We start from the raw sequence: 115343 nt of genomic DNA, 5'->3' as shown, positions 1-115343 counted from the left end.
GCTTCGGCGTGGCCGGCTTGCTTCCTTTTACGATTTCCGACACTGATTTCAAGCTCCCCGCCGAAACGATCACTGTTTTAGAAAAGGCTGTCCATAAAGGTGTGTTCGGCTACACACGCTGGAACCATCACGCTTTCAAAAGCAGTGTCACCCATTGGTTCCAAACTCGCTTCAAGGCAGCCACTCAGGAAGACTGGGTCGTTTACAGCCCAAGTGTGATCTATAGTTTATCCGCTTTACTGCCTATCGTTTCTAGCCCGCAGGATAAGGTTATGACATTTACCCCTTGCTACGATGCTTTTTTCGCAACAATTCGGGATAATGACCGCGAATTGGTAGAATTCCCGCTTACCGATACCAATCATCGGTATACGATCGATTTTGAAAAATTGGAAAAAGCCTTTCAAAGCGAAAAAATCACGATATTCCTATTATGCAGCCCACACAATCCAACTGGCAGAGTATGGACACAAGCGGAGTTGACGAAACTGACTGCGTTATGTGCGGAATACCAAGTTTTCCTGATCAGCGATGAGATCCATATGGACATTGTGCGCGCCGGACAGAAGCATATCCCAATCACTGAGTTCTGCGAGGAAATGCATGCCAACATTGCTCTGCTCTCTTCCTCTTCCAAGACATTCAACACCCCGGCACTGATCTGTTCTTATGCACTCATTCCAGATGAAACTGTCCGAGACGCTTTTCTGCAGACATTGAAGCAGAAAAACGGCCTTTCTTCGATTTCTTATTTAGGAATGCTGGCTCAGATCGACTGCTATCAGAACCAAGCAGCCTGGGTAGATGAGCTATGTAAGCATATTGATCAGGAAATGCTTTATTTAAAGCAGGAAATCAATGCGTTAGATGGCTTTTCTTTCATTATTCCTGAGGCTTCCTATCTGGCTTGGATCCATGCTGATCCGCAGCTTTACCCGATGGCCTCCCTGCAAGAACAGCTGATCAACATTGGAAAAGTAGCCATTATGCGCGGCGATACTTACGGTGCAGACGGAGCTGCTTATTTACGGATGAATATCGGTACGAATCATGCGAAAATCGCAGATGGCATCGCGCGGATAAGACAAGCTATCGGCTCTAACTAAGTTGATAAAAGCATTTTCCCTATGCTATACTTATGAAGCAATTTACAAAAACAACGAAGGAGATTGACACATGAAGAAAAAAGCATACCGCAATTCACCCGCTTTTGTGATGTTAGCGTGGGGTTCATTTTTGATCTTTTTAGCCTTAGTTATCATTGGCTTGATTACCTTAAAAGAACCATTAATGGTAAAAGGTTACTATTTTATGGGGGCGATTGGTCTGATATCCACCGCTTTTACATTGGCAAAAGTAATTCGGGATAATCAAGAAGATGAAGAACGCTACAACCAAATGTTCCGGGCAATCGATATTGAAACAGCACGCAAATCAGAAGAAGCTTGAACTTTTTACTTTTCCATTACATAGATAATACTATCTAAAAATCTTCAGCGAGACGACAAATGTCTGCCTCTCTAATTACAGCCATGGTAATTCATCCACTGGTGGCTGTGATCAGATGGAAGGACATTTCAAGCTCGCTTTTTTATTTGTGTTTCATTTTGCAGCGTTCGGGGTATTAGCATACAGCGACTATATTTTGTTATTTCGAAATGTAAGCGCAAACATTCAAGGAAGAGGAGGATTTTTTGTATGTTGAAAAAAACAAAGAAATGGTTAGCAGGCAGTATCTTAACGGGAGCAGCGGTACTTTTCAGTTTTTCATTTAGTGGACAAGCACTTGCTGCAACAGATGCCGCTTCGCAAATGCCGGATATGACTGGTAAAAAGGTTTTAGTCGGCTATTGGCATAGCTGGAAATCAAGTGGTAACGACGGTTACAAGCAAGGTACATCTGCAGATATCGCTTTAAAAGATGTCAACAAAGCCTATAATGTCGTGCCGGTCGCTTTCATGAAAGGTGATGGTGTCAATCGCATCCCGACATTCAAACCAGTCGGAATCAGCGACAGTGCTTTTCGCGCGCAAGTAGCAGAATTGAACAGCCAAGGACGCAGCGTTATCCTAGCACTTGGTGGAGCTGATGGGCACGTTCAATTACAAACAGGCGATGAGCAGGCTTTCGCCAATGAGATCATCCGCCAAGTAGATACTTACGGATTTGATGGACTGGATATCGACTTAGAACAAAGTGCGATCACTGCCGGCAATAACCAAACGGTCATTCCCGCTGCACTTAAAATCGTTAAAAATCACTATCGTGCGGAAAACAAAAACTTTCTCATCACGATGGCACCTGAATTTCCTTACTTGAAACCAGGCGCTGCATATGCCACCTATATCTCTTCCTTGAACGGCTACTACGACTACATCGCACCTCAGCTTTATAATCAAGGTGGCGATGGGATCTGGGTAGATGAAACCAACCAATGGATCGCGCAAAACAACGATGCACTGAAAAAAGATTTTCTTTACTATATGGCTGACTCCTTTATCCATGGAACACGCGGTTTCTTGCAGATTCCAGCGGATAAATTAGTGCTTGGTCTGCCAAGTAACAATGACGCAGCGGCAACTGGATACGTTGCGAACCCGCAAAATGCGTTCGATGCCTTCAATCAGCTGAAAGCTAAAGGCACACCGATCCGCGGCTTTATGACTTGGTCCGCGAATTGGGATGCTGGTAAAAACAAGAATGGTGTTTCTTACAATAATGCCTTTGCGAATACGTATGGCCCATTCTTAGGAACAAAATAAATCAAAATTAATCAGCGGTGCAGCCGGTGCTGAAGTTTAAGCACTGATTGCACCGCTATTTTTATAATCTGCTAATCGTTAATGATTCGGCCGCCATCCATGACTAAAGTCGCTCCTGTAACAAAAGAAGATTCGTCTGAAAGCAACCAGGCGATCCCATTAGCTACTTCTTCTGCTTCTCCCATGCGCTTCAAAGGAATAGAATCGATCAGCGATCCTCGATGTTCTGCCGGGATCTGATCGGTGATCTCAGAATGAGTTGGTCCTGGCGCCACTGCATTGACACGGATATTTTGTCCGGCACCTTCTAAAGCCGCTGATTGTGTCAATGCCTGAACTGCAAATTTACTAGCACTGTAGGTCGCTGATCCGTTATTTGCTTTCAATCCATTGATAGAAGAGGTGTTGACGATCGAACCGGCACCATGTTTTTGCATCGCCAGCATTTCGTGTTTCATGCTAAGTAGCACGCCAGTGACATTGATATGGAACAATGCCTCAAAATCTACTTTCTCGATTTGTGTAATTGGCACCAACGGCTGAGCAGTTCCAGCATTATTGACGGCCATATCCAATTTTCCGTAAGTCGTTACGATTTCTTCAACAACTTGCGCAATGTTTGCTTCATTTGTTACATCCAACGGTTTGAATACAGCTTTCCCACCATCAGCAATGATTTCTGCTGCTAGCTTCTGTCCTAATTCTTCTCTTCGCGCCCCAATAATGACTTGCGCTCCTTTTTTTGCCAATAATACTGCTGTTGCTCTTCCGATTCCGCTTGTTGCGCCAGTTACCAATACTACTTTGTCCTTCATTTTGTTCCCTCCAATTTATAAATTGAACGTTCGTTCTAATTTGAATGTATTTCTCCATAGAGAATCAAATAGCATAAAGCTTCTCTTATTTAAGCAGAAGCTTTATGCACAGAGTTCCAACAATAATCGATCATCTTGTTAACTTCTTTCTCCGTTATCTGCATATTGTCTTGAAAATAAGCTTTTAGTAGATAAACAACAGACCCATAGTGCATCTGTACCATAAGCTGCGGATTCCAATCGATAAATAAGTCTGCTTTGACTGCCGACTCGTAAAGTGTAGCAAGTGTTCGGCACCAATTGATTTCTTCAGCCTTTACTTTAGTCGTCTTTTCGATATAAGGAGAGAACGAATACTGCTCCATAAAACGAAATGCGTCTGGCTGCTGAATCGCAAATTCGATCAAATTGCGCCAAGCATTCCCAAAGCGGATCTGCAAGGTCTCATCTACATCAAAGTTTTTTAAGACCGCTTTTGTGGAAGCTTTGATGAGTGCAATGTAAAGTTCATTGATGATCGCTTCCTTGCTGTCAAAATAATGGTAGATCGCACCAGTGGAAACACCTGATTCTTTTGAGATCAGCGACATAGAAGTCGCTTGAAGTTCTTTTTCATTGATCAGTCGCAATGTCGTTTCAAACACTGCTTTTTGTGCCTTATTATATTCTTCAAACATAATGATCCTCCTAGGCATCAGATTAAACCGAACGTTCATTCTAATATTAAGCCTTCTCTTTTGAACTGTCAAATCTAGTGCTTTAGCTTTCTAATCCATGATACGCAGCATATACTTCCCGCTTCGGCAATTTACGCTCTTTCATGACTTGTTTGATCGCTTCTTTAGAGCTGATAGCTTGTTCTGCCATCACTTGCTCGACATGCGCTTTTATACTAAGATCGCTCCACCACGCAGTCTCCTCAAGCACTTCCTCTTGATTACTACCTTCTACGATCAAACAAAACTCCCCACGGATTTCTGTTTCACTACTCCAAGTCAGGACTTCCGCAATCGTTCCACGCACGAATTCTTCATAACGTTTCGTCAGTTCCCGGCTGATCACAATCTGGCGATCATCGCCAAGCGTTTTTTGCATGGCTTTGAGTGTATCTTTCAGCCGATGTGGAGATTCGTAAATAATCCAAGTTGCAGTTCGTTTTCCCAACTGTTCTAGTACCGCCAGCTTTTCTTTCGATCCGCGCGGTAAAAAGCCGTGAAAGTAAAATGGTTGCGGCACTAGCCCTGACGCAATCAATGAAGTCAATGCTGCATTTGCTCCCGGAAGCGGAACAACAGCGATTTCTTCGGCAACCAGCTGTTGGACTAGCTCATATCCTGGATCGGAAATACATGGCATCCCTGCATCACTGACAAGCGCGACATCTTTGCCCGCCAAAAGATATTCACGAATCTCTGCTTCGCGGTTTTTATTGCTGAATTGATGGTAGCTGATCATATGTGTCTGGATTTCAAAATGATTAAGCAGTTTGATCGTATTCCGTGTATCCTCGGCCGCGATCACCGCCACTTCTTTTAACACTCGAATTGCTCGAAATGTCATATCTTCTAAATTTCCGATTGGCGTTGGTACAAGATATAACTTACCGTAAGACTGATCCGCTCCAAAACTTTGCTGGATTTTCATTGTAAATTCTCCTTCTCCTTGGCTGCTGATAAATAAGCGTCTTTTTGCTTGCGTGTTTGTTTTTTAAAAGCCGCTTCGGCCTGCATTGCTTCACTTCGGCTGGCAAATCGTTCATAATGGATGACCTTTACCGGTCGTCTTGTTTTCGTATATTTACAACGGATCCCAGCATTGTGCTCGGCTTCTCTCCGCCCCACATCTGTGGTATAGCCACCGTAATACGTATTGTCACTGCAATGCAGGACGTAAAAATAATGATCAGCTGCGGCTGCCATAAAGCATCTCCCTCACTTCATCTGTGTACGCGTGTTCTGCATCGTGGACAATAATCGGTGGCAGATACTTCACACCCGGTTTGCCGTCTTTTATCCCTTCGATCAGTACCGTATTGGCATCTTTATGAATTTGCGGATGTACCATTTGAACGCGTTTTGGTTCTAAGCGATATTTTCTCATGATGTCGATCATATCGATCAGACGTTCCGGACGATGAACAAGAAATACCTTTCCGCCTTGTTTCACTAATTCGGAAGACGTTTTGATCACATCATCTAGTGTGCACATGATCTCATGTCTGGCAATCGCCAAATGCGGATTGCCGTTTTTCAGACTTGTAGGCGGAGTGGCGAAATAAGGTGGATTACAGGTCACGACATCCGCCCGCTCTTTCGGAAGAACGGAAGTGATCGTCCGCAGGTCATGTTCATAGATCTCGATCTGCTCCGTCAGCTTATTATAGCGGATACTCCGCTTCGCCATATCCGCAAGCCGCTGCTGCAGCTCAACACCAATGATCGATGCGTTTGTCCGTGTACTGAGTAGCAAAGGAATAATACCATTTCCGCTGCACAAATCAATGATCTTCCCTTTTTTCTTAGGGATACGGCTAAAATTTGCCAACAAAACGGCATCTAAGGAAAAAGAAAACACGCTGGGACTTTGGATGATCCGCAGATCCTCCGCTAATAAAAAATCAAGTCGTTCATCTTCTAAAAGCACTTCTTCCATTCCGCACTCCTCCATTTATTTAAAAATCCCTCTCTTTAGCAATGAAAGAGAGGGATGCATTTATTTTTTGTTCAGCAAGGATAAGCAAAATAAACAATCTTCATCGTTCCCTCTGGGGCTTCCAAAATGGACATTGCACACATGGAAACCTTCCTTATAAAGTTGGACTAGATTGTCATAGCCTTCACCAAGTTCGATGATCTGTGCCATTTCTTCTTTGCGTTTCGGCTCCAGAACGCTGTCGGAATCTGCGCTTTCTTTATGCTCGCCATCTAAATCAAAATGGCGGCGCAGATGTTCGTTTTCGATCGTCAAGCGATTATTTTCTTCCAGCATTTCACCTAGCGTCTGTTTCAAATCCCCAAGTTGTTGGTAAAGTTCTCCAATTTGTTCTTCCATATTGCTGACTGAATCAAAAATGGCTTTTTTATCCAATCTCTTCACCTCAAGACTTTACAGGTTGTTTTCGAAAATCATTGTATGGCAATAATTCTTCTAGCTCATATTCCACAACTGCTTCTTCTTCCGGAATACGGACTTGCAATACGCGATTCAGCAAATTGATTCCGTATACTTGTGCTTTGATGCCTTCTGGTGTCTTGATCTTGGTTCCTACATCTGGCATTTCACGTTTTGCCTGTTCATATTCATCGTTTTCATATTTCAAACAGCACATCAATCTACCGCATAAACCTGAGATCTTGGTAGGGTTCAAGGATAGATTCTGATCTTTTGCCATTTTGATGGAAACAGGCTCAAAATCTCCTAAGAAAGTGGAACAACAAAGCATTCTGCCACAGGGACCGATGCCGCCGAGCAGTTTTGCTTCATCGCGGACACCGATCTGTCTCAACTCGATGCGCGTGCGGAAGACCGACGCCAAGTCTTTGACTAATTCTCGGAAATCCACTCGTCCTTCTGCCGTAAAATAAAAAATGATCTTATTACGGTCGAATGTGAAGTCCACATCCACTAAACGCATATCCACTTTGCGTTCATGGATTTTTTTATCACACAGCGCGAATGCTTTCTTTCGCGACTCCATATTCTCTTCCATTACACGATAGTCCGCTTTATTAGCAATGCGGATCACGTTTTTCAGAGGAAGAACGACATCCTCTTCTTCTACATCACGCGGAGGGATCACTGCCTTACCGAATTCGATGCCTTGTGCATTTTCCACAATAACGCCATCATTTTGTTCGATTTCCAACTCTCCGGGTGAAAAATAATATATTTTACCGACGTTTTTGAAACGTACGCCCACAACTTTGACCAAATCGCTTACCTCCCTTGTAATTCCAAGACAAGTTGCTCCATTAATAATTGTACATTCATATTGGAATCTAATTTTGACTTTTGTGTTAAAATCAATTGAATATCCGTTGATGTTTCTGACAGCGAATGCTGCAGTGCATCTTTTTTCAACATGTCGATTTGTGCGATGCAGACTGGTTCATAGTCTTCCTGCAACGCCAAATGCAATCTATCGCGATACAAAAGAATGAGCAGCTCTAATCCTAGAGCTGTTTTTTCTTTGTCTTTAAACGTCGTCATCCAAGTCTCTTGGATGAGAATGAGTGGGGAAACACCTTGATGATGTATTCCTTCGTATAATTTTACCACCACATTCCGTGCTTCTGCAAACCAATCCTCTGCTTCCCATTCTTGCGCTTGCTCGGTACTGCCAGTGAGACTCGCGTAGATACGCGCTTTCTGCTGTGGAATGCCACTCGCAGTCATCTGAGCGACCAGATCTTGATGTTTAAGTGCTTTAAAGCTTACCGGCTGGAGCCGCGATGCGATCGTCGGCAGAATCTGCTGCGGTCTGTCTGTTAAAAACAACAGTAGCATGCCACCATCCGGTTCTTCTATAAATTTTAATAAACTATTGGCAGATTGAACTGTCATTTTATCAGCCTGCTCAATGATTACTATTTTTTGATTGGATTCCATACCTCTGCGACTGAGTTCCTGTTTCAGCTGCCGAACTTGTTCGATCTTGATGCTTGCGCCGTCTGGAACGATCGTATGGATGTCAGGATGATTGCCGCTTTTGATGCGGATGCAGTTTTCACATTCCCCGCAGGCAAGTTCCTCCGGTTTCGGCTGCAGACAAAAAATAGCCTGTGAAAGCCATAATGCGATCTCTTTTTTGCCGGTTCCAGATGGTCCTTCGAGTAAGTAGCCATGCGAAAGTCTGTTTTCTTGAATGCTTTGAGAAAACAACTTCATTGCGATCGGCTGTTTATCCATCCATTCTGTTTGTCTTCCCACAAGAAACTTCCTCTCTACAATTCATTCCTTATTATTATAACATGACACCGTTTAAATAGCTTTGGAATTTAATGAATTTCCATTTTTATTCTGATTTCGAAATTTTAAATAGACAGTAAACTTTTTTAAGCATAAAATAAGAGAGGGATGAATTGTATATGCTAGAAATGGGGGAAAGAATTTCATGGAACAATCGCAAAAAAATATGATCACATTTTTAGACGCAAGCACTGCGGAAATTATCGAAGACTGGTTGACTGGCATTTATGCAGAGAACAACTACACCAGTTTTGTATACTCCCCGCAATTTAAAGACGAGCTCAAAGCGGACAGCGAGCAGACCGCCAGCCTTATTTTAGATTATTTCGCGGATAAAGACACTTTTTATCACTCCTTAGATAACTGGCTGGCGCACATGTACAAGCGCCGGATGGAAAACGAAGTCCCGCTTCCGGAAGTTATCATGACCTTAGATAAATTGAGACGGCAATTCATCAAAAAAATAACCGATTACTGTGTAGCTGATACCGAAGTTTCCAAACAGGCTTTTGCACATTACATGGAGAGCGTAAACAAAGCTTTCGACCGTATCAACGAAGCATTCAGCAATCTTTACTACCAAGCGATCAAGCAAGATATGGAAACACAATCAAAATTACTGGAAGAGATCAGCACGCCTGTGATCGCACTGACGGATAGTTTGGCGATCCTGCCGCTGATGGGCGAGATCGATCCAGATCGGGCGCGGACGATCATCGAAATAGCCGCAAGCAAATGCGTGTCGATCCAAGCAGAAGAACTTTGCATTGATTTTTCAGGGGTCTCTGCTTTCGATGACGGACTAGGTGAAATGCTTGCCAACCTCGTCAACGTCTTGAATCTGCTCGGTGTATCGATCATCGTGTCGGGGATCCAATCGAGAATGGCAAAACAGATCGCACGAATGGATCTGCCTTTATCACTGAATGTTTATCCTTCACTAAAAGAAGTATTGCGAGAAAAGAATCATCATTGATCAAAATATAGAAATGCCTAAAAACACTTTCAAAACCTTTAGCTGGTTACGAAAGTGTTTTTTATCTTATTAGTTCTCTGCTATAATAAAGGGGATCTTCAAACGTATCCGCTTTTCCAGCAGAAAGGAAGCGTTATAAATGAAACGAAACAAAGATGTAGTTGCTTACAATTTGATTTTCCCTATCTGGGCGATCGTTGTTTTTCCACCCATACTTATCTTTACGCTGCCCGCCAACTTTATCTTCGACAGTATCGTTTGTTTGTTAGGATTATGGATTTTTTCGGATCAAGTTTGGAAGAAATACAAAAAATATATCTTAAAAGTGTTTTTGTTAGGTTATCTAGCAGATATTATTGGTGCGATACCGCTTGTTATCCTTTATCTGAATGATGACGGTTCAGAAAAAACTTTTATTGATGCGATTGCGTATAATGTGTTTTGGCGAGTAGATACTGCAATCTTTATGACAGTCATTGTCGCGTTTGTTGGCTGGCTGATCTATTACTTTAATCGTAAATTTGTGTTTAAAAACGAAGCGCCTAAAACCGCGCGACGTCTATCTATTCTTCTAGCTGTACTTACCGCACCCTATTTCTTTTATTTCCCAGTAGAGTGGTTTTGGTATTGATACGAATAATTTGGTCAAAAAAACAGAGCATTATTGCAGCTCTGTTTTTTTATATAAGCAACCGCCTAAAAAATCACATGTTCCTGAATAACTTCCAGCTTTTTAATAATAATACACCGGTTCCGCGTTGTGATAACACCCGCTGATTTCAACTGCTGAAAGATCCGATTTACACTGCTGGCGGAGTTGATCCCGCAAAAATGACCGATCTCCTCATTGCTTACCATGAAATCAATCAAGTATTCTCCTTCTGCTATCTCCACTCCGAATAAATTATATAGTTCATACAATTGTGTACATACTGCCCCCAATTTCCCATTCATCAGCATTTGCTGCATTTTTTTGATAGAGCGCAGCAGCCGTGTGCGGTAATAATCTTTGACATAGATCTGCAATTCCACATCCTGATTAACATCTTTCCAAAACTGGACTCGATCGACTTGATACAATTCCGCGCTATCCGATTCCACACGAATATTGAAAGGCGCATTAGTGAATTGGGAATACTCATCTCGTAGGAGCGATACGATATCCAGCTTATTGATATATTCCAAATTGAACTCCCGGCCATCTCGTGAAATAATACTCGTTTTGATAATCCCTTTTTTTAATATATATACATACGAATCTTCTAATCCTTCATACGTTAAATATTTACGTTTCCCTCTTGTAGTTACAAGGAAATCATTTGAACTTACATATTTACTAAGAATCTCATGATCCATCCCTTAACCTCCTTTTTTTATTCAACGCCTGCCTTTACGCATTTCCTTTTATTATTTATACCCTATCATACAAAAATACATACGATTCTTTTTTAACATTTGTTATACATTTTCGTGTTTATCGTAGTTGAATATCAAACTGGAATGTCAGAAAAACAAATCCACCCTATAATAATGCTTGTCAGCGGAGGCAAATCATCTCCCTGCGAACAAATTTTCCATACAATTCTGTAGCAATTATAAATTATATAAGGGAAGGAAATTCAACTATATGAAAGAAAAATTATTCAACAAAGGATTTATTTTAATCACATTAATTAATTTTATTGTTTATCTTGTGTATTACTTGATGATGGTCATCATCGCTGTGATCGCTCAGGAAAAACTAAACGCCTCCTTAGGGCAAGCGGGCTTTGCTTCCGGCATTTATATTATTGGTACATTACTGGCTCGGCTTTATATGGGGAAAAAACTAGAAGTATTCGGACGAAAACAAGTCTTGCGATATGGCATCTTATTTTACCTTGTAACCACGATCGCTTATGTTTATATGCCTTCGATTTTCGTCATGTTTCTGATACGCTTTTTAAACGGTTTTGCTTATGGTACGACTTCCACCGCGACCAATGCGATTGTAACAGCCTATATTCCTAAATCCAGAAACGGTGAGGGAATCAATTATTATGGGTTGAGCACCAGTTTAGCAGCAGCGATCGGTCCATTCATCGGCATGATCCTGCTCAGCAAAACAAGTTTTTACACGATTATTGTCTTTTCCACCATTATTATTTTCTTGACCGCAGTCCTCTGCTTCTATCTTCCAGTAAAAAATATCGTTTTAACAGCAGAACACCGCAAAGCATTGCAAAAATGGAGCATTTCCAGTTTTATCGAATACAAAGTGCTGCCAATCGCTTTTGTTGCCTTTTTAATGGGGATCTCGTATTCTACGGTACTCACATTCTTGGCTTCTTACGCCAGAGTGATCAACCTTGTTGGCGCAAGTTCCTTCTTCTTCGTCGTTTACGCTTTAGTCATCACCGCGACCCGGCCACTATCAGGTAAAATTTTTGACCTTAAAGGGGAACGGTATGTCATGTATCCCAGCTATATTTTTCTAGCTATCGGATTATTCGTACTAAGTATCGCTTCCAACAGCTTTGTATTACTGCTTTCCGGCGGTTTGATCGGGTTAGGTTATGGAACATTTATGTCGAATGGACAAGCAGTCTCTTTGAAAGTCTGCGAGCCACACCGGATCGGTATTGGCCTCTCCACCTACTTTATCGGACTTGACCTAGGCTTAGGAGTTGGCCCTTACATCATGGGAGAGATCCATAGCATTATGTCATTCCAAGGTCTATATATTATTGCAGCAATCATTTCCGCAGCTTGTATCTTTATCTATATGGTTTTATATAAAAAATATTTTGCAATTAATCAAAATCAACTTTAAAAGGAGTGTATGTTATGAATCCCAACATGCTACTGATCACATCCGCCGGCTATATCGTCGGTATTGCATCCACAGATGACGAAGAAAGAAAACTAGTTACGCTAAAGGACGTTTACATCAACAACGCCGCACAACAGCTCATCGATCATTTTGAAAGTTTGAAAGTCGCAAGAGAGCAGATCATCGGATATAAATCTTTGTCTGCGGCAGATACACAAAAACTGCTTGCAAGGTGGCAAGCGCATTATTTTACGACTTCTTGATGGAGCGAAAGACTTTAGAGGGTAAAAAACACCTGAAATCAACATTTTTTCAAATGGATTTCAGGCGTTTTCTTTTTCTAATTTCTTTAAAGCTAACTACTTGATTTTCAAAAATCCTCTTTCAATGAATGCAGCTTAGATTATTCTGTTTTGTTATACTTTTTTCTATAATAGGTAAGTCCTCCAATAATCAAAATCAAAACTACTCCTGCTAACATCAGCGACAGACTTACGATGTCTCCCGTATTGGGAAGTATGCCGCCGTGTGAGGCTGGTTTAGAATTACCTATATCGTTGGGGTCGTGATTTTGCGAGCCGTTTCCTGATGAATTAGGGTCAGCAGGATCAGAGGCGGTCGTTTCCTTTTTGTTGACTAATTTACCGGCATCTACAGCTGACGGTTTACCTGATGCTATCGGATCGATTACAAAAGCAATCTGCCGACTCGTCATTTCATAGCCTTTTGGTGCTTTTGTCTCAACAAATCGATATTTGCCTGGTGCCAAGCCAGTTGCAATTACTGCTCCTGTATGGTCAGAGCGAATTTTTTTCTTTATTGTTTTTCCACTGTCATTGACGACTTTAAATTCCGCTCCTGCCAGCGATTTGTTTTTGGAATCTACTTTCTTCAACGCAGCGGAACCTTGATAATTGATAAACCGCCCGGTATCAACTATTTGTGGGCTGCCTTCCGCAGCTGCTTCAATTTTGAAGTCAATTGGTTTTGTATTCCGGATATAGCCAATTGGCGCCATAGTTTCCTTGAATTGATAAGCTCCTGGCTTTAGTCCCGAAACTATGATCTCACCACGACGCCCTGTCATTAATCCAGATTGTATCGTATTCCCTTTACTGTCTATCACTTCAAACTCAGCTCCGGCAAGGAATTGTCCCTGTTCATCCATTTTCACAAGTTTCGCAGACCCCTGATAGTTGATAAAATCTGCTAATTTAACTGGCTCAGGTTTGCCTTGCTGTTCTTTGATGTCAAATGGATGTGCAGTTTGATCTCTAACATAGCCTTCTGGAGCTGTTTTTTCAATTAAAACATAATGCCCGACTTCAAAGCCTTTTGCTTTAATGGCTCCTTCTTTGCCACTAACGATACTAGTTGTTTCCTTACCATCTGAATTGGTTACAGCAAGCGGTTTTCCGATCGGTTTATTATTATCATCAGCTCGGTAAGCTTCGTAAACGGCACCTTCAAGACCTTTCCCTGAGTTATCGACCTTTTTACCTACTATTTCAATTTGATAGTTAGAAAAGTCTAGATTATCAACTACCGGATTCTCATCATCATTTTCATTAACAACAAAGTAGATAGGTTGGCTGTTGATAATATAGCCTTCCGCTGCTTTCGTTTCATTAAGGCGGTAACTTCCTGCCCCAAGATCACTTAAATCCAGTTTGCCACTCTCTGGAACAACAATATGCTTCTCTAGCTGCTCTTCTCCAGCTACTATCTTGGTTAGATCAAATTCTGCACCTGCAATAGATCCTCCATCCCCAACTTTGGTAACTTCTGCTCGTCCTTTAAAGTTTTGGAAGTCACCAATATTGATCGTTTCGGGCTCTCCATTTGCCCTATCACTGATGACTACTTTATGCAGTTCCGGATTGATGACATACTCCGACCCGTCTGCTAATTTGGGGGCTTTTGTTTCTTTGAAGAAATAAACTCCTGGTGCTAGATCATCAAATTCGACAATGCCGTCTGCTGTACTTGTTTTGGTGATATTCATTTTTTCTTTTTCAGCATTATACAAGGTGAATTCTGCCCCATTTAAGTCATTACCAGAAGTATCCACTTTTTCTAATTTGAAACTAGCCTTGTAATTAACATATTTACCTACAGAAACAGGGGTAGCTTCTCCATTTTGTTCATCAGGGATTGTAAACGATGCACGCTCTGTATTAAGCAAGTATCCTTCTGGAGCTTTTGTCTCTACAAACTTGTAACTGCCAGGCATCAAGTTTTGCACCTTGACTTTTCCATCTTCATCAGATCTCAGATTGGTTTGTACATCTCTGTCTTGCGCATCCACTACCTTAAAGACTGCTCCAACAAGTGGATCATCGGCTTTATTTACTTTTGTCAATATTGCCGAGCCTTGATAGTTGATAAAATTATCACTAGCATCTACCACTGCCGGCTTCCCTGATGCACTATCAGCTATTTCAAAAGGTACTGAGGTTGTGTTCAAAATATAGCCTTCTGGAGCTTCTGTCTCTACAAATCTGTATTTCCCTGGTGCTAAATCATTGGCCGTTACTATTCCATCACTATTAGATCTCAGATTAGTTTTTACAGTTTCTCCTTCTTCATTCACTACTTTAAAGACCGCTCCCGCCAGTGTGTCACCGGCTGCATCTTTTTTAGTTAAGGTGGCCGTTCCTTGATAATCTACTTTAGAAAGTCGAATCGTTTTGTTTTCTGATACAGTTCCATTTTTGCTTACAATGAAATACTGCGGGGTGGTACTTAGGAGATATCCAGCTGGCGCTTTTACTTCCGTTAAGCGGTATAATCCAGCTTTCAGTCCTTCCACTTTTAGTAGTCCATTCGAGTCAGTCACATCGGTAATCAGTGGAATATCTTCCCATCCATTTGACGCTAATGTATTTAGGCGTTCTACTTTAAACTGAGCTCCTGAAAGCTTTTTATCATTATCATTAGATTTAGTTACCAGTAATTCATTCATTTCATTCGGGACAACATAGTTAGAATCCTCTAAAGATGTCTTATCGTTGATTGTGATTTTGCGTCCATTTGCCAGATCATCAGCAATCACATACCCATCTGGTGCATTCGATTCAATGAGTAGGTAATCACCTTGAGGAAGACCACCGAACTTGATTTGACCGTTTTCATCAACCTCCCCTTCCCGTAACACTTGTGTTTTAGCAGTATCCCAAATTTGGAAAGTCGCTCCAGTTAGCGGTTGAGTCGTATTGTTTTTCGTTTTTTTGATCGTGATCGAACCTTTTTTACCATTGGCATTCCCGCCACTATGATCTACTTCAACGGTGACTTCTTCCGTATCGGCTCCATGGATCGTTTTCGAACCGTCACCTGTAATATCAGCATCATTACTTAATGTATCTTCTCTTCCAGCTGTATCAGAAGCGATAAAACTTTGGTAGCTCATATAATAAGCGGTTTTAATTTGACCTATCATTTTAACCACAAGTTCTTGTTTACCAGTTTCATTATCAGTTGTTAATTCCACCGTATAATCCTTATTTAATGTCAGCGGCTTGGTCGTGTCCGGTGTTACGGTTCCATCTTCAGCTATATTCGTTTCATATAACTTGATGGAATCTTTATCAATAACTTGGTTTTCAGATGGCGTATCAGTAACCACTACATTATCTAATGTCGACTGCGAAGGATTGATCGTCAAATGCCAATTAACGTAATTCGGATCATCTTCCGACTGTTCACCATCTTTCTGTATAAAACTACCGCCATTTTTGACAGAGACTTCACCTTTAACATCACGATCATCCCCTTGGTTGCTATAATCGGCAGTATTATCATAAGCACTTGGCTTTTCAATGACTTGATCTGCTAAAGAAGTCTTGAACTCAACAATATAAGTCTGATCTACTCCATCTGGAAAGTTGATGTTAAACGTTTGGTCATTTGCAGAAGAAGGAGTAGTAATATCTTTCATTTGATCATTGACCTGGGAATCTCCGTCTTTAATGACGGACCCATTTGATTGTGTCTTACCTTTATAAACAGAGAGCGATCCATCTACATAGGATTGATTATCAATGATTTTATCTTTCAAGAATGCATCTTGCAGTTCATTTCCACTTAGGTTTACTGCAATCGTCCATGTGATCTCTTTTGTCTGCGCATTGTATTCTCCGCTTTTACTGGCATTGAGCGAGTAGGAGTAATCTGGTTTGAAGTCTGCTTCATCAGATGAATGATGTTTGTTATTAGAGCTATCTGTCCAATCAATACTTGCTCCATTCGTAAATTTATCTAAATCCGGATTGTCTGGATCAAGCAGCGAAATATCGAAATGTGTTTGATAGCTGATCGCAAATTCATGATCTGTGTTAAGATAATCACCCTTATATACAACTTGAAACCCTGTCTCATTCCCTTCGTTATCTTTTACGATCTCGATATCATAATCGACACCCTCTTGCAAGGACGTATTATCTGTAACATCTTTAATTGTAAAATCATAATGTCCGTCTACTGTATTCATGTTCAATCCTGGCGAAGGATGGTACGAATCATTAATAACCAGATCGTTCATCTCATAGCGGTTTTTATTTACTGATAATGTCCATTTACTCAATTCGTTGGCATAATCGACATCCCCAAGTTTTTTGATAATATTTTGCTGATTGGCAGTACCACCATCATTTGAAGTTTCTCCTGTATCTGTATCCACTTTATTATTTACTGCTACAGGGTCGGTAACAATGCCATTTACCTTTGTTTGATAATTTACTTTTAAAGCCGTTTTAATATCATGAAGGAAATGAATTTTGAATTTCCCATCAGCGGTCGGTGTAAGCTCATAGTCTTCCCCTCCAACAAGTGCATCTCCTTCAATTTCTTTACCTTTTTCATCAAACGTAATCGTATTGATTTTTATAGAACTATCAACAAGATCCATATTGTCACTCATGGTATCTGTAATAGTAGCTTGATTCTCAGGTATATTCTTTTCCCCATAGTTATACTTGACAGTCCAAGAAAAAGTCTGATTATCCGGATCATATCCTGTCTGTTTCTTTTCAAGCATTTTACCATATTGGTTTGTTACTGTAGCTTTCGCATCGATTCCGTCTGGCTGCTCATCATCTGATAAAGTAGCTGTGTTGACAAACGTAACATTGCCACCATTTTCAGGAATTGCCGCATCATCTATTTTCGTTTCATATACAGCCCGATATGCCTCACTTGTTTCGCCGTTGATCGCAATGTTCCCGTTGGCATCAACTGTATATTCGTTCGGATCAAGCTCTTCTCCAACTTCTTTGACGGTTCCATCTAAATTCATGACTAATTTATACACTTTCACACTTTCATAATTTACATTATCCGGCCAATTTTCTGTGATCTTAGGGTTCGTCATCTTGTTCATTGCCTGATTAAAATCGACTGTCCACTTGATCGCCGTTGGATTGGGCGTACGATCAAATTCTCCTTTTTTATCAATTTGCTTGTCCGTTGTTGGTTTAATAATGACATCGACCGGAGGAAGGTTATCTCCTTCTGGGTAATGGATCGTCTGATCGCCTGGTCCAGGTATTGTCGTTTTATCAAACTCCGTATCAAAGTTAAAGCTCCCAATAATATCGGACTCATTCGTCACATTCTCATTAAAAACAAACTGCACATTTCCATCAGCATCTACTGTGTAGTGCGCATAGATCTCGCCATCTTCATTCTTCAGATCTCCTTGGACAGGTTTGAGCGGTTTTAATTCGTCTGGAAGTTTAAAATTGAAATAGTCCCCAGATTTAATTTGCGCTCGAATATCTTCCGGAATCTTCCAATTGTAGTATGCTCGCACCGTGGCATCCGCAGGGATTGGTTCCCTCAAAACATTTCCATCCTTATCTAAATAGACTAGATTCGCATCAGTTATAATCGTACCATTGCCCTCTGGGAAGTATGTTCTTATATCTGTCCCAGCGGCTGCTTTAGCCTTACTAGTTTTTTTGACAGTTGGAGTCTTTGTTTTCGGTTGAATATCTTTGTTTTTTTCAGTAGACCCCGTTTTTCCAGTAATATCTTTAACCTTATTAGATGTGTTTTTATCATCTTTAGCCGCCGTAAAAATCGTGCTTATATTCTGTTCGTTATAACTAAACTTTACTGTTTCATCAATAGTCGGTCGCTTAGTTACCTTTAGAACAATCGCATCTTGAAAATCAGTGTTTTTTGCTGCAGAAATAGTAAGTGTGTGATTTGCCTTATCTAAAGTTAGCGGAGTCTGATTGCTACTCGTTTCCCAATTTGCTTTTTCTATCTCAACCTTTGTATCATATTTTATTGTAAACGTTTTCTTTTCGCTTATGTTATTAACAGCGACCTGCAAGTGGATTTCATCTGTTTTTGCATGAGCACTTGTCAAAGTAAGTGGCTCCTCGTTCTTTTCCTCTCCCTTAACGGAAATCGTTCCAATCGTTGTTAAAAATGCTTGTATGACTAAGATAAATACCAGTCCAATATAAATAATTTTACTTCTAGGTACTCCTTTATTCATATTTTCTCCCCCTTTAATTGATTTACTCTCAATTCGCACAAAACTTAACTCTATTATTCCCTTGATGTAGATTTGTAAACATGCATATTTCCCCCTAAAAAGATAATTTCAAGAACATAAGGAATATTTTGTCTATTATAAAAATGCTAGCCACAAAAATTTCACAAACAAACTGTTGCAAAAAGAAACGAATTACACAAAATTGATACATGCTGAATAGGCGTTATTGCAATCCCCACATTGATGATTATTAAAAAACATCGCTCACCATATTTAAAGGTGGACGATGCTTTTTAGGCTTTCCGAAAAAAATATTGGGTATTTCCGTCAAACTAGATAAATAAAGCGTTATCGCCTTGAATAGCAGAAAAGATTTTATTTACATCTAGCTAGTTGGCTAAAAATCATATCTTCCCTGTTCAAGTTTAACGAATCCATCAGGCTTTCAACTTTTCTTGCTTGCTTTACAAGTAAATACGCGGATTTGTTTTCACCGCTGATAATTAGCTTTTCTATTGGGTAACAGGCAAAGCTAACCCCGTGTGCAATTCGTTTTTAGTCTTCTCCCATTCTTCTTAAAAAGTGCTGCTTCTTTTTAAGAAGAAAACGCACATTTCATCGCTAATTCTGTCATTGCGATCATTGCTTGATACGCTTCCACGATCGTGTCTGCTTGAAATTCCACTGTCGTTTCCTCCACGATCTTGGATTTCGGGATCATAGATGCCCATTCGGCTTGCCCGTAATTACAAAACTCGATTTTCAGCACAGGCTTTTCTGGTGGCGTCAATAGTACCGCTTTATTACCGGAAAAGGCTTTTTCGGCTGCTTCCCGGACGATTCGTTCGCTTTCGGCCAGTGAATACACGATAGCGGAGGATCTGGAAACTGCTTCTTTTACGATCGCAGTTTCGATGCCATCGATCAGCTGTGTTGCTTCGGCAGCGATCTGATCATCCCCACTAACTAAAATGACTGGAACACCGTAATAGCCTGCTACATAAGCATTGAAACCAAACTCGCCGATGATCTGGTCATTGATTTTGAAATGGCGCACACCGGCCGTCATGGAATGACTCATCACACCTGGTCGGCCTGCTCGCGAATGATACCCCAGAAAGACAGCTGCTTCGGCACTTTCATCTAAACCTTGTACCATCGACATTGGTTTCACATCCCCGCTGATCAGTTTTGCCTGCGGGTGAATATCCTCAACCAACAAATTGTTCATTTTAGAATGGCTGTCATTGAGAATCACTTCGTCATAGCCTGCTCGAAATGCTTCTTCTACGACCCAGTTTGCTTCTTGGGTCATGATCCGCTGTCCGCGCGTGTAGTTGTATTTGCTCGAGTCGACAAATGTATCATCTGGCAAACCGTTTATGCCTTCCATATCTACTGAAACCCATAATTTCATTTTTTGCATCTCCTTATTTTAAATACGCTTCTTTGTAGGAAAAAGTCGTGCCGAAATTATGGTGGACGATTCCTCTTACATTATTTTTCTGCAAGTTCGTGATTGCGGTTTGATAAAGCGGCACGATCACAGCATCTGTTTCGATCAGTTGTTTTTCTGCGCCAATAAAAGTTTCCCAGCGTTTTTCAGGATCGACCGTTAGTGTGGTGGACGCATCTTTTATTTTCTTATCATAGTCCTTATTGGAATAACCTGTCGCATTGTACGTATTTCCAGTCGTATAGTTGCCCAAGAAAGTTAGCGGATCTTGGAAATCTGGTCCCCAATTGGAAAGGGCGATCTCATAATCCTGATCACGCGTTTGTTGCAGCAGGTTCTTCTTCGGAACTGTTTTTAGTTTGATCGTCACGCCCGGCAAGGATTTTTCCAGTTGACCTTGTAGGTACTCAGCCACTTTTTTACTAGATTCCAAGTCAGAGTTCAAGATCTCCAATTGAATGGATTTGCCTAGTTCTTGTTTGGCTTTATCTAAATAGGTCTTGGCTTCTTTTTCATTGTGTTCCATATAATTGCCGCTTTCTTTACGGAAATCTTCTCCCGTTTTCGGGTTGGTAACGAATTTTTCTGGTACATAGCCATAGATTGCTTTGGACCCATCAGCCAGCACTTTTTTGGTGAGTGTTTCCTTATCGACCGCCAGAGCTATTGCTTTACGCAAATTTTCATTCGCCAACGGAGTTTTTTTGCCGTCTCGCTCTTGATTGAGTTTCAAATGCGTCACGTAAGCATCGACCATGGAATGATAATCTTTGTTGTTTTGTTTTTGTGCGGCATAATCACCGGATAGCGTTGCCACATCTAATTTATTGGTATCGTATAGATTAACAGCGGTGTTTGGTGCTTTGACCGCGTTAAATTCTAAATGCTCTGATTTCACGTGTTTTTTATCCCAATACTTAGGGTTTTTAGTCATGGTCCATTTTTTAGCAGTATTTGTCCATTTGCTTAATGTGAATGGACCGTTATAGATCATTCGTTCACTGCTTTGGGCGTATTTGTCGCCTTGTTTTTTCACATATGCTTCATTTTGCGGATAGAACACATTAAATGCCAGTAAAGAAGTGAAATAGGGAACCGGTCTTTCTAATTTTATTTCTAGTGTATGATCATCCACCGCTTTGACGCCTAATGTCTTAGGGTCTTTTTTATTATTGATGATCGCCGTGCCATTCTCGATCGTGCCATCTAGTAAAAAGGCATATTGCGCTGCTGTATCGGGATTCGCGAGTTTGCGCCATGCAAATACAAAGTCTTTTGCCGTCACTGCGGTTCCATTCGACCACTTTGCATTATTTCGCAAATGAATGGTATAGGTTTTCTTATCTTTGCTAAGTTTCGGCATTTCTTTGGCTACCGCTGGGACAGCTTGATCTTTTTTATTTAATGTATATAAACCTTCAAAAACTTGCCCCTGAGCATTGAAGCTGGGAACATCTTGGGAAAGTACTGAATCCATTGAAGATACTTCTGAATTTTCCATTAATTTTAATGTTTTCGAGCTGTTATCAGCGCCGCTCTTATTGCCGCTCCCACAGCCTACCATAAACACAGCCAATACTACTGTTAGAACTAACAAGCTTGTCATTTTCTTTTTCATCCCTGCTCCTCCTCATCATCTTTCCTGTAATACAGTGAAAATCTGCTTGCCGATATGTTGCATCCACTCAATAACGCAGTTTTCTTGATGATCGTGTTTCGTAAGAGCCGCTGCCCAGATCGTTTTTTCTTGATAACAAAAAACAGCTACATCATGCTTTACAGCTGCCAGTTCTCCCGTCTTGTTGCCGATTCGTAGTTCTGATATCCCATATTCGTCCAGTCCCCCCGGTAAGTTACTACGGTGTTGCTGGTTAAAAAAGGGACGTTGGATCGCGTGCTTTAGTTCGTTTTGACCCCTACCTAGTGAAAAAATAAATCGCAGTAATGCCAGTGCTCCGGAGGCATTCACATAATTATCCGGCTCTGTCTTTGCCATCATCAATCTATTGAGTTGGACATCAGAATCCCAGCCTTTTAACTGCAGCCATTTTTGGATTGCCGACATTCCCACTTCTTCGATGAGCAGATTGGTAGCTGCATTGTCTGAAACGGCGATCATCAGTGTTAATAATTCCTCGATCGTCCAGCGGTCTTTTTGCGGAAGCAGCGCGAGAATACCTGCCCCGCCTGGATAATCTTCTGGCAAAACAACAACTATTTTGGCCGCTGTTATTTTCCCTTCGCAGATAAGTTCATAATAATACGCGTATACAGCGAGTTTTATCAGACTTGCTGACGGAAATAGTTTCTCGCTATTTTCAGCATAAAGAATCTTCTCTTCATTTTCGATCAGCAGCCCATATTCAAAAGGCGGCTGCTTCATGTCGGCTAAATCCATACCGCCGCCTCCTTAAAAATGACGAGCTACTGTGCATAATTCCGTTTCGTAATTGGTTCCGCTGAGTTTCGTGATGATGACCTTGGAACCTGGTGTCTGCGAATGGATCATTTGGTCACTGCCTAGATACAAACCGACATGATGAACAGCGCCTTTGCCTTCTTCATAAGCAAAGAACAGCAGATCGCCTGGTTTTGCATCCGCATAATCGACATGTTTCCCTTCATGGGATTGTTCTTCTGCATCACGGCTGATCCAGATCCCATATGTCCGAAATAAGGCATATACAAAGCCGGAACAGTCAAATCCCGCCGCGCTCGTGCCTGCCCAGACATAAGGCAGTTCCAAAAACTTCCGTGCTGAATGGATCACATTTCGCACGATTGCTTCTCTACTTACTTCTTCATGTAGCATTACCGATATTTTCGGGATCTCGGCTTTGCCATGTGGTGTGAATACGGTATATGTATACGGATTCTCTTTACCCACACGCAATATCGTTCCGAACGAGATCTCTTGGCTGATACCAGCTTCAAATGCTAACTCAGCTGTCTTGGAAATAACCCCTGCTTTGCGAGTTTCCGGATAGTTTTCCGGGATAGGTCCAAGATCTGCCAAAGCGATATAACCGGGATAGCCTTTTTCATCTTGGAAAGATTTTTGCTCCGGCACCACTACTTTCGCAAATTTCTTATCTGTGCTGATCACTTCCACGACATCGCCATAAAGTAGTTCGGAAACAACCAAGCGATTTTCGTAAAGCTCCATTGCTTCTTGTTTCGTAATGTGTCCAAGCAAAAGCGGATTTTCCATGGTGATACGCTTTGCGATCTCATTCTCTTTATTAGTGGACCATAAGAACGCTTTGCTTTTGATAATAACTCTTTTTTCCATGTGCATCCCCCTTTGTAACGCTTACTTTTATTATAGGCGATAGAAATAGCGGTTGCAAACCAAGTCCTTCTTACTTGGCGATTCCCTCGATGAAATGACGGATCGCATAAGCAACACCAGCTTCGTTATTGGTTTTTGTCTCAAAGTCAGCTACTGCTTTGATGTCTGCTGAAGCATTTCCCATCACAACGCCCAGCCCCGCATAGCGCAGCATCTCAAGGTCATTGACAGCATCCCCGATCGCCATTACTTCGCTGCGTTCGATTCCTAATGATTCCGCAAGCGCTTGTAAAGCAGTCCCTTTATTGACACCTTTTTTCAGAAATTCCAAATTGTAGGGTACGCTGTTGACGATATAATATTTTTCCTTGAGTTCATCTGTTAAAGAAGCAATCAATTTATTGATCTGAATCGGATCATTCAATACCATGATTTTCGCGATATCCATCTCCGCAGTTATTTCCTCTGCAGGCTGATAGTATAGCGGCGTTTGCAGCAGTAATGCATCTTCGCAAGTAATCGGTGCAATATGGCGATGTGGGGTATACATATGATTAGCATCGAAATACGTGATATTCGCATCATTCGCTAAGCAGAAGTCAAAGATCTCTTTCACTTCTGGAAGTTCCAGTGCAAATGACTTCAGTACTTTCTCCGTCGCCGTTTCCAGTACCATACCGCCATTAAAAGTTACTGCGTAATCACCTACATGCAGCAGATCCAGTTCTCCCAGATAGCGCCTGATCCCTGAAAGCGGTCTGCCCGTACACAAAACGATCTTCACACCCATGCGTCCAGCCTCTATGATCGCCTGTTTGACTTCTTCTACCAACTCGTGCGCTCCATTTAATAACGTTCCATCAATATCGATTGCTACCAGTTTATACATGTATCTCTCTCCTTCTGTTGTTTCTTCTCACTATCTAATATAACATGTTCATCAAAATTTAGCGGGTCGTATCTATTTTCATTCTCACAACGAAACTGTCATTTCCCGGCCCATAAAAGGTTTGATTCTTTTTAAATCCCCCGTAATTAGGTATACTAAAAAAACAGAATCAAATACGGAAGTAGGCGTTCATTCATGAAAAAATGGAAATTATCTATTCTTTTTCTAATAAGCATCACTTTTATCTTTCTCATCCTCGGAACTGTCTTGGCCTTTCAAATAAAGCATGTCGTTTATAGCAAAATCGATAACCATCTTGAATTCAGCAAAAACAGTTTGACATTGCGTTTAAAGAAAACGAATTTTTTGCATGAGCAGAAACAAGATCGGATCACGAAGATCTACTTCACTGACAGCGGCAAAAAGATCGAACTGGCAGATGATACAAAAACGAATTTCGCTACTCTTTCTGAGGGTTCTCTGAAATTGAATCATCCTTCGACGATCCGAGTAGGCAAAGATTTTTTTCGCGGTACGCTCATCAATACGCCCTATAAGCAAGCACACGGTAAGATGGTAAGCATCAAAGTCGCCCTACTTCAGAAAGTAAATGACCAACATGAGATCATTCAAACTTCTTGGCAAAGCTTGATCTACATACTGCTACTCACGGAGCTGGCTTGTTTAGGTGTGAGTTATTATCTGCATCGCCGATTCGTCCGGCTTCTTTGACGAAAAAAAGACCCGCAGCAGAACCCATTCAAAATGGTCTGCATACGGGCTTTTTTAATGTTTAATTATTTTTCCTTTTCCGAATAAATAGCGATACTCGCTTCCAAATCGCGATCAATATAAATAATACAATAAACATCAGCGTTATAGAAGCTCCCGGCGGCGTTCCCAATTCATATGAGGATACCAATCCAGTGAACATCCCGATCACACCAACAATGATCGCACTGATGACACAGAAGATAAAGCTTCGTGATAGCCGCATCCCGATCGCTGCCGGCAGTACCATCAGCGCTGAAACAAGCAATGCTCCTGCAATCGGCATAATAACAGAGATCGAAATCCCGGTGATGACACTGAATAACAGGGAGATCAGTTTAACAGGCAATCCGTCTGCCTGCGCAATGTCTTCGTTGAACGTCAAGACGTACATGATCCTACGGAAAACAAGGAATAAGATGACGATCGCGATCCCTAAGACAGCGAGGATCTTTACCTGCTGCGCGGTGATCGTGACGATCGATCCAAACAAATATTGCTGGACGCTCGTTGTTATGCCTCCTTCGTTCAGGCTCATCAAAACAAGCGCGACAGCAAGACCTCCTGCCATTAAGATCGCAATAGAGATCTCGGAATAGCTTTGGTAGATCATTCGCAGATATTCGATTCCAAGTGCTGCGATCACGACAACGAGCAACGTCGTGAATGTCGGATTTACATTGATGATCAATCCGAGTGCTACCCCTGCCAGTGAGACATGGGATAACGTATCCGCCAGCAAAGATTGTCTACGCAAGATCAAGAACACTCCAAGCAGCGGTGCAATGATCGCAATGATCATTGAGGCTTGGAATGCGCGCTGCATGAATCCATAGAGAAACATCTCCAAGGGACATCCTCCTTTCGAACCAAGCGAATATGCCGGTCTGCATAATCGATCATATCGTCGCTGTCGTGGGTGATCATCAAGATCGACTTGCCATGCTTAGAAGATTCGTGCTTCAAGAGATCATAAAACCTCGCCTTACTTTCTTTATCCATAGCCGTCGACGGCTCGTCAAGCAGAAGCAGATCCGGGTCCGTCGCAAACATTCGTGCTAAGCAGATTCGCTGCTTTTGTCCGCCAGATAGCTCTCCGATCCGCTTATGACGATAATCCCACATATTGACAGACTTTAACGCCTTTTCAACATGCATTTTATCCTCTTCTCGTAACCGCTTGAACCACTTTCCGTTTGGATATCTGCCTGATGTTACCAATTCCAAGACCGTGCTGGGAAAACCCACATTGAAAGAAGCGATCTGCTGCGGAACATATCCGGTAAGCAGTCTGCCTCCTTCTGTATTTTTTTTAGCTAGTTTTACCGCGCCGTTATCTGGCTTCAACAATCCCAAAACAAGACGGAGCAACGTCGTTTTCGCTGCTCCATTTTCGCCTGTCAGGATAACAAATTCGCCTGCCTTCACTTGAAAGGAAATGTTCTCTAGCACAGGTTCTTCTTCGTATTTGAATGTCACGTTGTCTACTTCAATATAATTCAAATTCGCTCGATCCTTTTATTTGATGGTTTTTTGTAATGCTTTTAAATTATCTTCCATATAAGAAATATAATCGATTCCTTGTTTTTGTTCTTTTGCAGTGATTCCTTCAATCGGGCTCAGTACTTCCATTTTCGCACCTGTTTCATCTGCAAGTGTCTGCGCGATCTTCGGTGATGCTACTTCTTCAAAATAAATGATCTTGGTGTCATGCTTTTTCACGAACTTTTGCAATTCAGCTAAACGTTTTGGACTAGGCTCTTGGTCAGGTGATAAACCTGCGATCGCAATTTGGTGTAGATCATATTCTTTTGCTAAATATTGGAAGGCAGCGTGTTGAGTTACAAAATCACGGTTTTTTGCGCCTTTCAAACCGGTTTTGAAGTCATTATCCAGTTTTTCCAATTTCGCTGTGTACGTTTTTGCATTTTTTTCATATGTGCTAGTACGTTTTTTATCTGCTTTTTTAAGGCCCGCTTCGATAGTGGCAACTTCTTTTTGCGCTAATGCAGGACTCAACCAAACATGTGGATCATGTGCATGACCGTGGTCGTCGCCATGCTCTTCCTCTTCTTCCACACCTTCCAAAAGTTTGATTCCTTTACTTGCCTCGATGACCGTTGTTTTCTTTCTATCGATATTTTTCAGCACTTTCGGAACCCAAGTTTCCATATCATTACTATTATATACGAAGACGTCCGCTTCTTCAATTTTCGCGATGTCTTTCGCACTTGGTTCATAATCATGCGGTTCTGTACCGGCTTCGATCAACATATGGATGTCGGCGTTATTGCCTGTTATATTCTTTGTAAAATCATACATCGGATAAAAAGTCGTCACTACTTGCAGTTTTTTGCTCGAACTTGACCCAGAATTGCCGCACGCTGCTAAAACGAGCAGAATGGTTAAAACACTGATAATAAGACTTAATTTTTTCATTTTCCACACTCCTTATTCGGAATTATTACGATTTAAGGAGCAAAAAAGAAGATATAACTTTATGTATAAGTGAAATCCTTTGTTATATTTATTAACCACTCAAATCGTAATCATTTCGATTTAAAGTTTACCACGCGTTAAAAAGCTGGTCAAGCATTATTTTAAAAAAGTTCGGTCAGACGCTTTGCAAGTGGGGAAAGTTCCGCTTCTGCCAACCAGATGATCGCTAGCTTTGTCCACCATTCGGGATAATCAATGGTTTTATAATTCGCTTTATCGACTTTCATCATTTTACCGATCGACGCCGGCACGATCGCAATTCCCATGCCTGACTTTGCCCATGTGATCGCTGTACGGCCATCATCACAAGTACAGCTTATAAAGGTATGGAGCTGTTGATCAGCAAATGTAGCATGGATCAACTGTTCAAATCGTCTATAGATAACTAATGGCTGTTCGCTCAAATCTGCTAGAGCAACCGTTTCTTTTTTGGACCATGATTGCGGAAGCTCGCTAAAGACGGCGATCATTGGTTCAGTATTGAAATACTTGCCCTCGATATTTTGATTGTTAAATGGCGTTCTTACCACGCCCAGTTCGATCATTCCGTTTTTAAGCTTGTCCAAGATATTGAATGTATTATCCTCATATATCTCGAAATGGATATGCGGATAATCCGCGGTCAACTGCTGCATTTCTTTATTTGGCAGCAATCCTGCCGAAGTAGAAACTGTCCCGATCCGCAACGTCCCTGATTTCCCCTGCTGATATTTCCCGATCTCGTTTTTTGTCAATTCTGCTAAAGATAAGATCTGCTCGGCCCGTTGCTTCAATTGTTTGCCTGATTCCGTCAGCGTGATTCCCTTGCTGCCACGGACAAAGACTTTAGCACCTAGTTCTTTTTCTAACAAATGAATCTGATAACTGAGCGGTGGCTGACTGATATGAAGTTTTTGCGCTGCCGCAGTGATTTGTCCTTCTTCCACGATTGCTAAAAAATATTCCAGCTGTTTGAGGTTCATTCTGCTTCCTCCTTATAAATTGCCATACGAAAAAAATATGAAAGCTCATTGAAATATGTATTTTTTATATTATAACGATTATGCTAAAATAAAGCTACAAGAAGTAGAAATGGGGAAATGTAAACATGGTTACACTAGGGATATTCGGGTTCAGTATTCTTGCGGGTATTTTGGGCTCCATATTGGGATTAGGCGGCGGGATCATCTTGACTCCTGTATTGACGCTTGTTTTCGGGCTAGACATCAAATATGCGATCGGCGCCAGCATCATTTCAGTTATCGCCACCAGCTCTGGCTCGACGATTGCTTATTTGCGAGATCGAATGCTCAATTTGCGCGTCGCAATGTTTCTAGAGATCGCGACAACAATTGGTGCGATTCTCGGTGCCGTTTTGACAGGCGTGCTGAACGCTACTTTTATGTATATTTTATTTGGACTTTTACTTGTTTATTCTGCAACCAACATGATTATCAAACTGCGTTCCAAAAAAACCGAGCAACTCAATAAGGAGCCAGATAAGATCGCAGAAAAACTAAAGCTCGACAGCACTTATTATGATAAAGCACTTCGCAAAGACGTCGATTATCGCGTCGAACACGTGCCCTCCGGATTCAGCGTGATGTTCGGAGCCGGCCTTGCTAGCGGGCTACTTGGAATCGGCAGTGGCGCTTTTAAAGTGATGGCATTAGATACTTTTATGAAAATGCCGCTCAAACCTTCTAGCGCGACCAGCAACTTGATGATGGGTGTCACAGCAGCAGCCAGCGCGACCGTTTATTTTTTCAACGGCTCGATTCGTCCGGAAATAGCTGCACCAGTGGCATTAGGAGTCTTGATCGGTGCAACGCTCGGCTCTCGCATCATGCAGATTTTGCCAGCTAAATGGATTCGTATGATCTTCATTCCGATTCTATTCTACATTGGTATCCAAATGATTCTAAACGGATTTGGGGTGACATTCTAATGACTGCACTTGACGATGAATTAAAGAAAATCGAACTCGTTATCGGGAAAGTCCTTCGTATTGGGGTTGTGACAGCAGCTGTGATCATCTTGCTCGGCTTGCTCCTCTATCTGATCACAGGCGAATCCGGCTATGCTGCCGGTCATTATCCGGTTACTTTCCAGACTATTTTCAGCGGTATTTTTGCCGGAAAAGCTTTTGCGATCATCATGCTTGGTTTGTTCGTCTTGATTTTGACGCCTGTCTTGCGTGTTGTCGTGTCGATTTATTCGTTTTATAAAGAAAAAGACTGGCTATATGTGATTATTACCGTTATCGTACTGATTATTTTGATCATTAGTTTCTTTATTGGTCATCATTGATAAAACGGATTCGCTACTTTTAGATAGCGAATCCGTTTTTTAGTATTATTTAAACACAATATAGAAAATAACCGTTTGATTACTGTGTCGTAGTGCCTTCTTACTGAAGATATCAGCTGCTTCACCATATGCACGCCCATCAGATCTCCACGTTTGGACGATATATTTCTTACCTAGTTTGATTTTTACAGGTGAGAAAGCATTGAATGAAGAAGCTGCTCCCTCCGTATCATCCCATTTGATTTTAGGAAAGACAAAATTCCCTGTTGAAACACTGCCATTGGGACTTGCCATATTCATCCTTAGTTCCTTTGGCAAAACCCCTTCATCCGCATTAGATAATGTACCCCAATTAAAGGAACCGCTTATGCCGCCTTTCTCCATACCTGTTTCAAAAATAAGCTCATGCTTCTTCCGCTTGTCCTTCTCATAATAATCGATATATGCCGAAATATATTTCGCCTTCGAATTAAATAAAATCTCTCCACTAGAAGCAAACAACAGCGAAACTGGCCCTTCCACTTTTTTGTCCGCTACCTTTAAATGATCATCCGGAAGCCCGGCGATTTTATCTCCTTGAAATGGCCAGAAATTCATGTGTTTGCAGTAGATCAGCGCAGCTAAAACAATAATAATGATGATGATGCTTCCAAGGACCACTATCCCGATTTTTCTCTTTTTATGTGATTTCAATCCATTCTCCCCTTTTTTTCTCTATTATAACATTTCCCGGGTAATAAAAAAGGCTGATCCCTAATTAAGGATCAGCCTTTTTTTATGCTAATTGCTCATATGCTTCTTTCACATTCACAAACAAACGGGAATATGGTTCAATGCCGGTATATTTTGTGATTGCTTTATCTACGCCTTCTTCTTGAATCATTTTCTGCAAGGCAACCGCTTCTTCATCTTCGGGATTATCAAAATGAAGGGCTGCTGCGATCGCATCAATGAGTGCTTTCGGTGTTTCATGGAAAGCTTCTACATATTGATTGGCAGGTTTCACGAAACGATCGTCGCCCCCGATCTTGCGGATTGGCGAACGTCCTACCCGCGTCACGTAGTCCGAGATGTTCGGGTTTTTGAAACGTTTGATGATCTCTTCAATATAAGCTTGATGTTCTGTATGGGAGAATTGGAATTTCCGTTCTAAGAGCGCACCCGTTTCTTCTAGCGCACTGCGAACGGCAAACAGGATCTGTTCATTATGGATGGCAGATTCGATCGAGTCGATTTTACGCATGAAACCAAAATACGCTGTAACAGCATGGCCTGTATTGACGGTAAAGAGCTTCCGTTCGATATAAGGTGTTAAGTCATCTACAAAAGTAAGACCATCAATTTCCGGCAGATCAGCTACTTGTTTTGGACGTTCTACTTTCCACTCATAAAACGGTTCTACTTTTACTGTGAGCGGATCATCATTCGTCTGATTAGGAACGATACGGTCTACCGCTGCATTTGGGAAAACGACATATTTATCGGCATACTGCTTGGTTTCATCATCTAACTGCTCATACACTTTTTCTTTCAAAAATGCGGAGCCACCGATCATATTCTCACAAGCGATGACAAGTAACACATGTTCATTGCCGACGCGTTTTTGGATTCCTGCCGCTAATGATTTAGCAATGATCGCCAGTACATTCGGTCCAACTGCGGTAGTGACTATATTTGTAGAAGCGATCGTATCGATCAAAGCTGCTGCTTCTTTCGCACTGTGCAATGCCGTTACACCAGAAACAGGAATTACTTCTTCTGCTTCGTCGGCAAGTACGACTTCATAGCTTTGTCTTTTTTTCAATTCATCGACTAATTGTTCATTGACATCTGCGAATACGACTTGGTAACCTGCTTTGGAAAGCAACAGACCGATAAAGCCACGGCCGATGTTGCCTGCGCCGAAATGCAATGCTTGCTCTGCCATTATAGGTCACTTCCTTCAAAAAGATCGATGACTGCTTGTGCAGACTTTGCGTGGATGATTTCTGCAACATTCTCCTCTTCTGAGCAAACGATCGCGATGTTGGATAATACATCTAAATGTTCACCGTCAGCGCCAGCAATACCGATCACGACTTTCACTTCATTCCCGTCAAAATCCACGCCTTCTGGTACCTGGATGATAACGATCCCCGATTCATTGATCAGCTCGTTGCTTCCTTCTGTACCATGTGGGATCGCTACTTGATTCCCAATAAAAGTGGACGTCAAAGCATCACGTTCGATCATTTTTTCGATATAAGCAGTTTGGACATAGCCTTGTTCTACTAATAATTCCCCTGCAAAACGGATTGCTTCTTCTTTATCTGCAAAAGTTTGGTTCAATTTAATGTCTGTTTGTTTTAATTCCATGGTTAATTCCTCCAATACTAGGCATTCAGAAACTGGTTCAGTTTTTGAATGATAAAGCTTGTAATCAAACTGCTGTCTGCGGACTCCAAGATGCGTGTCGTCTGTTCACTTTCGATCAGCATCGCACTGATATAGCTCATAACTTCTAATCCTTGCTGCGGGAACTTTTCCGGTGCAAGTAAAACAACAAAAGTACTTGCGTCCATGTTCTCTCCGCCCATCGCAGGGACAGTCATTTTATTCTCTAACGGAAAAATTTGAAAAATCGGCGTCTTCACTTCGGAATTACGGGCGTGAAAGAGTGCTAAATTGGTTCCCGTGATCCCGAACCCGCTCCACTTCTCTCTGGAAAGCAATGATTTGATAAGCATTTCCACATTCATTTCCCGATCCTTTTCCATGATCCGCATACATAATGCCCGAAGTGTATCTTCCAGATCCGAGCTGTTTCCCTCGATCGGCGAAACTTGGAAGTTATTTAAAAGATCAATGATGGTGGAAATATAATACTGTTTATTTTCCAGTCGGTGGACGGTTTCTAAGATCGTAGTCTGCCGATTGATCTCTTCTTCGTCTGCATGACGGTGGTAGTTTGCTTGTTTTTCATTCAGAAAGACTTCAATCTCCGAAACTTCCCGCTCCGTCAACATTGGTGAAACGAAAAAGTAGGGGAAATCGACATTTCCAAGGTCAATCGTAGAAATGATCACGTCATAGTTTTCTTTTTTCATTTGCAACGGCAATTCAAAGAGCGAGACCGTCTGCAGCTTTTTCAGTGCTGGGATCGCTTGTCTTAGCCTTGTGACCAACATTCTGGAAGTGCCGATCCCGCTGGCACAGACTACGATGCCTGAATAAACTTTTTCCTCATTGCCTTGTAGGATCGCCGCACCGAAATGCAGGACAAGATATCCGATTTCTTCGTCCGGGACGTTACCACTTTGATAAATTTCTGTAAATGCTGCTTTGACAATATCAAACAGCTCAGGATAGTCCTGTTTGATCGATTTAACTAATGGATTATGGATACGCATATTTTCGTGTAAACGTCTCAGTGTGGGCCTTAGATGCGCTGTCAGACCTTTTAGCAACGTTTGCTGGTCTAAACGGCGGTCGATCTTTGCTTCTACGCTTGTGATCAACTGCTTGGCAACGGTCACCGCTTGGATATGTTCATTACCTGTAAAATCGCCGCTGTCATAATGGAGCGCCTTTGCTCCGCGGATATGCATCGTTACCAGTCCCGCTTCCCCGTCCGGAACAACCTCTGCTTCCATTTCCAAACATTCGGCAATGATCTCTTTCGCTGTTTGAAATTCCGGATAGCGTTTTGCATTTTCATTCCGTAGCTCATAAATAAAATGTCCGGCAAGCATCCGATCGATCGAAATAACGATATGGATCACTAAACTGATATAGGCATCATCCGTGATCTGATACTCTAATTGCTGCCGCCAGTTGCGTAAGACTTTCTCGACCTTCTGGATCAGCTTACGGTCGATCAAATGCAGCAACCGCTCGGAAGCTGCTTGCTTTGCTCCCTCTTCCTCCGGCTGTTCCTGCATCAGACGAAATAGATTTGCTTCTGAAAACTGTTCCCCCAATAGATTCGTGAGCAATGTTCGTTTGGCGGTCTCCGTGCCGATAAGCCTAACGCCCGAGCCACGTTTCCGCTCGATTCGCACGGACTCGTCCAGCTCTTCTTCCATTTTTGTTAAATCATTGCTTACGGTTGCTACCGTTACCCCTAAATCGTTTGCGAGCGCAATCAGTTTTACTGCTTCATCGCTCTTCAAAATCGTTTTTAGTATATACTGCTGACGTTCCAGCGGCGTATATTCGTTATAAGAGAGATCTAATAACTGCCATTTGAAAGCCTGTTTATCGGCTTCATTACCCTCGATCGTGAGAATCGTATTTTCGCGCTGCAGTTCTAAATGGAATCCCTGCAGGGTCGTTTCGATCTCTTTCAGATCTCTTCTGATTGTTCGTTCGCTCACAGACATATAATCAGCTAGCGCGCTTGTTGTAATGGCTTCTTTTGACGTCAAGATATACTCCATGATCAATCTGGCGCGCGCTGACATATACATTTATATTCTCTCCTTCAATGAACTACTGATTATTTTTGAGTTCCTCAACAAGCTCATCGTACTTGGAACTGTTTAGGAAATTTTCTACAGATACGTGATAAGCTGTCGGTAATTTTTCTTTCGCCCGAGGAGTAAGGTCTTGGTGTGTCACGACAATATCCGCATTATCCGGCAATTGGGAGATCGCCGTATTTTTCACTTCGATATCTAATCCTGCTTTTTTGATCTTATTGCGAAGGACACTTGCTCCCATCGCACTTGATCCCATACCTGCATCACAAGCAAAGATGATGGATCGCGGATTAGTAGGCAATGTGTTTTGCTCCGTCACCTCAGCTACTGTTGTTGCTGTTTGAGAAGGTGTCATTGCCTTTTTACCCTTCATTTCGTGCATTTTGCTTTCTGCTGCTGCTAGATCTGTGTCCGGTTGTTTAGATGTTTTAAGCAGTAAGGAAGCTACTAGGAATGAAACGAGTGCTGCGAGCACGACTGCTAGGATTACACCAACATAGTCTGTTCGTGCCGTCATTGCAAGTACTGCTAGGATACTACCTGGTGATGCGACCCCGACAAGTCCCGCATGGAATAAGGAAAGTGTTGCGATACCAGTTACCCCACCGGCCATTGCTGCCAAAATAAGAATTGGTTTCATCAAGATGTATGGGAAGTAGATTTCATGGATACCACCTAGGAACTGGATAATGATTGCTCCTGGTGCAGTTTGTTTTGCTGTACCTTTTCCAAAGAAAGAGTACGCAAGCAGAATACCAAGACCTGGTCCAGGGTTAGCTTCTACTAAGAACAAGAGTGATTTACCAACTTGATGCGCTTGATCGATCGCAATCGGACTAAGCACCCCATGATTGATAGCATTATTTAAAAATAGTACTTTCGCTGGTTCTACGAATAAACTTACTAACGGAAGTAGATGGACACTCATCAATCCTTCTACACCAGCTGCCAAAATATTATCTAGCCCCTCAACAGCAGGACCAATGACGATTAGAGAAAGAATTGCTAGAATCCCGGATAAAATCCCTGCTGAGAAGTTGTTAACAAGCATTTCAAATCCTGCTTTGATCTTGCCTTCCCAAAGTTTGTCTGTTTTTTTCATCAGCCATGCTGTAAGCGGACCTACAATCATCGCTCCAAGGAACATTGGAATGTCTGTACCGACGATAACACCCATCGTTGCCATCGCACCAACAACCCCGCCTCGTACGTCATAAACTAACTTACCACCTGTATACCCAATTAAGATTGGTAATAAGTATTTGATTGTCGGATCTACTAATTTTGCAATATCTGCATTTGGCCACCAGCCTTTAGGAATGAAAATCGCTGTGATCAATCCCCAAGCGATAAATGCGCCGATATTCGGCATGATCATACCACTTAGGAAACTACCGAATTGCTGGATCTTAACTTTAATGCCACCTTTTTCCCCACTCATGGAAAATTTCCTCCTCTTTGGTTTTCCTTTTTATAAATCGATCTATCTTTTGAAAAATCGTCTGCGCATACAATTTTTCATAGGCACTGCCTTCTCCTATATTGTAATAACAGTGCAAGCGCTTTCGCAATATAAAGTAAAGCTTATTTTGTCCAAAGCGGGGAGGACAAATGTAAAATAACATACTTAATGTGTTGGTATCTCTACAAAAAGACGGACAATAATTATTGTCCGCCAACTAGTAAAACTGTAAGTTATTATTGGAATTCTTTCATTTTTGATCAACTATAGGAGATTTCAGGGTTACTTTAAGAGTGACACTTAATGCAAAACCAACGGAATGATCACACTTGCCATGATCGCTGTCCCGGCCATCGTTACCAGCGCGATTCCGCCTTCTTCTTTATTCAATGCCATTGAAGCATTCGTACCGAAGATGTGCGCCGCTGCTGCCATTGCTACGCCGCGGGCCACAAAGTGATGGATCCGCATCCAGTTCATGATTTTATGTCCAAAACTAAGTCCGATGCAGCCAGATAAGATCACCGCGATCGAGGTCAGCGCGACACTTCCGTTTGTTTCTTGTGAAATACTCATCGCGACGGGAAGCGTCACATTTTTCTCCCAAAGTGAATGAACGATGTCTGGACTGATTGGCAGTACAAAGCTCAGTAAGTAGGTTGCTGTCAGCGAGATACAAATGCCGACGGTGAAACCAGCTACTACAAAGGGAGCGAATTTCCAAACGATCCCACGAATCTGATAAAGCGGAAAGGCAAAGGCGACAATGGCAGGGCCTAATGTGAAATTAAAAAGTTGGGTCGCATGCAGGTATTTCTCGTAGTCGATATGACCGAGTAACAATACGACCATCATCATTGCACTAACAGTAAAGAGCGGCAATGTGAAAACAGATGGTTTCCGTTTATGAAACCATACACCGATCATAAAAAGAATAATCGTTAAGAGAAAGAGCGCGCTATTTTCTATCATTTTAAGCCCTCTTTCCCATGATTTCGTTTATAAAAAAATTTAACAGCCAATTGGGTGAACCAACCTGCTGTGAAAAAAATGATCATCGAGGAAATAATCAGTTCTAGTAAAATAAAAATGCCGTGATGCAGAAATAACGGCCCATAATTGATCAGACCTACCACGACTGGTACAAAAAGAATCGGCATAACGGAAAGTAAAAAGCTGGAACCTGATCCTACCCAATGAGCAGGAATGATTCGGAGACATAGGCAAACAAATAATAGAATCAATCCGATCAGACTCCCTGGAATAGAGATGTGGGTCAGCCACTGGACACCATTACCAAGCTCATAAAAAATAATGAGAATAGCAAATTGAGCAACCATTTTTACCCCTAATAAAAACGTTGCTTGGTATTTTTTTATCATTCTTAAAAACTCCTTTGATTTCGCTATCTCTATTATATCCAGAAACCAGTGTTATGAAAACAGTTTTCATTACTACCAAATGATAACGTCACAGCAAAAAAGCGGTCCATTAACGACCGCTTTGTGGTTTATCTCGTTCTCACTTCTTATAGATGCGCTGCTTCTACCAGCTGATAATCCGTTCTCTTTTCAAACTGAGCCACTGCATAAGAACAGACTGGCACGATTTTCTTTTCTTCGCGAATCGCTCGAATAACGGATAATTCTACCAATTTGGCTGCCAGACCACGTCCTCTAGCTGCTTCCACGACTACAACACTGTCGATGGTAAAAATATCTGGCTTTGGAAAGCTAAGACTAGCTGTCCCAATGGTTTCTCCTGAATCATTTACAACATAGATCTTATTCGCCGCTTCTCTGAATTCCATTACGATTCCTCCTAGCTTTTTCTATATTATGGTTCCCATTTCTTGTAAAAGTCAAACGAAAAGATATTTGACTTATCAGACAATCATTGAAATAATAAAAGATAACTTAAAATCGAAATCAGAAAGGATGTTAGGTGAAAAAAATGGCATTTTATTTTGAAGAACCATCACGTACTTTTAGTGAATTCCTGCTTGTCCCTGGATACTCTTCCACGAACTGTGTCCCTACGAATGTAGCCCTTAAAACTCCCGTAACAAAATTCAAGAAAGGACAGCAGCCGGAGATCAGCATGAATATCCCGCTTGTATCTGCCATCATGCAGGCTGTATCGGATGATGAAATGGCGATCGCACTTGCCAAAGAAGGGGGCATTTCCTTCATTTTTGGTTCCCAATCGATCGAATCAGAAGCAGCAATGGTCGCCCGAGTGAAAAATCACAAAGCCGGTTTCGTGCTAAGCGATTCCAATATCCGTCCTGATCAAACACTACAAGATGTGTTGGACTTAAAAGAAAAAACCGGTCATTCGACAGTCGCAGTGACCGAAGATGGTACTTCCACAGGAAAACTGCTTGGTATCGTTACGAGCCGCGATTACCGTATCACCCGCATGCAGTTGACAGAAAAAGTTGCTGACTTCATGACGCCTTTTGAAAAGCTAACGACAGCGCATAAAACAACGACGTTAAAAGAAGCGAACAACATCATCTGGGATCATAAACTAAATGCTCTACCATTGATCGACGACGATCAACATCTTGCTTACATCGTTTTCCGCAAAGATTATGATTCTAATAAGGAAAACACATTGGAATTATTGGACAGCTCGAAACGCTACGTGGTAGGCGCAGGGATCAATACTCGTGACTATGAAGAACGCGTGCCTGCACTTGTAGAAGCCGGTGCGGACGTGCTTTGTATCGATTCTTCAGAAGGACATTCCGAATGGCAGAAAATCACATTAGATTTTATCCGCAAACAATATGGTGATCGAGTGAAAGTAGGCGCAGGGAATATCGTTGACCGCGACGGCTTCCGTTTTCTAGCAGAAGCAGGCGCTGATTTCATCAAAGTCGGTGTCGGCGGTGGCTCGATCTGTATTACTCGGGAACAAAAAGGCATTGGTCGCGGTCAAGCTACGGCATTGATCGATGTTGCTAAAGCCCGTGATGAGTATTATGAAGAAACTGGTACTTATATCCCGATCTGTTCTGACGGTGGCATTGTGTACGATTATCATATGACCCTTGCTTTAGCGATGGGCGCTGATTTCTTGATGTTGGGACGCTATTTCTCTCGTTTTGATGAAAGTCCGACCAACAAAGTAAACGTAAATGGCACTTACATGAAAGAATATTGGGGCGAAGGTTCCAACCGTGCCCGCAACTGGCAGCGTTATGACCTCGGCGGGGACAAAAAGCTTTCCTTTGAAGAAGGCGTTGATTCTTACGTCCCTTATGCTGGCTCGCTCAAAGACAATGTCAATACCAGCCTAAGCAAAGTAAAATCGACCATGTGTAACTGCGGTGCTCTTTCGATTCCAGAGTTGCAGCAGAAAGCAAAGATCACACTCGTATCCTCTACATCGATCGTAGAAGGCGGAGCGCATGATGTGTTATTGAAAGATACCTCTAATAATTTATAAAACGCAAAAAAGAAGCAGCCCACTGATAGCTGCTTCTTTTTTCATATCTTAATTCAATATTTCCACTTCCGCGATCGCACTTTCAATATTTTGACTGATTTGGAAGGCTTCTACCTTCGCTCCCCGAACGGCATCATTCGGATTGATAGAAACAAAATAATATCCGGAAGCGGAGGCGAATGTCCCATAATCTTTCCCGCCGACTCTCACAATCACATACGCCCGCGGACTAGCGGTACCGGAAATATTATCTGCCCCAGCGCGAACCGTATTGATCGTTGGTTTTGCCGGATAGATTTGGATGAACTTCCGCTCTACATGCTTGGAAACTGGATCAACAGCGGTAATCTCGACGTTTTGACCAGCTTTATATGTTTTTGCGATCATGATTTGGAAATAACCTTCACTATCTGCATTCCCCTGATAGACGCGATCATTGATACGAACTTTTATTTCCGCATTAGCGATCGTTTTGCCAGTTATCAAACCATCTTGGTCTGTCACCATATTGATTCCCAGTAGAAACGCGCCTTGCACGACTGTGGTAATAACTTCTGTGCTTTTCTGACCATCTTTTGACGCATAGATCAGTACATAAGTCCCTGCTGGATAAGCCTTATCCAAACGCAGCGAAAATTTTCCGCTATTGTCGCTGTAACCCTCATATTCATCTGTCCCGACTTTCGCGATCAGCTTAACATTTGGATCAGCCGTACCAGTGATCATAGTATCCTCGCTGCTTACTGTATTAACCGTTGGAGCGGTGATCGTTTTTGCCCCTTCTAAAACCACGGCGGTTGTGACCGAACTTGTGGCTGAACCTTTTTTGCTGTATGCTTCTACCTTTGTACCTGCCGGATAGGTCTTGTTCAGTTCGATCGTAAATGCCCCTGTGGTGGCATTAGGATACGCATAATATGATGTCGTTCCCATTTTCAGATAAACGATTTCTGCATCTTTTGCGATCCCCTTTACCGAAACATCCTTATCCGTAATATTTTCCAATGTTGGTGCTATCAATTTTACAGGCGCCTCACTGACAGTGATAGTCGTTTTTAGGCTTTGGTAATTTCCCCGCCTGCTTTGAGCAGTTATTTTCGTTCCCGCCGGCAATGTCCGATTAAGCGCTACGGTAAATTTACCAGTCACTCTATCCGGATAGCCCCAGTAAACAGCATTGTCGATGTAGATTTCGACACGATCTGCTTCTCTTGCTGTCCCGCTTATGGTCGTATCATTTTCGGTGACCGGTTCTAAGTATGGTGCCGGAACTGCTCGTGGATCTTTTTGTACATATAAAGAACTGGAAGAATAGAAACACGAATTACAAGAAACTTTGATCCATGTATTTACCGGCAGATGACCGCCGATATACCATTCATATCTCCCTGCATTATCAGCTCGGACTTTGTAAACACGCCCGGCTATTTGAATACTCACTGTACTTCTTGCCGCAGCGCTTCCTGTGATATATGTACTCGTATCATAAACCGGATCGATCTTCACTTTCAGAAAGGTACGAGCTGTTACTTCTGCAGCTTCTGCTTTTAGTGGTTTGTCGATAAAATGCACAGCAGTCATTATAACTAAAAGCAAAACGATTCGAAGGAACCATTTTTTATGATTTTTCATTTTCAAACTCCCTTTCATTAGAAAATGTCACGGCTTTCGCAAGCCGTGGCATTTTAATGTTTTTTTAGAAGACCATAACATCCATTCCACTAGAAGTAATGTTATTAACAACAGAAGTTACATTGACGATATCTCCAAAATCAAGCGGCGTATTCAAGTTTATAATGAAGTTGCCGTCTGCATCTGCGGTCGTTTCATATTTATCATTTCCATTGACCGTAAGCGTTACTTTTGCCCCTGGATCCAGTTGACCGGAAACAGCGCTGTCCCCGTTACGTGGTGACATGGAAGTAGGGTGTCTCGGCATTACAACTGCATGAGCAACTTCCGTGCGGTCATCTGCGTCTTTCGCAAAGACTGTTACTGGAAGTCCTACCTCATACGTACGGTTGAAATCAATAGTGAATTCGCCGTTATCATCGGAATATCCTTCATAGACACGATCCCCGATCTTCACTTGATAATAACTGTTCGGACGTGATGTTTGTCCGTCAGCTGATTCATCTTGGCTCGTGATCTCTAATAGTTCCACTTCTAATTCTGTGCTGCTCAGCACTTTGGATTTGACGCTTGGACTAGTGTTATTTGCTTTGTCCGTCGCGGTCGTTTCAATAATCGTTCCTGCTTTATAGGTGTTGTCTAGCTTGATTGAAAAATCGCCATTTTCGTCCGCCACCGTTTCGTAACGACCAATGACTTTGTCTTTATCAGAAAATGTTACACGGACGGTAGCACCTTTTTCCGTTTTCCCTGTAAATGTTCTTTCATCGTCTTTCAGTACAGCTACGGCTGGTGCTTCCGGCGCTGTAGTATCTGTTATCGTGAAGGTTGCTGCATCGCTCTCTATGCCAGAATTTCCTGTAGCAATAACGCTGCCTTCTGTTCCCTCTGGATAAGTTCGGTTTAGCTGGATGACAAAGTTGCCTTTCTCGTCTGCTTTTCCTGTGTAAACCGCCCCATTGATCGTTACTTGGATATTAGCATTTGCTTCCGCTGTACCCGTAAGCTGTTTGTCAGAGTCGCCTACTGTATTCACTTGCGGAACGGCTGTTTTCACAGTTCCTTTGACTGTCACTACCGTTTCTTCACTGCGTTTTTGGTTCTTATCGATCTCTACGACTGTGATCTTAGTAGCTCCTGGGAACTGACGTTTCAAGTCAATTGAGAAAGTTTTATCATTTTCCACTGTTCCTTCAAATTTTTGATCGCCGATTTTCACTTCGATCTTGCTCCCTGGTTTAGAGCCCTTACCAGTCAAAGTGCTGTCCTGGTCGGTGATCGCATCCACTTGAGGTGCTTCCGGAACAGAATTATCCACCACTTTTACTGTTGTATTCGGGCTGACATTCCCTGCCTCATCAACTGCCACAATATTCAATGTTTCGTCGACTGCCATTTCTTTCGCCAATTTTATTGAAAAAGTGCTTGTTGTGTCGTTGACAACAGAATTGTTGGCAATACCTTGTCCAACGATATCACCGTTCTTGTCGCGAATGATGATTTTTGCATTTGTTTCGGCACTTCCCGATGCAATTTGTTTAGTAAATTCAACATCCTCCGCTTTAGGTGCTTCAGGTGCGATCGTATCTTTTGCTGTTACTTCTGTAGGATCACTTTCTAGCCCTTCGCTGTTGGTTTGTGTGACGAATACTTTCTCGTTATGCTTCAATTTATGATCGATACCCACCATAAAGGAATTATCGGCAGCTACCTTACCTTCGCCGATCACTTCTTGGGCTTCATTATAAGCACGGATCGTGTTCCCGCTTTCTGCCTTACCTTTTAAGACTGTATCTCCGGCTTCCGGTTGTGTTACAGTTGGTTTTTCGACTGTAACGTCAACGATGCCATTGTCGCTGTCCGCGATATTACGTCCAACCATCAGAAAGACATTCGTTACTTTCGGCGCTGTGAATTCCATTGTAACGACATACTCCATATCTTCTTTCGCAACTATCTTCTCTTCATATAAGTTGCGGACGTTCGGCGCATTGGCTACCGTTTTCTTCGTTCCGTTAAAATCAACGGTCGCTACTGCTTTCCCAGTTGTCCGAATACCGTAGTACCATTTCAGGTTATACGTATGATTTTTTTTAAATTTGAAAACTCGTTGCGCTTTGAAAGTCGCATCGATGTTAGCAAAGTTTACATATGCTTGCTTCAATGTTTCTGTCGGACTCTTTGATTCGACATCTTGTAAAAAGATCTTATCCAGTGGAATGTTCAGCTTGCTTTTATAATGCAACACCTGCCAATTCTTGGCGATATCATAATCATCTGCTGCCAGCAACTGTGCTTTCTGCGGCAGTTCCATTTGCATAAATGCTGGTGTTGAAATTGTCTTCGATGCTTTTTCCGCTGCTGATGCTTCCACTCCCATCCCATGATTGAAAGTCAGCAAACAGCCAGCAACTACTAGGCTAGCTAAGCCTTTTTTATATACGTTTTTCATCTTCATTCTCCTTTTTCATCCCTAATTTTTTTCTTCCATGTAATTAATCCGGTTCCCATCACTACCAAACCGATAAATAGAAACAGATCCCAAGTGCTATCTCCGGTACTAGGCAATAAGTGACTGGAATCTTGCTTGCCCGGTTTTTTTGCAGGCTGTTTCGCGTCGCCGGTAGTGTTAGTGGAAATATCCGTGCGCTTTATCGGTTTCTTCCCGCTTTGCCCGTTCCCATTGGACTCATGTTTATCAGGATCCGGCTTTTTCGGGTCTTTTTCATTATCCTTTTTGCTTTCCTTCTCGTACTGATAAATGACCGATTGCGTATCTTTCGTAAATATTCCTGTTTGATTTTTCGGAATACCAGTTACTCTGTAGCCCTTCAGTTCCTTAGGCTGAGCTTTATACTCTGCTCCTAATTTGCCGGTAAGAATGACTGGAACAGCAATTTCCTTCCCTTGCTTGTCTAAAAATTTGACGATGACATTGCTATTTTCCGTTGGTTTAACTGCTTTATACACTACTTTTATGATTTGATCCTCTGTTTGGAAAATTCCCATGCTGCTTGAGATATGTGTTGCTATGTATCCCGGAACAGCTTTGATTTCTGCTTGGAAAGCCGTATTGATCTTACCCGTTAGAATTTTATCCGCAGCTACTTGTTTGCCTTGTTCATCGACATACTTGATCGTTACTTTCCCAGTCGTTTTCTTTTCTTCTTTAACTGGTTCATAAACATAGCGGACGATTTGCGCGGTTTCTGTTATCTTGCCTTTTTCCTTTCCGACTACTTCTTTAAGTTTGTAATTTGGGATTGCCCGCGCCATGCAAGTATAAGCATCACCCACGTTACCCTCGACCACTTCGCTGTCTGCTATTTTTTGATTATCTTCGTTGACATAATGTGCAGTCACAGGTTTTCCTTTTTTGATGACCTTGATACCTTTAGAACCATCTGGATCAACGTCATAGCCTACCATTAGAAAGACATTCGTTACTTTTGGTGCCACGAAGCTCATGGTGATCTTATAATCCATATCCGCCGTCGGTGTGATCGTGTATTCATAGACATCCCACGGCTCTTTGCTAGATGTGAAAGTTTTACCGTTAAAATCAACGGCTGCAGTGGCTTTTCCTGTTGTCACCATGCCAAAGCGCCATTTGAATTTATAGGTCACTCCGTGTTTGAGCGGCAGCGTTTTTACTGCTCGAAACTTTGAGTTTCCGATATTCGCAAAGTTCAGGAAAGCGCGGTTGATTTTCTCTTCCCCGTTGCCAATATCTCTTTTCGCACCAGAGTCTTCAATAAATACCTTGTCCAAAGGAATATTTAAATCACTCGTGTACTCCTCTACATCCCAGCCCTTTGCGACATCAAAATCATCTGATGCTGCGAGCGAATCAGCCGGAAACAATAATAATACGGCGATAAAAGTAACTAGGATCGCTGCTCCCCATTGGTATTTTTTGCTTTTCATCTTCTTTTCCTCCCTTGCTGCCTTATTGTTCTGTGTCTGGAATTACGGACTTTCTGCACTCACCTCCTTTCCTTCTATAGATAGAACCCTTTCGAAAATGCTAAAAATTCTTGCATCTCCTCCAGATCGATCAGCATCTTTTTCTTATCCAAAATAAATTTCTCATCAAAAAGATGCTTGCACACTTTGGAAAATGATGTGGGATCGATCCGGCAATAATTTGCTAATGTCGTATTATTGATACTGCTGGGAAACTGATAATAGCCCTCATCGCTTGCCCCAAGTTTGTGTGCTGCTTCCAAGAGTCCAATGATCACTTTATCTTTTTGGTATTTTCCTTTACCGCCTTCTTTCATCATTAATTGATAGAGTCTTTCTGCCATGCGCTTCGTTAAATATTCCATAAACACTGGTCTGATAGAAAGATAATCCAGCAAAAATTCACCGTCGATAATCCTGACATTGCAGCGGTCAAACGAATAGCGATAAATGTTTTTCCTGCTGTGCTGCGGCAAAAGCAGTTCATCAAAACCAATCAGATCTCCCTGTTTATGAAAATCGAGTACGCGCTGTCCCTCCTTTCCCATATTCACAAATGTTCCCATGTACCCTTCTTCCAAATAGAGTACTTGCAAAGAGCTGTTTTTTTCTGTAAAGATCATTTTGTCCCGTCCATAAAACTTTTTCTTTATCAATGTACTGCTACACGCATTATTTTCTAACTCTTCCACGATTTGAGCGTGCGAGACATTGTCTTCTAAGGAAACTCTATACATGTTTTCACCTCTTTGAATTAAAATTAGCATAATTCTGTACATTTATAATTGAGAATTTACAACTAAGGAGAAGACTTTGTGAATTTTTCGTAACATTTGCTGACCAATTATTGAAAAAGTTTATTCTTCATAATCTTATAGAGCGCTTTCCGATAAAACGCATTACCACTTATTTTTTTCACAAAGTTAAGGGATTTTAGGGAAAAATTCTAAAAATATCTTGTATTTATCGCCCATTAGAAGTAATATGAATTAACAAATATAATTTTCGGGGAGGTTTTATCTATGGTAGAGACATACGCAGATTCTCAAAGACAGCTGACCCAAGAAAGTATTTTTACCGCTTTTACTCGTTTATTGGCTACAAAAAAATTTCATGAAATATCTGTTACTGAGATCACTCGTATTGCTGGTGTATCCCGGATGGCCTTTTATCGAAATTATGCTAATAAAGAAGAAATCGTTACAACTTATCTTGACCGTTTGTTCCAGGTATTTTTTGAAAAAATAAGCAAGGATAACGTAATCGATCATTATTCGATTTTTTACGCGTACTTTGAATATATAAAAGCGAATATGGAACAGATCACATTGTTCTTGACGACAGAATTATCCGACCTTGTCTATGAAAAGTTTCAAACCTTCGTAAATAAAACCCAGCAGCTGTTATTCACCCATTATCCAGAGGATGAATTTTGTCCATTTGTAAGGGAATATTCGGCAGCCGGATTGTTCTCCTTAACTAAAAAATGGATCACTGACGGTTGTACAGGGAATATTGAGAAACTTGCCTTATTCCTCTCTCAACAATCACTCAACTAATACAAAAAAGCCTGCAAACATATTGTTTGCAGGCTTTTTTTAGCGTTATTTTAACTTTGTAGCAGCATACAGCTTTCCACTGGAAACTTGTTTATAAACCTTGCCCTTCTGCTGCGGTAAAAAAATGGAATCTCCTTCATTGATCAGTATGTATGCCTTTTTGTTTTGGGGATCTTGTTTTAAAAATAATCGAACCTTTTGTTTTTTCGATAAGAGCATACTCTCTTCCAGCGCTACTTTTTTTGTTCCTAATTGCTTGATTGAGATTTTGCGACTAGTTAGCTTATTCGCTCCCCGTCGAATTTTTTCTATTTGGAAAGTATGCTTCGTCTTTGGAATGCTGCCTTTTACTGTCTGCGAGCTAGTAACATAGCCGTCCACTATGATCGGGCTTGCTTTCTGTAGTGATTTTAAATTTGGATATTCTTTTATCCAAGTCGCATGCATTCGTTCTGAAAAAGGATGCACGCCTTTTTTCGGCGCTTTGGCATATCTTTTTTTCATGGCTTTTTTGTCTACATTCGGTACTTTCGTAGGGAGCGCTTTGGTCGGATTTGGAAACATGACAGACTTTTTGTTTTTAGTATTATGGGCTAGCCCCATCGCATGTCCATATTCATGGATCGCAGCACCAATATACATTTTTTTATTATAAAACTTGGCGTTTTTAATATGATGATAGCGGTTCAAATATAACTTCGAGGAAACGATATAATTATTATTGGTATTCACGGTGTGAAAAGTTAATCCCAGCCAATTTGATGCTTCCGTTTTAGCATCTATCGTCAACTTACTCTTCTTTGACTGCTTCTTCTTGATTGAAATAACTTTTGTTTTCCGCCATTCCTGCGCACCCTTATTCCATACTTCATTATAAAATTTAATTTTCGTCACACTACGGTAAGTCACATTTTTGCTTCGGTATCTAGTATTGAGCATTGGTGTCTGCGCTTCTGCATGCACCGTCTCAAAAACTGGCAACAGAACAAAAAGAACTACTAATGTTACGCTGATCAATTTTTTCATGTACCTTCCCAGCCCCTCTTTTCTTGTTGAATTTCATTATAAAAGCTTTTCCACTTCTTTTTTGCGGCATTAGCTTACTATCCGAGTTGAAAAAAGACAACTTTGTGTCACGGGACGTCGCGCTCTCTCCCTAAGAAAAGGACTTTCGTCACAATATCGCCACATTTAATACCATTTCCGCCCTCAAAATGGGGTTTTTATTTAGTATAATAACTACAAAGAAATAATTATTACTAGAGAGGCTGGATAATGTGAGAAAAAACATTTTTATCTCGATATTGATTTGTACTATTATATTTATTACCGTAGCACCCCACATCACCTTTGCTCAAACGACGGATCAGCCTGCATCAACAAAGGCAACTGCGGAAGAGTCTATCGATACTTGGATGCCGGATAAGGTCCTTCAAAAAGCAGTTGCAGCAAAACTTGGCATTACAGATGTCAACACTCTCACTAAAGCAGATATGAAAAGAGTTACCGCTTTAGCATTTGCAGAAAGCGATCAGAACCTTTCTTCTTTAGAAGGCTTACAATACGCAGACAATTTATACTACCTCTATATTCCAAAAAGCAATATTTCTGATATTAGTGCTTTAACAAATTTAACAAAAATGAGTATATTGTACCTCATGAACTCTAAAATCCATGACCTTACTCCCTTAGAGAAATTGACTAATATGACCAATCTACACCTTGATGCCAACCCGATCGCTGATTACAGCCCCATACTTTCCTTGACGAAACTAACCGAATTCGGCTCGCGGCACAGTAATTTAAAAGATGTTTCCTTTTTGAAAAATGCTACAGAATTACGCACGATCTATTTATGGGGAAATGATATTTCCGATGTATCTTTCTTGGAAAACATGAATCAGCTCCAATCGTTAGAACTTTCCTATAATAAACTTGAAAACGGCGCTTTAAACACAATTGCTACCCGCACCACTCTACAAACATTGAGTTTAAGCGGCAATCAGCTAAGCGTTGTGACACCTTTAGAAAGTCTACACAATTTAACAAACTTAACCATCTATGGAAACCACATCGCAGACATTTCCCCGATCCAGTCACTTCCGTTGACTACTTTAAACGGCGGTAACCAAACGATCTCGCTTGATAAAATCGCTGTGAAGGGTACAGAATATCTGCAAAAAAGCCCCATCCGCGGGCTAACAAATAACCCAAGCCAGATCGCACCTTATCCTGAAAACGAAAGTACCGGAACCATGGAAGAAAATGCGATCAACTGGACAGATCTTTCTGACGAAGGGACTTTCCTTTCCTATTGGAATGAAACCTACAACGATCCGAACAAAACATTCTCCGGGCAGCTGGTTTTACCTTATGAACGTGCAACCGGAGAAGATGTTACCGTCCGTTACCTGGATAAAGACGGCGAACCAATTGCTGACAGCGTGACGCTTAACGGGAAAATTGGCGATCCTTATACCTCTGAAGCGAAATCGATCGACGGCTGGGAGCTTACGGAAACCCCAGACAATGCAAAGGGCACTTTCTCTGATTCAGCGCAAACAGTTAGCTATATTTATGAGAAAACCGACGCTCAACCGGTCACCGTTCGCTATCTCGATAAAGACGGGAATGAGCTAGCGAAAGATACTATTCTAACTGGCAAGATCGGCGAAGAATATACATCTGAGCCTAAATCGATCGACGGTTGGGAACTTACGGAAACCCCGGACAATGCAAAAGGTGCTTTTTCCGACTCGGCACAAACAGTTACCTATGTTTATGAAAAAACAGCTGCACAGCCAGTCATCGTTCGCTATCTCGATAAAGACGGGAATGAGCTAGCGAAAGATACTATTCTAACTGGCAAGATCGGCGAAGAATATACATCTGAGCCTAAACCGATCGACGGTTGGGAACTTACGGAAACCCCGGACAATGCAAAAGGTACTTTTTCCGACTCGGCACAAACTGTTACCTATGTTTATGAAAAAACAGCTGCACAGCCAGTCACCGTTCGCTATCTCGATAAAGACGGGAATGAGCTAGCGAAAGATACTATTCTAACTGGCAAGATCGGCGAAGAATATACATCTGAGCCTAAATCGATCGACGGTTGGGAACTTACGGAAACCCCGGACAATGCAAAAGGTACTTTCTCTGATTCAGCACAAGTCGTCCACTATATCTACAAAAAAACTACGTCTGGTCCTGACGATCCCAAAAAGGATACAGTACCTAAAAAACAAAAACCAGCAAACAAAAAGCAAACATCACCAAAAACAAATACTCATACCAGCTGGCATTTGATTATTGATCCAAAATCAGATATTACCAAATCTGTTTCTAAGCTACCAACGACTGGCGACAAATTGCTAGATACCGTTTTATATAGCTTTGGAGGCTTACTTTTGATCATTATCGCCTTCTTACTATTTAAAAAGCGTCGAAAAAATTAATCAAAAATAGAGCTTGCTGACGAAAACAGCAAGCTCTATTTTTGATACAACTGCAATAAAAAGTTCCCGCCCAGCCCTGATAACCCTCCAGCCCAAGCCATTACAGCCGGACTTGCGGCACCGGGAAGCCAGATCGATAATAATCCCAATAATACCCCTACACCAATGCTTAGCAGATTTGACCATCTTTTTCTGATGACTCCCGTTTGGCGGATAGCCTTTACTACTAATGGGGTTATAATAGAGAAAAAAGTAAGGTACGTTACTAGTTCTTTACCAAAATCCATAAAATCTTCCCCCTTCCACTATTTATTTTAGCACCAATTCGGTGCGTTGTAAACAAACAGGTGCTATTTTTATACAAAAGTTTCCATTTTGGTGCTTTATATGTTATACTAACCTTAACAATCTATATAAGGAGCAACTATCATGGAACTGAATAAATATATTGGGAATAAAATCAGATTTTTTCGGGAAGAGAATGGTTACAGTCAGGAAAAACTGGCGCAGCTTCTCCGTACCAGCCGTCAAACAGTCAGCCGCTATGAAAATGGCGACCGCAAAGCCAGCCAAGATGTTTTATACGAATTAGCGCAATTATTCGGCAAAAGTATGGACGATTTTTTTCCGCCTCGAGAAATAGATTCGCCAAATAAAAATGGTTTGACGATAGCAGCTCATATCGATGATGACGTGACAGAGGAAGAATTGCGTGACATCCTTGCTTATATAGAGATGAAAAAAAGACTCCATCGCGGGAAGTGAGTTCAATTGTATGAAAAATTTGTAGCGCGGTATGGCAAAGAAATAACGATTCGAGAAGAACGTTTACCGACAAAACTTTCTGGACTCTTTTTGGATAATGTTATTTATATCAACAGTCTGCTAAGCGAACAAGAGAAAACAAGCACGCTGATCGAAGAAGTAATGCACGCCAAATATACTGTCGGCAATATTACCGAGCAGACAGACATCAGCCATCGGAAACAGGAAATGTTTGCTCGCAAGCGCAGCTACGAGTTTCTTATTCCGTTAGATGACATCATCGCCTGTTACTATGCTGGCTTTCATGAGTATTTCGAGGTTGCAGAACATTTGGGCGTTACCGAAGAATTCCTGAAAAAAACGGTCGATCACTATAAAAACAAATTCGGGACAAAGTGTTCGCACCGGGATTACAGCATTACATTTGGCAATACGATACGTGTCCAACAAAATAAAGCATGCAAAAAGTGATTTTTGCATGCTTTATTTTTATAATATATCAATTTTGATAATCTGGCTTCATATCCGTCAGAACGCTTTTTACATTTGATTGCGCAGACTGCTCCATTTGTCTATAAATATCGACATCGCGGATAAAAACTGCCTGCATATCTCCTTTGCGATCCACACGTTCTACATATCTGCCATGATCGAATACACGGTAATGACTTCGACTAGCCTCAGCAGTGTCCACCTGCTTCACATTTTTGACGATACCTCCATAGGTATCTTGCTTCCCACATGCTCCTAGAAGCAATGAGAGTACACCAAGCACTACAAGCAGTTTCTTCATTTTTACCTTACCCCTTATTCAGCAACTCGTGATTTCAAATATACTAAATCTTTGATCACGATCTTACGGTTGTTGATTTCAATGATATCAGCTTCCCTTAGTTCACGCATCATTCGATTAACACTATTTCGCGAACTGATTCCGCAAAAGCCGGCAATATCTTCATTAGTAATCGGAAAATCGATCAAGATCTTTTCATTGGATGCTACTCCGAATAGCTCTGCAAGTTCGCATAAAACTGCGCATAACGCTCCTTTTTTACCGTTCATGAGCATGGTTTGCAGTTTATACATATAAGCTTGCTGATTTTCACGGTAGTAATTTTTCACATAGGATTGTAGTTTTAAGTTGCGATTGACATCGCGCCAAAATTCCACTCGGTTCACGCGGTAGAGAAACGCCTCTTCTGATTCGACCCGGATGTTGAACGGAGCCGGAGTACGATTAGAAGTTTCGTCATTTATAATAGAAATGATTTCCCCAGGTCTTACATAAGCAAGATTGAATTCCCTGCCGTCTTTTAAAATCACACTTGTTTTGATGACGCCGCTCTTGAGCACATAGACATAACTATCCAACAAACCTCTATATGTCAGATATTCATGATACTCTTTTCTAACTACTTCCCATTTTTGACTTTCAAGGTATTCTTGAAAATAACGGTTCTGCATTTTGATCCAATCCTTTACTAAAAAATGTTTAGCCGTTTTTCATTAAAATCACGAGCTAAGTATAGCAATTAAATGATAACATAACTACCCTAAATAATATTACCAAATGGTAACAAAATCGCATACATTGTGAAAAACCAATCAATATAAAGCGGTAATAGCAACATTCACTTTGTGATATAAATAACAAGAGCCGTCACTTTCCTGTCATTTTAGCGTTAACAATTGATAACTTGATATCTCCTGATAATCAAAAAAACCGCAAGCTGTGATCTTCAGATCAGCACTTGCGGTTTTTTGATTTTATTTTATTTTATTTTATCAAAATGCGTAGCCATTGTTACAGCTTCTATTGCATCACTACTTGTAATCGTATAAACGCTTTTTCCTTCTTGCCAGCTAACTGTATTAGCATCTACGCGATTATTTTTCTCGGAATCCAATTTCATATCGCCGACTTCATGTGGGATCACAAGCGTTTCTTTTTCAAGTTTTGCTACTACTTCTTTCGCTAACGGCTCATAGTCACTTTTTCCGTCATTGATTGCATGGACCACGAAAGACCATCTGCCTTCATTCCAATTCAAGTATTTGTTCCCAGCGCCGGCATCTGGATATCCTTTGATGCCATGGCCTAAATCAACTGGCTTGCTACCAGTCGTTTGCGGGTCCGTATGTCCGACAGCTTGTTTCGCTTCATTATTCGTCGCATAAGTTTTTTTCGCTACTGTAGCAACTTCCGAAGCTGATTTGCCATCTTTCAGCTTGGCATTATTGATCGGGATCGGTTTATCACTTTCAAAAAATCGAACCTTATAATTACCTTGATCACCACTTGTTAATGCGGTTAGATGTTTACTATCAGAAGAAAGCGGGATCGTTGTTGGCAAATAAATATTCTTCGCTGCGATTTGTGTTTTCGTTGCAGCGATGACTTCTTTCGGTGTCAGTGTTTTAGACTTGTTGGTGCTGGTGTCACTTTTGGTGCTGCCTGTGTTGTTGCTATTCATCTTATCTGTTTGATCGTTCGATTTCTTTTGGCTATCTGTCGCTTCTTTCTTTTCCGTCATCTGCTTGTTATCTTTGGAAGTATCGCTAGTAGAACTGCTTCCACTTGAATTTCCTCCGCCGCAACCGGCAGCAACTAGTAAGAGCGCACCGAGTGTTAGGAAAATTGTCAACCATTTCTTCATATCTATCACCTCGATATTCGATACCCTTTAGAAATTTCACAAAACGTCGTTAGTAATTCGGATTCTCATCTGCTGCAAATTTGATATTCGCTGATTCTTTCGCACGCGTAACTACATCCATGACATTTAGACTATGTGCCAGTCGCTCAAGCATCTCTGCTTCATTTTGTTCGGAAAGAATGCGTTCAAAAGCAACAAACTCATCATACATACGGTGTTCATGATCTTTTACATCCACATGCACTTCTTCGCCTTTATTCGGCAAAAACTCGAACGAATCAACTACGCTTACCGTACCGTTGACATGGATCGTACCTGCATCGCCTTGGATATTCGCAGAAATAGGTGCTTTACTGTCTTTCGATCCAATACATACCGCTTTAAAGGACTCATAATCAAGAATCAAAATCCCAGAAGTATCGATTCCTTGAGCGATGTTAGCATAATATTGCACGCTTTTCGGTTTTCCAAACAGCCCAACGACGAAGTGGATGTTGTAGATATTAAGATCCATCAATGCGCCGCCTGACATTTCGCGGTTGAAAGCAGGTAAGATATTACCCGCTTTGAATGCATCGTAACGGGAGGAATATTGCGAGTAGTTTGCTTCAATGATCTTGATGTTCCCTAGCTCAGAAACTTTATCTTTGATCGCTAAAAAGTTCTTCATGTATTGATTGGTGATGGCTTCTAAAAGAAACGCTTGTTTCTCCCTTGCTAAATCAATTAATATTTCTAACTCTTGAACATTAGAAGTAAAAGGTTTCTCACAAATTACATTTTTTCCAGCTTCCAACGCTTGCTTTACATAACTAAAATGTAAATGATTGGGCAACGCTACATACACCGTATCAATAGATCCATCTGCTAAAAATGCTTCATAATCAGTATGGATCTTTGCAATGTTGTACCGTGTTTTCAAGTCTTCCAATTTCTCTAAACTCTTGGCTCTTCCATAAATTGCCGCCAGCTCGATTTTTGGGATAGAAGTAAAGACTGGAAGTAAATCATGGACGATCATTCCTGATCCAACGATTCCTAATTTCATGGCTATTTACACCCTTTCACGCCGTCTTCGAGAATGCGCATTTGTAATAATGTTTCTTCATCTTTCACTTGTTTTTCTTTTCCATTCACAATCGCCTCATATAGTCCATCATACACGCGACCATAGTCACCCTTTTCAGAAACAACTGTTTCCTCATGATAGACTCCGTTATCATCGACGTAAGTCAATACGCCGTAATGTTCCGGCAGATCAATTCCAAAATCAGCATTGTCGGGCATATAGAATAGTTTCAAATGTTCTTCTTGACGATCTTTCGTTTCTTTTACAAACGAACCTTTTTTACCATACACAACAAAACTTGGTCTTGCTTTCAAGCGGAAATAACTCGACTTGACAGACACTTTTAATTTGTCATAATAAAAATCTAAATCAAAGTAATCATTCATACGTCCTTCCCCAAGTAATTGTCGAACATCGTAATGAATATCGTCCGGTTTGCCAAAATAGCTCAATACTTGATCGATCGTATGACAGCCATGACCGTATAAATAACTATTGTAGAACTTGAATTCATGGGTAGATTCCGGTACTTCTGGGCGGAAGTAGTCGTAGTGCATCTCCACTTCTAGTAAATCGCCAAGTTTCCCGCTTTCGATCACCTTTTGGACGGTGAGAAAATCGGAATCAAAGCGGCGATTTTGGTAACATTGCACTAGCAGATCATGTGCTTTCGCATAAGCAAAAATCTCTTCTGCTTCCGCATATGTCATCATAAATGGCTTTTCTACCAGCACGTGTTTGCCGTGTTCCAAAACTTTCTTCGCGTACTCATAGTGTGACTGTTGCGTGGTCGAAACAACAATCAGTTGAATTTCCGGATCAATCAGCATTTCTTCCAAATCCGTTGTATAATGGATATGTTCATGCTTTTCCCACGCATCGTGATCTGGGTTGCGACGGTAGATCGTTTTTACCTTGATTGTGTCGCGTTCTAAAACGAAAGGCAAATGATAGCGATTCGTACTCTTTCCATTTCCAATATAACCGATAGTTAACATAAAAGTTCCCCCAATTTCATACTATTTATATATACATTATAAGTTTGTTTGCTCAAAAACGCTATTTTCCCCTTCTATCTATAGTTATTTAGGAAATTTAGTCCTGAATCACAGGCTTAAATAACATTTTTCTGCACAAAAAGTTCAATATTCACTCGAAAGGAGCCCTTTTGATGCTGCTGCAAAAAATCAAAACAATGACTAATTTTACCAATACTGAAAAAGTGATCGCTGACTACATTCTTGCAAACACAGCTAATATGGAGCAACTGACCATTCAAGAATTAGCTCGAAAAACCTATACGTCACATGCTTCGATTATTCGTTTCACCAGAAAACTAGGCTTAGATGGATTTAAGTCCTTTAAAATCGAATTATTGAAAACGAATCAGCAAGAAAATCACGTTCTCTCAGAGATCAATCCAAATATCCCTTTTGAGCATGACGATTCTATTCTTAAAATCAGTCGTGAAATGATGGAACTCACTCAGCAAACCATTACCGAGAGCTACCATTTGCTAGACGAGCAAATGCTTTTTCGAGCTACGCGACAATTGTACGATGCCAAACGTATTTTTTTGTTTGCCCTAGGAGATTCTCAGATTCGCGCAGAAAGTTTTCAAAATAAGCTTTGGAAAATCAACCAATATGCCATCTTGGCTACAGACCGTTCAGAATGGGCCGTCCACACAGCAAATATCACAAGCGAAGATTGTGCTCTGTTTATTAGTTACGATGCTAAGTCGCCGCATGACATCACAGCTGCAGAATGGTTAAAATCTCGTGGCGTGCCGATTATTTTGCTTACTTCTCATATCACAAGTAAACTTAGTAAAATTGCGGATATTTGTATTGCCGTGCCGAACTTAGAAGATAAATCAGAACTAAAGATCGCCACCTTCGCTTCACAAATAGCCTTCGATTATATTCTGAATGTTATTTTCTCGACGCTCTATCAAATCGATTACGAGAAAAACAAGGACTATCAAACCCTAAATCAGCAATTTTTAAGTGATAATAATGCTTGATTTATTTCCCGAGAAATAATAGCTTGAAAGGAGAAGCTGATGCTCCCTAAGAAAAAGATCTTTTCGTGGTTCATAAGTATTGTGTCTCTTGGTATGTTGCTACTTATCCTGCTTCAATTACTAGCAATTATCGATTTATCCATAAGAAGCGGTGAACTGTTGGCTGCCTGCTTTTTGCTACTTGTGTTCCTATTCCTCACTGTATCTTTGCGGCCACAAAAAAAAGAGCCCTCTGTCTATTATCGACCCAAGCCGCTCGTATATACTAAAGCACTTGAGATCATCGAAATAAACAGCTGGCTATATACGTTTTATAAAACATCAGACAGCATTTATATCATGCAGCTCTATTTCAGCGAGCATACAGAATATGTACAAGTAGATACGTACCGTTGTTATTATTTCCATGCTTCGGAAATTCGCGAAAAGCTGAACACTCGTTCATTAACAGCATTAGCACTTGCCATCCAAGCCGAACCAAATACATACAAATGGAAAGAACTAGCCATTACTTTACAAATACATGGCCGACAAGTTGACTATTTTATGCAGACCTGTCTATTCGCAGATGATGCTGAACATTTGTATACTAATCTACCAGATAAATAGCTTTTATTCCCGCATTTTACGGCGGGTTTCTTTTTCAATCGTCGAAACGATCCAATTGCCAATAATGATTCCTCCGAAAAAAATAACACCACAATAAAAGATGCCTAGTAAAATATCCCAGTTTCCTTCAACATTCGGAAATAGACTATATGAAATTGCTCCAAAAATGTGGAATAACACCCAAATAAAGATAATACTTAATAAATAACGAAAAATCCGAACCACTTTACCCATCCCTTTTTAGTTTTATATTTTGAAGCTCTTTCTATGGCTTAGCTGCTGCTGCCAAACGTCTTGTTTCTTTCCGATAAGTCGTTGGAGAAACTTTTTTCTTAGCGGAAAATTGCTTAATAAAATAGGTTTCATACCCAAAGCCAGTCGAAGCCGCAATCTCATTTACAGTTAACCCTGTATGTGTCAAAAGATCTGCAGCAACTTTCAATCGGTAATTCAACAAATAAGCCATAGCAGTGCAGCCAAAACGCTCGCGAAATTTTCGATTTAAAGTCACACGGTTTGAATTCGTTAACTCTGTAAGCTCCACTAACGTTATTTTTTTTCGATAATTTGTATGGATATAGCTCAATAGCTGGTCTAAGTAGACTTGTTCTTCCCTGTTACTCGTTTCCTCTAACAGATATAAAAATTGAATGAGATATTTTTTGATACGACAGACCCATAAAGAGTCGCTTTTCGCAAAAACTTCCGTACCCATTACAAAGAAATACTCTAATAACTGCGTGTAGACCGCGTTTGATGCATGATAAACACCTGAATGGCGGGAATCTCGTTTAAAAAGGATCGATCCTGTCTTGATTTCAGGAGCCATAGAAAATGTCTCATTTTTTTGTGAAAGCTGTATGGTTTTTAAAAAGGAAGGCTCAAACCGAAAGGAGGCCGCTGCCAATTCGGCGGAAGAAATGAAAGCAAAGCTGTCTTGATTGGTTAGGCAAAGTATATCTCCCTTTCGCAATTTCATGGAAACTTGGTTTAATGATATCTCCAGCTTCCCATTTGTTATAAAAAGAATCCTGTATTCCTCTTCCTCCCACACAAATTGGCAACTTTCTGCAGCAGTAAAATCAATGGGCACATTTCTTTTTTTATAAGGATCGAACTGCATGTTTCCACCTCTTAACAAAAAGTATAATAAAAAACATCTTTTTGTTTATTGTATCATAACCGCTTTGCTTTAGAATGGATTTATATACCATTACCGAGGAGTGATAGAAGTGAACATGGAAGTTTTCAAAATCAGTATCACCGATGATGTGCTAGCGGATCTGCGGCATAGACTTGAGCTTGTTCGCTGGCCTAGCCAGTTAGAAGCGATTGGCTGGGAGCAAGGTACAGAACGACATTTCCTGCAAAAACTGACCGATTATTGGTTGAACGACTACGATTGGCGAAAGCAAGAAGCACTATTGAATCAGTTCCAGCAATATAAGACAACGATCGACGGTCTATCCATTCATTTTGTGTATGAAAAAGGGCAGACTTCCCGGCGCATCCCACTCATTTTGACTCATGGCTGGCCCGATAGTTATCTGCGCTATCAAAAAGTGATTCCACTTTTGACGAATCCCCGACGTTATGGAATCGAATCTGATCTATCTTTCGATGTCATCGTCCCTTCTATGCCGGGATTCGGTTTTTCAGAAGCTCCCAAGCAAGCAGGATTTAATAACGCCAGCGTAGCGGATCTTTGGGTAAAATTAATGACAGAAACATTGGGATATGAAAAATTTGTTGCTAGTGGCGGAGATATGGGTTCGGGGGTCACACGTTACCTTGCTGCAAAATATTCGGAACAGCTTTTAGGCATTCATTTGACAGATGTAGGACTGATCCAAGCACTTATTCAAAAGAGCGGGAGTCAGATAGAAAACAAATCTGAGCAAACTTATGTCGAGACCGTTTCAAAGTGGTTGCGCGATGAGGCGGGATATATGGCGATCCAATCGACCAAACCACAAACGCTGGCTTATGGTTTAAGCGATTCGCCAGTTGGTCTTGCAGGATGGCTGCTAGAAAAATATCGTAGCTGGAGTGATTGTGATGGCGACTTGAGAAAACGTTTTTCTAACGATGAGTTTCTCACCCATGTAATGATTTATTGGGTCACGAATACGATTGCGTCTTCTATCCGGATGTATGACGCCAATAGCCATACACTTCCCAAGCTTGGAACTATAACCATTCCTACAGCTATTTCTCTATTTTCCGCTGATATCAATTTACCTCCCAAAGCATGGGTCGAGCGAGCTTTCAATGTGCAGCAATGGTCGGTAAATCCCAAGGGCGGTCATTTTACCGCATTTGAGGAGCCAGAATGGTTTTCTAAAGAACTTTTCCGATTTGCCAAAACTTTATAAAGCGCCGTTATTCAAAAGACAAAGCCACGTTTTCATTAAGTATGATATAGTAATATTATTACTGATAGGAAAGGACTTTGACTATGGCGATCCCATTTTTGATCTTATTATTGCTGTTTGCTATCAGCTACATTTTTCTAGTGAAAAATCAGAAAGGAAATATTAATGAGACTTATAAAAAAGTCCTACTGATCATCAATATTTTTTGCGTTCTTTTATTCCTATTTTATATCTTTACAGCTGCTTAAAGGTTATTTGTGACTACATGCATGCTCTTACTAAATAAAAACGACATAAAGGAGTCGATCAAATGAATATTCGATTACAACCAGTTTCTCCTCCGAAAACAGATGCTTTACTAACTCCCATTAACCTAACAAACGAAACGCTTTTGCACCGCAAGCAAAACCTAATGACTGCTATGCGGGAGCAGCATGTTGATTCCGTAATAATCTACGCTGACCGCGAACACGGCGACAACTTTGAATACTTTACTGGATTCGTCCCGCGCTTCGAGGAAGCGCTCTTGATTGTTCATCAAAGCGGCAAAGCTTATGTACTTCTTGGTAATGAAAATATGAAAATGGCAGCTTACTCGCGAATCGACGTAGAAGCTATCCATGTCCCTTTCTTCTCGTTGCCAAATCAGCCTATGAAAGACGATGCACGCTTAGAAGATTATTTCCAAGCCGCCGATATTTCAACAGGAAAAAAAGTTGGGGTAATTGGTTGGAAGCTGTTCACTTCCACATCCTACCAAAACCAATATTTATTTGATCTTCCTTATTATTTGATCGATACATTAAAACACTTGGAGATCGAACTGTTCAATTTCAGCGAGGTACTGATCTCCCCTGAGAAAGGCATTCGGACAGTCAACAATGCTAACGAGATCGCTCACTTTGAATATGGTGCTGCACTCGCTGGCAGAAGTCTGCTCGATGCGCTTGATCATATCGATCTAGGAAAAACAGAAATAGAAATAGCTGGTCTCTTGGCTAGCGGCGGGCAACCACAGACGGTAACTACAATCTGCGCTACTGGCGATCGTTTTACTGATGCCGTTGTTTATCCGCGCAACAAAGCCATTCAGCTGGGTGATAAAATGTCACTTACCATCGGCTTCAAAGGCGGACTATCGAGTCGATCTGCCTATGCTGTTTCTACCGCTTCCGAATTACCGGTAAAGGAACAAGACTATGTAGCTAAAGTGGTTACGCCTTATTTCCGCGCCCTTGCTACTTGGCTGCAAACGATCCAAATAGGCATCAGTGGCGACTTTCTCTATCAAAACATCCAAACCGTTCTTCCTCAAGAAGACTTCCACTGGGAGCTGAATCCCGGACATTTTACAGCAACCGAAGAATGGCTAGCGTCTCCGTTTTATCCAGGTTCCACATGCACTGTAAAAAGTGGCCAAATTTTCCAAATCGATATTATTCCAAGTGTAGCTGGTTTTGCAGGTGTTAGTGCAGAAGAAGGCATAGCGATCGCCGATAAAGATCTACGGACAGAGATCCAGACAGATTATCCACTTGTGTGGGAGCGTATAATGCGGCGACGCAACTATTTAAAAAAGGAACTTGGTATCGAATTATCCGAAGAGATCCTTCCGATGAGTGATACACTTGCTTACTATCGCCCTTATTTATTAGATAAAACGGCAGCTATGGTTTTCAAGTAGTGCATTTTAACGCCTAATAAAAAAACGAGCTGACTGGTTACTTCATCAGCTCGTTTTTTTGATTTTCATTTTAGCGTTTATCCACTGTTATCCTAATACCAGCGGTTTATCGATCATCGGCATAGCAGGACATTTTTCAAAACACTTACTAAGACACCATCTGTTCGTTCACATAATCTGCATACAGCTCGTGACTTTGCAGTAATTCTGCATGTGTGCCCTTACCAGTTACGGTTCCTTTTTCAATGAAATAGATTTGATCCGCATCGACAATTGTAGAAAGGCGGTGAGCGATCACTAATGTTGTCCGGCCTACCATCAAGTGTTCCAGTGCCCGTTGCACTTTTTCTTCTGATTGTGAATCCAGACTCGCTGTGGCTTCATCCAGCATCAGAATCTTTGGATCTCTTAAAAAGGCGCGCGCGATCGCAAGGCGTTGCTTTTGCCCGCCTGACAGTTTCACACCGCGTTCCCCGATTTCCGTGTCTAATTGATCTGAAAATTCGCGGACAAATTGATCTGCGTAGGCAAGCGATAATCCTTCCCATAACTCATCGTCGGATAAAATTCGTTCGAGGCCATATTGTAGATTATCACGGATACTTCCTGCAAAAACGGCACTATCTTGGGAGACATAGCCGATCTGCGAGCGCCAGCTAGTCAAATCGACATCCTGGATATCTTGATCTCCGACTTTGATTGTTCCATCTACTGGTGGATAAAACCGCTCTAATAAGGAAAAGATCGTTGATTTACCGCCACCACTCGGTCCAGCAAAAGCAATTACCGTATTCGGCTTGGCCTCAAAAGAAACATTTTTCAAAATAGGACGTTCTGGTGTATAGCTGAAAGAGAGATTTTCTGCTTTGATCGTATTTCCGACAACATCGATATTTTTGCCGGATTTGGCAGGTTCCAATTCAGTATCTAAGATTTCTTGGATTCTTTCTGTAGAACCCATTGCTTTTTGTACTTGCGAGAAGAATGTCGCAAAACTCATAGCAGGCGCAAGGATGTTAAACAGATACAGCAAGAAAGCAACTAGCGCACCACTTGTCAGCGTTCCTGCTTGAACCCGAACAGCACCATAACCCAGCACTCCGACGAATAATCCCAACATCGTTGTCATCATGATCGGCTGCAAAACTGCTTCGACTTTAGCATCCTTGATCCCTAGTGTAAAAATCTTATGAATGATCTTTCCCCCCGTCGTCCGCTCAAACTCCTCACCATTACTAGCTTTGATCAAGCGAACTTCCGACAATTTTTCGCTGACATCAGCATTAAAATCGGCAATTGCGGATTGAAGCTGTCTACCGATCCGGGACATGATCTTTCCGATCGGTACGATGATAAGCGCAATCAAAGGAATCGCGCCAAACATGATGGCAGCCATTTTCCAGTCCATCCAGAATAAAATGATCATCGAACCAACTAATTGGATCGCACCAGTTACAAAGTTAGGAAATTGCGATGTCACCAGTTCCTTGATAACGCTCGTATCATTGACCAAGCGGGAACTGCTTTCACCGGATTTATGATTGTCAAAGTAACCAACAGGCAATTTCAGTAAATGCTTCCATAGCTTTTCGCGTAGTGTCTTGACCGCACTCTCTCCCACATAGCGCAGAAGATAGCCACCGATCGTACCAAAGCCGAGCTGGATAACAAACGCCAAAATCAATACTGCCAGCATTTTACCGTCGATTTTGGATAAGCCGCTCGTATCGACCAATCCTTTTGTCAATTGCGGTACGATCAAACTTGCTCCGCTTGTCACTAGACTCAAAATCATCCCGAACACAAATAGTGATTTTTTAGGATTCACGCTATTGATCAATTGAATAAAGTTTTTAAATTTAAATTTTTTTGTTGCTGCTGGTCTTTCTTCCAACAACACCGCTTCTCTTTCCATAATGCTTTCCTCCTCTTCCAACAGCACGTCAGAAGTTTCCTATAATCGTGTTTATATTTGGCGTTCTAATCATTTTCGGGTTTGTTTCCTCTACGCCAAAAGCCATGTGGAAACTCTCTACCGAAACCTCGAGGACGACCGCCGCCATCCCGATGAAAATCTCGCATCGCATGCGCCATTTCTTCTTGCATTTCTCTTATTTTATCTGGATCCATATCATCTTGATGATCGCTCAAATAGTTCATAAATGATTCTCGCATCGACTGGATCTTCTCAATATCTTCCGGCGACATTTTTTGCAAATTATCAGCGAAACGATTATGGAATGGTCGCTCCATTTTTCTCATCTTTTTAAGAACTTCCGGATCCATATTTTCAAAGCCTTCAAAAAAAGAATCTCGGAATTCTTGGATTTTTTGGAAACGATCCATTGGGTCTGTAAAGCGCTTTGCACTCTCTTTAAAATCTGCGTCCCATCCTTCTGCGACCTTTTCTAAGCTTGTGTGAAACGCTTGTTGTTCCGCTTCCGTCAGCCCTGCAAAAAAGGCTTCGCTGTGATTAGCTTCTTTTAAAGAGGCATTTTTTTCTGCTTTCTCACGACCTTGATCCGTCAGATGGATTCGTTTGATCCGTTTATCTGTCTCATCTTCTAACCGGACGATATCCCCTGCAGCTTCCATTTTTTTCACTAATTCTGCGATAGAACTAGGGCGTAGATCTAACAATTCTGCTAAAAAACTTTGCTTCATCCCGTCTTCCATCTTTAAAATTGCCAGCACACGTTGCTGTCCCGTAAGTCTTTGTTTATTCTGCTTCATAAAAGCATTACCTGCATCACTGATAAACCGCAATTGTTTCATTAGTTCATCTGTAAAACTACTCATATCAGAACCCTCATTTCTAATTTTCAACTATTACTTCGGTACCGAACTTTATTACATGAGTTATTATAGTTCGGTACCGAAGTATTTGTCAACAGTTTTGATAAATTTTTTTATAAAAAAAAACGCCCCTATGGTAGCAGGCGCTTTTTCACGGCACAATTAGTTAGATTTAACATACTGTGTACGCTGTCTGTGATCCTTATCCGGCAACAATCGTACATTCGGATAATGACCTTGCAAAACCTCACGGCGAAAACGATTACCCGCCATGACACGGTCTCCGATATAGATTTTTTCCCATGCTTCCTCGCCGTAAAGTTCTGGTAGCGAGAAGGTGCTTTTATCAGGGAGTGTGTCTAACTCCTTGTCAATGATTTGAAAAAAATCGCGAAGTACTTCTTTCATCCTCATAGGCCTCCTCCTGCTTATTAACGAAACAACTGCTTAAACCGATTACTGTTGTTCACAATCTTCAAAACGACCATTGTGATCAGACCCGCAACGATTGCTTCCGGAACGCCGTTGATAGCAATAATAGAAATAATTGCTCCATACACTTCCTTGATCGGAATGTTTTGCACTTTCGCATACGCATTCCCAAAGAAGAAATAGATTCCCGCCATAACCAGCACCGTATTGATCAAAGATCCAGCGATCCCCGCCAGCAAATAAGCAACGCTAGGTTTACGGGACTTGAATAACCGAGCAAAAAAGCGGTAAAAATAAAACGGCAAGATCCCGACTAACAGCCGTGGAAGAAAACAGATCAGCAAAGCCAATAAGCTACCGTGTGTCAGACCCGGGATCGGTATAAATGGCGAAAACACAAATGATAGAAGCGCCGGCGAGATCGTGTTGCTGATCAAACTGGTGGCACCAAAAACAACACCCAAGATCGCCCCTCTTTTTGGTCCCAATAAGATAGAACCAATGATAACAGGGATATGGATGATCGTTGCTTTAATGATGCCCAAAGGAATAAATCCCAAAGGTGTGAATGCTAATAATAATATAATACCGGTAAATACTGCTAGTAGTGTGATATCTTTACTTTTAGACATATGAGAATGTCCTTTCTTGATTTTTTATACAGTTCGGAAAACTATATCTGGAATACCAAACTTTTTTACAGATAATAAATAATCATACTGATAACAGCCATCGCCTCTCCCTCATTGATATAAGCGTGCTCAGAATCGGCGTCAAACTTTATTGCATCTCCTTTTTTTAGTTGGTGGTTCCTGCCAGCTACTTCAAGTTTCAGACTTCCTTCATATACCATTAAGTATTCTTGACTTCCGTCTAAATGCGGCTCTGATCGTAGTACAGCACCTGCATCCATCTCTACTGTAAACCATTCGAAGTTAACTTTCCGGTCAAACGGAAAATAAGGATACACACGGTATTTTTGATCATCTTCCGACACAAAGTCTATTTTTTCCTTATGGATGACCTTAACTTGCGGTAAATCGTCATCTACTAAAACACTAAATGAAATATTCAGCCCATTAGCAATTTTCCATAACGTATTGATTGTAGGTACGACTTTCCCTTTTTCAATTTCATTAAGAGCTGTCGTACTAACAGTAGTTAACTCAGAAAGTTTTTTTAATGTGATACCCTGCTTTTTTCGAAGCGCTTTTAAATTACGCGCCACTGTCATATGTATATCATTCATCCTTGATCCGCTCCTTAGGAAAAACAAATTTGACTATCCTTCTTAAAGGAATTATAATCCTATTTATAGGATGTGACTTAAATTGACTATTTTACTGACATTATTTTATGCTTTTTTTATGAGTTTTACACCAGGACCAAATAATATTCTCGCCATGCGCTATGCAACTAGCCTAGGTATGAAGCCTACTTTGCGATTTTTAGTAGGAATCGGTGCCGGTTTTTTAACTTTATCTATTTTCAGCCTGTTTTTTAATACTTTTTTATTAACTATAACACCGGTTTTCTATGTCATTTTAAAGTTAGTAGGTTTTCTGTATTTACTATACTTGGCTTACCAAATGATGTTTACAGCACATAAATCTAAGCAAACGACTGAAAAGCACCCGACATTCTTACAAGGATACATACTCCAATTTTTAAATCCAAAAACGATTTTATATGTTGTAACAGCCATGGGAACCTATGTCATTCCACATACAGTACATTATCTCGCATTGATCTTATGGGTCGCTGTCATTGCTTTGCTAGGTTTTCTTGCTTCTTATACATGGGCCTTTCTAGGATGCAAGATTTGTCGGTTTTTAGTGAAACACGAGCATGCGTTTAATTTGATTATGTCTATTATTTTGGTTATTTTAGCCGTGGAAATTTTATTTTCTTAATGTTATTTTACCATAATAGCCACTTAATGCTAAATGAATGATACACTTCCTATATTGAGAAGTAAAACCCTTGTCTGATTGTTTCTTACAATATCATGTATTATCTATAAAACACAGGCTTTAGCGATGACTTTGATAAACTAAACAATCCCTTTATTAATAACATTTACGAAAAGATATTCAACACGCAAAAATGGTGAAATATTTTTCCGCATAAAAAAGACCGAAAGTCCCATTTCCAAGCGTTTTAAACGCTAATGGTACTTCGGCCCTACAAACAAGTGACAACTTATTTATCAATAACTAATCTTCTTGTATAAACCGCTTGCCCCGAGTGCATCACCGCATCATCAATCGTTGAAACTAACCGAACCTGACGCGTAACAGGAGGATTCCAATTTTCATCGATCACCTCATGGAGCGCTTCGTCATCAATATTTTCTAAATAGGTTTTCGCTAACCCCACACTCTCCGCTAAATAATCACTCAGCAAACTTTTATCCGTCACTACTACTTTCGCCGCCTCTTCCGGCGTATGACGCCAATCTTGCGTATCATCCGGCAGATCCAAATCAAATTTCTCCCGCCAGCCCGCCTTCGTCCATAACGGCTCACTATTGTTAAGACCAGAAATCTGCTGATCGATCATTTTGGCAGTGTGCCAGAAAAGCCAGGTCACAGACTTGATGAGCGGCTTCGGCATCGTATTCGCCTCCTCCACATTCATCTGATCAAGCGTATCCACGAAACGCTCCTGAGCTCGATCTAAAGTATCGATAGACAATTGTGTAGCTTTCATCTTATCTCCTCCATTTTGTCCGCAATAAAAACAGACAGCTTTTGTCCTACGTACTTAGTTTTCCCCAAAAACTGGATTTCACACCGTTTAAGAGGCATTATTATTGGTCTAACGCTACGATGATCCATCTAGAGATCCTCCAAAAATCTTGTTGCCAATTCATAAGCTTCCATTTGATTGTGGCTTGACTGTTAAAAGATGGTTGCGTGTACACGGAAATCGCTTCTTTTTCAGAATCGCAACAAATCGATTGATTAATTAGATAGCTTTCCCTCTTATAGCATCTGTTAAAGCATTAACTCCTGACTTACTAGCTGTTGCATTCTGCTCATGAGAAAACGACCTCCAAATTTAGATCTAGACTCTAAACTTGAAGGTCGGCTCAAAAGTAAGACCTTACTTTTTCTTAGCTCTCATAAACAAAATAGTCTGCAAAATATAGGCAAGTACAATCACAGAAATACCAACAAAAGAAGGGCTAAAAAAGTTTAGGACAATACCGATGATTACAATTATTGAACAAAGTATGTTTATTTGGACTTTTGTCATTTACACATTCTCCTTATTGCCAGCCACATTTGCCTAAAAATGTCGCAAAGTAATTATACTCAAACCAAATTCCACCTGGGCATCTTGATACAACAACTCCTAAAGTAGCACAAGCAGTTTTAACGATTGGGTGGGGTATCCATATTCCACCTAAGCTCATGCCGGATCCAATATTTTTCACAGCGGTTTTTGATAGATAAACACGGGCATAATTCCAATGGAATTTTATCTTAGTTACTCCTTGTTTATATTTTCTTGCAGTAATAGAAACAAGATTATTAGAAGAAGTGGCAGCACTACTGAAATCTAAATAAGTAGCAGTCCGGTTTTCTTTGTCGATTGTCAAACCCTTGTCAGCAATAATTTTATTCGTGTAGCTCAGTTGTTGCTGGACTTGATTAACTTCTGCTAAATTTATATTAGCTTTACCTTGTGCGCTAAACACATATTGATTATTAACAATCTCAATATAACGATCATACTGACTTAAATCATCTTTTGCCGCAGTCTGTGGCATATCCTTAACTTCTTTTATTGGGGTTTCGGTGGCATATGCTCCAATCGAAGGCAACACCAAAGATATTCCCATTGTTAAAGCTAAAGATACACATACAGAGCTAATCCAGCTTTTCTTGATTTCTCTTTTCATGTATAATCATCTCCAATGTATTAATCTAAGTTGTACAACTACGTAAATTATAGCTTTCTACATGCTCTTTAACAACATCATTATCCTAAATGATCCATATTTTGTCCTAGACAACCAAAAAAGATGCGAAATTATAATTTCTGTATACAGAGTTATAGATTTTATAGACATTTATACCTAATAGATTACAATGAAAAAGCCGCCTCATAAAGGTTAGCTTAAAATATTAATTCATTTTAAAAGAATTTGTGCGGACATTTCCCAAACGCTATGGGAAGTCCGAACCCTCGATCCACAGATGAAGAATTGTGATAGGATGATAGGCTGTGATAAATAATAGGTAGTAATGGCTGTGTAATGGATTTTTATATAGACGTTGAAAAACAAAAAATATTAAAAATAAACAAAAGATGTTAAGTTCTGCCCATGCTCTGCCCACGAAAAAACCCCGCCGAAGCGAGGTTCGCACTTATAAGACCCCGGTAACCTCTGCTTCGTTGTCTTTGAAAATATCATGCAAGGTCTTTCCATCAATTTTAGCATTATAAAAAAAACTGACATGATCATCATTAAATGTATTACCTATTAATTCACCATTAGAACCAACTAATGCTCTACCAAGTTCTCCAGTATAGCTCATGAAATATTCTTTATTTTTATAGAGGAATTCTATCTCTCTACCATTTTTAATAAAAAATAACATTCTATCTACATCTTTTTCATCCTTTTTGGTAAATTCATTTACATCTTTCACAGTAAAAACCTCCTTTAATGTTTTTCTCTAATCATATTACCTTTTTTATCCCAAGTTATTTTGTGTCGATGTGGAAATTTAACCCCTTTAATCGGGTTATGAAAATAATCAATATCTAATACTGCTTTTCCATTTTTACCATAGTATCTTCTCTGCTTTACTTTTCCATCAACAATTAAATCTTTTGAAGAATATTTTTTGCTTTTTGATGGTAAATTACTATCTCCTTTTTTACTTACTTTCTTCGAATTATTCCCCTTAACCTTTTTACCTTTTTTCTTAGCTGATTTGAATAGTTGAGCTTTAGTTTTTTTCTTTTTCTTCTTCTTTCCTTTTTTACCTTTGTTCGATTTTGGCTTTGGCTTTGGTTTCGGAGTTGGCTTTGTATAACCTCCACCCGATGCAGGTGCTCGTCCTACTCCACCACCCGGCGAAGGTGGGCTACCGTCTGTTTGATTTGCTGCTGGGCTAGCAGTTTGTTCTTTTGCTATTGTTGCCGTTGCTGGTACACTAACAGAAAATAGCATTAAACTAGCTACGAATATGTACAGTAGATGCTTTAATTTCATTCTCTCACACTCCTATTTATTTTTAAACATTCATTTTACCTGATTTTCTGACAAATGTCTGTGGAGATTTTGTGACAGTTTAGAATGAAATATGGAGATTTATTGTGTGAATATGCAATTGTGAAGATTGAAAATAAACTAACCCACTGGGTGGTGAGTTAGTTTAACCTGTTACGGTTGTGCTATGTGATTATCGGTTTACACTTATATTTTTATTTGCTATAATTAAGTTGTAAAAGATAACTTGTGATGGATAAAGCTGGGTTCCCGAATGGGAGTAAGATAATTTATTATCGAGAATTCCTTTGCTCCTGAGGTTATCTTTATTTTTTTGTCTTCATTTTGAGATGATCTATAATTTTTTTAGGGTTTTTCTTGATTTCAGTTATAATAAAATCAACAATAGCTCGTGAGTAAGTATACTGCTTATTTGTTCCCAACACATGACAATAACAATATCTTTCTTGATTTTTGAGATCATAGAATTTCAAAAAAAGTTGAAAATCAGCTGTATTGAATGTTTTTCTAACAATTTTATTATAGATAGAAGTGTGCTCAAAAGTAATTTTTTCTCTAGATAATATCTTATTTATCTCTTTCACACAATTCTTTTGAGTATAAGAGTGGGTCTTATTAGGATCTTTCTGCTCTTTTATTATTTGAACAGGAATCTCCCCATCTTTCGCTATCCTAACTGTACTTTCCGCATCAGAAACTTTTTTAGTTATATAAAAATTATGCCGGATATCTATAGAAAAGGCTGGGCTATTTTCTTTTTCTATCATCTCTATTTCTCTCTTCGTTGTTAAAAGTTTTTCTGCAGTCTCTGGAGAATATTTTGATTTTATAATTGCCGGGTCTAAATCATCTTCTTTTATTACTAGAGATAAAAAACTTTGAGTAACATATTCTGTAATATCTACATCATGAAACAAACTCATCTTTTCCATATAATTAAAAACACTCGATTGGAAAAGCGGCGCATATATAACTTCGTAATCTTCAGTTATAAAATGTGTACTTACATTTCTCAATTCTATTATTTTCTCAATATTTAATCGCAAAGGATCATGTTTGTTTGTAAAGATTTCTTTAACACAATATTCTAACGAAACTGTTCGAGATGGGTTATCTTTGAAATAAATACTTTTCTCGCCATTTTCCTTAATCAGTTTTGCCTTAAGCATAAGTTCCCACGAGTTACATATAAAAAAACTAAAACCTTCAACTCTATAATGGATAGTTGGTTTATTATATATTTCTAAGCCCAATAAAAATGCTTCAATACTTTTTTTCACTAACATATTGTATGTGTTTCCCATTATTGACCTTCTCCACTTTTTTATTAATCATATCATAGAGATAAAATGGACACAATATTATAAGTATGTATACACCCACCCTCAACTGTCAGTGGGCTTTTCGATTATTTAACTTTAAAAGAATTTATGCGAACATTCCCCAAACGCGTTTTGCCCTTATACACATAGAACCCGATAACAATCCGGAATGTTCCAGCTTGACTTTTTAAAGTAACCTTTAAATCTATATACAACCACCAAACTTTGCTTCGGTGCCAAGCCACTTTCAGACCATTCTGCCTCTTGCACTTTTACCCAAGATCCATTCGTTTTTTTGTCCGCAAATAAGCGATAATCTACATTTCCCTTCCGTGTGCTTTTGATTGCGACAGATACCCCTTTATCCTCCTTGCGATCAAAATTATCTTTCGTTGGGTTTACTGAAATTCCTGCTACTTTGACGCTTGTCATTTTACATCAACTTTTTCCAATTATTTGATATAGTAAAAGGCTGCACCGAAATGCAGCCGATTAGACTTATTTAAATGTTCCAAACGCTTCTTTTGTTTTTGCGTTACGCACAGGTAAATAATAAAGCGAACCAACTATAACTGTTAGGATAGTTGAAAATATAAAAAAAAGACCGCAAGCCCCGTCTTCCAAACGTCCTAAAACGCCGACAGTGCTTCGGTCTCGTGGGTTTGGCACCCAATGGGTTGTGGGGGGTTCGAACCCTCGACCCGCTGATTAAGAGTCAGCTGCTCTACCAACTGAGCTAACAACCCGGTTTTGCATGTGTGATTTAGCAAAATCATCACAAAGATTAGTATACTCCCTGCTATGCTTGCTGTCAATAATTAGCTAGGTTCTTTTCGGTGCTTGACAGTGAACGGAAAAATCGCTTAAATGGAAGGTAAGAATATTACCTTGAAGGAGAAGGAGATAAAATGGCTCAACACGCTGTTCGAATATCTAAATACCAACAAATCGCTGTCGATATTGCCACTAAGATCATGGAAAGAAGTTATAAAGAAGGCGACAAAATCCAAGCAAAATCACATATTGCGAGTCGTTATCATGTTTCTGCGGAAACTGCCAGAAGAGCATTGCTGGTATTGGCAGATTTAGAGATCGTAGAGATCAAACATGGCAGTGGTGCCTATATCAAATCCTATGATAATGCGATTAAATTCATTAATCAATATAAGGAAGTCCAGTCCATTAGTGAGCTGCATGCTGATATCAAAGACAGTTTGAAACAGCAGTCGGAGGAAAGCCACCGTTTTCATCAATTGGTAGAAGAACTGCTTGATCAAACAAAACGGTTCCAAACAATCAATCCCTTAACACCTTTTCAACTGGAAATCGAGGCGCATACTCCATATATCGGCAAGACGATCCAAGAAATGAATCTGTGGCAAAGCACTGCTGCCACACTGATCGCGATCAAACATGAGGATGAATTGATTATTTCTCCGGGACCCTATGCGAAATTTGAAGAGAATGATATTATTTATTTCATTGGGAATGAATTTTCACTGCAACGGGTCACTAATTTTCTGTATCCCGACAAAGCTGAATAATGGTGTTTCACGTGAAACATACAAAAAAACGACTAAGCGCTCTGCTTAGTCGTTTTATCATTTTATGCCAAGCGCCAAACGCTTTTTACTACATGTGTTTGGTTGCGGTCAGGACCAACGGAAAACATCGATACTTGAACGCCTGTAAGCTGAGCAATGCGTTCCATATAATGACGCGCATTTGCCGGTAGATCGTCTAACGATTTTACGCCTGTAATGTCTTCTTTCCAACCTGGAAGCTCTTCATATACTGGCTTGCATCGTGCTAAATCTTTCAGACTTGCCGGGAATTCAGAGATTGTTTTCCCGTCTAGTTCATAGGCAACACAAATGCGAAGTGTATCGATTCCTGTCAACACATCTAATAATGTCAATGATAGATCGGTCAGTCCACTCACACGGCGTGCATGACGGACAACCACGCTGTCAAACCAGCCGACACGGCGCGGTCTTCCAGTTGTTGTTCCATATTCATGACCAACTTCACGGATCGTGTTGCCGATCTCGTCGAATAATTCAGTCGGGAATGGTCCATCGCCTACACGTGTTGTATATACTTTTGCAACGCCAACGACATGATTGATTTTTGACGGGCCAACGCCGCTTCCGATTGTAACACCACCGGCAATTGGATTACTGGAAGTAACGAATGGATATGTTCCTTGGTCAATATCCAGCATAACGCCTTGAGCACCTTCAAATAAAACGCGTTTTCCTTCATCTAGCGCGTCGTTCAATACAACAGATGTATCACAAACGTACTCTTTGAACTGTTGTCCATATTCGTAGTATTCTTCTAAAATATCTTCTAATTGGAAGCCTTCTAATTCATAGAAACGTTCTAACAAACGATTCTTTTCTTGTAGATTATGGCTTAATTTTTCTTTAAATGCTTCTTTATCAAGCAGATCCACCACACGGATACCAACGCGAGCAGCCTTGTCCATGTAAGCTGGACCGATGCCTTTTTTAGTTGTTCCGATCTTATTAGCGCCTTTGCGTTCTTCATCCGCTTCATCAATGCGAATGTGGTAAGGAAGAATCAAGTGTGCACGGTTGGAGATACGTAAATTAGAAGTATCTACTCCCTTATCATGTAAATATTTCAATTCTTCTACTAACGCTTTAGGATCTACTACCATCCCATTCCCGATAACGCTGATTTTTTCTTTGTAAAAAATGCCGGATGGAATCAAATGCAATTTGTATGTTTCACCATCGAATTTGATCGTATGACCTGCATTGTTACCACCTTGATAACGCGCGATCGCTTCCGCATTTTCCGAAAGAAAATCTGTGATTTTCCCTTTTCCTTCATCGCCCCATTGCGTTCCTACAACAACAACTGAAGACATTTAAACACCTCATTTAATTGGTCTTGGGCTAAATTTACTTAGCCATTTTTCCACTCCTTATTGTACCGTTTGCCGTTCCATTCGTCAACTTTTTCACGAACGATGTGAAATGGAGTTTTTTTATTGTTCGCTTTTATGACAAAAAACCAGCCCTTAAATGATTAGGACTGGTTTTATTTACGCGCCTGGCGGTGGTGCCATGGCATCATCATAGCGTATTTCTAGGTTTACAAACTTATTATACTCTTTCACAAAGGCAAGTTTGACGTCGCCAACGGGCCCGTTACGCTGTTTCGCAATAATGATCTCGATCGTACCGTCATTTTCGCCTTCGCGGTCATAGTAATCTTCTCGATAAAGGAAGGCAACGATATCAGCATCTTGCTCAATGGAACCTGATTCACGGATATCGGACATCATCGGTCTTTTGTCTTGGCGTTGTTCCACACTCCGGGATAACTGCGACAAAGCAATAACGGGGACTTCTAATTCACGTGCTAAGGCTTTTAAAGAACGCGAGATCTCGGAAACTTCTTGTTGTCTATTTTCGCCGCCGCGGCCGCTTCCGGCAATCAGTTGTAAGTAGTCGATCACGATCATGCCGAGACCTGTCTCCTGTTTTAAACGACGACATTTCGAACGAATCTCGTTCACGCGTACGCCAGGAGTATCGTCGATGTAGATTCCGGAATTCGACAATGTTCCCATCGCGATCGTCAGTTTTTGCCAATCATCGCTGGTCAAAGCACCTGTCCGCAAATTTTGGGCATTGATATTTCCCTCTGCACAAAGCATACGCATAACTAGCTGTTCGGCGCCCATTTCGAGACTGAAGATCGCTACGTTTTCATCGGTCTTCGTTGCCACGTTTTGGGCAATGTTGAGTGCAAAGGCGGTTTTACCGACGGAAGGTCGGGCAGCAACGATAATAAGGTCGTTTCGCTGAAAACCAGCTGTCATTTTGTCCAGCTCGTTAAATCCTGTCGGGATTCCCGTAATATCGCCTTTGCGGTTATGGAGGGTCTCGATGTCATCATAGGTTTTGACAAGAACGTCCTTGATATTTTTAAAAGCACCTACATTTTTACGTTGGGACACTTCCAAAATACTTTTTTCGGCTTCGTCCATTACCATATCTAGTTCGTTCTCACGCGAATAGCCATCTGTGGCGATCTGTGTTGCTGTGCGGATCAATCTGCGCAGCAGCGCTTTGTCCTCCACGATATGCGCATAATATTCCAAATTGGCAGCGGTTGGAACGGCGCTGGAAAGTTCTGTTAAGTAAGCGAGTCCGCCTACGTCTTCTAATTTCCCTTCGGCAGCGAGCGTTTCATAAACCGTTAAAATATCCACGGCTTTCCCGTGGTCGTTCAGATCCAGCATCGATTCAAAGATAAGCTGGTGGGCACGTCTGTAAAAATCATCTGGCATCAATATTTCAGAAGCTGTAATCAGCGCATTGGGTTCTAGAAAAACGGCGCCAATAACTGCTTGTTCCGCTTCGATATTTTGTGGTGGCGTACGATCTAGAAAATTATCATCCACTTCATTACGCTCCTTTGTTCTTATTCTTCTGTTACATGGACGTCAAGTGTCGCACTTACTTCATGATGCAATTTGATTTCAACTTTTGTATGTCCTAAACTACGGATCGCATCCGGCAAGTCGATTTTACGTTTGTCGACTTTGATCCCCTGTGATTTTTGCAATTCTTGTGCGATTTGTTTTGAAGTGATGGAGCCGAATAATCTGCCGCCTTCACCAGATTTTGCTTTCAATTCGACTGTTAAGTTCTCGATTTTTTCTTTCAATGCTTTCGCTTCTTCTAATTCTTCTGCTGCTAGTTTTTCTTCTTTCTTCTTCTGAGCTTGTAAAGCGCTAAGTGTTGTATTGTTTGCTTCTGCGGCATAACCGTTTTTAATAAGATAGTTTTGTGCATAACCATCTGCAACATTTTTCACTTCGCCTTTTTTACCTTTACCTTTTACATCTTGTAAGAAAATAACTTTCATTTTATCTTTCCCCTTTCCAGTAAGCATCTATGGCTTCTTTCAATTGTTCTTCTGCTTCTGCGATCGTGATATCACTGATCTGGGTAGCTGCATTGGACAAATGTCCGCCGCCGCCTAGTTTTTCCATAATTATTTGGACATTGATATCTCCGAGCGATCTTGCACTGATGCCTATTCGGCCATCTGCTCGCAAGGTGATGACAAAGGATGCCTCAACGCCTTCCATGGATAGCATCGTATCTGCAGCCTGTGCAGCGATGACAGTTCCATAAACTTCTTCTTCCTCGCCTTTAGCGATCGCCATGCCATCATGATAGATCTCTAGCGACTCTACTAATCTGCTTCGCTGCGTGAAGGTGGCGATGTCCTCTTTTAGAAATTGCTGCACTAACACAGTATCAGCACCTAATGAGCGTAAATAACTTGCTGCATCGAAGGTTCTTGAACCTGTTCGCAAGGTGAAATTTTTTGTGTCGACAACGATACCGGATAATAAAGCCGTTGCCTCGATCTTTCCTACTTGTTCTAGATCCGGCTGGTATTCAAATAGCTCCGTAATGAGCTCTGCAGTCGACGAAGCATATGGCTCGATATAAACGAGCACCGGGCTTTCTACAAACTCCTCTGAGCGTCTGTGGTGGTCCACAACGACAACATGGTTGGCAGCCTCTAATAATTCTGGACTGATCACCATCGAAGGTTTATGTGTATCGACAACGACAAGCAGACTTTTATCCGTCATCGCATCTTTCGCTGTTTGCGGGGAGACGATGTTTTGGATCACATTCGGATATTTCTCGATCTCGCTCATCAGCCGTTCCACATCAGGACTTAATTTATCGGGCTCCACGATCACATAACCTTTGCGTTCGTTCATTTCTGCGATCCGCATGACGCCTAGACTAGAACCGATGACATCCATATCAGGATATTGATGACCCATTACGAAAACCTGATCGCTTTGCGTAATCAATTCTTGCAATGCTTGCGAGATCACTCGCGCTCTGACACGGGTACGTTTCTCCATTGGGTTCGTTTTCCCACCGTAAAAGCGTACTTCCCCCCCAGATTGTTTGATGACGACCTGATCCCCACCTCGTCCTAAAGCTAGATCTAAGCTGGACTGAGCAAGTTCTGCAAGCTCAATCAAGTCTTCTTCATTATACCCTATTCCAATACTAAGTGTTAACGGAATATTTTGTTTAAAAGTGCGCTCTCTGATCCGATCCAAGATCCGGAACTTTTCTTCTTCCAACTTCTTCAACATACCTTCATTTAAGAAAGCCATAAACCGATCCGTTGAAATACGCTTCAAATAGATCCGGTGTTCTCGCGCCCAATTCGTCAGCATCGAGGTCACCAAATTATTTAACGCGCTACGTCTTCGATCATCCATACCTTGTGCCCACTCATCATAATTATCCAAGAAGATGATCGCATAAACCGATTTTTCATCTTCATATTTTTTCTTGATTTCATAATAAGCCGTGCGGTCATATAAGTACAATACCTTTTCTTTATGCTTCACAATAATATCAAAACGGTATTCTTTCCACGTGATCGATACGATCCCTTGTTCTTCTGTCTGCTGGATCGCCTCTACAAATTCGGGCCCCACCTCTTCGATAGGCTCCCCGATCAATTCCATTCTGTCAAAATATTTCTCCATAAACGGATTGACCCATTCGATCTTGAGCGAATCATCATAGAGCAGGATCCCCATCGGCATATCAATAAGTGCCGCTTCCTCACTCCGCTTGATTCGATACGAGAGATTGGTAACATACATGTGTATATCTTTATCCAGCCGCCACTCGAAATAAAAAATCATTATTCCCAGCAATATCCCCACTACGACAGTAATTAAAGCTAGCCACCAAGCAAAAAAGGCAGTTATTATAGCTAATGCGATCATACCCGCGGCTAAACCGTAAATCGGATACATCCACATTCTTTTTTCAAAGTAACTTTTCATTTTCTTGTTCAGCTCCCCAAATAAAGCAATCCTCAAACTACCGATAGCTCTTTCCATCTATATAATAATACCATAGCGTGGAAACGATAGAAAACTTTCCGAAAAATGCTTTGATATACGGATTTTAACATAATCCCCAGATTCTGCAAGTAAATGCAAAATAAAAAGCGGCTAGGCGCCACTTTAAAAGGAAAGACTCTTTATCTGCTTTGTCGAGACATAACAATTTTCGCCGTTGATCATCTTGAGAACCCCATTCGACTTGTCCATCTCATGAATATTTTTTTTATTTACAATGAAAGAACGGTGACATCGGTAAAATGTGTCGTCCAGCATTTTTTCAATATTCTTCAATTTCCCATAAAACTCGATCTGTCTGTTTTTGCCATGTAAAATGACTTTATGCGCAGTTGGAGAAGTCTCAAAGAACAAAATATCATCAAATCGCTCGCGAATCACTTTCTTATCAGAGATCTGCAGCGTGAAGACCGCGCCCGCTTCTGGCTTCACATTGACACGTTCTTCCGCTTTCGCCAAGCAGTCATACACCCGTTTCTCCATTTCATTGAAGTCGTCTTTGATAATATAATCGAGCGCCTCCACTTTATAAGTGAAAGTCATGTAACTAAGTTCCGCATGCGTGGTAATAAAAATGATAAACCCACGTGGATCATGCTCGCGAATCTTTTGTGCCAATTGAAATCCATTCATTTCCGGCTGCTGCAGATCAATATCTAGAAAATAAAGGCCCATCTCATTTGTCTCTGCCGCCTTCAATTCATCAATCACTTCAAAAGGGTTTCCCGTAGAAAGTTTCACTTGCATGTCTAGCCGCTGCGACTTGATATACTGATTGATATACCCTGTCACTCTCTTTCGCTGCATCGAACTATCTTCGCAAATAAAAACCGATAACATATCCATCCTCTTTTCTTTAAATAATTTCTAATTCTTGAATAAATTCTCTTTCTGTTATCCGCGTATCTAGCGTTACATTCGAGTAGCCCTGTATCACTTCCCGTAAAGTGGACAAGCCTAAACCTCGATTGGTGCCTTTTGTAGAAAAGCCTTCTTCAAACATTTTATAGATTGGCGGGATCTCCGCCGGTAAACTATTAGCAAAAGCAATGACCGTCGATTCTTCCTGCTTCACGACTGCCACACGAATAAATGGCTTTTCACATAACAATGCCGCTTCCACAGCATTATCCAATAAAATACCCACCGTCTTACATAGATCGATCATATCCATATTGATCTTTTCGATCGGCTCCACTACTTCAATGATCGCATCTACTTTCAATTCTTGCGCCCGAATCAATTTAACCGCCACTAATCCTTTCAGCTCGACTACATGAATGTTTTGGAGCAGAGAGATTTTATAGTTGTTCGATTCGATCGCTTTATTTAAAGGAACAATATTATTTTCAAAATAACGTTTCAATCCGGCCATATCATCATTATCGATATAACCAACTAAAGAAGATAAGATATTGATGTAATCATGTCTAAAAACACGCATATCTTTGTGTAATACTTCTAACGTTTCTACATATTCTTGCAATTGCTCCATCTGTTGTTTTTGATTCTGCATCTGGATTTCCCGTGTCGCAACACGCAAGATGATGGTTACGATAACGGCTAAGACCAATACATAGCCAGTAAATAATAATGTATTGCTTTGTAAAACCCGCGTACTGAAACCTGCCATCGAACCGGCATAAATATTGACGTAAAAAGCTATAACCGTAATTACTATGATAGTAAAGAGGATGTAGCCATATTTTCTATATTCAATAAACCGCTCCAAGCGGAAATGATTTAGCAACTTCCTTATCAACAAGGCAAGCCCGATAACGATCAAGAACATAACTAGCGAATAGATTAGACGTGAGAAAAGACTAGAAGAAGCTTTTTGAAAGTCCAATCCGCTCATTTCGATCAATACTAAATTTGTTATAGAATCACTCACGACCAATAAAATGACTGTTAAAAGTGCAATCGATATTGAGTAAATAACTCGTCTATTCTTGATAAAAAGCGAAATAGCAAGGATCAGCGCTAATAAAAATGTCGCCCAGTACTTAATAAGCCCAAATAGAGGGAGCGCACATAAAGCCAAAACTAAGGTGCCTGCTCCCTCTAATTTGTTATATTTACTATTTGCTAGAATTTGAACTCCAAAAAACATTGCCAAAATTTGGATCGTTCCAACTAAAATACCTAACATAATCTTCCTCCATATGATCTATGTAAGCTAGTTCATTTTAGTCTATTTTAGCACGTTTGTTCGTAAAAAAATACTTTATTTTTCCGCTTTCTTTTGTGCTTTTAAAACCATAGGACTTTTCGGTTCATACGCAAACATAGAACATGCCTTTGAAGAAGATGAATCTGCTACTTTGATAGATTGTCTCTCGATGTTTTTCGCCAACATTTTTCCAACTTTATTCATAGCTTTCATAATTATGATACCTCCTATTTAAAATTTTATAAACTAGCGGATTGATACTTACGACCTGATACAAGGCCCCTAACATGATTAGAACTTTCATCTCAGCAATTGGAACGAGTAGCGCTATTCCCGTTAATAGCAGCGTACACACCATTGCTTTTCTTTTTAATTTTTTACGATTGTCTTTCCCGATCAAGGGAAGACTCTCTGTATCTGCTGGAGCGAAAAAAAAGACATTGAGCAAAACAAAAATAAATACACCTAAAACTATCCAATTATTCAAAAGCAGCCCTTTTGCAAAATAAGGAATCAAATCGAACATGCTGACACTCACTACCGTACAGACCCAGCTTTTAGTAGCATGAAGGCCAAAAGAATATCTTCTGATCATCAAGTAAGCTAGATGTACTGTAATCGTTTGCCATACTATCCCCAGCAATAACGCTACTCCATAAACAGCAATGAATTTCATTGCGTTAATTAGAATAATTTCTAAACCGTATTTAACTTTCAAATATCCTTCTTCATCATCTGCCCAGCGTTCTTTTGTTATTATTTTCTCTGCCAGTCTAGCTGATAAAGGAACGTTTGGAGAATAATTGCTCAATTATTTCACCTCCACTTTATAGTTTACAATGTATTTTGAGAAAAGGAATATATTTATCCTAAAAGCCTCTATTTTTGTCTTAAACAGCGTAAAAAATTACATTACGAGCATTTTCTGTATACAGAAAATCCGGAAATTGGGTACAAAGTCCTAAAAACATCATTTGCAGTTCATAAAAAAACACCTTTATTACTACAATAGTAACAAAGGTGTCGGTATTTGATTATTTTTCTTCTGCGACAAATGGTAATAATGCCATTTGACGAGAACGTTTAATAGCAACAGTAAGTTTACGTTGGTATTTTGCGCTTGTACCAGTTACACGACGAGGTAAGATTTTACCACGTTCGGAAACGAATTTTTTAAGCAATTCAACGTCTTTGTAATCGATATGTGTAATACCATTAGCAGTAAAGTAACATACCTTTTTACGACGACGTCCGCCTCTGCGTCCTCCAGCCATTCTTTTCTCCTCCTATCATTTACCTTTTAGAACGGTAGATCGTCATCTGAAATGTCGATCGGTTTACCATCATTTGCAAAAGGATCATTATTAGTCGTTTGATAACTTTGAGATTGCTGCTGATTCTGATTAAAACCATTGTTTGCAGGCGCCTGGTTATAGCTATTATTATTATTGTCTTGATGTTGACCCGAATTATTTCTTGGTTCTAAGAATTGAACGCTTTCTGCAACGATTTCCGTTACATAAACACGTTTTCCATCTTGACCCTCATAATTACGAGTTTGAACACGGCCGTCCACACCTGCTAAGCTACCTTTTTTAAGGTAATTAGCTACGTTTTCAGCTGGTTTTCTCCAAACCACACAATTAATAAAATCCGCTTCACGTTCCCCTTGTTGATTAGTAAATGTTCGATTTACCGCCAATGTGAATGTTGCAACAGCCACACCACTTGGGGTATAGCGTAATTCTGGGTCTTTCGTTAAACGTCCTACAAGCACTACACGATTCATCATGCAGAACCAACCTCCTCTCATTTTATAAATCAAGGACTCTATTCCTTGAAAATTGCTTACGCTTCTTCTTTGATTACGATATGACGAATGATGTCGCCGGAAATTTTAGCTAAACGGTCAAATTCGTTGATAGAATTTGCATTTTCAGCGTTCAATTTCACGATGTGATAAAAACCGTCGTTGAAATCATTGATTTCGTACGCTAAACGACGTTTACCCCATTCTTTTGATTCGATGATCTCCGCGCCATCATGTCCCAAAATGCCATCAAAACGTTCTACTAACGCTTTCTTTTCATCTTCTTCAATGTTTGGTCGGATAATGTACATAACTTCGTACTTTTTAGCCATCTACTCTACACCTCCTTATGGTCTTAAACGGCTCTGATATAAGCATACTACTTATATCCTCTTGACGAGAACGAGCAAGGAATAATTTATAATTACTCACAATAAATGATTATACCATAATAGCTGCCTTCCAGCAAGCCTATCTTGGTCGTCATTTCGTTGTAGAAACACTATAACACACCTTTTTAGCCATTTCTATCAAAAGTACGAAAATCGTTTTTTAAGGTTGCTTTCGTGTTTTTCAGACTGGATCTCGCAGGATCGGAAGGGTCATACATCTTGGACCCCCACGGCCACGTGACAGTTCGGAACTCGGTATCTCATTGACTACAATGCCATGTGCTCTCAGCGCCTTGTTAGAGAGGACATTGCGGTCATAGGTGACCACTTCGCCAGGAGCGATCGCAAGTGTATTAGCACCGTCATTCCACTGCTCTCTGGCAGCATCGATCTCTTCCCCATTCCCGCAATAAATAAAATCGATTTCTGGCTGTTCCAAAACCCGCTTCAATACGGATTTGAAATCGTCATGACGTTCGATCTGCAAATCTTCTCCGTCTTTTGTCAGCTCGATTTCATAGATATGTAATTGCTTGTTTTTTATCAGTCCTGGGTGAATCACAAACTGGTTGACGCTTACCATCGTAAAAACAGTATCCAGATGCATAAATGCTCTCGTTGTTGGTATTTCTACCGCTAAAATCTTTTCAAATCCAGAATGGCCTCGTAATAGACGACTAGCCAAGTTCTCGATCGCACGTGCATCGGTACGTTCGGAGATCCCGATCGCCAGTACTTTTTCCGATAAAACTAATTCATCCCCACCTTCGATCGAAAACGAATTATTGCGATTCAGCCAGATCGGAATCTGTTCTTTTTGAAATTCTGGATGGTAACGCATGATATATTCCATAAAAACCGACTCTCTACGTCTCGCCGGCTGATGCATTTTATTGATGGTGATACCTTTGCCGACGACTGCCGCAAAATCGCGAGTAAAATAAAGGTTCGGCATTGGATTTAGCAAAAATGGATATGGGTCTGTAAGCATATCGGATAATTGCTTTTTGCGGCCGGGCACCTCTTCCCTTCGGACACCGGCAGTTATTTTTTCAATCATTGTTTGCGGATCTTGTCCATTCAAATAAGCTTTCAATTCAGCAGCTTCTGGTCCCACTTGTTCTGATTCAATCAAAAATGTGTCCAGAAATGTTTCTCGGACTGCTTTTTCTTGAAGTGCATCAGCCAGTAGCTGTTCCAGATATAATACCTCGACCTCTTTTGAGCGCAGTAGATCTGTAAAGGCATCGTGTTCCTTTTGCATAATGTCTAAAAATGGGATGTCATCAAATAATAAACCTTGTAAATACTTTGGCGTTAAATTTTCTAATTCTCTACTTGGACGTTTTAAAATCACTCGCTTTAAGCGCCCTACTTCTGAAGTTACTTGTAAATTAGTGTTCATAAAATCCCCCTCCATAAACAAGTTATACCCTATTCTCTCATAAATTATAGACAAACAAACGTTTGAACTCTCCAAGTAAAAGCAATATAACATTAAAGGACACTTTTAGGATATCGATTGACAAGTCGTCTTTGGGTGTGAAAAACTGAAGGGGCGAACACGAATAAGAAAGGAGTTACTATTATGACACAAGTCTACATGCTTATTGGTTCGATCAAAGAGAATAGAGCCGGCATCGCCAACGCCATGTATTATCGGAGCACGCATTTCTATAATGAAGGAATCCGCGCCGACATCGTGACGTTAGATTACAATCCCAACTACGCAACGATCATTAAAAATATCAAAGCTGCGAATAAGATGGATTCCCGTACCCAAATGCTTAATTTATTCACGTTTTTTGATGATGAGTCGTTAAAATATTTAAATTCGACTGATTCATCCTACAAACTCGCCAATAGATTAGCCGCCCTAGAAACATTTAAAAAAACACAAAAAAAAGAAGGCACATTTAAATATATCTCACCTTCAGATAACAACATTTGGCATATCGTCAAATATAATGCAGATAATAACGTAAATTACATGGATACTTTCCAAGAAGGAGAACGAAAAGAACGCGCCATTTATCGCCAAGGAAAAATCAAATGTGTCCGTTCTTTTCGCACAGATGGCTCAAAAAAGTCCGAAACGATCTTTAACAGCGAGGAAGAACCTTATTTAGAACGGATATTTGATGAAGAAGAAAAACCGACCACTCATATGCTGCTCGGCGTCCATAAAGAATTTTCGACATTCGATGATCTCTGTATTCATTTTCTTGAGCAGCTGATCGAGGACAAATCAAGTAATGTTTTGCTATGTGATGGTCCGAAAGTATTTCCCAAGATCCTTCAAACGAACCATACGAAAATCAAAAAATATGCTTACATCCATACGAACCACTTTCGACAGCCTTACTGTCCGGGCGCTAAAATCAAAGCCGCATTGTTGTATATCTTCAAACACGCGGATGCCTTGGACGGGATTATTGTAATGACCGAAAAACAGAAACAGCATATTGTAGATGAATTTCATCTTAAAAATGTCTATGTTATTCCCAATTTCCTAGTCGTTGATAAGAAACGGATCTCTCACCGCAAAACGAATGATATCGTTATTTTTTCGCGAATTGTAAAGATGAAAGGGATCCAAAATGCCATCAAAGCTTTTGCGATCGTCTGTGAAAAAAATCCGGCGGCTCGTTTGATCATTTATGGAAAAGGCGACTACGAAGCAGAACTCCGCACGTTGATCTCTGAGAAAAATTTATCTAACAATGTCTTCATGATGGGCTATGCCAACGATATCAAAGAAGTCTTAAAGAATAAGATCGCTTCTCTCTCCACCTCTGAATATGAGGCATTCGGCTTAAGTATCGCCGAGTCGATCAGTTACGGCGTGCCAGTGATCTCTTTTGATATCAACTATGGTCCGTCTGATATTATCAGCGACGGGGAAACAGGCTTTCTTATTGAGAGCGGAAATGTAGAAGCATTGGCGAATAAGATATTGTATGCACTTGATCATAAAAAAGAAATGCGGAAAATGGGTAAAAGAGCGCAGCAAGCACTGAGCGAGCAATTTCCGCCTGAGAGATTACTGCGGTTATGGAAGGATTTGTTTGCAACAGCATAAAAAGAACGGACAAGTTGATTACTTGTCCGTCTTTTTTTTCATAACTTTACTCCGAATAAAGGAAATAATGATTGGCAATACCGAAACGATAATAATCCCGATCGCTACCAATGAAAAGTTATCTTTGATGATCGGTACTTGCCCGAAAAAGTAGCCTGCCAGCGTACAGATCAGCACCCACGCGGTTGCGCCTAAAACATTATACGTCAAAAAGTAACGATAGTTCATTCTGCTGGCACCTGCCACAAATGGTGCAAACGTACGGATAAAAGGCATAAATCTCGCAATAAAAATTGTTTTTCCGCCATATTTATTGAAAAATTGCTCTGCCTTATCCATTTTTTCTTGGTTGATCCACTTGGATATCCAGCTATTCTTAGGGATCGCCGTTCCCACTCGTTTACCAATAGCATAGTTGACCGTGTCTCCCAAGATTGCAGCGAGCCACAAAACAATGATTACCGGCACGATATGTAACGCTGATCCATCCAATACAGACAAGGCTCCCGCGGCAAACAACAACGAATCTCCGGGTAGGAACGGGAAAATAACCACACCAGTTTCTACAAATATAATTAAAAACAAAATGATATATGTCCATATATCAAATATATTTATTATCTCGACTAGATGTTTATCAATATGTAAAATAAAATCAATCAAATTTACGATTATCTGCACCAAGCATCCACTTCCATTCCATGTTTTGTTTATAGTTTAACATATCCATCCCAAGATTACCTTCATACTTTAGCAGTAAAAAAGCAAAGTTCCGCTTAAAGAACTTTGCTTTTCGATTTATTCGTTTACAGTTGATTCTTCATGACTGATCAATGCGATCAAGCCGCCTACCGCTAATAGAACGATCGGAAGCAAGAATAAAATCGACACCGACATCGTACAACCTATCGCCGAAGCAACCATCAATGCGCCACCTAGTCTAGCGCGATGCGGTACAACAAAGGCTCCAATAAGCCCAACCGCAGATAATAGCAGAGTTGCTATGTTCAGCATATAAAAAACGAATGATTCTTCTTCCAATGCTTGGGAAATACCTGGAATCGTGAGAACCATCAGCGAGAAACCAATACCTAACGCTGCCCCTAAAAAACCTAATAATCCTTCTACTTTCATTTTATTCCCTCCTTTGACAGCTTTACTATGTTATTATTTTAACATAAAAATGATTATTAATAACTATTTTATTCTCAAAAAAAAACCGATACGAATATCGGTTTTAAAAAGGGAGTATAAAAGGTAAGGAACACTATTCGCTTAATAGTTGTCCTAACTTACAAATTTATTTTACCAATCAATTATGAATTTCTACTGATGTTTTTATTAATTTATTGTTAATTTTCCATAAGATCCAGCCTAATTTCTTTGCCTAACGGAACAGCTGTCGAAGCAGGTTGATGACCAATGTCCGGTGTATGGAAAATAGGAAGGTGGTAAGCGGAGGCGATTTCTTCGAGAAGCCTTGCTAGTTTAACTGTTTCATTTTGTTCACGTAGCTCTGAAAAATCCCCAACAATCAAACCGGCTATCTGGTCAAAAACCTGCATTTGTTCCAATTGTGAGAAATAAGCACTGACCCGCTCTATCCCGCCGCTTGCAGATTCTAACAAAAGGACTTTGCCCTCGACCTCAGGAAAAAATGGAGTGCCTGCCAATTTTAGAAAACAGCGGATATTTCCGCCGATCAATGTTGCTTTTACTTTTAATTGTTCTCTCGACCGCCAGTATCCGTGAAGTATGATACTTTCTTGGGCAAAAAATAACGTTTCAAAGGAGTGCAAAGCTGCTTTTGTTGGATCTTCCATGATCTGCAGAATTTGAAATAGCACACCGCTAACTCGTGCCTTTTTCGTGATCGCATTTAAGATAACTGTCAAATCACTATAACCAATAAAAGGGATTGCGCGTTGAGCAATTTTTTCATAGTTAAGCAACGGCAGTGTTTGATTGGCGAGATCACCGCCGGAAATGTCAAATATGGCTTTTATCTCCGGGTCCTCATAAAATGTCATCAGCGCTTTCGCTCGTTCGATAGCTGGAACATTTCCTGACTTTACAAAGATCGTTGGTGCTAATACAGCTTCTATTTGGTAACTCGCTCTCAGAAAAGTTGTAAGTGCTTCTAATTTCCCGCGGTCTTTTTCCGTCTTGCTATTCGAGCAAGCAACTAGCCCAATTTTATCTCCTGCTTTCAGCATAGCTTCATACCTCTTTCAAAGTTTCACGTGAAACTTTTTCTTTCATGATTTAATAGCCATTCTTTTCGATCGAGACCTCCGGCATAACCACCTAATTCCCCATTTGTATTGATCACACGGTGACACGGAATAATGATTGCAAGCTGATTCGTTCCATTTGCTCTCGCTACAGCTCTGCTCGCAGTTGGACGGCCAATATTTTCCGCGAGTTTTTTGTACGAAATACTTGTTCCAATCGGGATTTCCTGCAATGCTTTCCAAACGGTTTGTTGGAATTCTGAACCAATAAAGCGAAGCGGTGTTTTGAAATCCTGCAGTTCACCATCAAAATAAAGTTCTAGTTCCTTTTCGATTGCTTCAATGATTGGTGTTTTTGACGGGATGATCGCTGCATTCAAACGACTTCTCAACCGTTTTATTTCATTCTCCAAACCTCTTCGATCTACAAATTCTAATAACACTAAGGAGTCTTCATCTGAGATTGCTAGCATTGGTCCGAGCTTGGTTTCCAGCCAAGCTGAGTTTAGCAAAGTCACCTCTTTTGAATTAGTTGGTATCGTCCCCATCGTTTTTGTAAACGCATCGCGGAATCCGTTGCTTGATTCATAACCACTTTCATATTGAGCGTCGATGACTTTCTCCCCCTTTCGGATATATTTTAAACCCAAGCCCAACCTTCTAGAGCGGGCGTATTCAATGAATGTCATTCCAAAATGTTTTTTGAACTGTCTTCTAGCTGTATTAGCACTGATCGATAGCGCATCGAAATCTCTGTCCATCCAGCGTTTTTCCGGGTTTGCTTCAATGGCATCTATCAAGACTTTGACTTCTGCCGATAATCCGTTTTGCTTGGATAGTGGCTGACATTTTTTACAAGGTCGATAAGAGGCTAACGCTGCTTCTTGCGCCGTTTCAAAAAACTCGCAGTTTTCTTTCTTAGGCTTGCGCGCGGGACAGGTAGGCCGGCAAAAAATGCCTGTGGTTTTCACACCGACAAAAAAAGTCCCTTCGTATTCGCTATTGCGTTCTATCAGTTTTTCATAATAACGATCGATTTTTACCGGATCACTTATCATTGTCATTACTCCTTTTCCTCTTATTACATAGAATATAACAAAGATTCCATACAAGCAAACCAGCAAAGTTGACAGGCATTTTTTTGACAAAACAAATCCCGCTCTCCAAGTGAAGGGCGGGATCAACTTTTTAAATTACTAAGGTAAGAACATGTTCTCCGACAGCGACTTTTCCATTTTCTTGGATGATAACGTCTAAATAATTCGTATAGTTTGTCACGACCATTGGAGTAGTGATGTCATAGCCTTCTGCTTTTATTTTTTCCACATCAAATTCCACTAACAATTGACCTTGCTCTACTTGATCGCCTTGTTTAACATGTGTCGTGAAATACTTACCGTTCAATTGAACGGTGTCCATGCCGATGTGTATCAAAACTTCGGCGCCTTCGTTTGTTTCCATTCCAAGTGCATGTCCAGTTGGAAACAGTGTGGCGATTTTCCCGGAAGCTGGTGCATAAACTTTACCGACTGTTGGAACAAAAGCAGTTCCTTTGCCAAGCGCCCCGGATGCAAATGCTTCGTCGCTAACTTCTGCTAGAGAGATCGTTTGTCCTTCTAATGGTGCATAAAGGGTCTCCTTTTCAATCAATGTTTCAACTTGCGTTTCTACGGGTTTTTCAGCGATTGGATCTGTTTGATCTTTGAATCCGATCAAATAAGTGAGAATGAAGGTAACGATAAAACCAACGATTACTGCAATGACTACTCCCCACATTGTTGCGTCGACGCCATTTTTAGGATGGATGAAGTTCGGGAAACCGAAGATTCCAAGTCCTCCCATGATATAGCTGTTTACATTGAAAAGTCCAATGATCGCACCGCCGACTGCACCACCGATACAGCTGATGATAAATGGTTTTTTAAGCGGTAAGGTGATCCCATAAATAGCGGGTTCTGTTACACCGAAAATACCGGAAACAAAAGCTGGGATCCCAAGCGACTTCAATTTAGCGCTCTTTGTTTTAGCCATAACTGCTGCTACTGCACCGATTTGGGCAAAGGAAGCGGCAAAAGTCAGTGCTAATACTGGGTCAAATCCCTTAGTTGTAAGGTTGTTGATGACGACAGGAATGAAGCCCCAATGCAATCCGAAGATAACAAATACTTGCCAGAAACCACCTAAGAAAATACCGGCAACGATCGGGCTCAAATGATAGATCCATAACGTGAATGCACTTAACAAGTTTCCTGCCCATGTTGCAACAGGTCCAATCACTAAGAAAGTAAGCGGAACAACAACTAGCAATGTACAAAATGGAACAAGGAAGTTTTTCACTACATCTGGAATGATTTTTTTAAAGCCCTTTTCTACTTTGGAACCAAAGTAAGCGGCCAAGATTATTGGGATAACGGAAGATGAATACGTCATTAAAATAACTGGAATCCCTAAGAAAGTAATATGGATCGGCGACTCAAACAATGTGCCGCTGAACAATGTATACAGTGGTTTCCCTGCTAATACGCCTGCCAATGTCGGATAAACCAGCGCGGCACCGATCGCCATTCCGATAAAAATATTCCCGCCGAATTTTTTCATTGCGGTAAATCCTAAGAATATCGGGAAGAAGTAGAATAAGCTGTCACCGATCGCATATAAGATTTGGTACGTTCCAGATTGGTCCGTGATCCAACCAAGTGCGATAAATAAGGCGGCGAAGCCTTTGATCATACCTGTTGCTGCCAGTACACCCAAAACTGGTGTAAATACGCCGGAGATCATATCGATAAATCGGTTAAATAGGCTGCCCTTCGCTTCATCATTGCCACCGCCGTCTCCATCAGCAGAAATACCTCCGACTGCTAAAACAGCGCTGTATACATCTGGAACGTGATTACCAATAACTACTTGATACTGGCCGCCGCTTTTGACAACGGTAATGACGCCGTCTAATTTTTCGATGACGTCGGTGTTGGCTTTGCTTTCATCTTTTAGCTTAAATCTTAGTCGAGTGATACAATGAAAAACACTGTTGATATTCTCCTTTCCACCGACATTTTCCAGGATTTGCTTTGCTAATTCTTCGTATTTCATCTAACTGACCCTCTTTCTGTTTTGATATTTGGGCAAAAAGAAAAACCTAAGCTCATCCCAGGAAACTCGTATCTAATGACACGATTCCTGTGAATCAGCTTAGGTTTTGCCCAAAAAGGTAACAATCCTTTGTTGATAGTTGAAATATATCATATTCTGAAAGCGATTGCAACATTAATTTTCAACTTCTGATTTTGGTCCGTGGAAACTACATCTTAGGTCTGTTTTAAAAACAGATTATCCGCTGCATAATTAAGAGGAAAGCAGTAATTCAATCTACTTGAAGGAAGGTCTTGTCAGCGAATGAATTTTTTGATTATCTATGCACATCCGAACCATGAAAGTTTGAATTATGCGATTTTGCAAAAAGTTACAGCCAATCTGTCCCAGCAGCACACCATTAAAGTGTTGGATCTATATGCGGAAAATTATGATCCTCTGCTTCACTTTGGAAAGGATAAAAAGCGACGGGACCTTTACCTTGATGAAACGACAAAAGCAGAGAGAACGCTCGTTGAATGGGCCGATCATCTCGTTTTTATTTTCCCGATCTGGTGGGGCGGAATGCCGGCTATCTTAAAAGGATTTATTGACAAAGTATTTGTGAAGGATTTCGCTTATGCGTATAAGGGGGTCCGTCCGGTTGGTCTTTTGCCTGGAAAACGGGCTTGGATCATCAATACACATGATACACCCTCATTTTATGCGCATTTGGTTCAGCAGGACTATGGCAAAGTCCTAAAAAAGCAAGTATTAAATATGTGTGGTATCAAACCAGTCACACACACGACTTGCTCCTACATCCGCGGCTCTTCTCTGGAAAAGCGAACTGCTTTTTTGAAAAAAGTCGAGCAAATCAGTAAAACATTGTAAGCAAAAAGCACTTCTTAAAAGAAGTGCTTTTCGTTGCTATTATTCGATATCTGTTCCATTAGAAGCAATTGTTTTCTTATACCAGTCAAATGATTTTTTCTTCAATCGTTTGTTGGTCCCGTTTCCTTTATTATCTCGATCGACGTAAATAAAACCGTAGCGTTTCTTCATCTCGCCAGTTCCAGCGCTCACAAGGTCGATGCAGCCCCATGGTGTATAGCCGATCAATTCTACGCCGTCTTCGATCGCTTCCCCCATTTCGCGGACATGCTCGCGCATATAGTCAATGCGATAATCGTCCTCGATCGTACCTGCATCAGTAACCGTATCCACTGCTCCTAGCCCATTTTCAACGATGAACAAGGGTTTTTGATAACGGTCGTAGATAAGATTCATTGTGATGCGCAGACCTAGTGGATCAATTTGCCAGCCCCATTCGCTTGCTTTTAGGTATGGGTTGCGCAGGGTTGCGAAAACATTGCCTTCCGTTTCTTTCATTTTTTCAGGATCAGCACTCGTCAATCTGCTGGAGTAGTAGCTGAAAGCGATGTAATCCACGGTGTTTTCTTTTAACACTTCCTTGTCGCCTTCTTCCATGACGATTTCAATGTTGTTTTCTTTGAAGAAGCGATTCGTATAACTTGGATAATAGCCGCGTGACTGTACATCGATGAAGAAATAGCCTTCGCGGTCGGCATTGATGGATTTCCAGACATCATTGGGATTACACGTGAACGGATAGGTGTTCCCAGCCGCCAGCATACAACCTACTTGATTGTCAGGATTGATTTCATGCGCCAGCTTGGTTGCCTTTGCAGATGCTACTAGTTGATGATGCGCCGCTTGATATTTGACTTCTTCTGGATTTGCTTCTTTTGTCACATCCAGAGCCCCACCAAGAAACGGAATATGCAGGATCATGTTGATCTCATTAAATGTCATCCAGTATTTCACTTTATCTTTATAACGTGTGAAGATCGCTTCACAAAAGTTTAAATAAAAATCGATACAGCGTCGATCTTTCCAGCCTCCGTATTTTTTGAAGATCTCCAGCGGTGTATCAAAATGGTTGATCGTCACGACTGGCTCAATGCCGTACTTATGACATTCATCAAATACTTCGTCATAGAATGCTAATCCTTCTTCATTAGGCTCACTTTCATCTCCATTAGGAAAAATCCGTGGCCAGCTGATCGACATCCGGAAACATTTAAAACCCATTTCAGCAAACAAACGAATATCCTCTTTGAAGTGATGATAGAAATCAATGGATTCGTGGCTTGGGTAAAAGCGATACTTTGTGTCTAATGCTTGCGCTGGATTTAGTAGCGCTTCAAACCGGTCTTCTTCTGCAGCTGGAATGATATCCACTAGAGATAAACCTTTTCCACCGTCTAAGTAAGCGCCTTCACTTTGATTCGCAGCTGTCGCTCCTCCCCAGAGAAATCCTTCTGGAAATTGACTTTTTTGTTGATTCATAGTTATTTGCTCCTTTCAATCTGTCTGATTTTAGTATAAATTATGTAATGCATTACAGAGCAAGGATAAAATAAAAAAAGTACTTATTCGGATCACGAATAAGTACTTTAGCTTGCCCAAAAAACGCTCCTCTTCGCTATTACAGCCTAGAATCTGATCATTTGTCGAGCAAACTGGAAATATTTACATTAAATGATTCATATGTCCGATCTCCATGACCCAGTAAGAGCCGATCACGACGATGATCGCGATGAATAGAGCGAACAGGATACCACTTGTGTTGACTTTGCCGTCTTTCCCTTCTGTCATGTGCATGAACATGAAGAGCTGCAACATCGCTTGGATAAATGCGAAAATGAAGATGATAACCACTTTCACGCTATGATCAAGTGTCGAGTAAAGTGCTACCCAAACAGCGAGCAATGTCAGAATGATGGAAAGTGCAAAACCAATGATATGTTGCCAAGGGCCATGAGCTTTATGTGTCTGCGTCGAATTTTTATTTTCCGCCATATTAGTTCACCATCCCATATAGGTAAACACCTGTGAAGATAAAGATCCAAACTACGTCCAAGAAGTGCCAATATAAGCTGGTAATAAATAGTTTCGATGCATTTTTAGGCGTCAAACCTCGTTTAAGTTGAATAAGAATAAAGGTGATCCAGAACAAACCGATTGTTACGTGGAGTCCGTGAGTTCCTAGTAGAACAAAGAAAGAAGACCAGTAAGAACCTACTTGCATGGTCACACCTTCCAAGACGTAATGCGAGAACTCGTAGATTTCAAAACCGACAAAGCCAGCGCCTAGAAGCAACGTGATAATCATATAGACCACGAGCATTTTCACGTTACCTTTGCGCATTTCTCCGATTGCAAGACCACAGGTAAAACTACTTGTTAATAGCAAGAATGTCATTACTAATACAAGCCATAATTCAAACATTTCCGAAGGCGGATGCCCCGCATTCGAACCTGCTTTTTCCATAACGAAATAGGTAGCGAAAAGCGTTGCGAACAAAGCAATTTCCGCTGTCAGGAATGTCCAGAATCCAATGATATTAAGACTTCCTTGTTCCGATTGATACTCTAAAGGACGGTCATCATTTTTCTTTACAGATTCCATGGGTTCCCCTCCTTAACACCAGTTTGCTGTTCTTTTTCGATGTGCGCTTCTGTTGCCACGATTTCTTCGACTTCTACGTGGTAGCCGTCATCGACTTGGAAAGAACGATAGATCATACATGCCAGCGTACCAGCGATACCAATGAATCCGATCCAGTACCAGTAGAAAATGAATCCGAATCCGGCGATGAATAAGAACACCGACATGATAAAGCCTAGCATCGTGTTGCTCGGCATATGGATAGACTTGTAATTTTTATTATCATATTTCTTGCCAGCTTGTTTCATTTCCCAGAAACCATCTAATTCATTCCATTCAGGAAGAACGGCGAAATTATATTTCGGAGGAACTGCTGAACTTGTAGCCCATTCTAACGTACGGCCATCCCAGACATCGCCGGAAACTTCACGTTTAGAATGTTTGAAACTGTAAATGATATTGTAGCAAAGAATCAAGAAACCGATCCCCATGACAAAGGCACCAACTGTAGAAATAAAGTTAAGTGTTGTCCAGCCATCACCTTGCACGTATGTATAAATACGACGAGGCATACCATCAAGGCCTAAGAAATATTGCGGGAAGAAACATACGTTAAATCCGACAACGAAGACCCAGAAGAACCATTTACCGATTTTTTCATTTAATTTATAACCAAACATCTTCGGATACCAATAGATAAAGCCGGCGAAACAAGAGAATACGGTTCCGGCGATCAATACATAGTGGAAGTGAGAAACCAAGAAGTAGGTATTGTGATACTGATAGTCAGCTGCGGCCATCGCAAGCATAACACCCGTTACTCCGCCGACAACGAAATTCGGAATGAACGCTAACGACCAAAGCATTGGTGTCGTGAATGTGATTTTACCTTTATACATGGTGAACAGCCAGTTAAAGATCTTGATCCCTGTAGGTATCGAGATCATCATCGTGGTGATGGAGAAGAATGTATTAACAAGCGCTCCTGAACCCATCGTGAAGAAATGATGGACCCAAACTAAGAAACTTAGTACAGAAATCAGTACAACTGCTGCTACCATTGCTGGATAACCAAATAATTTTTTCTTCGAGAATGTGGAAATAACTTCCGAGAAAATACCGAACGCCGGTAAGACAACGATATATACCTCCGGATGTCCCCAAACCCAGAATAGATTCGCCCACATCATCGGCAAACCACCATTTCCGAGTGTAAAGAACGCTGTGCCGAACAAGTGGTCAAATGTCATCAATGCAAGCGCCACGGTAAGAACCGGGAACGCAAGAATAATAATCAAACATGTCACTAGGACAGTCCACGTGAACATTGGCATTTTCATTAATGTCATGCCTTTGGTTCGCATTCGGATGATTGTTACAAAGAAGTTGATCCCTGTCATCAATGTACCGATACCAGCGATCTGGATCCCCCATAGATAGAAATTGATTCCGTATCCAGGTCCAAATTCCTCTGCCAGCGGTGCATAGTTTGTCCAACCTGCCGCAGGGCTTCCTCCGATAACGAAAGATAAGTTGAATAGCATCGCACCCATGAAGAATAGCCAAAAACTAAGGTTATTCAAGAATGGGAAAGCAACATCTCGCGCTCCGATTTGAAGCGGAACGGCGATATTCATCAAACCAATAATGAAAGGCATCGCCATGAACAAGATCATGATAACGCCATGTGTAGAAAATACTTCGTTATAGTGCTGAGAATCTAAAAATTTCATTCCAGGAAGTGCTAATTGTGTACGCATCATCAGAGCATCAACACCACCGCGGAAGAACATAAGAACTGCTGAGATCAAATACATGATCCCGATTTTTTTATGGTCAACGGAAGAGATCCACTCAGTGATCAGCCATTTCCATTTTTTCGTATAGGTAAGCAAGACGACGACTGCAATCGAAACAAGGGCAATAGATACCTGTGCTCCTAAAATCAGAGGGTCGCCAGTAATGATAAATTCGTTTAATTTCATGACAAATGTTCCCCCTTTTTATTTATCGTCATCTTTTTTATTGAAGTCATTTGTTTGCATATCATCTTCTAATTTTTTCATTTCCTTCTCACGATGTTGATCTGCATGATAGCCTTCGCCGTTTTTGATAAGCTGTGGCTTCATGTTGTGACGTTCAAACTGAGGATTTGTGATTTGAACTTTTCTTGGTGGAAGTAATGGTTCTTTTGCAATATGTTCTTTCACATTTGGATTGTGCGGATTGTTTAATTTATAACCAAAACGCTTGTACGCATAAAATACATATTCCGGATCTGCAGCTGGATCAACAAATGCCAAATGTGTACCTGTATAGGTTTGCTCTTTGGAATGTCCCGGCAAGATCAGACGGTCATATTTATCCTGCGTGATTTTTGGAGCGCTTGATTGTGCCTTTTTGACCCATGCATCAAATTTCTTGTCGCTTTGCGCAACGACTTGGAATTTTTGGTCGGCAAAACCTTCGCCATTAAAATTGGCATTTCTGCCTTTATAAGTACCCGCTTCATCTGCTTGTAAGTACAGATTCATTGTCATACCTGTCATTGCATATTTTTGTCCACCTAATTGCGGTATCCAAAAACTTGTCATCGTATCGACAGAAGTCAATTTAAATAATACAGGGCGGTCGGTTGGGATATTAACATAGTTTACCGTTTCAATCGATTGATCCGGATAACTGAAAATCCATTTCCAATCCGCGCTTGTTGCATAAATAACAAGCGGTTCTTTATGCGAACTTACTTTTGGTGCTTCTTCGGCAGAATAGATCGTCTTAACGGTCGGTATAGATAATGCAATAACGATAATGACTGGAATCAACGTCCATAAGACTTCCAATTTTTTGCTTCCATGCATATTTGGCTCGTAATTAGAATCATCTTTTCGATCACGATACTTAAATAAAATGATCGTGAACAACACGAAAATCGTAAGCACAATAGCTAACATAAAAATAACAGAGTATAAAATCAAGTTAGATTGTTCTTTTGCTACTGGCCCCTTTGGATCAAGTACTGTCAAATCACCACATCCACTAACAAATGCGATAGTAGCAACTATTCCCGTTAGTAGTAATGATTTAAGTAGCTTTGACACTAAAATCCCCTCTTTCCTTTTGATGTGATTGCAGTATTTTGCGCTTAAATACTTTTGCGAAGACATTATAAAAAGTGTATTGTGATTATTTTCCTTTGCAAAGATTGCGCATCGTTCACAATTATATACCCAATAATAACCCAATCATATCTCTATAAGTCCATACTTTCTTATTATAGCTCGTTTTCTTAATTTATACAAAAAATCTACACATATTTTTTATTTCACAAACTTTTTCATTTTTTTAACTAAAGTTTGTGAAATACTTTAATTTATTTGAATTTGCGCAGTTCCTTCTTTAAATGGTAGTGGTTGGATCCCAAGCGCTTTCCATGCTTCTTTCAATTGCAAAGCAGCTTCTTTTGTTTTCGAAAAAGCGATGCCGCAATCTCCCCCGCCTGAGCCAGAGGATTTGCCAACGCCTCCTAATTCCTTCGCGCTATCCGCTAGTTTGCGCAGTAATGCTGTCTCGATCTCCACGCCAGCAGACTGACCTAATTTTTGCAGCCATAAACGATTTTCTGTGATTGCTTCAATCAATATGGTATTATTTTTCTCACGGAAGGCGGTTAAGATTTTTTTGACCGCTTTTTTCGTTCCTTCAATGAATTCTTGATAGCTTGCGTGATTTTCTGCTTTGAATGCAGCAATCTGCGAAACCAATTTCCCTGTACTGACCGGATTCCCCGTCCAGCCTACGGAAAAAATCATTTCCGGAGATTCTAATGGCTCGATTTTTAATTGCGGCCAGTCTGTTTCTAAAAAGTAGTCTAATGTTTTATAAGCCAAACGATGTTTGACCCATTCTTGGTCGAAAGTCGTGTAGGCGATCCAACCCCCATACATACAAGAAGCAATGTCGCCACAAGAACCATTCCCTTGCACGACCAGATGAGATAAGGCAGCAAGTTTAAAGCGTTTGATGATAGAAGTTTCCGGCGCAAAGCGTGCTGTCAAAGCATTTACAACTGCAACGGTAGCGGCAGCGCTGGAACCAAGTCCATACTTCGCCCCTGAGTCATCGATCAATTCTGTTTCGATCACAAGTTTAACAGGACTAAGTGCAATGCCTTCTTTTCTTAAATATGTGGTCACAATATTAATAGCTTCCGCTGTAAAGACCCAATGTTCTCCCTCCGGCTTCAGTTCATCGCCGATTTCCCAAGAAACAGGTTCTTTATAATGCGGAATCCATAATTCATTGCGTTCATGGTCGGTCAATGTCAGAGAAATATACTTATCTACCGCTGTTAAAACGGCCGTATTTCCAGAATCCACCACTGCATATTCTCCAGCTACATAAAGTTTACCGGGCACTTTTACTTTTATCTCATGCTTCATCGATACGCACACTCGCTTCCTCACCTGCGTGGCAAATAAATACGTCTTTTACGACTTTAGTCAATTCGCTAGCAACTAATTTTTCATTTTTCCGCTCACACAATACTTTGACGTTAGGTCCAGCATCCATTGTAAAGTAAGCGGCGATGCCTTGCAACCGTAATTCTCTCACTTTATCCATCACCTGTAAACTTTTAGGTTGGAAATAAGTGAACGGTGGATTGGCTCCCAGAGTAGTAGCATGCATCTTCATGGCATTATGTTCGGTTATTTCCCCGATCGTGATAAAGTCTGCGGCTGCGAAAGCCTCTTTCATTGCAACCAGCTCTTTCTCAGCTTCCTGCACCCATGTTGGAAAGAAAGGGGAGGTTGCTACAGTAGATTGCATACCTAGCCGACTAGGCACCTTTTTCACTTCGTCTGAAACGACAGCTACCACAATGGCTAGGTCTTTCGTTAGTTCACTTGTAAAAGGGACGCCAAAAGAATCTTCGCCATCATCGCGATTGCCTTTTTCCCAGATCACCAAGTCCCCATATAAGGACCGCGAGGCAGATCCAGAACCAAGCCTCGCTAATTTAGAAAGATATTTGCGATCATCATTACGACCAGCTGCAGCAGATCCGGCTAAGGCCAAGGCTGCAAAGGCAGAAGCAGAAGAAGCAAGACCGGCTGCTGTAGGCACATGATTTTCAGAGGAGATCCGCGCAAAACTTGTTAACTGAAATTGCTGTCGCATAATGGATAGGAAGCGGCTCACTTTAGCATCTTCGACTTCTTTCCCATTTAGAATAAAACTGTCCTTTTGCAAAGATTCGTCCCATTCTAAAGCAGTTGTCGTATAAAATTGATCAACTGTCAGCGATAAACTGCTGTTTGCAGGTAACATGAGTGTTTCATCTCGTTTTCCCCAATATTTAATTAATGCCACATTCGTATGTGCTCGGGCGATCGCCTTCATGTTTACCTTCTCCAATCGTAAATATCCATTCTTTGGCAGAACCATTTGCTTGTAAAGCTTTTACTACTTTTTCTGCTATTTCCCTATTTTCTACAATCGAGATCATACAGCCGCCACGACCGCCACCTGTCAATTTCGCTCCATAAGCACCTGCTGATAAGGCTACTTGAATCAAATTTTCCAGTTTCGGATCACTGACTGTTAGTTTTTTCAGGATACTTTGCGAACGATTCATTGCTTCGCCGATCCTTATTTTATCTATATTTGTCTCTAAAAGTTCTTTCATTTCCCGGGAAATACCACCAAGTTCTTTGATCAGCGGCATATATTCCAGAGGTTCCTTTTTACAAAGCACACCAACATCTGCTACTGCAGCTTTTGTCTCACTTGGTATCCCTGTATCTGCTACTACAAAAGTCAATTCTCCTGCAAAATGGATAGTCTCCATATTTTTACCTTTTGCATACCAGACTGGTTTTTCTGTTACTACAGTGATCGCATCCACACCACTTGCATTGCCATGGGCAGCGTCTTCTGCATGATTTACGAGTTTAAGCAGCATTTCTTCTGTAAGTTTTTTTTCATAATAATTATAAAGTCCTCTAGTTACGCTGGTGGCTACTGCAGCACTTGATCCCAAGCCTCGGCCGACCGGAACATCTGACAGCACTTTGACCGTCAATGATTCTGGCTGCTCTAAAAGTTTTTGGATCGATAGGATCAGCCGTTTGATTCCGTCTAAAAAAGGCGGCATTTCTTCGATTGGACCAGTAAAAAAGGTCGAAGCGAATTGATTTTCAGTGGAAGGACTCACTTCCGTTTTGATTAATGCTTGCGTAAAGGGAACTGAAATTGCTGGTTCTCCATATACTACCGCATGTTCTCCAAATAAAATCATTTTTGCAGTCGAAATCCCTGTAGACACTCGAAGCCATCCCTTCCTTGATTAAAATAAGACAGTTACAATCCACGGTGCAGCATAAAGCGTCATGAATAATACGCCAAAATTTATACCTAAGCGGCTGAGCGCACCTGAAACAATTGCTACTAACAATACACCGAATACATTGATCCAGCCACCATCCATATAACTGAGCATCATGACTAATGCAATGAACAATCCAAGAATGGCTTCATGGGGAATATATTTAAAAACAAAACGGCATATCTGCCCAGAATACTTCATTATAACATAATATGTCAGTCCTAAACCAACAATCGAACCGATTGCTGTTGCCCATATAAAGCCGGGCATATCGAGAACATGATGCATATTTCTCCCCAAAGTAAAGACAGGCGGTGCGTTAAATAGCGCATTTGCAGGACCGATCGCGACTGGTGATAAGGGAACACCTAACGCAATAAGGGGAATAAGTAACCCTGCTAAATAGGTCGAATGGGCTAACCCTTCCATGCTGGCTAGGGCTATTTTCGCTTTTTTGATTGGATCTTTTACGCGGCTGACGATTCCCTCACCAAACAGAACTGTCATTCCTACAGGGCTCATAAAAAAGGTAAAGCAGCCTGCCAGCGAAGTGCTCACCGTTGCCCACAATTCTTTACGATCCAACACGCGGAAAGGATTAGGAAAACCTTTTTGATTTTCCGATCTAACAATGGTGATTTCTTTTTTTCCCTGTTTAGGCAGGCTTTCTCGATATTCTTTATTTAATAATGAAATAATACTGAACACCATTGGCCCGATCGTGATTCCTAAGAAAAACGAGATCGTCACTGTTTTATCTGTCGGTAGTGCATGAATTCCCCAATATAAATATCGCAAACCTTCGATCAGAAGTGCGAATGGAAAAATAGCTAAGATCGACAAAAGACGATTTTTACTCAATAACGCTAAAAATAGGGCGCCCACAAAAAATACAGGAGCAGAATATTTGGTTATTACCTCAGACAACGGTGCGAGTGCTCCTGCAAGCAGTAAACTCACCGGCACAGCCACCAACGTTCCGATCGCTGCACCAGAAGCCATTTTTCTAATGCCGATGACAGATTGTCCGGCTTGTTTGAGTGTTAGACCATAGGGAACCATGGGTGACGCCATAACGCCTCCTGGAGTCCCTGCTACGGCTACAGGAACGGCATCCGTCAAATTCAATGTAACAACTGCTGAAACAAAAAAAGCTAGCACAACAACTGGAGGGACGCCCAGTAATACAAGCGCAAGTGTTACTGGTGCTAAAACAGCCGTTTCATCCGTTCCTGGGGCTACTCCAATGATCGTATAAAAACCAGCTGCCAAAACCGCCGCAGCAATCATTTCGAGGACAAGTTGTATCGTCATACTTCTTTTTCCTCCTCTTCCCGGAGTTCACGTTTCGGCTTGATTACGATGCAGGCGATGATAAAACCGATAAATGCGCCACCTAATCCGAAGAAAAGCGGCATTGGTGGTTTGTCAGGCGCAAGAAAATAAGCTCCTAAGGTTAAAGTTACACATATAATAATTGCTATGATCAAGTCTTTAATACGAACAAGATCAGCCCAAATTTCAATATTTTGGTCCTCTTTTTGAGATTTACCCATGAGAAGTACCTCAGCTTTCTGTTTTTTACTTACATTCACCATAATAAGCATTTATCCGGCTTTTTTCAATATAAAAAACAAACCATGATTTCGATTTTTCGCCGAAATCATGGTTTGTTTGCTATTAGGTAAGACGGCTTACATACCGCCCATATAAAATTGGCCTACTACTTGAATAAACGCAGCTTGATTGGTAATCACCCATTTATTTTTGTCGTCTTTATCTGGCTGCAGAGATAATACCGTTTTTATGGTCGAATCGGATAATCCTGCATTTGGTATTTCTTTGATATACAGGTCCATTAATCGATCCATCAATTTTGTCTTATCGGTGGCCAACGAAGCATCTTTTTTGATCTCGTCTTGAAGCCCCTTGATCACATTGTCTTGAACTGTTTTTAAGTCTAGACCTTTCCCTGATATTTCAATTTCCGGTTTTTCTTTATCATCTTTTGTAACTTTTGCAGTATATTTCACTTTTTTCTTTATTTGCTTCACAAGAACTTTGTAAAATTCTTCTACTTTCTCATCAGAAACAGTAGTTTGTGTTTGGCTTTGAAGAGAATTTTTAAAACCGGTTTTAAATCCTTTTTTAAACTCCTTTTCAAATTTTTTGAAATCACCGTCATAAATACTATCTAACTTTTTCGTATCTTCATTGTATAAAAGTGCATTCATTGTCACTTGAGCGGCTTCTTTTGGCTCAACGCGCTTATCTCCACAACCTGCCAATCCTATTACTACAAGAATTGCCATTGCACCTAACAAGATGAAATTTTTTCTAGTTCTCATTGTTTACTTCCTTCCCTTTTTTAATTTCTAAATAAGTATACCAGGAGAACTCATGAAGTTTTCAAAAAGGAAAAAAAGAGAGAATAGACTGATTGAAGGGAGAAAAAAAGTACTTTTATCCTTTTAGTATTTGGAAAGCATTCTTGTATTTTTTATGGCTGGCGTAATAATTACTGGCATGTTCTTTTGTTTTTCTGATTAATCGCGGATCATTACACGTATCGATTTTTTGAAGTAGCTCTGCCATAAGTTTTTCATAACCTATAAAGTCACTGCGTTCATATTTTTCTAACGCTTCCGCATATTGCCAAAAAAATTTCATTTCAAAAAATGAATCCTTTTCCCCTTGAATAATAAGGTTTTTCACAACAGCATATTCCTCAAAACACTCATTTTCAGCAAAATAAACGAGTAGTTTTGGTAAAACAATGCGATCATTATTATCGAATTGCCCACCTTTTTCTAAAACAATCTGATAGACCTTTTGTAATTGAATGCCAAATTTTGCTTTTTCATTTAATTTTTCATAAACTTCTAGCAGTTTAAAGTGAATGGATAATGAAAAACGCTTTTTCATATTGGAAAATTGCTCTCCATAGGAATCCGCTTCTTGTAATTTTTGTTTTGCCTTTTTGTAAAAACCGATCTCAAATTGTACAAATCCTTCTAAATAACAAATCTGCATTAGATTTTCTTGTTTTTCTGCCGGAAGACGACAAGAATACTGCTTTGCCTGATTTAGAGCATGATCCGCCTGTTCATAATCTTCTAAACAGATGCAGCTGATAGCTATCGTCAAGAAATATACGGCTTTGTAGGTTGCTTTTATTGTGGACTGTTCTAAGATTTCTAGACAAGCATTTGCTTTTTTGTAGTCACCATTAAAAAAATTCTTTTGCAGTTGAAAATAATTAAAAGCAGTTTGCAGAAATGCAGGTAATTTGGTTTGTTTTATTTTACGGAGTTGAAAAAGTTTGCGCTCTTCTATTTTTATTGCCGCATCTTCTTTCCATATACGATAATAAACCGCACTCAATAAGCAATAAAAAATCAATTCAAGGTATGTTTTTTCTTTTGCCATTACATACTTGCTTTCTAAACGTTTCAACTTGTCGAGCGCCTTGTGGGTACTGAATTCCATTAAATCTTTATATATTTGCTGTAAATCTGCTAGCAACTTTACTTCATTATTCGTTTCAAGTACTAAAAAATCTTCAGCAATATCGTATCGTTCTGCCAAAAATAATAGCGTTTCAAGAGAAGGTACTTTACGGCATTTTTCAATATTATTCAAGTAAGATACGGAAATGATCCCCTTAGCCGTCTCTGCTAAGGTGTATTCTTTCTCTTTCCGTAGATTTGCTATTCGAATACCAATGAGTTCCATTATTGTTCACTTCCTTGCAATCTCTAATATACAGTATATCGAAAACGGAAACCCTTTTATTAATTTATTTATAAAGAAAATAGTGAAAAACTTGCTCCTTCGCCTTTTTTTCGCCATAATTTTTCAAAAAAACTCCCCAGTTATGGGGAGTTGCTTATGTCTTATATAATTTCTTCTGGCATATTAGTTTTCTGCAAATAATTCAAAAATGCCACTTGCCATTTACTTTCGTTAAAAATCGCGATCGGAATTGCAGGATCATAATGCTGAACAACTGCTATCCATGCTCGTGTCCGAATGGATGTTTGAAGCGTGATCATTTTAATCGATATAAAAATCAGATACACGATCAGTGCAAGTAAAAATACGATCAAACCAATGATTCCTATCGTGAAATCTTGCATAACAAACATTGCTCCGATTACAACAGCTCCCAAAACCAACAAGCCTAAAAACGAAAAAAGTGATTGTTTTAAAAAACGTTTGCGGTAAGTACGATAGACGAGCGTATTTGCCTCGATTTCGATCAATTCTAACTGTTTAATCACATTTCCCTTTATTTTCGTATGTATGTTGTATCGCTCCATAAATATTTTTGCCGCTTCTTTTTCACTTTTGTTATTTTTGGGCATCAAGATCACCAAGATCACAAAAGCAATAATGAAAATTAATTGTATCAACCTATTTCCTCCATTATCCTAAATAATACAGGATCAGCCTAATAGGCAGATCCTGTATTTACTTTTATATTTCATCACTTGGCGGGGTATCTTCAAAACTTTCATCTGGAACTTCTACGATCAGTTCTTCTGAAATTTCTTCTTCCTCGTCTAGGATTTCTTCTTTTGGTACTTTGGCAACTGTGGCTACTTTTTCGTTTTCATCTAAACGGATAAGTTTTACACCCATTGCGCTCCGGCCGGTTTGGGAAACTGTTCCGATCTCGAAACGGATCATAACACCGCTAACTGTCATCAGCATGATATCCTCTTCGCCGGAAACAGTTTTCATTGCTACTAGATTACCGTTTTTCTCAGTGATTGTCACCGTCTTAACGCCCATTCCGCCTCGATTACGAAGTGGATATTGCGCAGCTGGAGTTTGTTTTCCATATCCTTTTTCGGTAACGATCAAGACTTTTTGATCGTCTTCCAGGATTTCCATGCCGATTACTTCATCATCCTCGCGTAAGCGGATTCCACGGACACCAGCGGCAGTTCTACCCATTACACGGATATTATTTTCCGGGAAATAAATCGACTGGCCTTGTTTGGTCGCAATAATAATATTTTTATTGCCATCTGTGATCTGAACGGAGATCAATTCGTCATTTTCTCGTAAATCTACAGCACGCAAGCCGCTTTGGCGAATCTTGGCAAATTGCGAGATATCAGTTCTCTTCACGACACCATGTTTGGTAGTGAAGAATAAATGACTGTTTTCCGTGAATTCAGAAACGTTGATCACCGCATTTACCTGTTCTTGGCTTTCGATGCCTAATAAGTTGATAAGTGGAATCCCTTTAGCTGTACGGCCATATTCAGGGATTTCATAGCCTTTCGCACGGTAAACTTTTCCTGTATTGGTAAAGAAAAGAAGCGTATCATGAGAGCTTGCTGCAACTAAATGTTCTACGAAGTCATCCTCATGAGTCGACATTCCTTGGATACCTCTTCCGCCGCGGCGTTGGCTGCGGTAAGTAGAAAGTGGCAAACGCTTGATGTAACCGCGTTTTGTCAAGGTAATAGCTACTTCTTCTTCTGGGATCAAGTCTTCATCTTCAATGTTGACGATATCGCCTGTTAAAATCTCTGTACGACGCTTATCGGCATATTTGATTTTGATTTCTTCTAATTCTTCGCGAATAATTTCTAAGATGCGCTCTTCATCCGCTAGAACCGCTTTTAAGTCGTTGATCAGAGTCATCAAGTTTTGATACTCTTCTTCGATTTTCGAGCGTTCTAAGCCTGTCAGACGCTGCAAACGCATATCCAAAATAGCTTGCGCTTGTTTGTCGGACAATTGGAATTTTGTCATCAAGCCTTCTTTAGCGGTTTCAGTAGTATTAGAACTACGGATCAAAGCGATCACGGCATCGATGTTATCCAGTGCGATACGCAGACCTTCTAAGATATGCGCTCTTGCTTCTGCTTTGCGCAATTCAAATTCGGTCCGTCTGCGGATCACGATTTTTTGATGTTCTAAGTAATGATATAAGATCTGCTTCAAGTTAAGGACTTTAGGATGATTATCCACCAATGCAAGCATGTTGATCCCGAAAGTCGTTTGTAATGCAGTCATTTTATATAAGTTATTGATGATCACGCTTGCGCTTATATCACGACGGACTTCGATGACGATCCGCATACCAGAACGGTCGGATTCATCATTGATGTCAGTGATGCCGTCGATTTTCTTTTCACGCGCTAATTCTGCGATACGCTCAATCAAACGAGCTTTATTCACTTGATACGGTATTTCCGTGATAATGATCGTTTCTTTGCCATTTTTTTTCTCTTCGATGTCCACGCGTGCACGAACTACGATCGAACCTCGACCAGTTTCATAAGCACGTCTGATTCCGCTTCTTCCCATGATCAATCCAGCTGTCGGGAAATCCGGCCCTGGAATATATTCCATCAATTCGCGAATCTCGATTTCTGGATCGCGGCTGAGCGCCAGAACCCCGTCGATCACTTCACCGAGATGGTGCGTAGGGATATTGGTAGCCATCCCTACAGCGATACCAGAAGACCCATTGACTAGCAGGTTAGGGAAACGCGCTGGTAAAATAACTGGTTCTTTTTCTGATCCGTCATAGTTATCCGCATAATCGATCGTATCCTTATTGATATCTCGCAATAATTCCATCGCGATCTTCGACATTCTTGCTTCTGTATAACGCATCGCTGCAGCCATATCACCATCGACTGAACCGAAGTTACCGTGTCCGTCAACGAGCATGTTTCGATAGCTGAAATGCTGTGCCATCCGAACCATTGTAAAGTAAACGGCTGAGTCACCATGCGGGTGATATTTACCGATTACTTCGCCGACGATACGCGCTGATTTTTTATACGCTTTGTCGGAGGTCATTCCTAGATCGTTCATTGCATAAAGAATACGGCGATGTACTGGTTTTAACCCATCACGCACGTCTGGCAAGGCCCGAGCTACGATAACACTCATTGCGTAATCTAAAAATGATGTCCGCATTTCCTTATTTAAATTGATTTCTGTAACTCTATCGTTTGGTGTTTCCGCCATTTAAGAGAAACCTCCCTTTCAAATTGCCATTCTAGTCCGTATTAAATGTCCAAGTTTTTCACATACTGCGCATTTTCTTCGATAAATTTGCGGCGCGGTTCTACGCGGTCGCCCATCAGCATCTCAAATGTCTCATCCGCATCGATCGCGTCATTGATGTTGACTTGTAGTAATGTCCGGTGTTCCGGATTCATTGTTGTTTCCCAAAGTTGTTCTGGATTCATTTCGCCCAGACCTTTATAACGTTGGATCGCATATTTTGTGTCGCTGCCGATGGAAGCAAGGTAATCATCTAATTGTTTATCTGTGTAAACATATTCTACTTCTTTGCCGTGCTTGATTTGATAAAGCGGTGGCTGAGCGATATAGATGTAGCCTGCATCAAGGAGCGGACGCATATAGCGGTAAAACAGGGTGAGCAACAGCGTACGAATATGTGCGCCGTCGACATCGGCATCGGTCATGATGATCAATTTGTGATAACGTGCTTTCGCTACATTGAAATCGCCGCCAAAACCTGTTCCCATGGCTGTAAAGATCGTTCTGATCTCTTCATTTGCAAGGATTTTATCTAAACGCGCTTTTTCAACGTTCAAAATCTTACCGCGAATCGGCAGGATCGCTTGGAATAAACGGTCACGTCCTTGTTTTGCAGAACCGCCGGCCGAGTCGCCCTCAACGATGTATAATTCGCTGATTTCTGGGTTACGGGAAGAACAGTCTGCCAGTTTACCCGGCAAGTTGGAAATTTCCAATCCGCTTGTTTTACGGGCTACATCACGTGCACGCTTAGCTGCCATACGCGCACGAGAAGCCACAACGCCCTTCTCAACGATTTTTTTGCCGACATCCGGGTTTTCCATCATAAATTTATTTAAAGCCTCTGAGAAGAGTTTATCGGTAATTGTACGAGCTTCTGAATTTCCCAGTTTAGTTTTTGTTTGACCTTCAAATTGCGGGTTCGGGTGTTTGATCGAAATGATCGCTGTCAATCCTTCCCGAACATCTTCCCCGGACAGGTTATCATCGCTATCCTTAAATAGCTTGTTACGGCGCGCATAATCATTGATAACACGTGTCAGAGCAGTTTTAAAACCGGATTCATGGGTTCCACCTTCATAGGTATGGATATTGTTGGCAAACGAGATCAGATTGCTGGCAAATCCTGTGTTGTACTGCATGGAGATTTCAACCATGATATCCTCACGTTCCCCTTCTAAGTAGATCGGTGGCTCGTGAATGACTTCTTTGGATTTATTCAAATGTTCGACATAAGAACGAATCCCACCTTCATAGTGATAATCTTTGCGTACTTGATGCTCCTCACGTTTATCTTCGATCGAGATTCGTAAATTTTTATTTAAAAAGGCAAGTTCTCTTGCGCGCGTACGTAAGGTATCAAAATCAAATACTGTTGTTTCTGTGAAAATTTCAGGATCTGGTTTGAAATGGACGATTGTCCCGCGGTAGTCTGTTTCGCCGCGTTCTTCCATATCCATAACGACATTTCCTTGTTCAAAACGTTGATAATACTTTTGACCATCACGGTGGACATATACTTCCAGATCCGTCGATAAAGCATTCACGACCGAAGCCCCTACGCCATGCAGACCGCCGGATACTTTATATCCGCCGCCGCCGAATTTACCACCGGCATGCAGTACTGTGAAAATAACTTCGACTGTTGGGCGGCCGACTTTTTCATTGATACCAGTGGGGATCCCCCGGCCGTTATCTCTTACTGTAATACTATTATCTTCTTCAATCGTAATCTCGATCTCCGAACAGAAACCTGCTAATGCTTCATCGATCGCATTATCCACGATTTCCCACACTAAATGATGCAGCCCGCGTTGACTTGTGGAACCGATATACATCCCTGGACGTTTACGAACAGCTTCTAATCCTTCTAATACTTGTATTTGATCATCGTTATAATCAGAGGCATTACTTTGTACATTTGTAATATTCTCTTCTGACATTAAAAATTCACCGCACTTTCTTCAAATTTCTGTTAGCTTTTTTCTACGCTACCTTGTGTCACTGTATAAGTAGTGGCTTGTTTGATCGTATTATGATCGATGCCGCTTATATTTGTTGTCGTCACAAACGTTTGTACTTTTCCTTCGATCGCACCTAGTAAATGAGATTGTCTGAAATCATCCAATTCACTGAGGACGTCATCTAATAATAGAACCGGATATTCTCCGATCTCTTCTTTAAGCAGATCGATTTCTGCCAATTTGATCGATAAAGCAGTCGTTCGTTGCTGGCCTTGCGAACCAAATACTTGAACATCCTGCTCGTTGATATAAAAATGAAGGTCGTCACGGTGCGGACCGATAAGTGTCACGCCTCGTTCCAACTCGCGTTTTTTATTTTTTTGCAGTTTTTCCATGACGCTTGTCTTCGTTGACTCGTCTGTTTCCTGCAAATCAATGGATGCTGCATAGCGAATCGTCAGCTGCTCTAGCTCGCGCGATATTTGATAATGCAGAGGGGCGGCAAAACGAATGAGTTTTTTTACAAATTCACTTCTCCGTTTGGTGATCGTGATCGCGATCTCTGCAAATTGTTCATTTAAGATATCCAACATGATTGGATCTGCCTTTTTGCTCATCTGTGCTGCTTTTAAATATTGATTGCGCTGCTGCAAGACTCGCTGATACTGACTCAATTCGTGTAAATAAACGGGCTGCATTTGAGCGATTTCCATATTCAAAAAGCGTCTGCGCACGCCGGGAGCGCCTTTTACCAATGACAGATCTTCTGGAGCGAACATAACTACATTCAGATTACCCACATATTGGCTCAGCTTCTTTTGCTCTAAGTGATTGACCTTTGCTTTTTTTCCTTTTGGGGTGATCATCAATTCAAGCGGAACGGATTGGCTGCGCCTGAATACTCTACCTTCGATCTTTGCTTCTTCGGAATCCCAGTTGATGAAGTCTTTATCGTTTGCGGTTCGATGCGACTTGGCTAATGCCAACATCAAAATGGCCTCTAATAAATTCGTCTTTCCCTGAGCATTTTCCCCTAGAAAGACATTGACTGCCGGAGAAAAATCAACTTCTAAAAAAGGGTAATTGCGGAAATTTCTCAGTACCATATTTTCTAAATGCATATGTGTTTTATTCCTAACATAAAAAATTAGTCTTGCTCAATTTTCAATTTACCTTTGCCTGGAATGAGTACAATGTCGCCGTTTCTTAATTTTCTGCCACGTCTATTATCCTGTTCGCCGTTGATATAGATCGGGTGCTCGCTGAGAAAAGCTTTTGCCATCCCTCCGGTAGAAACTACATCGACCATTTGTAAAAATTGACCAAGTGTTACATATTCACTGTTTATTTTTACCGTATCAGCCAAAATGTCACGTCCATTCTTTTTTGTTTCTTAATTCTATTTTACTAAAGATTTGGGAATAATACAAAATAATTTTTTCAGAAACGGTTTATTTCCGTTTTTTAGTTAAAATAGTATCCCCCTACTATTTTATAAAAAAGCTAAAAAAACGACTTCTGCGCCGTTTAAATGAAAGGGATAAGAAAAAGCGAAATCTAACAAGGATTTCGCTTTTTCTGCTTATATGAATCTATTATACCATAATTATGGGTTTATTTCTTCACGTTCTTGCCTGACAACTGCTTTTTTCATCCAGTTTCCGGAGCTATAGCGCCAGACACCTAAGCAGGTTGCTGTGATCCATGCTACCGGAGTCGCCCACCATAATCCTAGATAGCCCATCACGAGTGATAGGGCAAATCCGATCGCTAACCGGGAAACTAATTCAAAGATACCCATCGCAAGTGGCACGATCGCATCGCCAGTGCCGCGCAGTGTTTCCCGTACAACGAATAAAATACCTACGACGACATAGAATAACGATACTACCACTAAATAGCTCATACCGATCTTGATAACTTCGGTTTCTTTTGCATCCACAAAGAGTAATAGAAACTGTTTGGCGAATAATTGGACTAAGATCGTGATAATGATGCTGATGATCGTTACTACTTTGATTCCTGCCCAATAACCTTTCTTGACACGATCGATTTTTCCCGCTCCCATATTTTGTCCGGCGAACATGGAAGAAGCTTGCCCGAAAGCTATCCCCGGCTGATAGGTAAGCGAATCGATCCGGCTTGCAGCAGTGTAAGCCGCTACGACAGCAGAACCAAAACCATTGATCAATGTCTGCAGGATCATATTCCCAACTGAGATAAACGACCCCTGCAATCCGGAAGGCAATCCGATCCGGATCATTTCTTTGAGCAAAGAAGGTGTCACTTTAAATTTTGCTCGTTCGATCCGCATAAACGGAACGTGACGATAAGCATAGTAAATACATAAAATAGCGGCAATAAACTGTGATAGTACAGTTGCGAGCGCTGCCCCGCGAACACCCATATGCCAATAAACAACGAGTAAAAAATCCAAGCCGATATTCAGCAAAGAAGAAAAAATCAAAAAGAGGAGTGGCGTGAATGAATTTCCGAGTGCTCTTAGAATAGCTGCGATCCCGTTATATAAACTCATCGGGAGAATACCGATAAACAAAGTAGTCAAGAAAATAGTCGCATCATCCATTATTTCCGGCGGCGTGCGCAAGAGAAGCAGTAATGGTTTCGCGAGAAGAATGCCGAGAACAGTCAGTACGATAGCCGTGACCACTACAGCATAAGTGGCGGTAGCGATTACATCTTTCAGTTTGTCAAAATCTTTATAGCCGAAATATTGTGCTACGACTACAGAAACTCCGCTCATTAAACCAATGATCAGTGAGATCATAAAGAAATTGATGGAATTGGTTGCACCGACTGCAGCTAAAGCATCGACATTAACGAATTTACCGACAATCATGGCATCGATCATGGTATAGAATTGCTGAAACAAATTTCCAATAAAAATAGGCAATGCAAATAAAAAGATGATCTTGGTGGGATTCCCAGTCGTCATATCTTTCATCATTATTGGCAGACACTCCTTTCTTATAAACAATAAAAAAGACCCGCCGTCTAAATGGCGGATCTCCTTTTTTAATAAGTTCTTACTGGTGTGATCAATTGTAAGATTTCATTTGGATTCGTAGCATCTTTCGGTCTGATAACAAACGGCCGCATCGTGCCTGCAAAGGAAATGACGATATCGTCACCTTCAAATGCGCGCAACGCATCCATCATATATTTACCATTGAATGATATTTTAAGCTCTTCGCCAGAAAATTGCTGACTGAAAACACGTTCCGAAACGTTCCCGATTTCTGGTGAGTTAGAAGAAACTTCCACCTGACCGCTTTCTAAAGTCGAAAGTTTGATAACGTTGTTGCGGTTTTCTCTAGCCAACAATGACGCCCGGTCGATCGCTTGTAGGAAAGATTTAGAATTAATGACAAGTTCAGACTTGATGTCTGTAGGGATCAAACGAGAAGTATCTGGATAGCTGCCTTCTAAAAGTCTCGAATAGAATAGCAGATCTTTTAGTTTGAATAAAATTTGATTGTTCGCGATCACCATTTCGATCGATTCACTGGCATCATCCAAGATCTTGTTTAATTCTGACAAGCTTTTTCCTGGGATGACGACATTGTAATCTTCTTCCAAGGAAGTTTCCAGCGGTATTTCGCGTAACGCAAGTCGGTGGCTGTCTGTTGCGACAGCTGTAAGCAAGTTTTCCTTGATCAACCAGTTTACACCGGTCAATACAGGTCTTACTTCGATGGCAGAAACCGCGAAAACGGTTTGACGGATAATATTTTTAAGAACATTGATCGGTAAAATGATCTTCTTACCGTCCGTTACTTCTGGTAGTTTTGGATATTCCAAAGGATCGAGCCCATTTAATGTAAAGGAAGCTTGCCCGGAACGAATGTTGGTTTGGTAGCTGCTGACTACTTCGAGTTCTACATTTTCATCCGGTAAACGACGAACGATATCGCCGAAATATCTAGCTTGTAAAACGATCCCGCCGAAAGATTCTACTTCGACGATCACTTCATCGTTATCAATAAGTGGAATAAATGCTTCGATGGAAATATCAGAATCACTACCGGTCAAAGTGACACCTTCATCGTTGACGGTAATTTTTATTCCTGTAAGTATCGGTATCGTTGTGCGAGATGAAATAGCACGAGAGACTTCATTAACAGCTTGGACAAGACGATCACGTTTAATTATGAATTTCATGAGTAACCTCCAGATTTTATAGAATTATAGTCTTAATTAATTAATAAAAAATAGTAGTAATAGTAATAGGCGCTGTGGATAAGTGGATAAGTGCTGTGGAAATAGATTTTAAAAAGTTTTCCACATGTTGATAACTTGTTGGTAACTTTATTTTGTTATCCACAATTTTCACAGGAAGCTAGCGCAACTGCTTTTCGATTTCAGCAATATCATTTTTTAGATTCATATCGCTTTTTATCAATTGCGTGATTTTTTCATGGGCATGAATGACAGTGGTGTGATCTCGTCCACCAAATTCATCGCCGATTTTCGGCAACGATGCATCCGTCAATTCACGAGATAGATACATCGCGATCTGTCTTGGATAGGCAATGCTTTTCGTGCGTTTTTTAGCTTTGAAATCTTCTAAGCGAACATGATAATATTCGCCGACCGCTGCTTGGATCGCTTTGATCGTGATCACAGTCGGTTTATTGTTTGGAATAATATCTTTAAGTGCTTCTGCGGCAAGGCCAGCAGTAATATCTTTGTTGACAAGTGACGAGTAGGCCACGACCCGGATAAGCGCACCTTCTAATTCCCGGATATTTGAATCGATCTGATTAGCGATGTAAAGCATGACTTCATTAGGAATATCTAATCCGTCCGCTTTTGCTTTTTTACGCAGAATCGCGATCCGAGTTTCCAGATCCGGCGGTGTGATATCTGTTATCAAACCCCATTCAAAGCGGGAACGAAGTCGGTCTTCGAGTGTAGGGATCTCTTTAGGCGGTCTGTCACTGGAAATGATAATTTGTTTTTGTTCGTCATATAAAGTGTTGAAGGTGTGGAAGAATTCTTCCTGGGTTCCTTCTTTTCCGGCTAAAAATTGAATATCATCGATGAGCAAAACATCGACATTACGATACTTAGCACGGAATTCTTCCGATTTGTTATCGCGGATCGAACTAATAAATTCATTGGTGAATTTTTCACTAGATAAGTACATGACATTAGCATTTTCTTTGTGCTGCTGCACATAATGACCAACGGCATGCATCAAATGCGTTTTCCCTAAACCAACACCTCCGTAAATAAATAGCGGATTATAGGCTTTTGCAGGTGCTTCGGCCACTGCCAAAGAAGCCGCATGGGCGAAACGATTTCCAGATCCAATGACGAATGTATCAAAAACATAACGCGGATTGAGCATATGTTTGCTGTTTTCCGGATTTTCTTCTATATCATCTAAATGTTTTTTAGGAGTGACATATTCAAATTTTTCTTCTTGTTCTCCATCAATGAACTGAACATCATACGTATTGCCAGTTATTTCTTGTAAAATGGTGGCAATAAATTGGGTATAACTTTTTTCCAGCCAATCCCGTACAAAATTATTTGGCGCGGAAATAATAAAATGATTTCCCTCTAATGAATGGGCGGTGGTAGATTTCATCCAAGTATCATAACTAGGCTTACTCATATTCTTTTTGACCACTTGAAGTGCCTCTTGCCAAATAGCTTCTATTGATTGCAATAATATCCCTCCCTTATCTATGTAAGAAACCAT

113 protein-coding genes and 1 tRNA gene (1 of these 114 running past the window's edge) are annotated in these 115343 nt (G+C 40.7%); 24 read left to right on the top strand and 90 right to left on the bottom strand.

Annotated elements, in window-relative coordinates; translation table 11 throughout:
- The 3 genes from EL241_RS00560 to EL241_RS00550 all read left to right on the top strand — a co-directional run.
- On the top strand, positions 1-1106 hold the 3' portion of the coding sequence (locus tag EL241_RS00560; RefSeq protein ID WP_036106813.1) for a MalY/PatB family protein. 70 nt of this gene lie to the left of the window's left edge; 1106 of the gene's 1176 nt are visible here — the last part of the coding sequence; the start codon falls outside the window, past its left edge; its stop codon occupies positions 1104-1106.
- Positions 1107-1176: 70 nt separating this feature from the next.
- On the top strand, positions 1177-1449 hold the full coding sequence (locus tag EL241_RS00555) for a YiaA/YiaB family inner membrane protein (protein ID WP_003756524.1): 273 nt from the start codon (positions 1177-1179) through the stop codon (positions 1447-1449).
- Positions 1450-1698: 249 nt separating this feature from the next.
- Positions 1699-2763, top strand: a complete 1065-nt coding sequence (locus tag EL241_RS00550; RefSeq protein WP_232020837.1) for a chitinase — start codon at positions 1699-1701, stop codon at positions 2761-2763.
- Between the two features lie 71 nt (positions 2764-2834).
- Here EL241_RS00550 and EL241_RS00545 read toward each other — a convergent pair whose 3' ends face one another.
- The 8 genes from EL241_RS00545 to holB form a co-directional block, all read right to left on the bottom strand.
- Entirely contained in the window at positions 2835-3578 is a 744-nt protein-coding gene (locus EL241_RS00545; RefSeq protein ID WP_036106816.1) for an SDR family NAD(P)-dependent oxidoreductase, read from the bottom strand.
- A gap of 89 nt (positions 3579-3667) precedes the next feature.
- Complete coding sequence (locus EL241_RS00540; RefSeq protein ID WP_036106819.1) at positions 3668-4255, bottom strand: TetR/AcrR family transcriptional regulator; 588 nt, start codon at positions 4253-4255, stop codon at positions 3668-3670.
- An 82-nt stretch (positions 4256-4337) separates the two neighbouring features.
- Positions 4338-5222 (bottom strand): 16S rRNA (cytidine(1402)-2'-O)-methyltransferase, encoded by an 885-nt coding sequence (gene rsmI / locus EL241_RS00535; RefSeq protein WP_003756534.1) that lies wholly within the window; start codon positions 5220-5222, stop codon positions 4338-4340.
- Positions 5219-5497 (bottom strand): GIY-YIG nuclease family protein, encoded by a 279-nt coding sequence (locus tag EL241_RS00530; RefSeq protein WP_036106821.1) that lies wholly within the window; start codon positions 5495-5497, stop codon positions 5219-5221. Before EL241_RS00530 ends, rsmI begins: the two co-directional genes overlap by 4 nt.
- Positions 5481-6230 carry a tRNA1(Val) (adenine(37)-N6)-methyltransferase gene (locus tag EL241_RS00525; protein WP_036106823.1) on the bottom strand — a complete coding sequence of 250 codons (750 nt, stop codon included), beginning with the start codon at positions 6228-6230 and terminating at the stop codon, positions 5481-5483. Before EL241_RS00525 ends, EL241_RS00530 begins: the two co-directional genes overlap by 17 nt.
- Before the next feature lie 60 nt (positions 6231-6290).
- On the bottom strand, positions 6291-6665 hold the full coding sequence (gene yabA, locus EL241_RS00520; protein ID WP_036106825.1) for a DNA replication initiation control protein YabA: 375 nt from the start codon (positions 6663-6665) through the stop codon (positions 6291-6293).
- A gap of 10 nt (positions 6666-6675) precedes the next feature.
- Positions 6676-7509: a PSP1 domain-containing protein gene (locus EL241_RS00515; protein ID WP_036106828.1), complete on the bottom strand. Its 834-nt coding sequence runs from the start codon at positions 7507-7509 to the stop codon at positions 6676-6678.
- A gap of 5 nt (positions 7510-7514) precedes the next feature.
- Positions 7515-8486, bottom strand: coding sequence for a DNA polymerase III subunit delta' (gene holB, locus EL241_RS00510; RefSeq protein ID WP_115346439.1), 972 nt, complete (start codon positions 8484-8486; stop codon positions 7515-7517).
- 205 nt (positions 8487-8691) lie between these two features.
- Here holB and EL241_RS00505 point away from each other — a divergent pair, with 205 nt between their 5' ends.
- Together EL241_RS00505 and EL241_RS00500 are read left to right on the top strand one after the other, a co-directional pair.
- Positions 8692-9522, top strand: coding sequence for an STAS domain-containing protein (locus EL241_RS00505; RefSeq protein ID WP_036106833.1), 831 nt, complete (start codon positions 8692-8694; stop codon positions 9520-9522).
- A 139-nt stretch (positions 9523-9661) separates the two neighbouring features.
- On the top strand, positions 9662-10153 hold the full coding sequence (locus tag EL241_RS00500; protein ID WP_036106836.1) for a hypothetical protein: 492 nt from the start codon (positions 9662-9664) through the stop codon (positions 10151-10153).
- 65 nt (positions 10154-10218) lie between these two features.
- On the opposite strand, the gene EL241_RS00495 is transcribed toward EL241_RS00500, so the two are convergent.
- Entirely contained in the window at positions 10219-10878 is a 660-nt protein-coding gene (locus EL241_RS00495; protein WP_003756551.1) for a Crp/Fnr family transcriptional regulator, read from the bottom strand.
- A gap of 271 nt (positions 10879-11149) precedes the next feature.
- Between EL241_RS00495 and EL241_RS00490 the strand changes: the two genes are divergently transcribed.
- Both EL241_RS00490 and EL241_RS00485 read left to right on the top strand, forming a co-directional pair.
- Complete coding sequence (locus EL241_RS00490) at positions 11150-12334, top strand: MFS transporter (protein ID WP_036106839.1); 1185 nt, start codon at positions 11150-11152, stop codon at positions 12332-12334.
- A 14-nt stretch (positions 12335-12348) separates the two neighbouring features.
- Positions 12349-12597, top strand: a complete 249-nt coding sequence (locus tag EL241_RS00485; protein ID WP_036106841.1) for a hypothetical protein — start codon at positions 12349-12351, stop codon at positions 12595-12597.
- A gap of 140 nt (positions 12598-12737) precedes the next feature.
- Here the strand turns inward: EL241_RS00485 and EL241_RS00480 are convergent, their stop codons facing one another.
- The 6 genes from EL241_RS00480 to EL241_RS00455 all read right to left on the bottom strand — a co-directional run bounded on the left by EL241_RS00480 (position 12738) and on the right by EL241_RS00455 (position 24479).
- Positions 12738-18842, bottom strand: coding sequence for a SpaA isopeptide-forming pilin-related protein (locus EL241_RS00480; protein ID WP_126320254.1), 6105 nt, complete (start codon positions 18840-18842; stop codon positions 12738-12740).
- Positions 18843-19437: 595 nt separating this feature from the next.
- Positions 19438-20259, bottom strand: coding sequence for a D-aminopeptidase DppA (locus EL241_RS00475; RefSeq protein ID WP_036105127.1), 822 nt, complete (start codon positions 20257-20259; stop codon positions 19438-19440).
- A gap of 13 nt (positions 20260-20272) precedes the next feature.
- Positions 20273-21916 (bottom strand): peptide ABC transporter substrate-binding protein, encoded by a 1644-nt coding sequence (locus EL241_RS00470; protein WP_036105130.1) that lies wholly within the window; start codon positions 21914-21916, stop codon positions 20273-20275.
- A 15-nt stretch (positions 21917-21931) separates the two neighbouring features.
- The gene (locus tag EL241_RS00465; RefSeq protein WP_036105133.1) at positions 21932-22696 is read right to left on the bottom strand and encodes a serine hydrolase; all 765 of its coding nucleotides are present in this window, start codon (positions 22694-22696) and stop codon (positions 21932-21934) included.
- A 12-nt stretch (positions 22697-22708) separates the two neighbouring features.
- The gene (locus tag EL241_RS00460) at positions 22709-23590 is read right to left on the bottom strand and encodes a C40 family peptidase (RefSeq protein ID WP_126320253.1); all 882 of its coding nucleotides are present in this window, start codon (positions 23588-23590) and stop codon (positions 22709-22711) included.
- 70 nt (positions 23591-23660) lie between these two features.
- Positions 23661-24479 (bottom strand): Cof-type HAD-IIB family hydrolase, encoded by an 819-nt coding sequence (locus EL241_RS00455; RefSeq protein WP_036105137.1) that lies wholly within the window; start codon positions 24477-24479, stop codon positions 23661-23663.
- 195 nt (positions 24480-24674) lie between these two features.
- Here EL241_RS00455 and EL241_RS00450 point away from each other — a divergent pair, with 195 nt between their 5' ends.
- Complete coding sequence (locus EL241_RS00450) at positions 24675-25211, top strand: hypothetical protein (RefSeq protein WP_036105140.1); 537 nt, start codon at positions 24675-24677, stop codon at positions 25209-25211.
- A gap of 61 nt (positions 25212-25272) precedes the next feature.
- On the opposite strand, the gene EL241_RS00445 is transcribed toward EL241_RS00450, so the two are convergent.
- The 4 genes from EL241_RS00445 to EL241_RS00430 all read right to left on the bottom strand — a co-directional run bounded on the left by EL241_RS00445 (position 25273) and on the right by EL241_RS00430 (position 28711).
- Positions 25273-26100 carry a metal ABC transporter permease gene (locus tag EL241_RS00445; RefSeq protein ID WP_003756574.1) on the bottom strand — a complete coding sequence of 276 codons (828 nt, stop codon included), beginning with the start codon at positions 26098-26100 and terminating at the stop codon, positions 25273-25275.
- Positions 26049-26753, bottom strand: a complete 705-nt coding sequence (locus EL241_RS00440) for a metal ABC transporter ATP-binding protein (RefSeq protein WP_036105143.1) — start codon at positions 26751-26753, stop codon at positions 26049-26051. The genes EL241_RS00445 and EL241_RS00440 overlap by 52 nt, the downstream gene beginning before the upstream one ends.
- 15 nt (positions 26754-26768) lie before the next feature.
- The gene (locus EL241_RS00435; RefSeq protein WP_126320252.1) at positions 26769-27689 is read right to left on the bottom strand and encodes a metal ABC transporter substrate-binding protein; all 921 of its coding nucleotides are present in this window, start codon (positions 27687-27689) and stop codon (positions 26769-26771) included.
- A 161-nt stretch (positions 27690-27850) separates the two neighbouring features.
- Positions 27851-28711 (bottom strand): LysR family transcriptional regulator, encoded by an 861-nt coding sequence (locus EL241_RS00430; RefSeq protein ID WP_003756579.1) that lies wholly within the window; start codon positions 28709-28711, stop codon positions 27851-27853.
- A gap of 125 nt (positions 28712-28836) precedes the next feature.
- Between EL241_RS00430 and EL241_RS00425 the strand changes: the two genes are divergently transcribed.
- Both EL241_RS00425 and EL241_RS00420 read left to right on the top strand, forming a co-directional pair.
- Entirely contained in the window at positions 28837-29676 is an 840-nt protein-coding gene (locus EL241_RS00425) for a sulfite exporter TauE/SafE family protein (protein WP_036105148.1), read from the top strand.
- Positions 29676-30038, top strand: a complete 363-nt coding sequence (locus EL241_RS00420) for a DUF1634 domain-containing protein (protein ID WP_003756584.1) — start codon at positions 29676-29678, stop codon at positions 30036-30038. Before EL241_RS00425 ends, EL241_RS00420 begins: the two co-directional genes overlap by 1 nt.
- Positions 30039-30083: 45 nt before the next feature.
- Here the strand turns inward: EL241_RS00420 and EL241_RS00415 are convergent, their stop codons facing one another.
- From EL241_RS00415 to EL241_RS00380, 8 genes are all read right to left on the bottom strand, one after another.
- On the bottom strand, positions 30084-30731 hold the full coding sequence (locus tag EL241_RS00415; RefSeq protein ID WP_036105151.1) for a hypothetical protein: 648 nt from the start codon (positions 30729-30731) through the stop codon (positions 30084-30086).
- Positions 30732-30813: 82 nt separating this feature from the next.
- Positions 30814-31965 (bottom strand): mannitol-1-phosphate 5-dehydrogenase, encoded by a 1152-nt coding sequence (locus EL241_RS00410; protein WP_036105153.1) that lies wholly within the window; start codon positions 31963-31965, stop codon positions 30814-30816.
- On the bottom strand, positions 31965-32393 hold the full coding sequence (locus EL241_RS00405) for a PTS mannitol transporter subunit IIA (RefSeq protein WP_036105155.1): 429 nt from the start codon (positions 32391-32393) through the stop codon (positions 31965-31967). The genes EL241_RS00410 and EL241_RS00405 overlap by 1 nt, the downstream gene beginning before the upstream one ends.
- A gap of 17 nt (positions 32394-32410) precedes the next feature.
- The gene (locus EL241_RS00400) at positions 32411-34486 is read right to left on the bottom strand and encodes a BglG family transcription antiterminator (protein WP_036105157.1); all 2076 of its coding nucleotides are present in this window, start codon (positions 34484-34486) and stop codon (positions 32411-32413) included.
- Positions 34487-34508: 22 nt separating this feature from the next.
- Positions 34509-35939: a PTS mannitol transporter subunit IIBC gene (locus EL241_RS00395; RefSeq protein WP_036105159.1), complete on the bottom strand. Its 1431-nt coding sequence runs from the start codon at positions 35937-35939 to the stop codon at positions 34509-34511.
- A gap of 321 nt (positions 35940-36260) precedes the next feature.
- Positions 36261-36932, bottom strand: coding sequence for an LrgB family protein (locus EL241_RS00390; protein ID WP_003756640.1), 672 nt, complete (start codon positions 36930-36932; stop codon positions 36261-36263).
- The gene (locus tag EL241_RS00385; RefSeq protein ID WP_036105160.1) at positions 36929-37342 is read right to left on the bottom strand and encodes a CidA/LrgA family protein; all 414 of its coding nucleotides are present in this window, start codon (positions 37340-37342) and stop codon (positions 36929-36931) included. The genes EL241_RS00390 and EL241_RS00385 overlap by 4 nt, the downstream gene beginning before the upstream one ends.
- Positions 37343-37488: 146 nt before the next feature.
- Positions 37489-37770 (bottom strand): GNAT family N-acetyltransferase, encoded by a 282-nt coding sequence (locus EL241_RS00380; RefSeq protein ID WP_003756644.1) that lies wholly within the window; start codon positions 37768-37770, stop codon positions 37489-37491.
- Positions 37771-37913: 143 nt separating this feature from the next.
- On the opposite strand from EL241_RS00380, the gene EL241_RS00375 reads away from it, so the two are divergent.
- On the top strand, positions 37914-39416 hold the full coding sequence (locus EL241_RS00375) for an IMP dehydrogenase (RefSeq protein ID WP_036105162.1): 1503 nt from the start codon (positions 37914-37916) through the stop codon (positions 39414-39416).
- Positions 39417-39464: 48 nt separating this feature from the next.
- Here the strand turns inward: EL241_RS00375 and EL241_RS00370 are convergent, their stop codons facing one another.
- The 4 genes from EL241_RS00370 to EL241_RS00355 all read right to left on the bottom strand — a co-directional run bounded on the left by EL241_RS00370 (position 39465) and on the right by EL241_RS00355 (position 45751).
- Complete coding sequence (locus EL241_RS00370) at positions 39465-41048, bottom strand: Ig-like domain-containing protein (RefSeq protein WP_036105163.1); 1584 nt, start codon at positions 41046-41048, stop codon at positions 39465-39467.
- A 64-nt stretch (positions 41049-41112) separates the two neighbouring features.
- Positions 41113-43500 carry an Ig-like domain-containing protein gene (locus EL241_RS00365; RefSeq protein WP_170166129.1) on the bottom strand — a complete coding sequence of 796 codons (2388 nt, stop codon included), beginning with the start codon at positions 43498-43500 and terminating at the stop codon, positions 41113-41115.
- Between the two features lie 2 nt (positions 43501-43502).
- Positions 43503-44975, bottom strand: a complete 1473-nt coding sequence (locus EL241_RS00360; protein ID WP_126320250.1) for a MucBP domain-containing protein — start codon at positions 44973-44975, stop codon at positions 43503-43505.
- Positions 44976-45049: 74 nt separating this feature from the next.
- Entirely contained in the window at positions 45050-45751 is a 702-nt protein-coding gene (locus EL241_RS00355; protein WP_036105177.1) for a cyclic nucleotide-binding domain-containing protein, read from the bottom strand.
- Positions 45752-46036: 285 nt separating this feature from the next.
- Here EL241_RS00355 and EL241_RS00350 point away from each other — a divergent pair, with 285 nt between their 5' ends.
- A complete protein-coding gene (locus tag EL241_RS00350; protein WP_052009117.1) occupies positions 46037-46573 on the top strand; it encodes a TetR/AcrR family transcriptional regulator in 537 nt (178 codons plus the stop codon).
- Between the two features lie 45 nt (positions 46574-46618).
- Here the strand turns inward: EL241_RS00350 and EL241_RS00345 are convergent, their stop codons facing one another.
- The gene (locus EL241_RS00345) at positions 46619-47599 is read right to left on the bottom strand and encodes a matrixin family metalloprotease (RefSeq protein WP_126320249.1); all 981 of its coding nucleotides are present in this window, start codon (positions 47597-47599) and stop codon (positions 46619-46621) included.
- Between the two features lie 251 nt (positions 47600-47850).
- Here EL241_RS00345 and EL241_RS00340 point away from each other — a divergent pair, with 251 nt between their 5' ends.
- A complete protein-coding gene (locus EL241_RS00340; protein WP_126320248.1) occupies positions 47851-50031 on the top strand; it encodes a MucBP domain-containing protein in 2181 nt (726 codons plus the stop codon).
- Positions 50032-50066: 35 nt separating this feature from the next.
- Here EL241_RS00340 and EL241_RS00335 read toward each other — a convergent pair whose 3' ends face one another.
- A complete protein-coding gene (locus tag EL241_RS00335; protein WP_003756668.1) occupies positions 50067-50318 on the bottom strand; it encodes a holin in 252 nt (83 codons plus the stop codon).
- 142 nt (positions 50319-50460) lie between these two features.
- Between EL241_RS00335 and EL241_RS00330 the strand changes: the two genes are divergently transcribed.
- A complete protein-coding gene (locus tag EL241_RS00330; protein WP_036105188.1) occupies positions 50461-50796 on the top strand; it encodes a helix-turn-helix transcriptional regulator in 336 nt (111 codons plus the stop codon).
- Positions 50797-50802: 6 nt separating this feature from the next.
- Complete coding sequence (locus EL241_RS00325; RefSeq protein WP_003756672.1) at positions 50803-51267, top strand: ImmA/IrrE family metallo-endopeptidase; 465 nt, start codon at positions 50803-50805, stop codon at positions 51265-51267.
- 28 nt (positions 51268-51295) lie between these two features.
- Here EL241_RS00325 and EL241_RS00320 read toward each other — a convergent pair whose 3' ends face one another.
- The 5 genes from EL241_RS00320 to EL241_RS00300 form a co-directional block, all read right to left on the bottom strand.
- Positions 51296-51589 (bottom strand): hypothetical protein, encoded by a 294-nt coding sequence (locus EL241_RS00320; RefSeq protein ID WP_036105189.1) that lies wholly within the window; start codon positions 51587-51589, stop codon positions 51296-51298.
- A 14-nt stretch (positions 51590-51603) separates the two neighbouring features.
- Positions 51604-52260, bottom strand: coding sequence for a Crp/Fnr family transcriptional regulator (locus EL241_RS00315; RefSeq protein WP_036105191.1), 657 nt, complete (start codon positions 52258-52260; stop codon positions 51604-51606).
- A gap of 308 nt (positions 52261-52568) precedes the next feature.
- Positions 52569-53453, bottom strand: coding sequence for a hypothetical protein (locus tag EL241_RS00310; protein ID WP_036105193.1), 885 nt, complete (start codon positions 53451-53453; stop codon positions 52569-52571).
- Between the two features lie 49 nt (positions 53454-53502).
- Positions 53503-54501, bottom strand: a complete 999-nt coding sequence (locus EL241_RS00305; protein WP_036105194.1) for a Gfo/Idh/MocA family protein — start codon at positions 54499-54501, stop codon at positions 53503-53505.
- Positions 54502-54503: 2 nt separating this feature from the next.
- A complete protein-coding gene (locus EL241_RS00300; protein ID WP_036105195.1) occupies positions 54504-55520 on the bottom strand; it encodes an oxidoreductase in 1017 nt (338 codons plus the stop codon).
- A gap of 173 nt (positions 55521-55693) precedes the next feature.
- On the opposite strand from EL241_RS00300, the gene EL241_RS00295 reads away from it, so the two are divergent.
- Together EL241_RS00295 and EL241_RS00290 are read left to right on the top strand one after the other, a co-directional pair.
- Positions 55694-56548: a MurR/RpiR family transcriptional regulator gene (locus EL241_RS00295; RefSeq protein ID WP_052009119.1), complete on the top strand. Its 855-nt coding sequence runs from the start codon at positions 55694-55696 to the stop codon at positions 56546-56548.
- A 39-nt stretch (positions 56549-56587) separates the two neighbouring features.
- Positions 56588-57157 carry a hypothetical protein gene (locus EL241_RS00290; protein ID WP_003756684.1) on the top strand — a complete coding sequence of 190 codons (570 nt, stop codon included), beginning with the start codon at positions 56588-56590 and terminating at the stop codon, positions 57155-57157.
- 3 nt (positions 57158-57160) lie between these two features.
- Here the strand turns inward: EL241_RS00290 and EL241_RS00285 are convergent, their stop codons facing one another.
- Together EL241_RS00285 and EL241_RS00280 are read right to left on the bottom strand one after the other, a co-directional pair.
- Positions 57161-57382: a hypothetical protein gene (locus EL241_RS00285; RefSeq protein ID WP_126320247.1), complete on the bottom strand. Its 222-nt coding sequence runs from the start codon at positions 57380-57382 to the stop codon at positions 57161-57163.
- A gap of 40 nt (positions 57383-57422) precedes the next feature.
- The gene (locus EL241_RS00280) at positions 57423-57986 is read right to left on the bottom strand and encodes a helix-turn-helix domain-containing protein (RefSeq protein ID WP_170166128.1); all 564 of its coding nucleotides are present in this window, start codon (positions 57984-57986) and stop codon (positions 57423-57425) included.
- A 409-nt stretch (positions 57987-58395) separates the two neighbouring features.
- On the opposite strand from EL241_RS00280, the gene EL241_RS00275 reads away from it, so the two are divergent.
- From EL241_RS00275 to EL241_RS00270, 3 genes are all read left to right on the top strand, one after another.
- Positions 58396-59532 (top strand): epoxide hydrolase family protein, encoded by a 1137-nt coding sequence (locus EL241_RS00275; protein WP_324603466.1) that lies wholly within the window; start codon positions 58396-58398, stop codon positions 59530-59532.
- 83 nt (positions 59533-59615) lie between these two features.
- Positions 59616-59780 carry a hypothetical protein gene (locus EL241_RS13585; protein WP_003756690.1) on the top strand — a complete coding sequence of 55 codons (165 nt, stop codon included), beginning with the start codon at positions 59616-59618 and terminating at the stop codon, positions 59778-59780.
- Positions 59781-59842: 62 nt separating this feature from the next.
- On the top strand, positions 59843-61216 hold the full coding sequence (locus EL241_RS00270) for a M24 family metallopeptidase (RefSeq protein WP_036105207.1): 1374 nt from the start codon (positions 59843-59845) through the stop codon (positions 61214-61216).
- A 148-nt stretch (positions 61217-61364) separates the two neighbouring features.
- Here the strand turns inward: EL241_RS00270 and EL241_RS00265 are convergent, their stop codons facing one another.
- The 5 genes from EL241_RS00265 to EL241_RS00245 form a co-directional block, all read right to left on the bottom strand.
- Positions 61365-63131, bottom strand: a complete 1767-nt coding sequence (locus tag EL241_RS00265) for an ABC transporter ATP-binding protein (protein ID WP_126320244.1) — start codon at positions 63129-63131, stop codon at positions 61365-61367.
- A 65-nt stretch (positions 63132-63196) separates the two neighbouring features.
- Positions 63197-64015 carry a MarR family winged helix-turn-helix transcriptional regulator gene (locus EL241_RS00260; protein WP_003756696.1) on the bottom strand — a complete coding sequence of 273 codons (819 nt, stop codon included), beginning with the start codon at positions 64013-64015 and terminating at the stop codon, positions 63197-63199.
- A 159-nt stretch (positions 64016-64174) separates the two neighbouring features.
- Positions 64175-64420: a single-stranded DNA-binding protein gene (locus EL241_RS00255; protein WP_036105209.1), complete on the bottom strand. Its 246-nt coding sequence runs from the start codon at positions 64418-64420 to the stop codon at positions 64175-64177.
- A gap of 23 nt (positions 64421-64443) precedes the next feature.
- On the bottom strand, positions 64444-65076 hold the full coding sequence (locus tag EL241_RS00250) for an ECF transporter S component (RefSeq protein ID WP_126320243.1): 633 nt from the start codon (positions 65074-65076) through the stop codon (positions 64444-64446).
- 65 nt (positions 65077-65141) lie between these two features.
- Positions 65142-65693, bottom strand: coding sequence for a helix-turn-helix domain-containing protein (locus EL241_RS00245; protein WP_232020836.1), 552 nt, complete (start codon positions 65691-65693; stop codon positions 65142-65144).
- An 82-nt stretch (positions 65694-65775) separates the two neighbouring features.
- On the opposite strand from EL241_RS00245, the gene EL241_RS00240 reads away from it, so the two are divergent.
- On the top strand, positions 65776-66357 hold the full coding sequence (locus EL241_RS00240; protein ID WP_052009123.1) for a LysE family translocator: 582 nt from the start codon (positions 65776-65778) through the stop codon (positions 66355-66357).
- 289 nt (positions 66358-66646) lie between these two features.
- On the opposite strand, the gene EL241_RS00235 is transcribed toward EL241_RS00240, so the two are convergent.
- The 8 genes from EL241_RS00235 to EL241_RS00205 form a co-directional block, all read right to left on the bottom strand.
- Positions 66647-67156, bottom strand: coding sequence for a DinB family protein (locus tag EL241_RS00235; RefSeq protein WP_036105210.1), 510 nt, complete (start codon positions 67154-67156; stop codon positions 66647-66649).
- A 396-nt stretch (positions 67157-67552) separates the two neighbouring features.
- Positions 67553-67705, bottom strand: a complete 153-nt coding sequence (locus EL241_RS13580; protein WP_159099836.1) for a hypothetical protein — start codon at positions 67703-67705, stop codon at positions 67553-67555.
- Between the two features lie 13 nt (positions 67706-67718).
- Positions 67719-68354: a hypothetical protein gene (locus EL241_RS00230; protein WP_052009124.1), complete on the bottom strand. Its 636-nt coding sequence runs from the start codon at positions 68352-68354 to the stop codon at positions 67719-67721.
- Between the two features lie 469 nt (positions 68355-68823).
- Positions 68824-69108 (bottom strand): hypothetical protein, encoded by a 285-nt coding sequence (locus EL241_RS00225; RefSeq protein ID WP_126320242.1) that lies wholly within the window; start codon positions 69106-69108, stop codon positions 68824-68826.
- Positions 69109-69122: 14 nt separating this feature from the next.
- Complete coding sequence (locus EL241_RS00220; RefSeq protein ID WP_126320241.1) at positions 69123-69677, bottom strand: hypothetical protein; 555 nt, start codon at positions 69675-69677, stop codon at positions 69123-69125.
- A gap of 323 nt (positions 69678-70000) precedes the next feature.
- Positions 70001-70999, bottom strand: a complete 999-nt coding sequence (locus tag EL241_RS00215) for a DUF3644 domain-containing protein (protein WP_126320240.1) — start codon at positions 70997-70999, stop codon at positions 70001-70003.
- A 156-nt stretch (positions 71000-71155) separates the two neighbouring features.
- The gene (locus tag EL241_RS00210; protein WP_036105216.1) at positions 71156-71449 is read right to left on the bottom strand and encodes a hypothetical protein; all 294 of its coding nucleotides are present in this window, start codon (positions 71447-71449) and stop codon (positions 71156-71158) included.
- Positions 71450-71690: 241 nt separating this feature from the next.
- Positions 71691-71763 (bottom strand) — tRNA-Lys (locus EL241_RS00205).
- 162 nt (positions 71764-71925) lie between these two features.
- On the opposite strand from EL241_RS00205, the gene EL241_RS00200 reads away from it, so the two are divergent.
- On the top strand, positions 71926-72561 hold the full coding sequence (locus tag EL241_RS00200) for a GntR family transcriptional regulator (RefSeq protein WP_036105220.1): 636 nt from the start codon (positions 71926-71928) through the stop codon (positions 72559-72561).
- Positions 72562-72623: 62 nt separating this feature from the next.
- Here EL241_RS00200 and EL241_RS00195 read toward each other — a convergent pair whose 3' ends face one another.
- The 12 genes from EL241_RS00195 to arcA all read right to left on the bottom strand — a co-directional run bounded on the left by EL241_RS00195 (position 72624) and on the right by arcA (position 83761).
- Positions 72624-73916, bottom strand: a complete 1293-nt coding sequence (locus EL241_RS00195; protein WP_036105223.1) for an adenylosuccinate synthase — start codon at positions 73914-73916, stop codon at positions 72624-72626.
- Between the two features lie 177 nt (positions 73917-74093).
- Positions 74094-75461, bottom strand: a complete 1368-nt coding sequence (dnaB, locus tag EL241_RS00190; RefSeq protein ID WP_036105225.1) for a replicative DNA helicase — start codon at positions 75459-75461, stop codon at positions 74094-74096.
- A 20-nt stretch (positions 75462-75481) separates the two neighbouring features.
- Positions 75482-75928, bottom strand: coding sequence for a 50S ribosomal protein L9 (gene rplI, locus EL241_RS00185; protein WP_036105227.1), 447 nt, complete (start codon positions 75926-75928; stop codon positions 75482-75484).
- Position 75929: 1 nt separating this feature from the next.
- A complete protein-coding gene (locus EL241_RS00180; RefSeq protein ID WP_036105497.1) occupies positions 75930-77903 on the bottom strand; it encodes a DHH family phosphoesterase in 1974 nt (657 codons plus the stop codon).
- Positions 77904-78086: 183 nt separating this feature from the next.
- Positions 78087-78821 (bottom strand): LytR/AlgR family response regulator transcription factor, encoded by a 735-nt coding sequence (locus EL241_RS00175; protein ID WP_036105229.1) that lies wholly within the window; start codon positions 78819-78821, stop codon positions 78087-78089.
- Positions 78822-78837: 16 nt separating this feature from the next.
- On the bottom strand, positions 78838-80133 hold the full coding sequence (locus tag EL241_RS00170) for a sensor histidine kinase (RefSeq protein ID WP_036105232.1): 1296 nt from the start codon (positions 80131-80133) through the stop codon (positions 78838-78840).
- A 75-nt stretch (positions 80134-80208) separates the two neighbouring features.
- Positions 80209-80367, bottom strand: coding sequence for a cyclic lactone autoinducer peptide (locus EL241_RS00165; RefSeq protein ID WP_036105235.1), 159 nt, complete (start codon positions 80365-80367; stop codon positions 80209-80211).
- Positions 80351-80965, bottom strand: coding sequence for an accessory gene regulator ArgB-like protein (locus EL241_RS00160; protein WP_003756732.1), 615 nt, complete (start codon positions 80963-80965; stop codon positions 80351-80353). The genes EL241_RS00165 and EL241_RS00160 overlap by 17 nt, the downstream gene beginning before the upstream one ends.
- A gap of 223 nt (positions 80966-81188) precedes the next feature.
- The gene (rpsR, locus tag EL241_RS00155; protein WP_003756734.1) at positions 81189-81428 is read right to left on the bottom strand and encodes a 30S ribosomal protein S18; all 240 of its coding nucleotides are present in this window, start codon (positions 81426-81428) and stop codon (positions 81189-81191) included.
- A 26-nt stretch (positions 81429-81454) separates the two neighbouring features.
- The gene (gene ssb, locus EL241_RS00150; RefSeq protein WP_036105238.1) at positions 81455-81946 is read right to left on the bottom strand and encodes a single-stranded DNA-binding protein; all 492 of its coding nucleotides are present in this window, start codon (positions 81944-81946) and stop codon (positions 81455-81457) included.
- Positions 81947-82002: 56 nt separating this feature from the next.
- Positions 82003-82296 carry a 30S ribosomal protein S6 gene (gene rpsF / locus EL241_RS00145; protein WP_003756739.1) on the bottom strand — a complete coding sequence of 98 codons (294 nt, stop codon included), beginning with the start codon at positions 82294-82296 and terminating at the stop codon, positions 82003-82005.
- Positions 82297-82537: 241 nt separating this feature from the next.
- Complete coding sequence (arcA, locus tag EL241_RS00140) at positions 82538-83761, bottom strand: arginine deiminase (RefSeq protein ID WP_036105241.1); 1224 nt, start codon at positions 83759-83761, stop codon at positions 82538-82540.
- A 183-nt stretch (positions 83762-83944) separates the two neighbouring features.
- Between arcA and EL241_RS00135 the strand changes: the two genes are divergently transcribed.
- Positions 83945-85438, top strand: coding sequence for a glycosyltransferase (locus tag EL241_RS00135; protein WP_126320238.1), 1494 nt, complete (start codon positions 83945-83947; stop codon positions 85436-85438).
- An 18-nt stretch (positions 85439-85456) separates the two neighbouring features.
- Here the strand turns inward: EL241_RS00135 and EL241_RS00130 are convergent, their stop codons facing one another.
- The 5 genes from EL241_RS00130 to EL241_RS00110 form a co-directional block, all read right to left on the bottom strand.
- A complete protein-coding gene (locus tag EL241_RS00130; RefSeq protein WP_036105503.1) occupies positions 85457-86119 on the bottom strand; it encodes a DedA family protein in 663 nt (220 codons plus the stop codon).
- A gap of 117 nt (positions 86120-86236) precedes the next feature.
- Positions 86237-86572 (bottom strand): DUF4064 domain-containing protein, encoded by a 336-nt coding sequence (locus EL241_RS00125; RefSeq protein ID WP_003756748.1) that lies wholly within the window; start codon positions 86570-86572, stop codon positions 86237-86239.
- Positions 86573-86790: 218 nt separating this feature from the next.
- On the bottom strand, positions 86791-87654 hold the full coding sequence (locus EL241_RS00120) for an LD-carboxypeptidase (RefSeq protein ID WP_036105248.1): 864 nt from the start codon (positions 87652-87654) through the stop codon (positions 86791-86793).
- 23 nt (positions 87655-87677) lie between these two features.
- The gene (locus EL241_RS00115) at positions 87678-88736 is read right to left on the bottom strand and encodes a bifunctional transcriptional activator/DNA repair enzyme AdaA (protein ID WP_376701022.1); all 1059 of its coding nucleotides are present in this window, start codon (positions 88734-88736) and stop codon (positions 87678-87680) included.
- A 124-nt stretch (positions 88737-88860) separates the two neighbouring features.
- A complete protein-coding gene (locus tag EL241_RS00110) occupies positions 88861-90765 on the bottom strand; it encodes a beta-glucoside-specific PTS transporter subunit IIABC (protein ID WP_036105250.1) in 1905 nt (634 codons plus the stop codon).
- A gap of 303 nt (positions 90766-91068) precedes the next feature.
- Here EL241_RS00110 and EL241_RS00105 point away from each other — a divergent pair, with 303 nt between their 5' ends.
- On the top strand, positions 91069-91638 hold the full coding sequence (locus tag EL241_RS00105) for an NAD(P)H-dependent oxidoreductase (RefSeq protein ID WP_036105253.1): 570 nt from the start codon (positions 91069-91071) through the stop codon (positions 91636-91638).
- A 39-nt stretch (positions 91639-91677) separates the two neighbouring features.
- Here EL241_RS00105 and EL241_RS00100 read toward each other — a convergent pair whose 3' ends face one another.
- The 20 genes from EL241_RS00100 to dnaA form a co-directional block, all read right to left on the bottom strand.
- Positions 91678-93117: a 6-phospho-beta-glucosidase gene (locus EL241_RS00100; protein ID WP_036105255.1), complete on the bottom strand. Its 1440-nt coding sequence runs from the start codon at positions 93115-93117 to the stop codon at positions 91678-91680.
- A gap of 183 nt (positions 93118-93300) precedes the next feature.
- Entirely contained in the window at positions 93301-93630 is a 330-nt protein-coding gene (gene qoxD / locus EL241_RS00095; RefSeq protein ID WP_003756760.1) for a cytochrome aa3 quinol oxidase subunit IV, read from the bottom strand.
- 1 nt (position 93631) lies between these two features.
- Positions 93632-94240, bottom strand: a complete 609-nt coding sequence (gene qoxC / locus EL241_RS00090) for a cytochrome aa3 quinol oxidase subunit III (RefSeq protein ID WP_036105258.1) — start codon at positions 94238-94240, stop codon at positions 93632-93634.
- On the bottom strand, positions 94228-96204 hold the full coding sequence (gene qoxB, locus EL241_RS00085) for a cytochrome aa3 quinol oxidase subunit I (RefSeq protein WP_003756764.1): 1977 nt from the start codon (positions 96202-96204) through the stop codon (positions 94228-94230). Before qoxB ends, qoxC begins: the two co-directional genes overlap by 13 nt.
- Positions 96205-96222: 18 nt before the next feature.
- Positions 96223-97320, bottom strand: coding sequence for a cytochrome aa3 quinol oxidase subunit II (gene qoxA, locus EL241_RS00080; RefSeq protein WP_036105261.1), 1098 nt, complete (start codon positions 97318-97320; stop codon positions 96223-96225).
- 267 nt (positions 97321-97587) lie between these two features.
- Entirely contained in the window at positions 97588-98661 is a 1074-nt protein-coding gene (locus EL241_RS00075; RefSeq protein WP_036105264.1) for a phosphomevalonate kinase, read from the bottom strand.
- Complete coding sequence (gene mvaD, locus EL241_RS00070) at positions 98651-99622, bottom strand: diphosphomevalonate decarboxylase (protein ID WP_036105267.1); 972 nt, start codon at positions 99620-99622, stop codon at positions 98651-98653. The genes EL241_RS00075 and mvaD overlap by 11 nt, the downstream gene beginning before the upstream one ends.
- Positions 99579-100547 carry a mevalonate kinase gene (gene mvk / locus EL241_RS00065; protein ID WP_126320237.1) on the bottom strand — a complete coding sequence of 323 codons (969 nt, stop codon included), beginning with the start codon at positions 100545-100547 and terminating at the stop codon, positions 99579-99581. The genes mvaD and mvk overlap by 44 nt, the downstream gene beginning before the upstream one ends.
- A 21-nt stretch (positions 100548-100568) precedes the next feature.
- Positions 100569-101921 (bottom strand): tripartite tricarboxylate transporter permease, encoded by a 1353-nt coding sequence (locus EL241_RS00060; protein WP_126320236.1) that lies wholly within the window; start codon positions 101919-101921, stop codon positions 100569-100571.
- Positions 101918-102214 carry a hypothetical protein gene (locus EL241_RS00055; protein WP_232020835.1) on the bottom strand — a complete coding sequence of 99 codons (297 nt, stop codon included), beginning with the start codon at positions 102212-102214 and terminating at the stop codon, positions 101918-101920. Before EL241_RS00055 ends, EL241_RS00060 begins: the two co-directional genes overlap by 4 nt.
- A gap of 87 nt (positions 102215-102301) precedes the next feature.
- Positions 102302-102955, bottom strand: coding sequence for a DUF5105 domain-containing protein (locus EL241_RS00050; protein ID WP_126320235.1), 654 nt, complete (start codon positions 102953-102955; stop codon positions 102302-102304).
- Between the two features lie 115 nt (positions 102956-103070).
- Positions 103071-104342: a helix-turn-helix domain-containing protein gene (locus tag EL241_RS00045; RefSeq protein ID WP_036105271.1), complete on the bottom strand. Its 1272-nt coding sequence runs from the start codon at positions 104340-104342 to the stop codon at positions 103071-103073.
- 161 nt (positions 104343-104503) lie between these two features.
- Positions 104504-105022 carry a hypothetical protein gene (locus tag EL241_RS00040; protein ID WP_036105273.1) on the bottom strand — a complete coding sequence of 173 codons (519 nt, stop codon included), beginning with the start codon at positions 105020-105022 and terminating at the stop codon, positions 104504-104506.
- Positions 105023-105086: 64 nt separating this feature from the next.
- Positions 105087-107609 (bottom strand): DNA gyrase subunit A, encoded by a 2523-nt coding sequence (gene gyrA / locus EL241_RS00035; protein WP_126320234.1) that lies wholly within the window; start codon positions 107607-107609, stop codon positions 105087-105089.
- Positions 107610-107650: 41 nt separating this feature from the next.
- The gene (gyrB, locus tag EL241_RS00030; protein ID WP_003756782.1) at positions 107651-109591 is read right to left on the bottom strand and encodes a DNA topoisomerase (ATP-hydrolyzing) subunit B; all 1941 of its coding nucleotides are present in this window, start codon (positions 109589-109591) and stop codon (positions 107651-107653) included.
- Positions 109592-109623: 32 nt separating this feature from the next.
- Positions 109624-110733, bottom strand: a complete 1110-nt coding sequence (gene recF, locus EL241_RS00025) for a DNA replication/repair protein RecF (RefSeq protein WP_126320233.1) — start codon at positions 110731-110733, stop codon at positions 109624-109626.
- A 26-nt stretch (positions 110734-110759) separates the two neighbouring features.
- Positions 110760-110978 (bottom strand): S4 domain-containing protein YaaA, encoded by a 219-nt coding sequence (gene yaaA / locus EL241_RS00020; RefSeq protein ID WP_036105278.1) that lies wholly within the window; start codon positions 110976-110978, stop codon positions 110760-110762.
- 240 nt (positions 110979-111218) lie between these two features.
- Entirely contained in the window at positions 111219-112580 is a 1362-nt protein-coding gene (locus EL241_RS00015; RefSeq protein ID WP_036105280.1) for an MATE family efflux transporter, read from the bottom strand.
- Between the two features lie 68 nt (positions 112581-112648).
- Entirely contained in the window at positions 112649-113794 is a 1146-nt protein-coding gene (gene dnaN / locus EL241_RS00010; protein ID WP_003756791.1) for a DNA polymerase III subunit beta, read from the bottom strand.
- Positions 113795-113972: 178 nt separating this feature from the next.
- The gene (gene dnaA / locus EL241_RS00005) at positions 113973-115310 is read right to left on the bottom strand and encodes a chromosomal replication initiator protein DnaA (protein WP_036105285.1); all 1338 of its coding nucleotides are present in this window, start codon (positions 115308-115310) and stop codon (positions 113973-113975) included.
- Between the last annotated feature and the right edge of the window lie 33 nt (positions 115311-115343).

The sequence above is a fragment of the Listeria grayi genome (assembly GCF_900638015.1).
GTDB lineage: Bacteria > Bacillota > Bacilli > Lactobacillales > Listeriaceae > Listeria > Listeria grayi.
Note: the sequence above shows the minus strand (reverse complement) of the source record. Positions and strands in the feature narration are given on the sequence as shown.

What these genes read in the sequence shown, in the direction of transcription:
- EL241_RS00435 (WP_126320252.1), bottom strand. Translation starts at nt 27,689, where the DNA reads ATGAAAAAATTAAGTCTTATTATCAGTGTTTTAACCATTCTGCTCGTT.
- EL241_RS00525 (WP_036106823.1), bottom strand. Translation starts at nt 6,230, where the DNA reads ATGGAAGAAGTGCTTTTAGAAGATGAACGACTTGATTTTTTATTAGCG.
- qoxB (WP_003756764.1), bottom strand. Translation starts at nt 96,204, where the DNA reads ATGAAATTAAACGAATTTATCATTACTGGCGACCCTCTGATTTTAGGA.
- EL241_RS00210 (WP_036105216.1), bottom strand. Translation starts at nt 71,449, where the DNA reads ATGACAAGCGTCAAAGTAGCAGGAATTTCAGTAAACCCAACGAAAGAT.
- EL241_RS00460 (WP_126320253.1), bottom strand. Translation starts at nt 23,590, where the DNA reads ATGGAAAAAAGAGTTATTATCAAAAGCAAAGCGTTCTTATGGTCCACT.
- EL241_RS00490 (WP_036106839.1), top strand. Translation starts at nt 11,150, where the DNA reads ATGAAAGAAAAATTATTCAACAAAGGATTTATTTTAATCACATTAATT.
- EL241_RS00045 (WP_036105271.1), bottom strand. Translation starts at nt 104,342, where the DNA reads ATGGAACTCATTGGTATTCGAATAGCAAATCTACGGAAAGAGAAAGAA.
- EL241_RS00380 (WP_003756644.1), bottom strand. Translation starts at nt 37,770, where the DNA reads ATGGAATTCAGAGAAGCGGCGAATAAGATCTATGTTGTAAATGATTCA.
- EL241_RS00055 (WP_232020835.1), bottom strand. Translation starts at nt 102,214, where the DNA reads ATGCTTATTATGGTGAATGTAAGTAAAAAACAGAAAGCTGAGGTACTT.
- EL241_RS00250 (WP_126320243.1), bottom strand. Translation starts at nt 65,076, where the DNA reads ATGTCTAAAAGTAAAGATATCACACTACTAGCAGTATTTACCGGTATT.
- EL241_RS00425 (WP_036105148.1), top strand. Translation starts at nt 28,837, where the DNA reads ATGGTTACACTAGGGATATTCGGGTTCAGTATTCTTGCGGGTATTTTG.
- EL241_RS00270 (WP_036105207.1), top strand. Translation starts at nt 59,843, where the DNA reads ATGAATATTCGATTACAACCAGTTTCTCCTCCGAAAACAGATGCTTTA.
- EL241_RS00465 (WP_036105133.1), bottom strand. Translation starts at nt 22,696, where the DNA reads ATGGATTTAGCCGACATGAAGCAGCCGCCTTTTGAATATGGGCTGCTG.
- recF (WP_126320233.1), bottom strand. Translation starts at nt 110,733, where the DNA reads ATGCATTTAGAAAATATGGTACTGAGAAATTTCCGCAATTACCCTTTT.
- EL241_RS00105 (WP_036105253.1), top strand. Translation starts at nt 91,069, where the DNA reads ATGAATTTTTTGATTATCTATGCACATCCGAACCATGAAAGTTTGAAT.
- EL241_RS00050 (WP_126320235.1), bottom strand. Translation starts at nt 102,955, where the DNA reads ATGAGAACTAGAAAAAATTTCATCTTGTTAGGTGCAATGGCAATTCTT.
- EL241_RS00135 (WP_126320238.1), top strand. Translation starts at nt 83,945, where the DNA reads ATGACACAAGTCTACATGCTTATTGGTTCGATCAAAGAGAATAGAGCC.
- EL241_RS00115 (WP_376701022.1), bottom strand. Translation starts at nt 88,736, where the DNA reads ATGACAATGATAAGTGATCCGGTAAAAATCGATCGTTATTATGAAAAA.
- EL241_RS13585 (WP_003756690.1), top strand. Translation starts at nt 59,616, where the DNA reads ATGGCGATCCCATTTTTGATCTTATTATTGCTGTTTGCTATCAGCTAC.
- EL241_RS00330 (WP_036105188.1), top strand. Translation starts at nt 50,461, where the DNA reads ATGGAACTGAATAAATATATTGGGAATAAAATCAGATTTTTTCGGGAA.
- EL241_RS00335 (WP_003756668.1), bottom strand. Translation starts at nt 50,318, where the DNA reads ATGGATTTTGGTAAAGAACTAGTAACGTACCTTACTTTTTTCTCTATT.
- EL241_RS00015 (WP_036105280.1), bottom strand. Translation starts at nt 112,580, where the DNA reads ATGATGAAAGATATGACGACTGGGAATCCCACCAAGATCATCTTTTTA.
- EL241_RS00500 (WP_036106836.1), top strand. Translation starts at nt 9,662, where the DNA reads ATGAAACGAAACAAAGATGTAGTTGCTTACAATTTGATTTTCCCTATC.
- EL241_RS00350 (WP_052009117.1), top strand. Translation starts at nt 46,037, where the DNA reads ATGGTAGAGACATACGCAGATTCTCAAAGACAGCTGACCCAAGAAAGT.
- EL241_RS00110 (WP_036105250.1), bottom strand. Translation starts at nt 90,765, where the DNA reads ATGAAATACGAAGAATTAGCAAAGCAAATCCTGGAAAATGTCGGTGGA.
- EL241_RS00475 (WP_036105127.1), bottom strand. Translation starts at nt 20,259, where the DNA reads ATGAAATTATGGGTTTCAGTAGATATGGAAGGCATAAACGGTTTGCCA.
- EL241_RS13580 (WP_159099836.1), bottom strand. Translation starts at nt 67,705, where the DNA reads ATGACAAAAGTCCAAATAAACATACTTTGTTCAATAATTGTAATCATC.
- EL241_RS00255 (WP_036105209.1), bottom strand. Translation starts at nt 64,420, where the DNA reads ATGAAAGAAGTACTTCGCGATTTTTTTCAAATCATTGACAAGGAGTTA.
- EL241_RS00455 (WP_036105137.1), bottom strand. Translation starts at nt 24,479, where the DNA reads ATGTATAAACTGGTAGCAATCGATATTGATGGAACGTTATTAAATGGA.
- EL241_RS00390 (WP_003756640.1), bottom strand. Translation starts at nt 36,932, where the DNA reads ATGATAGAAAATAGCGCGCTCTTTCTCTTAACGATTATTCTTTTTATG.
- EL241_RS00430 (WP_003756579.1), bottom strand. Translation starts at nt 28,711, where the DNA reads ATGAACCTCAAACAGCTGGAATATTTTTTAGCAATCGTGGAAGAAGGA.
- EL241_RS00275 (WP_324603466.1), top strand. Translation starts at nt 58,396, where the DNA reads ATGGAAGTTTTCAAAATCAGTATCACCGATGATGTGCTAGCGGATCTG.
- EL241_RS00215 (WP_126320240.1), bottom strand. Translation starts at nt 70,999, where the DNA reads ATGGGAAACACATACAATATGTTAGTGAAAAAAAGTATTGAAGCATTT.
- EL241_RS00260 (WP_003756696.1), bottom strand. Translation starts at nt 64,015, where the DNA reads ATGAGTAGTTTTACAGATGAACTAATGAAACAATTGCGGTTTATCAGT.
- EL241_RS00540 (WP_036106819.1), bottom strand. Translation starts at nt 4,255, where the DNA reads ATGTTTGAAGAATATAATAAGGCACAAAAAGCAGTGTTTGAAACGACA.
- EL241_RS00495 (WP_003756551.1), bottom strand. Translation starts at nt 10,878, where the DNA reads ATGGATCATGAGATTCTTAGTAAATATGTAAGTTCAAATGATTTCCTT.
- EL241_RS00220 (WP_126320241.1), bottom strand. Translation starts at nt 69,677, where the DNA reads ATGAAATTAAAGCATCTACTGTACATATTCGTAGCTAGTTTAATGCTA.
- EL241_RS00180 (WP_036105497.1), bottom strand. Translation starts at nt 77,903, where the DNA reads ATGAAAAGTTACTTTGAAAAAAGAATGTGGATGTATCCGATTTACGGT.
- EL241_RS00360 (WP_126320250.1), bottom strand. Translation starts at nt 44,975, where the DNA reads ATGAAAAGCAAAAAATACCAATGGGGAGCAGCGATCCTAGTTACTTTT.
- EL241_RS00375 (WP_036105162.1), top strand. Translation starts at nt 37,914, where the DNA reads ATGGCATTTTATTTTGAAGAACCATCACGTACTTTTAGTGAATTCCTG.
- EL241_RS00165 (WP_036105235.1), bottom strand. Translation starts at nt 80,367, where the DNA reads ATGAAAGCTATGAATAAAGTTGGAAAAATGTTGGCGAAAAACATCGAG.
- EL241_RS00060 (WP_126320236.1), bottom strand. Translation starts at nt 101,921, where the DNA reads ATGACGATACAACTTGTCCTCGAAATGATTGCTGCGGCGGTTTTGGCA.
- dnaN (WP_003756791.1), bottom strand. Translation starts at nt 113,794, where the DNA reads ATGAAATTCATAATTAAACGTGATCGTCTTGTCCAAGCTGTTAATGAA.
- rpsR (WP_003756734.1), bottom strand. Translation starts at nt 81,428, where the DNA reads ATGGCTGGAGGACGCAGAGGCGGACGTCGTCGTAAAAAGGTATGTTAC.
- EL241_RS00075 (WP_036105264.1), bottom strand. Translation starts at nt 98,661, where the DNA reads ATGAAGCATGAGATAAAAGTAAAAGTGCCCGGTAAACTTTATGTAGCT.
- EL241_RS00280 (WP_170166128.1), bottom strand. Translation starts at nt 57,986, where the DNA reads ATGGCTCCTGAAATCAAGACAGGATCGATCCTTTTTAAACGAGATTCC.
- EL241_RS00300 (WP_036105195.1), bottom strand. Translation starts at nt 55,520, where the DNA reads ATGTTAACTATCGGTTATATTGGAAATGGAAAGAGTACGAATCGCTAT.
- EL241_RS00320 (WP_036105189.1), bottom strand. Translation starts at nt 51,589, where the DNA reads ATGAAGAAACTGCTTGTAGTGCTTGGTGTACTCTCATTGCTTCTAGGA.
- EL241_RS00175 (WP_036105229.1), bottom strand. Translation starts at nt 78,821, where the DNA reads ATGTTATCGGTTTTTATTTGCGAAGATAGTTCGATGCAGCGAAAGAGA.
- EL241_RS00545 (WP_036106816.1), bottom strand. Translation starts at nt 3,578, where the DNA reads ATGAAGGACAAAGTAGTATTGGTAACTGGCGCAACAAGCGGAATCGGA.
- rplI (WP_036105227.1), bottom strand. Translation starts at nt 75,928, where the DNA reads ATGAAAGTTATTTTCTTACAAGATGTAAAAGGTAAAGGTAAAAAAGGC.
- arcA (WP_036105241.1), bottom strand. Translation starts at nt 83,761, where the DNA reads ATGAACACTAATTTACAAGTAACTTCAGAAGTAGGGCGCTTAAAGCGA.
- EL241_RS00170 (WP_036105232.1), bottom strand. Translation starts at nt 80,133, where the DNA reads ATGTTAGGTATTTTAGTTGGAACGATCCAAATTTTGGCAATGTTTTTT.
- rpsF (WP_003756739.1), bottom strand. Translation starts at nt 82,296, where the DNA reads ATGGCTAAAAAGTACGAAGTTATGTACATTATCCGACCAAACATTGAA.
- gyrA (WP_126320234.1), bottom strand. Translation starts at nt 107,609, where the DNA reads ATGGCGGAAACACCAAACGATAGAGTTACAGAAATCAATTTAAATAAG.
- EL241_RS00395 (WP_036105159.1), bottom strand. Translation starts at nt 35,939, where the DNA reads ATGAGTGGGGAAAAAGGTGGCATTAAAGTTAAGATCCAGCAATTCGGT.
- EL241_RS00385 (WP_036105160.1), bottom strand. Translation starts at nt 37,342, where the DNA reads ATGATAAAAAAATACCAAGCAACGTTTTTATTAGGGGTAAAAATGGTT.
- EL241_RS00245 (WP_232020836.1), bottom strand. Translation starts at nt 65,693, where the DNA reads ATGAATGATATACATATGACAGTGGCGCGTAATTTAAAAGCGCTTCGA.
- EL241_RS00295 (WP_052009119.1), top strand. Translation starts at nt 55,694, where the DNA reads ATGCTGCTGCAAAAAATCAAAACAATGACTAATTTTACCAATACTGAA.
- EL241_RS00310 (WP_036105193.1), bottom strand. Translation starts at nt 53,453, where the DNA reads ATGAAGAAATGGTTGACAATTTTCCTAACACTCGGTGCGCTCTTACTA.
- EL241_RS00100 (WP_036105255.1), bottom strand. Translation starts at nt 93,117, where the DNA reads ATGAATCAACAAAAAAGTCAATTTCCAGAAGGATTTCTCTGGGGAGGA.
- EL241_RS00480 (WP_126320254.1), bottom strand. Translation starts at nt 18,842, where the DNA reads ATGAATAAAGGAGTACCTAGAAGTAAAATTATTTATATTGGACTGGTA.
- EL241_RS00370 (WP_036105163.1), bottom strand. Translation starts at nt 41,048, where the DNA reads ATGAAAAATCATAAAAAATGGTTCCTTCGAATCGTTTTGCTTTTAGTT.
- EL241_RS00410 (WP_036105153.1), bottom strand. Translation starts at nt 31,965, where the DNA reads ATGGCAGAGCAAGCATTGCATTTCGGCGCAGGCAACATCGGCCGTGGC.
- ssb (WP_036105238.1), bottom strand. Translation starts at nt 81,946, where the DNA reads ATGATGAATCGTGTAGTGCTTGTAGGACGTTTAACGAAAGACCCAGAA.
- EL241_RS00550 (WP_232020837.1), top strand. Translation starts at nt 1,699, where the DNA reads ATGTTGAAAAAAACAAAGAAATGGTTAGCAGGCAGTATCTTAACGGGA.
- EL241_RS00470 (WP_036105130.1), bottom strand. Translation starts at nt 21,916, where the DNA reads ATGAAAAAGAAAATGACAAGCTTGTTAGTTCTAACAGTAGTATTGGCT.
- mvaD (WP_036105267.1), bottom strand. Translation starts at nt 99,622, where the DNA reads ATGAAGGCGATCGCCCGAGCACATACGAATGTGGCATTAATTAAATAT.
- EL241_RS00125 (WP_003756748.1), bottom strand. Translation starts at nt 86,572, where the DNA reads ATGAAAGTAGAAGGATTATTAGGTTTTTTAGGGGCAGCGTTAGGTATT.
- EL241_RS00420 (WP_003756584.1), top strand. Translation starts at nt 29,676, where the DNA reads ATGACTGCACTTGACGATGAATTAAAGAAAATCGAACTCGTTATCGGG.
- EL241_RS00555 (WP_003756524.1), top strand. Translation starts at nt 1,177, where the DNA reads ATGAAGAAAAAAGCATACCGCAATTCACCCGCTTTTGTGATGTTAGCG.
- EL241_RS00195 (WP_036105223.1), bottom strand. Translation starts at nt 73,916, where the DNA reads ATGTCTTCAGTTGTTGTTGTAGGAACGCAATGGGGCGATGAAGGAAAA.
- EL241_RS00290 (WP_003756684.1), top strand. Translation starts at nt 56,588, where the DNA reads ATGCTCCCTAAGAAAAAGATCTTTTCGTGGTTCATAAGTATTGTGTCT.
- gyrB (WP_003756782.1), bottom strand. Translation starts at nt 109,591, where the DNA reads ATGTCAGAAGAGAATATTACAAATGTACAAAGTAATGCCTCTGATTAT.
- EL241_RS00450 (WP_036105140.1), top strand. Translation starts at nt 24,675, where the DNA reads ATGAAAAAATGGAAATTATCTATTCTTTTTCTAATAAGCATCACTTTT.
- qoxC (WP_036105258.1), bottom strand. Translation starts at nt 94,240, where the DNA reads ATGGAATCTGTAAAGAAAAATGATGACCGTCCTTTAGAGTATCAATCG.
- EL241_RS00405 (WP_036105155.1), bottom strand. Translation starts at nt 32,393, where the DNA reads ATGGAATTAAAACAAACAGACATTAAATTGAACCAAACTTTTGCAGAT.
- EL241_RS00365 (WP_170166129.1), bottom strand. Translation starts at nt 43,500, where the DNA reads ATGAAAAACGTATATAAAAAAGGCTTAGCTAGCCTAGTAGTTGCTGGC.
- EL241_RS00120 (WP_036105248.1), bottom strand. Translation starts at nt 87,654, where the DNA reads ATGCTGAAAGCAGGAGATAAAATTGGGCTAGTTGCTTGCTCGAATAGC.
- holB (WP_115346439.1), bottom strand. Translation starts at nt 8,486, where the DNA reads ATGGATAAACAGCCGATCGCAATGAAGTTGTTTTCTCAAAGCATTCAA.
- EL241_RS00505 (WP_036106833.1), top strand. Translation starts at nt 8,692, where the DNA reads ATGGAACAATCGCAAAAAAATATGATCACATTTTTAGACGCAAGCACT.
- EL241_RS00235 (WP_036105210.1), bottom strand. Translation starts at nt 67,156, where the DNA reads ATGAAAGCTACACAATTGTCTATCGATACTTTAGATCGAGCTCAGGAG.
- EL241_RS00230 (WP_052009124.1), bottom strand. Translation starts at nt 68,354, where the DNA reads ATGAAAAGAGAAATCAAGAAAAGCTGGATTAGCTCTGTATGTGTATCT.
- EL241_RS00355 (WP_036105177.1), bottom strand. Translation starts at nt 45,751, where the DNA reads ATGTATAGAGTTTCCTTAGAAGACAATGTCTCGCACGCTCAAATCGTG.
- qoxD (WP_003756760.1), bottom strand. Translation starts at nt 93,630, where the DNA reads ATGGCGGAAAATAAAAATTCGACGCAGACACATAAAGCTCATGGCCCT.
- rsmI (WP_003756534.1), bottom strand. Translation starts at nt 5,222, where the DNA reads ATGAAAATCCAGCAAAGTTTTGGAGCGGATCAGTCTTACGGTAAGTTA.
- EL241_RS00530 (WP_036106821.1), bottom strand. Translation starts at nt 5,497, where the DNA reads ATGGCAGCCGCAGCTGATCATTATTTTTACGTCCTGCATTGCAGTGAC.
- EL241_RS00485 (WP_036106841.1), top strand. Translation starts at nt 12,349, where the DNA reads ATGAATCCCAACATGCTACTGATCACATCCGCCGGCTATATCGTCGGT.
- EL241_RS00305 (WP_036105194.1), bottom strand. Translation starts at nt 54,501, where the DNA reads ATGAAATTAGGAATCGTTGGATCAGGAATGATCGTCCATGATTTACTT.
- EL241_RS00200 (WP_036105220.1), top strand. Translation starts at nt 71,926, where the DNA reads ATGGCTCAACACGCTGTTCGAATATCTAAATACCAACAAATCGCTGTC.
- EL241_RS00345 (WP_126320249.1), bottom strand. Translation starts at nt 47,599, where the DNA reads ATGAAAAAATTGATCAGCGTAACATTAGTAGTTCTTTTTGTTCTGTTG.
- EL241_RS00265 (WP_126320244.1), bottom strand. Translation starts at nt 63,131, where the DNA reads ATGGAAAGAGAAGCGGTGTTGTTGGAAGAAAGACCAGCAGCAACAAAA.
- EL241_RS00315 (WP_036105191.1), bottom strand. Translation starts at nt 52,260, where the DNA reads ATGCAGAACCGTTATTTTCAAGAATACCTTGAAAGTCAAAAATGGGAA.
- EL241_RS00400 (WP_036105157.1), bottom strand. Translation starts at nt 34,486, where the DNA reads ATGTATATGTCAGCGCGCGCCAGATTGATCATGGAGTATATCTTGACG.